Origin of the sequence: Lysinibacillus sp. RS10, from assembly GCF_041956855.1 — a bacterium.
In the GTDB taxonomy this organism is placed as follows: Bacteria; Bacillota; Bacilli; order Bacillales_A; family Planococcaceae; genus Lysinibacillus; species Lysinibacillus xylanilyticus_A.
This window is the reverse complement of sequence record NZ_CP167122.1, coordinates 3512898-3628240: the sequence shown is the minus strand read 5'-3', so window position 1 is coordinate 3628240 and position 115343 is coordinate 3512898. Positions and strand designations below refer to the sequence as shown.

Genomic DNA, 115343 nt, shown 5'->3' with positions numbered 1-115343 from the left:
AAACATATGCTTGTATATACTCTCTAACCCGTTTATTGCCTGCTCAACATCAGAAGCACTCCCTTTTACTGCAACAATATGCTCGTGCCATTCCTCCGCTGTTTTCTGAAGAAGTAATTGTCCTTCGTGTAAAATAAGTATTTCCTCAAAAAGCTCACTTGCCTCATCAATTAAATGTGTAGACAAAATAAAAAGTCTTGGATTGTCTGTTTGTTGTTCAATCAATAAATCATAAAATGTATTGCGAGCAGCAACATCAAGTCCGATGTAAGGCTCATCAAAAATAGTAATCGCTGCATTACTCGCAAAGCCTGTGATAATGCCTAACGCAGATACCATACCTTTTGATAAACTACGAACTTTATCTTTTGGATTTAGGGCAAAAACTTCTAAAAGCTCCATTGCTAGATTCTCATCCCATTTCGGATAAAAAAAGCTATTAGCCTTTAACGTTTGTGCAATTGTCATTTCTTCTTGAAAGTTTCCACTCTCTGCAACAAAACAAATGTCACATAAAGTTGCAGGTGCATTGAAAACATTTTCTCCATTGACAGAGATATTCCCGTTAGTTGGCGCAATAAGTCCTGATAATAAATTTAAGAATGTAGTTTTGCCAGCGCCATTATGACCTAAAAACCCAATGATTTTAGGTCCTTCAATTGTAAAAGTGACATTTCTCAAAGCTTCTCTATGTCTATATGACTTACTAACATTTTTCGCTTCAATTTTCATACGTTAACTCCCTTGTAACATATTTTGTAATTCTTCGACTGAAATACCTAATCTAATTGCTTCTTTCTTTAATGGCTCTATATGTTGCTTAAAGAAATTTTCCTTACGCTCTGTAATTAATATCTCGCGAGCATCAGAACTAACAAACATGCCAACACCGCGTTTTTTATAAATTACGCCTTTATCCACTAATTCGTTCACGCCCTTTCCAGCAGTTGCAGGATTAATTTGATATTCCTTTGCAAATTCATTTGTGGATGGAATTCGATCTTCGGGTTGTAGGTGGCCATCTAAAATTCCATCCTCTATTCGTTCGCGTATTTGCTGGAAAATGGGCTTTTCGTTGTTTAAAGAATGAATCACAATCCACCTCCTTGATTGGTTAATTACTTATGTAACTAACCATATAACGTCAGGGTATTTTTGTCAATGCACAAGATGTGAAAAAAATTTAGTTGACGGATTGCATTCATTAAGTTAAGATAACTAGCGAATATAAAAGAGGTTCATAGCGCATACCCTCTATAAAAAACTATGGATGACGTCATTTACGCCATGTCCCAAAAATGCGGATATGGCGATTTTTTTTTATTAGGTTTCACGCATAATGGACTTCTCACAACTTGAGGAGGCATTTTTATGGCAGGAAGAACAGATGATCAAGGATTACAGGATTTAACACTACTTGGTAACCAAAACACAAAGTATTTATTTGAGTACTCACCGGAAGTACTTGAGGCAGTCGACAATTTGCATACGGAAAACGATTTTTTTGTAAAATTTAATTGTCCAGAATTTACAAGTCTTTGTCCAATGACAGGGCAGCCTGACTTTGCAACAATGTATATTTCTTTTATTCCAGATAAAAAGCTAGTAGAGAGCAAGTCACTGAAGCTTTATTTATTTAGCTTCCGTAATCACGGAGACTTTCATGAGGACTGTGTCAATATCATCATGAATGATCTAGTTAAGCTGATCGAGCCACGTTATATTGAGGTATGGGGCAAGTTTACGCCGCGCGGTGGCTTGTCTATTGATCCTTGGTGCAACTATGGTCGCCCAGGCACAAAATATGAAAAAATGGCGGAACATCGTTTGATGAACCACGATTTGTATCCTGAAAAGGTGGATAATCGTTGATGCTGTATTATTTAAATGGGTTGTTTGTTGGCTTTTTAATTTTGGCAAATGTTTTAGCTGTTAAAGTGTTTAGTATAGGCGAATGGATGATACTTCCTGCAGCAGCAATACTTATTATTTTCACGTATCCTCTTATTGATGTAATTTGCGAGGTGTACGGTAGGGAAGCGGGCAGTCGCACGGTAAGAACGGGGCTTATGGCACAAGTGTTTGCGGCATGCTTTATTGCTATTGCCATTGAGCTACCACCGGCACAAGCCTTTGCTCATCAAAAGGAATTTGAGATAATTCTTGGTGGCAGTATGCGTGTCATTATTGCAAGCCTTGTAGCGTATACGGTTAGTGTAAATTTGGATGTCATGATATTTAGTAAATTTAAGGAAAAGCATGGCAACGGTAAGCTTTGGCTTCGAAACAATGCGTCTACGATGGTAAGTCAGCTCATCGATACGGCACTATTTATTACGATAGCCTTTTATGGTGTAATGCCATTTAAAGTATTATTGACATTGTTTATAACACAGTATCTTTTTAAATTTTTAGCGTCGATTGTAGCAACGCCACTTGTTTACGGGCTAGTTTATGTTGCACGGAAATTTGACAAGCGTAAAAGCATAGAGCCATCTCATTACTGAGATGGCTTTTTTATGTGTGCCTTGCCAATTAGATAAGCGCTATAAGGTAAAAATGAAATGATTTTGATAATCAACATACAGACAATTATGCTCGATAGAAATAGCGCGATGACTTGAAGAGAGGTAGAAGGTATTTGTGCTGTATACGGGACTAAAAATTCTTGAACAAGCCAATGAATCAAAAATATACCAAATGAATATTGACTTACTAAATTAATGATTTTTAGCTTCGGCGCAATTTGACCAAATGCTAAAATGCATAAAGTTATTGAAATAATAAGCAACATCATATCTAATCGTCTAGATGTGATTTCAGTGGCTCCCAAATAATAGTTGATCGCCAGTATAGATGTTGAAAGAACAACGAAAACTAGCGTAAGAAATTTATACTTACTAATATATAAGGCAACCCATCGATAATGCGTACCGATTAAATAAGCAATTGCAAAAAAAGGAAGCCAACCAACAAACAGTAACCGAACAACATTGTCGTTCACTAAAGAGAAATCAACATTCAGCTTTGCGAGCGTCATATATAAAATACCAAGTGCCAACATAATTGGTGTTAGCCATATGCTTGATAGCTGATATTTTTTTATGATAAAGAACAGAATGTATAATTGAAAGATTGTCATGACAAACCATCCCGAGAAATCTCCTAAGACAATATGGCGATACAGTGCATTCCAAAAGCTTTCATCATAATGAAGCGTTGCATATACTGCATACAAAATACTAGCTGCAACAAATGGAATATAAACAAATTGAAAACGTCGCCATAAAAAGTTAGGAGGTAGTTCGACTGGATAGCGCTTTGCTAAAATAATAATAGATAATAGAATAAATGTTGGCGTCGCAAAACATAATATTAATCTAAAAAATTGATAGTACGGATTTTCGATGTATCCGTTAATAATTTCTGTATTAGTTGTAGCATGTAATAATACAATAGATAAGCAGGCAATTGCCCTTAAAACATTCCACTCATACACCATTTCGATCACCCACTATATGCAAATTTGAAGGCATCAGCGCTAAGCAAGATGCATCCTAACTATTTATATGAACGTAGCATCTATGATAAAACATCAGGTGTGTAGATTAGGAAAATATATATTGACCGATAAAGGGTTGTTTTTTGTTGATATTTTACTAATGTATGACAATTTTTAACTGATTGTAGCACGCAGTGAAATTAGTGTTCTCGAATATATTTGAATGGATAAAAATGTTTAATCAACATACCTGATAAAACATATAAAAATGGAACCTTCAGCAAAATTTTAAGAAAGAAATCAATCAGTATAACTGCAAAGGGCGTTGTGTGGAAGCTGGTCAAGGTCATTATAAGTTCCACGTAGTAACCACAGAATAAATATGGTAAATGCATGGATTACTTATTTGAAGTGGAGAGTGGAATTTGTAGAATATTGTTTCAATTTCTTGTCTCTCGAATTATTATTAAGCATGGGGAGATGAAGTGATTCTCGTCTGAATATATAGAATTATAGCGGAGGGTTCAAATGACACCAGAACAAATTGTGAAGAAATTTTTTGAAGAAGTACGTTCAGGGAATAATCCAGATTACGCAACTGAGTTAATGGCAGACCAAGTATTGGCACACCAAGTTATTTCTGAAGAGGAGTTAACGGTTTTAAGAACTCCCCAAGATTATGCTGACCATGTAAAAGAAATGGTAGAAGCATATGGCGATTTTTCATTAGAAATCCAAGAGTTCATGGTACAAGAAAATAAAGTATATGTACGATGGAAACAAGTTGGTACACATGTTGGAGAAGTTGATGGATATCAGCCAACAAGTCTTCCTGTTATTGAAATAGCAAGCGCGGTTTATAGAATTGAAGATGAAAAGATAGCAGAATATTGGATTCAAATTGATCGGGCTGGTATTGAAAAACAACTCAACCGTAATAAAATTAATTAACATCCTTCGGGGTGTTTTTTTTTTGCCCTAAAAAGTGAGTATCAAGCAGAATTCCCTCCTAATTGTGAAGACAGCGGGATGAAGGAAAATTTCTGTAAATTCATGTTGGATGCTCCATTTTTGCATATGTGTCATGTAACCACGGAGCATATAATGTGGTTGAGAAGGGGGGAGGTGAGCGTTTATGAGAATTAACTGGAGAATCCGTCTTCTGCATAAACCATTTTTACTGTCGCTATTTTCATTGATATTATTACTCGGACAGCAAGTAGCAGCTATTTTTGGCTATGATTTAACGAGTGCAATGAGTGCGCAGCTAACGTATATTATTAATACTGTTTTATCGATTCTTGTTTTAATGGGAGTTGTCGTAGATCCAACTACAAGGGGAACCAGTGATAGTGAACGTGCTTTAATGTATCGTAGACCTAGATAAAAAGTAAAAATGAAACAAAAGTGTAATTTTACAATAATGGTAAATATGTTATAATGTTGAAAAACGATTAAGTGGGGTGGATGATTGAATGTCGCTTGAAATGGAGCAGAGGATTGCCAAACTCGAGCAAGAAATGATGGATTTACGGAAAGAGTTAGAGGACGTAAAGTGTCAACAATCAGTTGCAAAAACAAGTACACTGAGTGCCGAAAAATCCATGATTGAGCAATCTACGCTAAAGCCTGCGCCAAACCTAAAGCCAAAACCGAATCCAAAGCTAAATTCGGAGCCAAATCCAAAGCAAATGTCAGCACCAGAAAAAAAGGTGCAGCCACAGCGAACGTTAGAGGAACGTATTATGTGGGCACTACCAAAAGTATTTATGGTTATTTTAGTGATGGGAGTGCTTTGGGGTCTGAAGCTCGTAAGTGATTATGGCTATTTATCGAACGAAGTTAAAATCATCCTTGCCTATGTATTATCGCTTGCCTTAGCCGTAATAGCCTATGTTTTAGAGCGCAAAAAAGTAGGATCATCAGCTGTCACGATTTCGTTATATGGCGGAGCATTTATTGTTGGGATATTAACGACAGCGTCGGGCGCGATATTATATGAAATAATAGGTTTAACACTTGCGCTTGTGATAGCGATGGTTTATATCGGCTATGGTATTGCTATTAGTTTCTTAAAGAAAAATGAGGTGCTAACAGTATTTGTAGCATTTACCTCACTATTACTACCTTATTTACTAGAATATATGGATTTTAGTCCTGTTATTATATTAATCTATGTGATTGTCCTGTTTACGATGTTGCAATTTGTCATTCATCAACACAAGCAGAAGTGTGCACTCTATATCGCAACCTTTTTCTCTGTGCTAGCGATCAGTATAGAAACATTTATGAATAATGACAATCAAGTTGTTTTTGCAATAGGTTTGCTTGTTGTGCTAGTTATTTTTAACACTAGTTGGTGTCGTTTATATAATGTAGCGTCTATATGGAAATATATTCATGTTGGTATGCAATTTAGCCTTGGTTTATTTAGTTTATTGCTCATGAATTTTATTATTACACCAATTGAATATGGAGAAGCACTGTTACTCGTAATAGTCAGTTTATTTGCAATTTTAGCGGGTTATGGCTATAAGCAAAAATGGCAGGAGGCATTTGATAGTGCCATAACACTCGCATTTATTACACTATTTAATACGCTACTAGTTATGAATTTACCAGGGAAAGTGGATCACATATTGATCCCGTTCATCGTCTTTGCAGGTGTTATGATGAGTTTACGTTTACGAGCAAGTATCATGAAGGTTGTCGGCTCATTCTTATTTATGATTGTACTTGCCATAAACTTTAGTATTCATGAGCCGGCACCATTTTTCAGCATAAATCATGCGAGTTTGGTGATGCCTGGAATTTATCTCCTGATTATTTATCTATATGCGAGACGTCCAAAAGAGATATTGACTGTATTTGAACAGTTCATGAAGGATATGTATGTGATTGATATTTTAGCTGTAATAACAACTAGTTATTTCTTAGCTTATATCGGAAAGATTGATGCAACGTATTTTGCGGATGTTAGTAATATTCCGCATCTGATGTGTATGATAACCGCTTTATTATTTGTCGGATCGCTTCTAGTACCAATAAAATATAAAGGGCGTGCATTAACACCTGCTCTTAGTGTATTTTTCCTTCTCTTTACACTAATGCTTGTAGCTATACCATACAATATGCAAGGTGTAGCGTGGTTAAATATAGTGACAAGAATCGTGTATATTGCGGTTATCGTAGTAATTATTGTCGATTTACTAAAGAAGGGGCGTATTTATCAAATCTATCAAGTGCAACTAGAGAAACTTTTGGACCCAATTGTAAGTGCAGGCGTTGTGCTTACGATGATAGCTGTTAAGGGGCTAATATTCCAGCTTGCATATAATGGGATACTTGATTGGAAGCTAAGTATTGTGTTCTCAACAATTACATTATTCCTTACAGCAAGCGTTGCGCTATGGCTTAGCTCAGGTCGTCATTTACGAGCATTACGCCTAACTGGTTTTATCATCTTAATTGTTGCTTTTGTAAAACTTATATTCTTCGATTTGTCGGCCCTCGATTTACTAATTAGAGCAATACTGTTTATGACGGTTGGTGGAATTGGGTTGCTACTGTCGGGGCGATTGTTGAAAAAATAATAGAGATCGTTTGAAAAAGCCTGTTAGAAGTATTTTCTAATAGGCTATTTTCATTATGATTGTGATTAAATCTTCAAATCTTAAATTGCTAGAAATATATTTTTTAAAAATTCTAAAAATATGACGTAAAGCGTGTGATGAAATCTGATATAATTAACTTTAGCATACTAGGAGAACAGGAAAAACAGGTAACGACGTTCTATTTTGAAGAATCACAATAATTTAAATGGCGCGCATACTTGAAATGTATGGGCGTCTATTGGTATAGGAGGACATAAAGATGGAAATGGCTTATACAATTATCGTTTTACTTTTTGGCTTCGTACTTGGCTCATTTTTTAATGTAGTGGGCTTACGAATACCAATAAAAGGGTCAATTCTCCGTCCACCTTCGCATTGTATTCATTGTAAGAGAAAGTTGACTGTGCTTGATTTGATACCTGTGTTGTCTTATGTGTTTTTAGGTGGGAAATGCCGTAGCTGTGGTCAAAAAATTTCTGGGATTTATCCACTGATGGAACTTATAACAGGCATATTATTTGCCTTGGCTTATTGGAAATTAGGCTTTAGTGCAGAATTTTTCGTAGCACTAGTATTGATTTCATTATTAGTAATTATTGTTGTATCGGATTTTGCGTATATGCTTATTCCTGATAAAATACTCCTATTCTTTTTACCATTACTCATTATTGGACGCTTGATATCGCCATTGTCTCCGTGGTGGGATAGTATAGTTGGTGCTGTAGTAGGATTTTGCATACTATATAGTATTGCTGCTTTATCAAAAGGTGGTATGGGCGGTGGCGATATTAAATTATTCTTCTTACTCGGTCTTGTACTCGGCACAATACATACACTTCTGACACTATTTGTATCAGCTGTGATTGGAATGATTGTTGGAATAGTGGTGTTAAAGGTCCGCGGGCAGGGAAGAAAAACGCCTATACCATTTGGACCATCTATTGCGCTAGCAGCTATCGTTGTCTATTTTTATGGAAACGCGTTGATGAATTGGTATTTTGAATGTTGGTAAGTCGTAAATCTTGTGGATCATGGAGGGGATAAAGTGAAACCAGTTATCGGTATAACGGCCTTTGTGGAAGATGATTTGTCTTCTAGATTAAATGCCGCCTACAGCAAAAGTGTCATTGAAGCTGGTGGAATTCCATTGATAATTCCGCTTGGCGTAGAAGAGGATGTAGCACAAATTTTATCGTTAACGGATGGATTATTATTATCGGGTGGCTATGATGTACATCCATTCCTCTTTGGTGCAGAACCTACACCGAAATTAGGGAAAGTTCATCCAGAAAGGGATTCAGTGGAGCTTGCCTTAATTGAAGCGGCCTTTATTCGCCAAATGCCGATTTTTGGCATCTGTCGAGGGATGCAAATACTAAATGTCGCGCTAGGAGGTACGGTCTATCAGGATATTGATAGCGAATATCACAGTAGTAAATTATTAAAGCACAAACAACAAGCGGCTCGAGGCGTTGCTACACATTATGTTCATGTTACACCTGATACACTATTAAAAACGATTATTGAGGAAGCGCAAATTGCTGTCAATTCATTTCATCATCAGGCTGTAAATGTAGTTGCGGAAAAAATGAAAGTAGTAGCAAAATCAAGTGATGGTATCGTTGAAGCGGTAGTACACGAAGATTTACCATTTTGTCTGGGCGTACAGTGGCATCCTGAAGAGCTAGCCATTGTAGGAGATGAAGGATCGAAGAAATTGTTTACTGCATTTGTAAAGGCAAGTTTGAAATTCAAAGTAGAGGCATAAGACTTGATAACTTAAAACTGCTAGTTCGACGTTTCGATGCTTACAAGGAATCCATTCTAAAGTGGATTCTTTTTTCTTTTAAGCAAAGTTATGCTCAAAAGAAAAAAGATGTCCGAAAAGTCTCCTTCGACATCTTCATTTAGTGCTAATACTAGCAACACGTTTTCGTATTTTGATTTTTTCCAAAAGGACTGGACTAAATGCGTGTACTCGTTCTCATCTTGCTTAATTCTCTAGCCTTAAATTAAGAAAAAGAGGTATATGCGAACATAATATCCTCTTTTTCTACTTTAATATTGAGATACTTTTAATGTACACGACGATAGAGACCAACAACTTGCCCCAAAATAGAAACTTGGTCTACGATAATCGGCTCCATTGTTGCGTTTTCAGGCTGTAAACGAAAATGGTTTTTTTCCTTGAAGAAACGCTTTACAGTTGCTTCATCCTCTTCAGTCATGGCTACGACAATATCACCATTATTAGCTGTTGCTCTTTGTTTAACTATGACTAAATCACCGTCTAAGATGCCAGCTTCAATCATGGATTCACCCATAATTTCTAGCATAAATAACTCATCTTCGCTTGTACCATAAATATCTGGAAGTGGGAAGTATTCATCGATATTTTCAATAGCAGTGATTGGAGAACCTGCTGTAACCTTCCCAACAAGTGGGACATGTACAACTTGTTGCTTTTGAATAGAATCCTCTGGCTCTAGGATTTCAATAGCGCGTGGTTTAGTTGGGTCTCGACGAATGAAGCCCTTTTGTTCTAAACGAGCTAAATGTCCATGAACTGTTGAGCTTGAAGCAAGTCCAACTGCTTCACCAATCTCACGTACAGATGGTGGATACCCCTTTGTGCGTACTTCTTCTTTGATGAACTCTAATATGGCTTCTTGTCTTTTCGAAACTTTTTTCATGATTGCTCACCTCTTTTTTTCTAATCATTCTACTTATTAGTAGTATAACAGAATGCGAACACTTAAGCAAACATAGGTTCGAAAAGTGTTTGACAAAAACGTTTGTTCGCATTATTATAAGAACATACATTCCGAACAAACATTCTAAAAGGGGTTATGATGATGAACTGGTTAAAGAAAAATCCACATATTACTACTTTATTAGGGGCATGTCTACTATTTGCAGCATACCTTTTTATAACAGATCCAGGCGATGTTACTTACGCTGAAATTGAAATCGAACATGGTGATAGTTTATGGTCGTTAGCTGAACAATACTCTGGTAAAATGAAAACGGATGATTGGATTAAGCTTGTGAAAGTAGAAAATGAATTATCGAACGTTGATATTATTGCAGGTAAATCCCTAGTGATTCCAGTAGTGGGTGACCAGTCCATGCCCATAAATTCAATTGAAATTGCGAGAAATGAACAATGATAAATAAACAACAATCGGCTGTTGTCTATTGCCGTGTAAGTACAGAAAAAGAGACACAAAGTTCCTCGCTTGAGCGTCAACAGGAGGAGTTGATGCGCTATGCTAAAGAGCAGGGCTACGAAGTGAAGCACGTTTTTATGGATAAGCATAGTGGCTATGATGTGGAACGTGAGGGCTTACTTGAAATGCTCGACTTTATAAAAGAAAAAGAAGTTAAAGCATTATTTGTACAGGATGAAACACGTTTAGGACGTGGAAATGCTAGAATGGCAGTATTGCATTTATTACAAAAAACTGAAACGGATGTTTTTTCTATACGAGACGAGGGCCCTGTACAATTAAATGAAATGGATACGATGCTACTAGAGATTTTAGCGATCGTAGAGGAGTACCAGCGCAGAATCCATAATGCTAAAATACGTCGTGGTATGCGTCGTGCCGTTGAAAATGGCTATCGTCCTGAAAACAATTTATCTAATCGGGGAAATCCAAATGGTCAAGAACGTAAGGATGTGCCTGTAGAAGAGATTATCAAGCTACGTAATCGAGGCTTCACCTTTGATGAAATCGCCATGACACTAAAAGGTCTAGGCTTTGATGTAAGTAAAGCTACTGTACATCGGAGATATAGGGAACACCAAGAAAGTTTGACGGGTAAATAAAATGAAACTTCAATCATTAGGAGTTTCGTCATCCTGCTGATAGGAAGCCTCATCTTGTGGCGACGCTAGGGGACCAACGTTTTGTTGGCCCAATAACGGTCAGTTAATCGTACTGACCGTTATTTCGGGTAAAATTGCTCTACTAGTCTTTTCTTAATTAATACAAACTCTCAATAATAACATTGTCTGGTAGTTTAAATGGATTTTCTTTATTTATTCTGTCATAAAACATGATACCATTTAAATGATCTATTTCGTGTTGCATTAAGATGGAACCGTATCCATTGAAATGATAAATGGCTTCTTGCCCGTGTATGTCATATGCTTTAACTTTAATTCTTTCATATCTTGGAACAAAGCCATTAACGTTTCTATTGACCGAAAGACAACCTTCCCCCTCAGGTAAATAAATCATGTTTAAAGAGTGACTAACGATTTTTGGGTTAATTAACATATATTCATGATGTTTATCTCCATCTTTATAAAGTGCAGTAAACATTCGTTTATTCAGACCAATTTGATTGGCAGATAAGCCAACTCCTGAACGTAATTTATATTTTTTTGAAATATCCGGATCTTGGCTATTTTTTAAATACTTAAGCATACAAATTAATGTATCTTGATCTTCTTTTGAAACAGGTAACGTAACCTCATTCGTATTTTTTCGTAATATCGCAGCACTCTCCTTTACAAAATCTTTCATTGTTATCATATACTCAAGATGGAATTTACTCATATATAAACACCTCATCAACTTTTCTATTTAGAGCTTTAGCAATTTTAAAGGCTAATTCAAGCGTTGGGTCATACTTATCATTTTCAATACAATTGATAGTTTGTCTGACAACCCCACATTCTCTTGCAAGGGCTTCTTGCGTTAATCCTAATTTTTTTCTTAGTGCTTTTATTATATTCTTCAGACTTATACCTCCTTTTGTCTAAAGTGTTGGTTAATTTATTATATGAAAATTAATGTAAAACGTCCAATGTATTGGACATTTAGATTTTGAAAAAAGAAGTAGCTCTTGACTACTTCTCGCTATTTTTATTTCAACTAATAGCGTTTCCTACGATCTATTAACAAAAGTAAAAAGAATTGGTTATGCCCATTCTTCATCTAATACAGCATAATAATATTCATCCCACCACTCATCTCCGTGGGGAATACATTTTTTAAAATAACCTTCGCGTCTCATGCCGATTTTCTCCATCACTCGATACGATGGGATATTTTCTGGCTGGCATGTTGCAATAATTCTATGAAGTTTCATTTCTTTGAATCCATAGTCCAGTACAGTTCTTGCGGCTTCAGAGGCGTATCCATTATTGTAATAGTTCGGATTCAATACCCAACCAATTTCATACGTATGGTCACCAAAACATTGATGGAAAACAATATGACCAATAACAATATTTTCGCTTAGTAAAATAATAGGGAAGTATTTTGCTTTTTGCCCGCTATTTTCTGAAACAAACTTTCTGGCTTTCTCCTCATTAAAAACGCCCTCCGGAATATATTTCATCACATTTATATCTGAAGTATATTCATAGACAGCTTGCCAATCTTGAACCTCAAATTCTCTTATTAATAGTCTTTTCGTTTTGATAAACATTTCATTTTTCCCCCAAGCATACTTAATAAACCTTTAATATTAGTTTACACTTCTAACTTCACAAAGTCATGTATTGTGTGGCATTTATTGTAAATATTGAAGGTCACTAAAAAGGTTGGTATAACTGCATTTTAAGGGAATCCATGCTATACTTTGCATACCATATTCATTAAGATATGTATTGAAAGGTGTGTAACTATGTTATCAAAAGAAAAAATTAACCGAATCAATGAACTTTCTGCCAAGGCTAAAAGTGGACAATTAACAGAGTCAGAAGCTAAGGAACAAACAGCGCTTCGCAAGGAGTATCTAGATACATTTAGAGCAACGATGCGTGATACAATTGAAAATGTAAAAGTGGTAGATCCAGAAGGTAATGATGTAACACCAGAGAAGGTAAAACAAGCGAAAAAAAATAAATTTCTAAATTAATGTGTCACATTTAGATCAATTACGCCTCAGCGTAATTGCGTCCTGATTTTGGATTGTGCTTAGGCCTGCACGATGCAGGTCAGTTAGCCGTTTTCGCAGGATGCGAAGGTTTTAGGCTAACATCCTTATAATAACTCCTTTCAAAATCCGTGACATCCGCCGGAGGCATTATCTTTATTCAGTTAGCCTTATACGGTCCACATCTGTGAAAATATTATATTTAAATAAATATTATTTTATAATTAGGCTGTATTTTTCAACTGAATAAAGATAAAGTATGTTATAAAACGTAAATAGTATAACAAAAACATTGTTTTCTGAAGCAATGTTGACTAAACTGTAAAAGAACAATATATAGGACGAGAAAGGATGTCACAACATAATGACTCAACATGCGGATCAACTAGCGATTAATGCTATCCGAACTTTGTCAATCGATGCAATTGAAAAAGCAAACTCAGGTCACCCAGGTTTACCGATGGGGGCTGCGCCAATGGCTTATACGCTTTGGACAAAACAACTTCGCCATAATCCGGCAAATCCAAAATGGTATAACCGCGATCGTTTTGTACTTTCTGCAGGTCATGGCTCTATGCTTCTATATAGCCTACTTCATCTTGGTGGCTACGGCTTACCAATGGAAGAAATTCAAAACTTCCGTCAATGGGATTCATTAACTCCAGGACATCCTGAATATGGTCATACTGTTGGGGTAGAGGCAACAACAGGTCCTCTAGGTCAAGGTATTGCTATGACAGTTGGAATGGCAATGGCTGAACGTCATTTAGCAGCTACTTACAATAAATCAGGACATGACATCGTTGATCACTATACATTCGCACTTTGTGGCGATGGCGATTTAATGGAAGGTGTGGCAGCTGAGGCTATCTCTTTAGCAGGTCACTTAAAGCTTGAAAAATTAATCGTGCTTTACGATTCTAATGATATTTCTTTAGATGGTGACTTAGAAAAGTCATTCTCAGAAAACGTGCAAAAACGTTTTGAATCTTATGGTTGGAACTATTTAAAAGTTGCTGATGGTACAGATGTTGAAGCGATTAACACAGCTATCGAGGAAGCTAAGAAATCAACTGGCAAGCCAACACTTATCGAAGTAAAAACTGTCATTGGTTTCGGTTCACCTAACAAATCAGGTAAAGCAGATTCTCACGGTGCACCATTAGGTAAAGATGAGACTGTATTAACAAAAGCAACATATGAATGGGCACATGAACCATTCCAAATTCCAACTGAAGTATATGATACATTTACTACAGCTGCAGAGCTTCAAGGGGCACAACCAGAAGAAGCTTGGAATGCTAAATTCGAAGCATATAAGCAAGAGTTCCCAGAATTAGCAGCACAATTTGAAAAAGCAATGAATGGTCAATTACCAGAGGATTTCGCTTCAGAATTACCAGTATATGAAGCAGGTAAATCAGTAGCTACTCGTTCTTCTTCAGGAGAGGCAATCAATGCAATTGCGAAGAAAACACCATCATTCTTCGGTGGTTCAGCTGACCTTGCTGGCTCAAATAAAACAAGAATGAAAGGCGCTGGAGATTTCTCTGCAGACGATTATGCTGGCCGTAATATTTGGTTCGGTGTACGTGAATTTGCAATGGGTGCAGCTATGAACGGTATGGCACTTCATGGTGGTCTTAATGTATTCGGTGGTACATTCTTCGTATTCTCTGACTACGTTCGTCCAGCAGTACGTCTTTCTGCATTAATGGGTCTTCCTGTTACTTATGTATTTACACATGACTCAATTGCTGTAGGGGAAGATGGTCCAACACATGAACCAATCGAACACCTTGCATCTTTACGCGCAATGCCAAATTTATCTGTTGTTCGTCCAGCTGATGCAAATGAATCAGCAGTTGCATGGGAGCTAGCAGTAGCTTCAGAAAAAACACCAACAGTTTTAGTATTATCTCGTCAAAACTTACCTGTGCTTGACGCATCGATTGATACAGTACGTGAAGGTGTTACTAAAGGTGCTTATACAGTGTCTCCTGCTACAAAAGAAGTGGCAGATGCCATTTTAATTGCAACAGGCTCTGAGGTTTCACTTGCAGTGGAAGCACAAAAAGCATTAAAAGCAGAAGGTATGGATGTGGCAGTAGTTTCAATGCCTTCTATGGATCGCTTTGAAAAACAAGATGCAGCATACAAAGAATCTGTTCTTCCTAAAGCTGTAACAAAACGTCTTGCGATCGAAATGGGTGCATCATTCGGCTGGCATAAATACACTGGTTTCGAAGGAGACGTTCTTGCAATCGACAAGTTCGGCGCTTCTGCACCAGGTGAATTAGTAATGGAAAAATACGGATTCACAGTAGACAATGTTGTAGCGAAGGTAAAAGCACTATAATTTATAAAATACCGCAATACTCAGTAGGTTAAATCTCCTCTGAGTACTGCGGTATTTTTTCATGTTTAGAGGACTTCACTAAAGAAATCCAAACAGCTGCACAATGAATGAGAAGCATAACGACAAAACAGTAAAAGCCCTTGTTACTTCCTCCTAGATTTAGCTCATCAACAATAATGCCACTAAACCAAAGGAGCTGACCTGTGACAATTACTGAGAGGCTTGCAAAAAGTAAACAAAACCAAATAGATACTTTTTTTATAATGACAATAATGAGTAGTAAAACAGCAAAAAGTAGGGTAGCTTCAAAAATCGGGTCAAGAAGTGAAAACGCATTTCCATCTACGAAATGCTTATAAGTAAATCGAGTATCCACACAATCCCTCCTTAAAAATAATCAGCAACTTTTAGTGATCAGCCAAAATAATAACGTTTTTGGTAATAAAAGGTTCTGATAATCAAAAAACATATCTAGTATTAATTTCCATTTGATATACAATGATAAGAATAGGCACCGAACTAGAAAGGTTGAGGGGGATTTAAATGAATCCACAAGCTATACTTACACAAGTAAAGAAAACTTTCTCAGAATTAGATTGTACAGGTGGCGGAGTTATTATTATTAAGCATGGTCAAACTGTACTAGAAGAATATTTTGGTGTGCAAGGACAACAAAAAGGAGCAAAAAATGTTGGGCCACATACTCTTTTTCATCTTGCTTCTGTTCGTAAAGCTTACGTTGGTTTTGCTGTGGCATATGCGATTTATCATAACTACATTGCATCGATTGATGATAAACTAAGTGATTATTTGGGGAATGAAGAGTTTTTTGGAGACGTTTCAATAAGACATCTACTCACACATACACACGGTTTACATTGGCAAAATGGAAAAATAATTAAGGAATATAAAGCAGGCTATAACTGGGCATATCGAGATATCAATGTAGAACTACTTGCCAAAGTCATTTTTGAAGTTACTGGAAAAACTATTGCAGAAATTGTGGATGAGCAAGTATTTCAGACATTGTCTTTTACTGAAACAAATTGGTTCAGTGAAAAAAACGAACAGCATATAGAAGTAATTCATAATGATAGTCCATTTTGGTATGAAAGTGATATATGCGATGGCAGCAAAATGAATATGTATAGTTCATTAAGAGAGCTAGCTAAATGGGGGCAAGTTCATCTGAACAAAGGGAAAATAAATGGAAAACAAATTATACCTGAGGAAATCGTACAGCTATCAACGACAATTCAATCCCCTAATTCTAAACTTAAGCACTCTCCAACTAATGGATTTTTCTGGTTTATTCAGCCTCAACAGAGGGAGGGGATTACAGAGTTAAGCCCGATATTACCTCAAGGAAGTTTTCAATTACTTGGTTATACAAGCGTAGCAGTACTGGTAATTCCAAAAGAAAATATTGTGGCAGTTCGAGGATTTAATAGCTTTGGTTCACCAGAAGGCTTTAATTACATCAAAGATATTCATGATTTTGGTTCAACAGTATATCAATCAATTTGATAAAGTAATTTTTTTATAAGGAGAGAGCTTGTGATGAAGAAATATAGCGTTGTTTTATTTGATTTAGATGGAACATTATCTGATCCGAAGATAGGGATAACCAAATCAGTTCAATACGCATTACAAAAGGCAGATATCGAAGTAAGCGATTTAGATAAACTTGAAAGTTTTATAGGACCACCATTACAAGTATCTTTTCATGAAATTTATGGATTTAATGATGCGCAAATTGAGCAAGCTATTAGCAATTACCGGGAGCGATTCAAGGAAAGAGGGATGTTTGAGAATAAACTGTACGAAAATATTCCAGCTTTGTTAGCCGATTTAAAACAATCGGGATACATATTAGCAATTGCTACATCAAAGCCAACTAATATTTGCCGAACAAATTTTGAAATATTTCAACCTTGAACATTATTTTGACCTTGTCGCAGGTAGCAATCTTGATGGTACACGATCCGCCAAAGGAGAAATTATCGCATTTGTACTTGACCATTTTAATGAAGTAGATAACAATCAATTTATGATGATTGGAGATCGAAAATACGATATTGTTGGGGCACATGAAAATCAAATTGATTCTATCGGTGTTACTTATGGCTATGGCTCACTTGAAGAGTTAACGGATGCACAAGCAACATATATAGTTAACAGTGTAAATGAAATTAAAGAACTTCTTGGTTAATAGATAGTCAGAAACTGCATTGGTAGAAATGCAGTTTCGTATTTTTAGGGAAAACAGACGAAAATCGCTGATAACCCAGGTAGAATCGCTGATAACCCAGGTAGAATCGCTGATAAAAGATCAGAAATCGCTGATAACCCAGGTAGAATCGCTGATAAAAGATCAGAAATCGCTGATAACCCAGGTAGAATCGCTGATAAAAGATCAGAAATCGCTGATAACCCAAGCAATATCGCTGATAAACTAGCAAAATCAGTATTAAATCAAACGACCCAAGAAAAATTTATTTCGCAAGCCCATTTTGAAAAGCGTAGACAACTGCTTGTGTGCGATCTTGAACATCGAGCTTCGCTAAAATATTGCTGACATGAGTTTTCACCGTTTTTAAAGCAATGAATAGTTCATCGGCGATTTCCTGATTTGCTTTGCCTTGAGCCATCAGCAGTAATACTTCCATTTCACGATCTGTAAGTTGCTCATAAAGTGGGGTGCTATTGCCGTGGCGCATACGATGCATCATTTTTGAAGTTACTTCTGGCTCGAGCACGGTTTCACCGCCCATCGTTTTGCGAATGGCATCCGCGATTTGCTTTGCATTTGAAGTTTTTAAAATATAGCTAACTGCACCAGCTTCTAATGCAGGATAAACTTTATCATCGTCTAAAAAACTTGTAACCATCATTATTTTTGCCTCTGGCCATGCTGCTAAAATTTCAGCTGTCGCCTCAGCTCCAGTCATGATTGGCATGACATTATCCATTAAAATAATGTCTGGACGTAGGGCGAGAGCTCGTTCCACTGCCTCTTTACCATTTTCAGCTTCACCGACGACAGTGATATCTGGTTGTGCTGACAAATAGGCAGAAACACCGATACGCACCATTTCGTGATCATCCACTATTAACACTTGAATCATTCACTTCTTCCTCCTTTTGTAGCGGGATTTTAACCTCTACAATTGTACCTTCACCAGGCACTGACACAATTTTATACATACAGCCTATCTCTACAGCGCGTTCAGCAATATTTTGCAGACCATAAGAAGCAGATTTATCAGCTTCGACATCAAAGCCGAGGCCATTGTCCTGGATACGTAAAATAGCTAAATCATCGCGGGCAACGAGCAGTAATTCAACTTCGCTCGCTTTGGCATGGCGTAGCGTATTGGATAACGCCTCCTGTGCAATGCGGAATAAATGATCCTCTTCTGCTTTTGATAACGACATTTCCTCCAGCTCATATTCAATATGAAAAAATACTTTTTGCTGCAACTCAATAATTAACTCCTCAAGACCTTGAGCAAGAGTTTTATTATGCAAAGCTACAGGACGTAAATGTAATAATAATGCGCGCATTTCAAGCTGTGCCTGTTGTACAATTTTTTCGACCTGCTTTAAGCTTGTGGCATTTTCGTCCGTTTCCGTTAAAGCGGAAAGTAACATCGAAGCGGCGAATAATTGCTGCGATACAGAATCATGCAGCTCACGAGCAAGGCGTTGGCGTTCAGCAATAATTCGTTCTTGAATAATTTTATCGTTGGCTTCTGCACGTTCATTGGATAAGCGCTGTAAGCTTTTTCGTTGAGTATCGATTAACTCACTTGTTTGTTCCAAAGCTTTTTTCAAAGGTTTCGGTAAAGGTTGTTTATTAGGTAATACAAAATCTGGTTCAATTAATTGCTTCACAATGCGGGTTGCCTGAGCTTCTCTTGCACGAGCAGTCATACTAATCCAGCTTGCAATCAGTAAACTGATCGCAAAAAGACTGAGGGCAATATAACCGCCAAGTGGTATATTATTATAATTCTGTTGCCATAATGGCCCCCATATTTTCTCATTTGGCTCGCCCCAGATAGCGACAAGGAGTCCAAATGCAGCACTCAACAAAATGAAAAATAGCGTAAATAATCTCGAGATAAAGGCTATCATTTACGTAGCACCTCCAAGTCCCCAAGCCATGTTGCAACATGTATAACGAGTGTACGCTTTGCATCCTCAGGGTTTCCATCTGAGAAACTTACACTTTCATTGAGTATGCGTTGTGGCCCAACATGTAGACATTTCAATTCACCAAATAATGTCGTGTATTGTAAACGGAATGGAACTTCATATGGAATATAAACTTGCACCTTACCAATGCCTTGGCGAATCGTTATGAGACTTGTGCCAGCAGGTAAAATGGTCTGTGTTGTATCAATCGTAATGTCACCTGCAAGTCGCTGAATTTGTACATCTTGCCATTTATAGGCTTCTACAGGTGCAGGCATTGTACCGATTAATTCGTTTTTCGTAGCGGGGAGCTTTTCGAAAAGCTCCAAACCAACAACTTTTGGTTGGTTTTCTCTTTGCAAGTATTGATAGAGCATATATAAGAGAATAATGACGATAAAGAAGCGTAAACTCCACATTGTAAAGAGTGCGATTGCGATAAAGAAAATCCCTGTCCATTTAAAGAAACGAACTTTTTTTGAGAAACTTAAATAAAGAAGTCCGGCTCCAATCAATAAACAAAAGGCACCACCGTTGTTAAAAATTGTGAGCTCCACAAAAACGAGTAAAAAGAAGCATAGTACCCAAAATGTGAGCTTATTAGTTGTGAAATTTTGCAAGAGGGTCACCCTTCTTTCTACTAAGAGTATAAGAGAGGGAATGGGTCCCTCTAGTTCAAAACGTGAAAGAATGCGCCGCTAAATATGGCGCATTTCCTTCATTATAACATGTTATTTGTTTTCAATAAGCAGTGGTGCGTTTTCTTCTGCGGCATTTTTTTCAAGCTGTGCAAGGCGAGTCTCGAAAGATGTTACTTCATGATCTTTGTCGATTTGGTAAGCAAGCTTATCGATATATGACTCTAAATCTTCAAAGTTCGTTTTATTGTTTTTAGCAATCATCCCGTCCATTTGATGGTGTGCGCGTGTCACGTTTTCTTTGCCCATAAGCTGTAATTGACGCACTTTCATGTCTTTAATTTTGTGTTTCATTGTTTCAAATTTACGCTCAAGCTCAAAGTATTCGCGTGTGCTTGCTTCAATACTAGCTTGTAATGTGTTGTTACGTGCTGTGTAAGCAGCTACTTCGTCAGTTGCAAAGTCGATTAAATCTTGCTCACCGCTAGTTGTAGCTAATTTTAGTTGAGCTTCACGTTTAGCTAGTAATTCTGCATTTTGCTTAAATTCCTGCTCAAGTTTTTCCTTTAGCTGACCTTGACGCTCTAATAATTTTCCTGTTTGCTCGGTTTGTTTTTCTGCCTCACGAATGTATTGATTTAACATCGCAATTGGATTTTTTTGTTCCTTTTTATCAAATACATGATGTAAATCTGCCTCTATTGTATATTTAAAACGTTGAAATAAGTTCATTTAAACTCGCTCCTTTTATTTTGTTAAGTTTGACCATTCTTTTTCAAAGTTTGTAAACGGATCTTCTTCTTTCGCTTCAATCGTTGGAATTTTTACATCTTCGTTATTCCATTTTTTGTAGATCACATAGATGATAGCGATTGCCGCTAAACCAACCATAGCCGGGATATTAGATATTGCTGATAGAACACCCATCAGACCAACTGTAAACCAAATGATTTTGCCGAATGTCGACTTGCTTGCAATGTAGAAGTGCATGCCAAGCGCTACAAATAAACCAGAAAATAGTAAGCCTGCGAGCGGTCCAACTAAAGCAAGTGCAACACATGCTGCGATGAAGCCTCCTGTAAATAAAAGAAATTTTCTCATATGTTCTAGCTCCTTTCGTTTGTACTTTTATATTACCTATTAGAAAGCTCTTCTAAAACGGACTGGAAATTGATTTTGCTCTAGGTCTTGAGGCTGAGAATAGTCTAAGCTGCTATAGAAGAGGTGCACATTTGCAGAAATAGAACACAGATAGGACATGTGATATCTAATAAGAAACGCATTATGCCATAAAGTAATTGATAGAACCGAAAGTAGAAAGTTTTCGACAAAAATAGAAGATGAGGGCTTCCTTCGTTTGACAAATTAAAGAGTTTGGATGAGCTATACTTATGAAAAAGAAATGAGCGAAGGAGGATTTCTAGTGAGAACCTATTCCATATATAAAATTAAAGAAGAGCATTTAACGTTTATTTTCGGCAGAGAGCGTAAGTTATTAGAAATGATGCAAGGCTGTGAAGACGCTAATGAGAAATCCTTAAAAGAGCTTGCATATATATGTGAAACGGTTCGCTTCGAAGAGATAGCTACAATGCTAGAGGCGCAACTAGATTCCAAGTATGCACATTTAGAGAGGGCTCGTAATGCTTTATTTTTAGAACATCCAATAAAAGGGAAAATGGCTATTTATTTAGTGGAACGTAAAATTTGTGTCTATTGTGAAGGGTCACGAATGCTCGATTTGGATCTATTTCAGATGCTTGCGAAAATGAGTGAGCGTTTTATTGCTTTTAATAAACAAGATAATGAGTGTGGGTGGTTAAAACCGATGAAGTATACAATGCATTAGGAAAATTCACTACAATATATAGTAACACGCTAAAATTTGGTGTATAATGGAGCGTGGAGAGTTTTTTTCTCGGTATATTGTAGTGGAGGAGGTTGGTTGTATGCCTACATGGGGCTGGATTATTATTGTTATTATCGCGTTAGCAGCGGGCGCAGCACTTGGTTTCTATTTCGCTCGTAAAGCTATGATGAAATATTTAAAAGAAAACCCACCAATTAACGAACAAATGATTCGTATGATGATGGCACAAATGGGTCGTACGCCGTCTGAAAAGCAAGTACGTCAAATGATGTCACAAATGAATAAATTCCAAAAATAGTAGGAATTTTTAAAGAGCAACTAGTCCAAGCCTTGGCTAGTTGTTTTTTTAATTTCTTTCAGCGGGTATCCAAAATCCCGCGTTAAAACTTCCGGACGCAATTACGCCAAGGTTAACTTTACAAACCATTTGAATAATTCTAAAAAATCATACAATTCTATCGGAAAACTCGTTATAATGGAAATATTCTATTTAAAGGAGTTGTGTGCATTGCAGAAAGAAAAAACAAATGTTGAAAGCTTTGATTTAGATCATACAAAAGTTAAAGCACCGTATGTACGTTTAGCGGGTGTAAAAACAGGGAAAAATGGCGATGAAGTATACAAATATGACATTCGTTTTAAACAGCCAAATAAAGCACATATGGAAATGCCTGCATTACATTCCTTAGAGCATTTATCGGCTGACATTATTCGAAATCACTCTGATCATATTGTTGATTTTAGTCCAATGGGATGCCAAACAGGCTTCTATGTATCACTTATTAATCACAATAATTATCAGGACTTGTTAAATATTTTAGAAAAAACTTTTACGGACGTAACAAAGGCAACTGCTGTTCCTGCCTGTAATGAAGTGCAATGCGGCTGGGCAGCTAGCCATAATCTAGAAGGTGCACAAGCGTTAGCCAAAGAATTTTTAGCAAAACGTGATGAATGGCACGTCGTTTTTGCAGAATAAAAACACTTTGAAAAACCTTGCGTGCATGTTCATTCATGCTCGAAAGGTTTTTCAAAGTGTCCGAAAATAAAATAGTCAAAGCAATCTTTGTAATGGTTATGACGCTTTAAATGAGGGGATTTCCATTCCAGACTACTTGCTTTCTTGAGGATATGAGTCATGCCGCTTTGCTTTCACACTGATATATTGTTGAATTTTCGTTTTATCACTATAAATTAGAGTGACATGTAATTGAAGTGGTGATTGTAGTGGAGACTGAGCGACTCCTTGGGGATCAGCGGTAGAGGAACGAAGGCTAAGAGCATCACGTCCAGTGATAACGCCTTCGTAACCTACATCGTGTAGGCCCGAGACCCTGGAGCGAGCAGGCAGAGGAACGAAGGCTAAAACCATCACGTCCTGTGATAACGCCTTCGTGACCAACATCCTGTTGCCCCAAGCGGGTCATCGGACGCCCCCAGGAAGCTCTGCTCTGCGCGAAAGCGAAGCGTCAGCGGCAAATGTTTTATCTGTGCGAAAGCGAAGCGACAGCAACAATGTTTTATCTGTGCGAAAGTGCAACGACAGCAACAACAAAGCGCTCAGTCGGAACGGAAATCAACCTCTCGTTTTGCGGAAGAGCTATATTTTATTTTTTGACACAAGAGTTTTTCATATGCACTAAAAATGAAATGGAATGACATTAGATGAAGAAGAATCACGCTTAATTCTTTGATAGATAAAATTTTCTAAAAAGTCATGAATTAAATCCTCATATTCAGCCATATTTTCATTAAAGGACTGTGCATGAGCACCGTTATCAAATAGCTTCAGTTTCTTTGGACCAGTCTTTTTATGGTATAAGTCCAGTGACATGGAAGCCGGAATAAATGTATCCGGAATACTGTGAATAAAGAGCACGGGCTTTTCAATATTTGTCACAGCCTCAGCAGGTGTAACACTTTTAAAGGAATAGCCGTCACGCAAACGGACAAAGAAATCTGCAAATCGAATTGGAATAATTGCGCCATATTTAAATTCTGTCTTCGCAATTTGTTTAAGCAGCATTGAGAAATCAGAAAACGCACAATCAGAAATATAGAAATCTGCACCGTCCTCTACAGTCCCTGCATAAAGTAACATTGTTGCGGCACCCATCGATTCACCATGAATACCAAGAATGGCGTTTTCTCCAATCATAGCTTTGACAGTTTTGACAACTGCGTCAAGGTCATTTTTTTCATAGTAACCGTAGCTAGTCGTTTTCCCGCCGGTCTCTCCATGCCTACGATGATCAAAAATAACGGAATTGTAGCCAAGTCGTTCAAAAAGTCGAGCATATTTAACTGAGTTGATTTTATTTTCTGTTACTCCGTGGCAAATGATGATGGTATTATTTGTTTCTAATGGCTGAAACATAATACCGCGTATCGTATAGCCGTTGGGAGAGTCAATATTTAATTCGCATTTTAAATTTTTATTGTACCAAGCTTCGTCAAAACGTTTAGCAGTAGTTTCGCGTTCACGAACAAATTCAGGATCCTTTTGCTTAATGTACATTAATTTATTAGAAAGAGCGAAGCCGAACAAACCTGTTGCTGCTGCGGCAAGCGTTGTCGTTATACCTGAAAATAAAAGCATTTTCTTTTTCATTATTAACACCTCCAACGTCCTGTGTATGCACTTTTCTTACTTGTAATGTTCCCAACTGAGATTGTTTAAAACACGTCAACATTTTACAATATCTTTGGCAAAAGTGCGATTATTTCTATCTATCGAAAATCGTCAAAATATTTGTTAAAATATATATATCTGCTAGTAGCATATGCATGCAGTGTTGATTTTGAACGGGGAAAAGGGGAGAAAAGTGATGTCAAAAGAGGTTGTAATAGTGAGTGCTGTACGTACAGCTATTGGTTCATTCCAAGGAACATTAAAGGACGTAGCAGCGACAAAATTAGGGAGTATTGTTATTAAAGAAGCATTAGCACGTGCTGGCGTAGCAGGCGAACAAGTCGACGAGGTCATTATGGGGAATGTCTTATCGGCTGGACTTGGTCAAAATCCAGCTCGTCAAGCAGCAATTGCAGCAGGTTTACCACATGAAGTATCAGCATTAACGATTAATAAAGTTTGTGGCTCAGGACTAAAAGCAGTTCACTTAGCGACACAGGCTATTTTAGCAGGCGATGCGGATATTATCGTTGCAGGTGGCTTTGAAAATATGAGCCAAGCACCGTATGTATTAAAAAATGCACGAGAAGGCTTCCGCATGGGGGATCAAAAAGTAGTTGATACGATGATTCATGACGGATTATGGTGTGCATTTAATGATTATCATATGGGTAGTACAGCAGAAAATTTATGTGATGCCTATGAAATTTCACGAGAAGAACAAGACACTTTTGCAGCACGTTCACAACAGCGTGCGGAAGCGGCAATTGCAGCAGGGAAGTTTAATGATGAAATCGTAGCTGTTGAAATTCCTCAGCGCAAGGGAGATCCTATTGTTTTCAAACAAGATGAATTCCCTCGTAATGGGGTTACTGCGGAGTCTCTATCTAAACTACGACCTGCATTTAAAAAGGAAGGCTCTGTAACAGCGGCAAATGCTTCAGGTATTAACGATGGTGCAGCGGCTGTTGTGGTAATGTCGAAAGAAAAAGCGGTAGAGTTAGGCATTCAACCAATGGCGCAAATTACAGCAAATGCAAGTGCAGGGGTTGATCCAGCTATTATGGGAACTGGTCCTGTAACGGCAGTAAAAAAGGCATTGGCAAAGGCTGATGTGACGTTAGATAATATAGATTTAATTGAAGCGAATGAAGCATTTGCAGCTCAATCTATTGCTGTAGATCGCGAATTAGGTTTCAATCATGATAAACTAAATGTCAACGGGGGAGCAATTGCTCTTGGTCACCCAATTGGTGCAAGTGGTGCGCGCATTTTAGTCACGCTTTTACATGAAATGGAAAAGTGTGATGCGAAAACAGGTCTCGCAACATTATGTATCGGTGGTGGGCAAGGCGTAGCAACAGTTGTCAAGCGCCCGTGAAGTAGATAAGAAGGTGAATTACAAAATGGGGAAGAAACGAAAACAGCAGCAACATGCAAATAATGGCATGACAGCCAGCTTACCAAAGCAGGAGGCCGTTACATTAGCGGATCAGCTTGGCGGTGACGTGCTTGCCAAACTAAAAGCTGCAAAACAAGATTTAACAGCGAAAGAACAGGCCGCTGAGGAAGAGCGCCAAGCGAAGCTAGCATTTGAACGCAAACAACGTGAAAAAAACAAATCGTTTGAAGAACTACTCAACGAATACGGCGATAAAGGCTCAAAATTTTAAAGAAAACAGTGAATCCAAATTTTGTGGATTCACTGTTTTTTTTATGTTTTATCGGATTCGAATTTGGATTAGATAAATTCTATAGTATTCAAAAATAGCCTTTCTAGTAGTTCTGTATTGGTAACAGATTGAATCATTGCTTTTAAGTAAGTTTCTTGATCCGTATTTGTAAAGTTCCAATTAACATCTTTAGATAGTGCATATGCTTGTACAAAAATACGAATAGTACGCCCATTTCCCTCTCGAAATGGGTGTAACATATTCAATTCGGATTTGTAATATGCCAATCTATTTGCAGCTTGATTAATTGTAGTCCAAGTAGGTTCATTATTTAATTGATAAAACAATTCACTGGCATAGGAATTAATATATTGAAATTGACAAAACCTAGTAGAGCCTTTCATTAATTGAACATCTCTAAAATGTCCAGCGAACGGATAAATATCTTGAAATAAATGGACATGCAAATTTTGGAAGTCTAGGAGGTGGAACGATTTGATTTTGTATGTTCCTTGTTCGATTTGTGTGGCCCTTAGTGAAAAAACAAATGCTTCTGCTAATTCAAGACTTTTGTAATCAGTAATGTCCAGAAGATTTGTTTTTAAAAGGAAGTCATCATTAAGTTTTTTATTGTACTTTTCCATTATTCAGAACTTCCTTAATAATGGTCGGTGAAATTTGTATACCAGAATTAACGATCTCAAGTACTTTTTTCTGAAGTGTTGGAGTTAGTGATAAATTTTCAAATTGCAAATTTTTAAGTACACGATTAAATTCAGGAGAGTTTAATTGGATTTGTTTCATTTTAAATTGCTCCCTTCTCTTACTTCTTATTATAAGCTGTAGTAACAACTTCAACAATCAAACACTTTCGCATAGTTTCTTTCATAACAACATGGAGTTCAATCAAGTAATTTTGATAAATTTTTTAGCGTGCCCTTTGTCTTTTGAAAATTTTCTTCACCAACACTACAATCCCTACAAAAACAATCGCTCCAGCTGTATCCAAAATAACATCCTGTCCACTCATCATACGTCCTGGTGTAAAGCTTTGACGAAACTCATCTAGTATTGCAATAAGGGCTGTTCCGGCAATAGCGATACCTGCAGCGAACCGCCGTTTTCCCCATGCAAAGTAAATACCAAGTGCGATACAACCAAATCCAACAAAATGCGTTAATTTTCGAATTAAAAATTCTAAAAATTTAAAGTAACCGCGCTCTTCAACAGAAACAACTGTGTCCCAATAAGGTATTTTTAAAACAGATAATTGCTTCTCGAAAGGTTTATTTGCCAATGCGTCTTCTAATTCTGGAAGTATACTTTGTTGTTCATAGGTCATGCTAGAGGAAATAGCAAGTATTACTAAAAACGTGATTAAGACAAGCCATTTCTTCATCGGTGATCTGTATACTGTTCTGTTTTTGTTAGTTCATTTACCGCTGTAAAATCTGTTATTGAATCTATTTTTTCATAGGCAGCGAGTGTTTGTGCAAGTTGTTCTTGTGAGCTTGCACCTATTACCGTTGAGGCTATAGTAGGCTCCTTTAAATTAAAGGCGATTGCTAGTGCATGTAAATCGTCATAATGTGTAGCTAAGTCTGTTAATGCTGTTGTTAATGCGTCCGCTGTATATGTGTTAAAGCCATTGACGCGCTGTAAACGTTCTTTCCAGCTATTAGTAAGTAAACCCTTTGCGACAGTACCGCGTGTTATAACGGAAGCCCCTTCGCCAGCAATAAAGTCGAGCCATTCCTCTGGACGACGATCTAAAGCACTATATTGCATCATGATACTTTTTGCAGAACTTGCTGGTAAAAAACACTTTAGTACATTTGGTCGAATAGAGGAAATGCCGTATTCTCTGATCAGTCCATCCTTTTTCAAACTTTCAAATGTATCAATAATTCCATCCCAGTCGTCTTCAATAGTGCCACCATGTAACTGATAAACATCTATAAAATCAGTACCTAGTCGTTTTAAGCTAGCGTGTAGAGCTTCCTTTATATAAGCCGGGGATGCATCCCAGTGCCATCCTTCTTTACCTTCTGTCCATCGGTTACCAACTTTCGTAGCTACGATTACATCTTGACGGCGCTTTCCTAAAATAGTGCCAATTATCTCTTCGTTAGTGCCAAAGTCATATAAATCGGCCGTATCGATATAATTGATGCCAGCATCTAGTGCCATATCGATAATACCAGCTGCCTTCTTCTTATCTGTCGAAAGAGACATGCCCCCTAAACTAATTTCTGAAATAAACAATTCGCTCGAGCCGAGCTGTCTTTTTTTCATGCAAATGACCTCCTTCGATTTCTCTACTTGTAATGGTACAATGAACATATCTGAAGAACAAGCGAGGTTATAGTCAATGAAAAAGTTTGAGGAAAAAACGACAAAGACTACACCCATTTATGACGGGAAAATTGTGAAACTACAGATTGATGATGTCACATTACCGAATGGTCATGTTGCAAAAAGAGAAATTATTAAGCATCCGGGTGCAGTAGCGGTTATTGCTGTTACTGATGCAGGAAAATTAGTGTTAGTAGAGCAATACCGTAAAGCTTTAGAACGTTCCATAATTGAAATTCCAGCTGGAAAGCTTGAACCTGGTGAGGAACCGATTGTTACAGCACGCCGTGAATTAGAGGAAGAAACAGGTTACGGTGCTCAGAGCTTTACCTTTTTACAAGCATTTGCAACGTCACCAGGCTTCGCAGATGAAATCATTCATCTATTTGTGGCAAAAGAATTATATAAAATTGAAAACAAAGCAGATTTAGATGAAGATGAATTTGTCGATTTATTAGAAGTTTCGTTGGAAGAGGCGGGGCAAATGGTTGCAGATGAGCGTATATTTGACGCTAAGACAGCGTTTGCAGTACTTTGGCTGGCGACACAATAAGAAAATAAACTTTAGCATAATAGAAGAGGACGAGCATAAGCTGTACAAACCTTGATAGAAAAGGAGCATGTTTATGTCTCGTACGGTGTCTATATTTTATCACGCTTCCATTATTGCAGTAAGTTTCGTTTGTGGCGTTATCTTCTTTCATATTATTGGTGGGCCGAATGCAGAGCCTTTTATTTTATTTATAGAGCCTCGTTTAGCAGACGGGGACAGGCATTCTATATTTCGTTTAGTATTACCTGTTGCTGTTTCAATAGCTCTTGTGCTATTGCTTGCAACACATAGTGTTTTGAAGGTATTTGTCCGTGTAACCGTAGCGATGCGTGCAACCTTTTTTGGCTTTAGCTCGGTTTTTTTATTACAAAAACTTGAAGCCTTTTGGGTTTATACGATTTGGTGGTTTCCATTTCAGCTCATCTATTGTATATTGTTGCTAGTCCTATGCAATTTACTTGTACCAGCTTGGTCAAAGCGAAAAATCGGAAAAAATGTACATGGTCGGACAATATTGTTGAATTTTATCGCATTTTTCATCATAATAGTGGCTGAGTTTATTGTTATTACTTATGTATTAAAATGATGGAGATTATTCGCGTAAATTAACATCAGCTAAAAACATACAAAAGCTTATTTGAAATCTATACACTATCTTGTAATAGGATTTACTCCTTTGGTATAATGGAAAGAGTTTAGGGGGGCGTCACATGGAAAGCCGAATTGATCGTATAAAAAAACAGTTGCATAGTGCTAGTTATAAGCTGACGCCGCAGCGAGAAGCAACAGTTGCTGTACTGCTTGAGCACGAGGAAGACCACCTAAGTGCAGAAGACGTTTACCTTTTAGTAAAAGAAAAGGCACCAGAAATTGGTCTTGCTACTGTCTATAGAACGTTAGAGTTACTAACTGAGCTCAAAATTGTCGACAAAATCAACTTTGGCGATGGCGTTTCGCGCTATGATCTACGCCAAGAGGGAGCTGCGCATTTCCATCATCATCTTGTTTGTATCGAATGTGGTGCGGTTGATGAAATTCAAGAAGATTTACTTGAAGATGTGGAAGCCGTTGTGGAAAAACGTTGGAACTTTATCATTAAGGATCACCGACTAACTTTCCACGGCATTTGCTGGCGCTGTCATGATAATAACGACGAATCGAATGAAGAAAAATAACAAGAAGCTGTCTGTTTTAATCTTAAGTTTTAGATTGAATCAGGCGGTTTTTTGTTTTGTTTGAATAACAAATTATTTGGTTCTACAATATTTCAATTCTACCGAAAGGCTGAAGCGATGGATAGAAGAGTGGAAGTGACGGATAGAATCAATGAAGCGACGGATAGAACCGTCGAATCAATGGTTAGAACGCCATAAAGAGAAGGGTATTCACTAAGCTTCATATTGTGTCTCTCCCAAACATTTGATATAGCAACTTTACACTAGCGTTTGTAGAGTATTTTAATCATCTTCAATTAGAATAAGAGGGTGATTTAGCACAATTCTATTAGCCGTGCTAAAATAGAGAATAATTGACAGTAAGGGGGCGCTATGATGAATGAATTTCAATATGCAATAGAGGATTATATCCATTTTATCCAAGTAGAACGGCAGTTATCCGATAATACATTAGCATCCTATCGCCGAGACTTAGAAAATTATGTGAATTTTTTGCGGGAAGCTGAGGGTATGTCTGATTTTCGTAAAGTGGAGAGAATGACCATTTTACGTCATTTAGAACAGTTGCGAATGCAAGGAAAGACAAGTCGTACGGTTGCTCGCCATATCTCCTCTATTCGTAGTTTCCATCAATTTTTACTGCGAGAAAAGCGAGCGGAAACAGATCCGACAGTCCATTTAGAAATGCCAACCATTGAGCAAAAGCTCCCAAATATCCTCTCTATTGAAGAAATTGAAGCTTTATTAGTAGCACCAAATCGCAGCAAACCACAGGGCGTCCGGGACGTAGCCATGTTAGAGTTATTATATGGTTCAGGGATGCGCATTAGTGAGCTGATTGCTTTGGATTTAGCTGATATTCACCTAACGATGGGCTTTGTCCGTGTTTTTGGTAAGGGCGGCAAGGAGCGTATCATTCCACTTGGAAAAAGCGCCTTATCCGCATTAAGCACTTATTTAGATGGTGCACGGAGTCAATTACAAGGAAAATACCCAAAAACAGATGCGTTTTTCATTAATCAAAGAGGAAAACGTTTAACAAGGCAAGGTTGTTGGAAATTAATGAAGGAGCACGCTTTAAAGGCAGGTATCCAACATGAGTTAACGCCGCATATATTACGTCATTCCTTTGCAACACATTTAGTGGAAAATGGAGCTGATTTACGAGCAGTACAGGAGATGCTTGGACATGCAGATATTTCCACAACACAAATTTATACTCATATTAGTAAATCCCGACTATCAGAGGTATATAAGCAATTCCATCCACGCGCTTAAGAGAGAAATTTACGTTAGTCGGAGGTCTGACCTTTATTTTTCGCTGTTTTTTGATAAAATAAAGACAAGAGATTAGGAGGCAACAATTATGAATAAACCATTTAAAAAAATCCATGTAGTAGTATTGGACTCAGTTGGAATTGGTGAAGCTCCAGACGCAGCGGACTTTGGAGATGTGGGTTCACATACTCTTGGACATATCGCAGAAAAAATGAATGGGCTTACAATGCCACATATGGAGTCTTTCGGCTTAGCGAACATTGAACCGTTACAAGGTCTGCAAGCTACTGATAAACCAAAAGCGTTTTACGGAAAAATGCAAGAAGCATCTGTTGGTAAAGATACTATGACAGGGCATTGGGAAATCATGGGGTTGAATATTGATAAACCGTTTAAGGTATATCCTGAAGGATTCCCTGCAGAGCTTATTGCAGAGCTTGAAAAACGTACAGGCCGTAAAGTGCTATGCAATAAACCTGCAAGTGGGACACAAGTGATCGAGGACTTCGGCAAGGAGCATATGGAGACAGGAGCAATTATTGTCTATACATCTGCTGATCCTGTTTTGCAAATTGCTGCACATGAGGAAATTATACCGTTAGAGGAACTGTATAAAATTTGTGAAATTGCTCGTGAGCTAACATTGCAACCAGAATATTTAGTTGGCCGTGTGATTGCTCGTCCATTTGTCGGTACACCAGGAAACTTCACACGTACATCTAATCGTCATGACTATGCGTTAAAGCCATTTGGTCGTACAACGATGAATGTCCTAAAGGATGCAGGCTTAGATGTTATAGCAATCGGGAAAATTTCTGATATTTTCAATGGTGAAGGTGTCACAGATGCAGTACGTACGAAAAATAATATGGATGGTATGGATAAGTTTGCAGAGGTAGCGCGTCGTGATTTCCATGGTATGAGCTTCTTAAACTTAGTGGACTTTGATGCGAATTTTGGACATCGACGTGACCCACTAGGTTATGGTAACGCACTACAAGAATTTGATGCGCGTTTACCAGAAATTACTGAGGCAATGACAGAAGATGATTTACTAATCATTACAGCAGACCACGGTAATGATCCAACATTCCCTGGGACAGACCATACACGTGAATATGTACCGTTAATTATCTATTCACCACGCTTTAATGGTGGTAGCGAGCTAACACTTCGTGAAACTTTTGCAGATATTGCAGCGACAGTTGCTGAAAACTTCCAAGTAGAAGCACCAGCATTCGGTAAAAGTTTCTTAGGTGATTTAAAATAAGGGGGATCTATCGATATGAATATGGCACAGCTGTTTGAAAAGAAAAAGCAGGGCAAAGCGCTATCACAGGCTGAAATTCAGTATTTCGTAGAAGGCTACACTACTGGTTCAATTCCTGATTATCAAGCGAGTTCCCTATTAATGGCAATTCGCTTATTGGGCATGACAGATGATGAAATATTCTATTTAACGAAGGCAATGATAGAATCTGGTGATGTTATTGATTTAACATCTATTGAAGGGTTTAAAATTGATAAACACTCGACAGGTGGTGTAGGCGATAAAGTCACACTAATTGTCACGCCAATAATTGCCGCGCTAGATATTCCAGTGGCGAAATTTAGTGGCAAGGGTCTAGGCATTACAGGTGGTACAATCGATAAATTAGAATCGATTCGTGGCTTTAAAACGGAGCTTTCATCACAGGAATTTATCGACAATGTCAATAAACATAAAATTGCAGTTGCTGGTCAAACAGGTAATCTTGTACCAGCTGACAAAAAATTGTATGCATTACGAGATGTGACGGGTACTGTCGATTCAATTCCACTAATTGCCGCGTCCATCATGAGTAAGAAAATAGCAAGTGGTGCAGACGGCATTGTGCTCGATGTTAAATGTGGCTCTGGTGCATTTATGAAAACAGAAGAAGAAGCGCAAGTTTTAGCTGATACGATGACGGCAATTGGTGAAAAGCTAGGGCGTAAAGTAGTCGCGCATATTAGTGATATGGATAATCCATTAGGTAAAATGATTGGTAATAAGCTTGAAGTAGTAGAAGCATATGCTTTACTAAGTGGACGTATGGATGAAACACATGAGGATCTGCTTGAGGAATGTATTATTATTTCTTCGCTTATGTACCAGGTTGCAGCAGGAGTAAATGAGGCCGAAGCAACGGCAGCTGTTAAACGAGTGTTAGAGGATGGTTCAGCAGCTGCAAAATTTGATGAATTTATCGTAGCACAGGGTGGCGATTTAGCTGATCTTGTGCAAAAAGACACAGCAAACAAAGTAGCTGTCAAAGCGTCTTCTGAAGGCACTGTCGAGACGATTAATGCATTATTAATCGGAGAAGCAAGCGTTAGTCTTGGTGCAGGTCGATTAACAAAGGAATCTGAACTTGATTATGATGCAGGTATTCACTTGATTGCCAAAAAAGGCGACCCTGTTCGTACTGACGAACCGATTGCTTATTTACATTCAAATCGTCAAATTGATGAGGAAACAATCGAAAAAGTACAGCAAGCTTTTACAATAATATAAACAATATGAAGCGAGGACTCTCTTTAACAAAGGGGTTCTCGCTTTTTGCTGTTTTAAAAGAGGAAGTCGAAGTGGCGGAAGGAAGAGTCGAAATCGTGGATAGAACCGGCAAAGTCGTGGATAGAAGAGTCGAAATCGTGGATAGAACCGGCAAAGTCGTGGATAGAACCGGCCAAACGACGGAAAGAAGCTAGTGCAACGGAAAGAATAGTCGAAGCGACGGAAAGAAGAGCCCGAGCGATGGAAAGAAGAGCCCGAGCGACGGAAGGAAGAGTCGAAGCGACGGAAGGGAGAGTCAAAGTGACGGAAAGTAGAGCCAGAGCGACGAAAGGAAAAGCTAAAGCGACGGAAAGAAGGCAGAGCGACGGAAGGAAAGGCTCCAGCGACGGAAGGAAGAGTCGAAGCGACGGAAAGAAGAGCCCGAGCGACGGAAGGTAGATTCAAAGCGCCGGAAAGAAAAGCCGAAGCGACGGAAAGAGACCAGAGCGACGGAAAGAAGAGCCCGAGCGACGGAAGGAAGAGCCGAAGCGACGGAAGGAAGAGCCAAAACGACGGAAAGATGAGTCGAAGCGCCGGAAGGAAGCCAGAGCGACGGAAAGAAGAGCCAAAGCGACGGATAGAACCGGCAAAGTCGTGGATAGAACCGGCCAAACGACGGAAAGAAGCTGGAGCGACGGAAGGTAGATTCAAAGCGACGGAAAGAAAAGCCGAAGCGACGGAAAGAGACCAGAGCGACGGAAAGAAAAGCCCGAGCGCCGGAAGGAAGAGCCGAAGCGACGGATAGAACAGCCAAAGTCGTGGATAGAACCGGTAAAGTCGTGGATAGAAGAGTCGAAATCGTGGATAGAACCGGCCAAACGACGGAAAGTAGAGCCCGAGTGACGGAAGGAAGAGCCGAAGCGACGGAAGGAAAAGCTAAAACGACGGAAAGATGAGTCGAAGCGCCGGAAGGAAGCCAGAGCGACGGAAAGAAGAGCCCGAGCGAAGGAAGGAAAAGCTAAAACGACGGAAAGAACCGCCAAAGCAACGGATAGAACCGACAAAGCGACGGAAAAAAGCCGAAGCATCGGATTGAATCACCAAATAGACGGATAGACTTCGTAATAAGAAAGGAATTCTTTGCGCAAGCACAAAGCCTCTGAACGCAATTATGGATTATGCCTCGGGATAATTGATCATCATAATAATTCTTGTGAAAAGTGTCTGTTATGTTTAAAAAATGTTGATTTATCCCATACTGCACTTAACCTAAAAAGCTATAAGTATGTCGATTTGACACTATTTCGGAAGACTTTGCACTAGTTCTGTCAGCCGCAAGGATTCACCACATTGAATGTGGAATTGCACGAGGAGGAGGCGATGTTCATGCATTTTCAATTAGAAATGGTAACAAGAGAGACAGTGGTTATACGTTTATTTGGGGAGCTCGATCATCATGCAGTAGAGCAAATTCGAGCTAAAATATCTGCAGCAATTTTTCAGGGCGCTGTAACGACCATTATTTGGAACTTAGAGGGGCTTTCCTTTATGGATAGTTCAGGTGTAGGTTTAGTGCTTGGTCGAATGCGCGAGTTAGAGGCGGTCGCTGGACGAACAGTTTTATTGAATCCATCGCCGACAAATCGAAAAGTATTTCAATTTTCAGGTTTAGGGCCGTGGATGATGGATGCAACAGAAGAAGAAGCGATTGAGCGAGTTAGGGGGATTGTAAATGGATAACGAAATGACATTAACTTTTTTAGCACTTAGTGAAAATGAAGCCTTAGCGCGTGTAGCTGTGACAGGCTTTATCGCACAATTAGATCCAACTATTGATGAGCTGTCCGAATTTAAAACGGTTGTCTCAGAGGCTGTTTCTAATGCCATAATTCACGGTTATGAAGAGGATGGTAAAGGCGTTGTTACAGTTCATGCAAAACGTGAGGATGATATTGTAACCGTGTCTGTTTTGGATAAAGGGATTGGCATTGAGGATGTAAGCCAAGCTATGGAGCCGTTATATACGACGAAAAGTGCGATGGAACGTTCAGGTATGGGCTTTACAATTATGGATAGTTTTTCAGATCAGTTGACAGTAATGTCCAAGTGGCATGAAGGTACAACTGTCACGTTTACGAAGAAATTTTACTCGGTTCGAACAGCGGTAATGTGAGGTTGCGATTGTGAAGCCGCTAGAACAGTCGTCCGATAAGCTTTTGTCACAGGAAGAAATGCGAGATTTAATTGCACGTGCACAGCAGGGCGATCATGAGGCTCGTAAACGAATGATTGAGGGGAATACGAGGCTTGTGTGGTCTATCGTCCAACGCTTTACAAGTAGAGGTGTGGAGCTCGAGGATTTATTCCAAATTGGCTGCATAGGACTCATGAAGTCTGTGGATAAATTTGATCTAACGTATGATGTAAAGTTTTCGACATATGCTGTACCAATGATCATCGGTGAAATTCAGCGATTTCTAAGGGATGATGGTATGGTGAAAGTTAGCAGGTCTATTCGTGAGCTTAATTTTAAAATTCGTCATGCAACTGATGAATTCATTAAAAAAAATGAGCATCCGCCAACCATTCATGAGTTAGCACAGGTTCTTGGAGTCACAACTGAGGAAATTGTAACAGCTTCAGATGCATTGAGAGATCCTGCTTCATTGCATGAGCAATTGTATGAAAGTGAAGGCGATTCTATTACATTAATGGATCAGATGAAGGACGAAAAATCCGAGCAGCCATTTGACTATATTCCACTAAAAGAGGTGCTCACAAGACTTGAGCCTAGAGAGCAATCAATTATTTATTTACGATATTTCTCAGATTGTACCCAAACTGAAATTGCTAACAGGCTTGGCATATCACAAGTTCAGGTATCACGATTAGAGAAAAAAATTCTAGCCCAATTGAAAAATTGGATGGCCACAAGTGCCACAGTTGAACAGGAAGAAGTAAAAAAAGACATTTAAGAAAATGGTGACAGCATGACAAATAAACTATTTAACAGCTTAGAAGAAGCCGAAAGTTTTCTTAAAGAGCAATTTGGTGACGGCGAATCATTTGACGTTAATATTAAGCATTTATTTGTCAAAGATTTGCCGGTTCTTTGCGTATATATAAGCGGACTTGTAGATGGAGTAGTGTTAACACAATTACTCTCTAATATGATGCCTGATGAGGACATTGATGTTGAGGATGAAAAGGAGTATTTTGAAGCCTATTTCAATTTCCAAGGCAGATCAGAGGAAACGGAACGCAAAACCTTTTTAGTAGATACATTAAGTGGACAAGTAACCTTTGTAACTAAAAGTGGTTATGCCTATGTTGCTGATATTCGAAATTATCCAGGGCGTTCACCTGAGGAGCCTGACAATGAAAAGGTTATTCGTGGTTCTAGGGACGGCTTTATTGAAGGTATTTCACAAAATGTTGGTTTGGTTCGTCGGCGAATTCGTAATAGTAATTTACGTTTCGAGCTACATAAAATATCCGAAATCGGTCAAACCGATGTCGCACTTGCGTATATAAAGGGTATTGCGAATGATGAAATGCTCGATAAATTGCGACAGCGCCTTGGACAAATTCACCATGATGGCTTGACAATGGCTGATAAATCACTAGAGGAATGGCTGTTTAAACAAAAGTTCCATCCAGTGCCTTTTGTCCGTTATACGGAACGACCGGATATTACCGCAGCGCATTTACTAGAGGGCCATGTAGCCATTATGGTTGATACGTCTCCTTCCGTCATTATTGTGCCTGCAACTATTTTTCATTTACTGCAACACGCTGAGGAGTATAGACAGGCACCGACAGTTGGAACCTTTGTCCGTTTTATGCGCTATTTTGGGGTAATTGTGGGTTTATTATTATTGCCTTTATGGTATTTATTTGCAACGCATGGGACATATTTACCGGATGCGTTATCCTTTTTAGGTGAAAAGGAAAAATCGCATATCCCAATTTTACTGCAAATACTGATTGGAGATATAGGGATAGAATTTTTGAGGATGGCCGCCATTCATACCCCATCACCTTTATCGACTGCGATGGGGTTGGTTGCAGGTATAGTTATTGGTCAGATTGCAATTGATGTTGGGGTATTCTCTCCAGAAGTAGTGTTATATACAGCTATTTCAGCTATTCTGACATTTATTATTCCGTCTTATGAGCTAGGTATCTCCGTTAAATTCTTTAGACTAGGGTTATTAATAATGACTGGTATTTGGGGAGTTAATGGGTTATTTATCGGGATCTTTATCTTATTTACGTATTTATGTTCATTGCGTCCGATGCAAGCGCCGTATTTGTGGCCGCTTATTCCGTTCTTTCCGAATGCGATGCTTCGTGTACTTATCCGTTTCCCAATGACAGTAGATGCATTAAGACCTTATGTAGTCGATTCTAAACAGCGAAAAAGATCGTAGAAGCCGTTGCACTCGTTTTTTTCATGTGATAAAGTTCATCTATAGTATTTTGTGATTTTTGCAAAAATTATTTTTATTCAACAAAATACGACACGGTATTGAATGAAGTAATCCCTCTAAATAAGGATAGTAGCCTAAGATTGCTACATTCATTCTAAATTTGAGGTGCAATTGATCACAAGATGGAACGATGTGAAAAGGGAGAGATGCACATGCATTTATATGGAACACAAGCGATTTCTGAAGATGGTCATTTAACAATTGGACAGGTAGATACACTAGAGCTTGCAAAAGAGTATGGTACACCTTTATTTGTGTATGATACAGCGCTCATTCGAAAGCGTGCACGAAGCTTTATTGATACGTTTAAAAAACTAGGTGTAAAAGCAGAAGTAGCTTATGCTTCAAAAGCATTTGCATGTGTAGCTGTGTACCAATTAGCGGCAGAAGAAAATCTATCTTTAGATGTTGTCTCTGGAGGGGAATTATTTACAGCTTTAAAAGCTGGATTCCCTGCAGAGCGCATTCATTTCCATGGCAATAATAAAAGCATTGCTGAATTAGAATTAGCTTTTGACTCGAAAATCGGTTGTATTGTCGTGGATAACTTCTATGAAATTCAGCTTTTACAAGAGATTTCAGAGCGCCGTCAACAAAAAATGCGTATTTTACTACGTGTCACACCAGGAGTTGAGGCACATACACATGATTTTATTACGACAGGTCAAGCAGATTCTAAGTTTGGCTTTGACTTAAATAACGGTCAAGCAGATGAGGCTTTCCAACAAACTTTTAACCATGAATACCTAGAGCTTCTAGGACTACACTGCCATATCGGTTCTCAAATTTTTGACACAGCTGGCTTTGGCTTAGCAGGGAAAAAACTAATTGATAAAATTTCTGATTGGAACAAGTCTCACGATTTCACATGTACTGTGTTAAACTTAGGAGGGGGCTTCGGAATTCGTTATACTGAGGAAGATGCACCGCTTGAGCCGCAAGTATATGTAGAGGATATGATTACGGTTGTAAAGAACAAAGCGACTGTACTTGGTCTAACTATGCCGGAAATTTGGATTGAGCCAGGACGATCACTTGTAGGTGATGCAGGAACTTCACTGTATACAATTGGTTCACAAAAAACAGTACCTAATGTTCGTAAATATATTGCTGTCGATGGTGGCATGAGTGATAATATTCGTCCAGCATTATATGATGCGAAGTATGAGGCGGTCATTGCAAGTAAAGCGAATGAATCAAAAAATGAAACATATACAGTGGCTGGTAAGCTTTGTGAATCGGGCGATAAATTAATTATCGATGCTAAGCTTCAGGAAGCAACTTCTGGTGATGTGCTAGCAATCTTCTGTACAGGTGCTTACGGATATTCTATGGCGAGTAACTACAACCGTGTTCCACGCCCAGCAGTTGTGTTTGTAGAAAATGGCAAGCATCAATTAGCAATTCGACGCGAAAGTTATGAAGATATTGTACAAAACGATCTCCCGCTAACGTTAAAAAAGGGTGAGTAAATTTGAGAAAAAACAAATGGGTATTATTGGCGTCCATTTCAACTTTTATTTTGTTGTGGGGCGTTGTCTATTGGGTGTTGGCGTCTAAGGGTATTCTCGGACCTGGTTCGTAAGACAGAAATTGACTTGCGATACAAGTACAAATCGTGTAGGATAATCAAAGATTATGTACAGCTAGAAAAAGAGGGAATAGACAAATATGTTAATTCGATATAAAAAAGCTTTCGAGAAAATAGCAATGGGGCTACTCTCGTTTATGCCTAACGAAAAAGACATAAAAAAGCTCAAAGAGACAATCCACTCCTATGAAAATGATGATAATTGGGTTTTATATTTATGGAAAAAGAACGATGAGTATGTAGGCATTGTTGGACTTGTAACAGACAGTAATAGCATGGCTACGATTCAACATGTATCCGTTGTCCCTTCCTATAGAGGTGAGGGTGTTGCGAAGGAAATGCTGCAGGAAGTAGCAGACCTTGGCCAGTATGAAAGTGTGCGTGCAACAGAGGAAACGCGTAATATTGTTAAAAAATGTATAAATTGTATCGATGAAGAAGCAGACGATCATTGACGTCTGCTTTTTCTTTGTTTGCTTTCTTGTCGCTCTGCAAGAATATGTGAGCGGTCTCGAAGCATATGTTTATGAAGAAGAAAGTTAGAGCTACTTGATGGTAAAAGCGGTATACGTGCTAACGCTAATTCCTCCAATACGGGCGAAAGCGGAAGCTGAAATGCTTGGAAGGACTTGCCCATTCGGATAGCAGAAAGTGCATCTGATAGTTGTATTAGTAGTTTATCGTAGTCGATTTCGTCAAAAAAAATATGCCCCATATTATGTTGAAAATTATTGAGTGCTTTTTCTAATATTCGTGCAGCACCTATATAATTGTCACGTCGCCAATGATATAGACCTGTTGCGAGCTGTACGTAACCAACGAGAGGGTGCTTTTTATCACCTGGAGCAATATCCTTCCAGAATTCCTCAAGTACTTCATGGCATTCAAAAAAATCTTGATGACCATTGAAGTATGCGCAGTAGTCTATAAATAAAGTATGATGCTGTGGATGCATTTTGGACTCCTTTCCACTATACTAAAAGAACATAGAATCTCAGGGTGGTAAAACAATGTCTTATGAAGTAAAATTAGAAGCCTTTTCAGGGCCTCTTGATTTATTATTGCATTTAATTCACAGATTGGAAATTGATATTTATGATATCCCAATGGCTGAAATTACTCAACAATATATCGACCATATACATGCAATGCAGGTACTGGAGTTAAATGAGGCTAGTGAATATTTAGTGATGGCTGCAACATTATTAGCTATTAAAAGTCGTATGCTCTTGCCAATTCATGAAGGTGAGCTTGAAGATGCCGAATTAGAAGTCGACGGCCCAGACCCTCGTGAAGAACTGGTGCAACGTTTAATAGAGTATAAGAAATATAAAGAAGCAGCGAGTAGCCTGCAAGAGCTTGAAACAGATCGGGCACAGGTATTTACAAGGCCGCCAGCAGATTTATCAGAGTTAGCATCAGATGAGCAAATGGCGTTATTTGATTTGAACGTCAACATCTATGATATGCTTGGGGCCTTTCAAAAACTGATGCGTCGAAAAAAATTAAAAAAACCACTAAAAACAACTGTAGCGAGACAGGAACGCTCAGTGAAGGATCAAATGCGTTCAGTGGTTGATTCATTACGGTCTACAGGTGGACGTGCATCATTTTCCGAGCTTTTCCCCTATGAAGATAAGCCAACGCTTATTCTGACGTTTTTATCTCTTCTTGAACTGATGAAACGTCAGGTCGTCATCGTAGAGCAAGACGGTAACTTTGAAGAATTAACGGTTACTTTACAGAAGGAGGAATGGGATTATGACGAAAACAATAATGCTACAGAGTAGTATAGAAGCTTTATTATTTGTTGTAGGAGACGATGGCTTAACTATTAAACAATTATCGCAGCTTTTAGGCGAAGCGGATGAAATTGTAGTACAGGCAATGGAAGCGTTACGTACAACATATGAAGAAGATTTAGCTAGAGGCGTTACAGTGAAAGAAATAGCTGGCGTTTATCAGCTGATCACAAAATCAGAACTTGCAGATACGATTCAAAGATTAGTAGAAAATCCAACGGTTCAATCATTATCTCAAGCCTCACTCGAAGTACTTGCGATTGTGGCATACAAACAACCAATTACACGTGTGGCAATTGAAGATTTGCGCGGTGTGAAATGTGAAAGACCAATACAAACGCTCGCTTCTAGAGGGTTAATTAAGGAAGTTGGTCGCTCGGAAGGGACAGGACGTGCAATCTTATATGGTACTACAAAAGAATTCTTAAACTACTTTGGTTTAAATAGTATAGAAGAAATGCCGGCTTTACCTGAAGATGAGCTAGTTGAAACAGAGCAAGAAACCGATCTATTTATGACGAAATTCCAAGAAACTTTTAGTGGAGTAAAATAAATGAGCAAGGCCTAATTAACTTCTTTCAGCGGGGGAGCCGCTGTAAGAAGTTAAAGCCTCCGGCGGATGTCACGGAATTATGTCGAGGCATAATTGATAGGTATAATGCTTTGCTTGAAACATAAATATAATCTAGATTTCCAATTACTTTTAATAAGGAGTGGCTCGTTGCTTCGGTTAGTACGTTTAATATTGTTCATGATAGTCGTGGTAATGTTAATGCTTCCGCAAACCAGTTTCGCACGAGGGGGTAGTGGATATGCTGTCTTAGATGGTGATACGGGGCGTGTTTTATTAGCATCAAATAGTGATGCACGGTTACCAATTGCTAGCTTAACAAAAATTTGGACAGCGCTCGTTGCTATCGAAAATAGCAATCTTCAAGATGAAGTAGTTATTTCTCCGAAAGCTGCAATGGCTGAAGGTTCGTCGATTTACTTGCAGGCGGGTGAAACAGTTACGGTGGAAACACTGTTATATGGTTTGATGCTACGCTCAGGTAATGACGCAGCAACAGCCTTAGCAGAGCATGCTGGGGGATCAGTAGAAGGGTTTGTAAAGTTAATGAATGAGCGAGCCGTTGTTTCGGGTCTCACAAATACAGTATTTATGAACCCATCTGGCTTGCACCATGATGAGCATTTATCGTCTGCAAGAGATACTGCTGAGATGCTGAGAATTGCTCTGCAAAATGAAACGTTCAAGAAGATTGCCTCAACAGTTTTATTTCGTGCCAATACTGAAAACGGGATGTTATGGGAAAATAAGCACCGATTATTACGAGAAGGGTCAGGGGTTGCTAGTGACATAGATGAGAGACAACAACCTGTCAGTGCATTAAAATCAGCAAAAGGCTCAGCATTTGCTGGAAAAACAGGCTTTACAAAGGTCGCTGGTCGGACCCTCGCAACCGCCTTCCAAAAAGACGGGCAAACCTGTATTGTTGTCACCTTGAATGAATCAGATGACTGGAATGTACATCGGGGATTAGCCAGCAAAGTGTGGGAAGATTATAGTCTTGAAACAGTAGTGAAAAAAGGTAAATATAATGTGAACAAAAAGCTTGCAATACGTTTAGAGCAGCCAATTCGTTTGCAGTTAACTAGTGAGGAAAAGGCTAAAGTAAGGCAGGTATTACATGTTTCTAGGAAACGTCAGGAAGCTGTATTATCCATTTTTATCGGTGATCAGCGTATTTATGCAACGCCAGTAACTGTTGAATCAGCGGATCGTTAAAAGCGATACGCTGATTTTTTTATTTTCATTCAGCAATTTTTTTGTCGAGAAGGTTTCAGTCGATGGCGGGACACTAACTGAAATTATGGAACTCAGTCTAAGCACAACACGTCCTGCGGCTAATTATCGTGCGCGACAACAATTACATCAGTCGGGATTTATTAAATTTTTTATAAATGAAAGCGATTTGCTATTTGACGAACAGAGTATACTAGAAATAAATGAAAAGGGATAAGGGTTTTGGATATAGTGAGACTTTAATCAGTGCATCCCAACCTGTTTCCTGCCTGTTAAAGTGGATAAATTGGAAGAAAAATAGTTGATGAAAAAGTATTTAAAATAGTCTAATTATTCGTGTGTAATTAGTTTTTCTTTAATAATGCACAAAAGTATGACATAATTTTCACAGATTAGCGGGAAAAATAATCTTATTCCTAATAAATGAATGAGGTTTAAATTTTGGTGTCTAAACCAAGGTGAAAGAAAACTAGAGGTGAAAGTATGGAAAGATTACAAAAGGTCATTGCATATGCAGGAGTTGCATCAAGACGTAAGGCGGAGCAATTGATTGTAGAAGGTAAAGTAAAGGTGAACGGAGTCGTAGTGCGTGAGCTTGGTACAAAGGTTTCCAACTCAGATACGATAGAAGTGGAAGGCGTTAAGCTTGAGAAAGAAGATAAGGTTTATTATTTACTATATAAACCACGTGCAACGATATCGGCTGTAACAGACGACAAAGGACGCAAAACTGTCACAGATTTGTTTAAGCATATTCCGCAACGTATTTTCCCAGTGGGCCGTCTTGATTATGATACATCTGGTTTGTTGTTATTGACAAATGATGGTGAATTTTCGTATATGCTGACACATCCGAAGTTTAAAATCGACAAGACTTACATTGCACGTGTCAAAGGTGTTCCAACGATTGAAGGTTTAAAAAAGCTTCAACGTGGGATTAAACTAGAAGATGGAAAAACTGCGCCAGCACAAGTTAGTATGACTTCTTTTGATGAAACAGCAGGTAAGGCAATCTGTGAAATTACTATTCACGAAGGACGAAATCGTCAAGTGCGTCGCATGTTCGAAGCAATCGGTACGCCTGTTGTTAAACTGAAACGTGAGCGCTTTGCCTTTTTAGATTTATTTGGGCTAACACCGGGGGAATATCGTGAATTGACAAAGCATGAAGTGAAACAATTGCGAGTGTTAGCAGAGACGGGGAAAATTGGATAAAGTGAAATTTTAATCAGTGGGGTTCCTCATCCCCCACTGATTATTAGTGTTCACCAATCGGGCTTTTACGGGAAGTAAACCTCCCATCTAACTTCTTTACTTTCGGTTAATTTTGAGGTGGGGGTCTTGTACCTGACGTTGCGTTTTCGGTACGGATAAATGAACATTTTCTCAACAAAAGTGAATATACCACTATGTGTATAGTGATGTTTTCACTTTCTTAGTGGTGAAATCGTTCATAAATCATTCATAATTATTAGCTAAGCGTTTTTGTTTTATTTTGCTATAATAGGTGAGAATAGTACATCAAGATTAACCTGTTGAAATTGTTGCTATAGTTTATCAGGTGGTGTTAGACGCACAAGCGAATGGCAAGTATAGAATATGACAAACATACATGTTGTAAATTAGACGGTAAAATCTATACATATATCAATGTTTGTATGAAAAGCTTAGCGTCAATAGGAGTTACTCTAAGCCGTAATTGATAGGGGGGTTTATTAACTTGGAGAAAAAGAAAAAACGTCTCGTAATACGTACCATTATTTTAGCAGTGTTAGTATTAGCAATTGGTTACACGGTATACGGAACAGCAACAAAGGATAAAGTAGAGTTAATAGAAGTAGGCTCTGAAGCACCAGACTTCACGTTAGTAGATTTAAACGGTGAGAAACATAAGCTGTCTGATTATAAAGGACAGGGAGTATTTTTGAACTTCTGGGGAACATGGTGTAAGCCATGCGAGAAGGAAATGCCTGCAATAGACCGTCAGTATAAAATCTATAAAGATCAAGGTGTACAAACATTGGCTGTCAATATTGCCCAAACAGATTTTGAAGTACAGAGTTTTGTCGATAGATACGATTTAACGTTCCCAGTTGTTATTGACAAAACAAAAAGCGTTATGACTGCCTACAATGTAGGTCAATTACCTGCAACACTCCTTATTGATCCAGATGGTAAGGTGGTCAAAATTATTACTGGTGAGATGACGGAGGAAAAAATTGCTTCGTATATGGAATTAGTGAAGCCGAAATAAGGAGTAATGACTATGGAAAACATCATTTGTGCGTGTGGTCATAGTAACCCATATGGCACGAAGCTTTGTGAGAAATGTGGTCGTCCTTTAACTGAGGAAGGTAAAGAAACAAAAGTTGTAGATATGCGCTATGACGGTATGGCGATTCGTTCAAAAACGTATAACAAAACATTTATTGATAAAATTTGGAATTTCTTCTCGAGTGTCAAAGTGGGAATTACCCTCATTATTATAACGTTAGTCGCTGCGTCAATTGGAACAATTCTACCTCAAGAAATGTATGTTAATGCTCCAGAAGCTAACAAAGCAGAGTATTATGAGAAAGTGTATGGTTGGTTTGGCAAAGTCTACAATAATTTAGGACTTTCAGATTTGTACAGCACTGTATGGTTCCAAATTTTGGTAGGGATGCTTGCAATCTCTATTATTGTTGCGAGTTTAGACCGTGGTATACCATTGCATAAATCTTTGAAAAATCAACGCGTTAAACGTCATGAAAGTTTCATGAAGCGTCAACGCATCATTGCGGAAGGACAAGTGCAAAACCCTGACGAAACCCTAGATAAAGTTGAGCAAAAAATGACTGAATTAAAATATAAGGTTCGTCGCGATGGAAGTGCACTGTTAGCAGAGCGCGGCCGTTTTGCTCGGTATGGTCCATACATAAATCATGTCGGTCTTATTATCTTTTTAGCAGGTGTTATGTTGCGTTTAGTACCTGGTTTTCATGTGGATGAGACGATTTGGATCCGTGAAGGAGAAACACGAGCTATACCAGGTATGGACGGCTATTTTATTAAAAATAATGAATTTACTTTGGAAACCCATGACAATAAGCCACAGGGCGAGCAATTGGCTCAAGGTGTAAATGTTATGGCGAAAAACTACCAAACAGACGTTACATTATACAAACAACCTGAGGGTGCTCTTCCAGGGGATTTAGACAATCTTGAAAAAGTGAAGGATTACTCGATTCGTGTTAATCATCCGTTAAAAGAAAATGGTTTTGCGCTGTATCAAATGAATTATCGTCTTAATGAATTGAAGCAGATGAATTTTAATTTGGTGAATAAAGCAAATGAAGATGAATCACTTGGTCAAATTGAAATTGATTTAACGAATCCTAAAAAAGAATATGATTTAGGAAATGGTTCATCAGTTGAAATTCTTATTTACACACCAGATTTTTCTGGTTTTGAAAATGGAGAACCACAGACAAAAACATCAATACCAAATAATCCAGCATTTTTATTTAGAATGAAAACACCAGAAACTCCAAAAGGTGAAGTAAGTTTTGTAGAAATTATGAAGCCACCGCTTGAACCACTTGGTGAAAACAAATATAGAATGAAATTTGCTGGTGCAGATACACGAGATTCGTCAAACTTTACAATTCGTAAAGATAGTACAGTACCAATTTTATTTGTAGGTGGTATTATTTTCATGATTGGTGTAGTGATTGGATCGTATTGGAATCACCGACGTTTATGGTTACAGGTGGAGCCGGATGGTCGAGTGTTAATGGCTGCCCATGTGAATAAAAATATGTTCAGTATGAAAAAGGATTTAGATGCCGTTACTTCATTTGCTGAACTGCCACAATATGAAGATCAATTAGAAAAGCCTGAAGACGACGAAAAGCCTAAAAAGCATGGCATTAAAAAAAAGGAAGGTGACAGCACCTTATGAGTTTGATTGATATAAGTGGAAACTTGTTATTTGTAGCCTTTATAGCTTATTTAGTAGCAACATTATTATTTGGTGGTTCGATAAAGCAATCGAATGCTACAGGTAAAAATACTGATAAATGGGGCAAGCTTGCAATTATTGTTACAATTATTGGTTTCCTATCGCAGCTTGGTTATTTTATTACTCGTTGGATTTATACAGGTCATGCACCTGTTAGTAATATGTTTGAATTTACCACTGCGTTCGGGATGTTCATCGTAGGGGCATTCATCCTAATTTATTTTATTTATCGATTAACAGCACTTGGCTTGATAGCGTTACCAGTTGCGTTACTGATTATCGCTTATGCAGCAATGTTCCCTAATGAAGTAAGTCCATTAGTTCCATCATTACAAAGTCACTGGCTAACAATTCACGTTATTACAGCTGCTTTAGGTCAATCGATTTTAGCGATTAGTGCTGTAGCAGGACTAATTTATTTATTAAAAGTAGTTGATTTGAAAAAGCCTTCTAAACAACGTTTTTGGTTAGAAGCAGTAATGTTCTTCCTTGTGGTAGTAATTGGTTTCGTAGTTGCTACTTCAATTTATAGTGCGATGGGCTACGAGTCAAACTATACTTATGTTGATAAAGAAGGCACTGAACGTCAAATTACCTACAATATGCCGCCGCTATTTGGGATGAATGAATATAAGGCAGTAGAAGAACATGGCATGTCTCCATTAGTAGAAATGCCAGCGCTCATAAATGCCAAGAAATTAACAACTGTTGTTTGGTCATTATTAGTAGGTTCAATCCTATACCTGTTAATTCGTTTAATTGCTCGACGTCGAATTAGTGCGATTTTCCAACCATTTGTCCAAAGAGTAAATTTACATTTAGTAGATGAAATCGGTTACCGTTCAGTGTTAATTGGTTTCCCAGTATTTACGTTAGGGGCCTTAATCTTTGCAATGATTTGGGCACAACAAGCGTGGAGTCGTTTCTGGGGATGGGATCCGAAAGAAGTGTGGGCACTTATTACATGGTTGTTCTATGCAGCGTTCCTACATTTACGTTTATCTAAAGGCTGGGAAGGTGAAAAATCTGCATGGTTAGCATTAATTGGTTTCGGAATTATTCTGTTTAACTTAATTGCTGTTAACTTGATTATTGCAGGTTTACACTCGTACGCTGCAAGTTAAACTGAAATGAATCCGTTTTAAAAAAACTGATTAATTTGAGCACATATGAGATTTTTTACGTCGCTAGTAATTAGAAAGAAAGCCTTCTTGCTGTGGCAAGGAGGCTTTCTTTTCTTTTCAATATGTGCTGTACGATGTACAATAGAGGGTAGAGAAAGATTAGAAGAGAGGGATCGTGAAAGTGTCAGAAAATATTTCAGTATTAGTAGTAGACGACGAGGATCGTATTCGACGCTTATTAAAAATGTATTTAGAGCGAGAAGGGTACTTTGTTGACGAAGCAGAAAATGGTGAACAAGCGATCGAAAAATCTTTAGAAAAAGAGTATCATTGTATTTTATTAGATATTATGATGCCTGAAAAAGACGGGCTTGAAGTATGTGCGGAAATTCGCGAACGAGCAGCAACACCGATTATTTTATTAACTGCGAAAGGCGAAGAAGCGAATCGTGTACAAGGCTTCGAGCTTGGAGCGGATGATTATATTGTAAAACCATTTAGTCCTCGTGAGGTTGTCTTACGTGTGAAGGCCATATTACGTCGTTCACAAGCATTCTCACCTTCGACAAATGCATCTTCTTCAAAAGATTTAGTTGTGTTCCAACATTTAATGATTGATCATGATGCTCATCGTGTAACAGCAGAAGGTATCGAGGTAAATTTAACGCCTAAGGAGTATGAATTACTTTATTTCCTAGCGAAATCGCCAGACAAAGTATTTGACCGTGAACAATTACTAAAAGAAGTTTGGCATTATGATTTCTTTGGCGATTTACGTACAGTTGACACACATGTCAAACGTTTACGCGAAAAGCTCAACCGTGTATCTGAAAACGCTGCAAAGATGATTGTTACTGTATGGGGCGTTGGCTACAAATTTGAGGTTGTTAATGAATAGAATATGGAATAGTGTTGTCGGGAAGCTATGGGTAACCATATTGCTTCTCGTTTCATTTGTATTGTTTGTTTTCACGGTTTTAATGCTCGAGTTTCTTCAAAATTACCATATGCAGCAAGCAGAAAGCTCTTTGCGTCAAATAGCAACAACTGTTGCAAGTATAGTAGATGATAATGAAACAGCGGAGTCGACTTCTGAATTATTAAAAGAAATTTTACCTGAAAGTACGAATGCGCTTATTGCAATTAACCATGAAGCAGTATCGTTTGCTTTGCAGGAAGGTGTAAATAAAAAAGAAATACAAGATACGATACTAGCTAATAAATCTTTCCACGAAATTTTTCAATCCGATGAACCTATCATTAAAGAAATGATGATGCCGTCTTCTACAGACAAAGAAACAATGGAATCATATGTCGTGCTTGGTTTCCCATTAAATGTAGAAAATGCAGTGCACGGAGCGGTCTTTATTTATCAAAGTCCAGATGTACTACATAAAACATCGAATGAAACGACGAAAATTGTCATTTTATCTGCTGTCATTGCCTTTGTCCTTACGACATTCTTTGCCTTTTTCCTATCATCACGAATTACATCACCACTGCGTAAAATGCGTGAATTGGCGTTTGAAATTGCTAAAGGAAATTTTGAAGCGAAAATGCCGACAACACAAAATGATGAAATCGGCCAGCTTGCTGTTGCTTTTAATCAAATGGGACGACAATTGAAACACAATCTAGAAGTTATCAATCAAGAAAATGAACAGCTATCAAATATTTTGACATCGATGACTGATGCGGTTATTACGTTTAATCGTGATCGTACAATATTATTAAGCAACCCACCGGCAGAGCGTTTAATGCAAAAATGGTTTGTCAATAAAGGCTCGCAAAGTGCTAAACCAATTCCACCAGAGCTTTATCATATGCTTGACCATGTCCTGATGTTTGAGGATAAGCTTGAAGAAGAAATCGAGATGGACGGAAGTTACTATACGTTTACGATTAGCCCCCTTTATAGTGGTGAATCGATACGTGGAGCCGTTGCAGTTATTCGTGATATGACAGAGCAACATCGTTTAGAAAAACTACGTTCAGACTTTATTGCCAATGTGTCTCATGAGTTACGGACGCCAATTTCGATGCTTCAAGGCTATTCAGAGGCCTTAATGGATGATGATTTTATTCAAGATCAAGAAGAACGAAATGAGATTACCAAAATTATTTATGATGAATCAAAACGTATGGGACGCCTCGTAACAGATTTATTAGATCTTGCACGTATGGAATCTGGCCATATGACTCTTTACAAGGATGAGCTCCCAATTAATTCAACATTTGAACGTATTACTCAAAAATTTGCACAGGTTGCAAAAGAGAAGCATGTACGTCTAATATTTGACAGTGAATTTAAAGACGAAGCTATGATTAGTATAGATGAGGATCGGATTGAACAGGTGTTAACGAATTTAATTGATAATGCTCTCCGTCATACTACTGAAGGGTCAGTAACGGTAAAGGTTGAGAAAGAGCCGACTTTTTCCAAAATTTCTGTTCAGGATACAGGGCATGGCATCCCACAAGAGGACTTACCATATGTTTTTGAACGTTTCTATAAAGCAGATAAGGCACGTACACGTTCCAAAGGTGGAACTGGCCTAGGTTTAGCTATTGCTAGAAATATTGTCAAGGCTCATTCAGGCAATATTATGGTAGATAGTGTGCTGAAAGAGGGTACTACCTTCACGTTTTATTTACCATTCGATTAATACATCACTACTAAGTTCTTTCAGCGGATGCAATTATGCCGATGTATAATTGATAAAGTGGTATTAATTGGATGTAACTTCTGTGAACATTTAGACGACAAATATAATTGAACGGGGGTGGAGTGCTTTGAATGACTCCGTGTTCCATCGACTATACGATGAATACCATCAAGACGTGTTCCAGTTTCTTATTTATTTAGTAAAAAACCGTACACTTGCTGAGGATTTAGCGCACGAGGTTTATGTTCGTGTATTACGTTCATATGATCAGTTTGCAGGAAATAGCAGCGAAAAGACATGGCTTTTTGCTATTGCTAAAAATGTCGCGATTGATCATTTTAGAAAGCAGGCTGTGCGTCAAAAACATTCACTCGATTTTTTTGATTGGGAAACGGAACAGCTACATTCAACCACACCATCACCGGAAGATATGCTACAAGCTAGTGATGAATTTATGCAGGTACAATCCGCACTTGAAAACTGTACAGGTGACCAAAAAATGGTCATTATTATGCGCTACTTTCAAGATTTATCGATTGCAGAAACAGCGCAAATACTAGATTGGACAGAAGCGAAAGTAAAAACCACTCAGCATCGTGCCATAAAATTTTTAAGGCAACAGCTACAACAGGTTAGAGAACAGGAGGCGAAACGGCAATGACGCATAATCAATTTGATGATGACCAACTTGAACATGTATTAAATAATGCCCCTAAGCTTTCTGACCGCCGTTCGAAAGAAGAAGTATTAAATAGATTATTGGCAGATGCTCGCTTACAGGATAATATCCATCTTCAAAATGCCATACAACAACCAATGGATGACGAAATAATATCCAAAGAGCAACAACAAAATATTCATACGCAACAAGAAAGTACCGAAACCGCTACAACAAAGAAGAACGTACGTAAATGGCCTATTTTTCTGAGTGGTGCAGCTGTTTTCGCCCTAACAGTACTTGTGGGGTCTATGTACATGAATAATAAAGAGGTAAATATGGATCAAGCTAATGCTCCTGATATTTCTCAATATTCTACAATACAAGATAATCGGGCTGCAAAAAGCTTTGAAAATGATGACGATATTATAGAATCTGACATTGTATCAAAATATTCACGTATGATGTCACTAAGGTCATCTGTTTATGAGGAAGATTTAACAAACGCAGTGGTGTTTCGCATTGGTTTGGCAAACCGTGATAAGGAAAGTGTGCCAATGACATACATTATCCCGAACGAACGAGTTGCTACTGATTTTGGGAAAAAGAAGCCTACAACATTGCAAATGTATGAAAAGTATGCACCGCAAATTGATGAGGAAGAAAAGGGCTTTACTAATTACCACCCGTATAAAGGTGAATTGAAAGAGAAGGACGATAAACTTGTTCATGTATTGCCGAAAGAAAATGACTATGATGTTGCTTCTGCGGATAATAGCGAATACGTTGGAACAGTACAGGATACATTCTCAGACTCAGAGTATAAAGATATTGAGATTGAAATTGAAATTGATAATCCGGATGATACAGCTGATGAGTCTCCTCAGGAAGAAGGGGAGCAAAATAAGTCTATCGCACTAACAAGACAAAATCATTATAATTATTATTTATATAAAGATGAAAATGGGGCTGAGTATTTATCACCTTATTCTAGCAAGACTTATACTACTGTAACAGAAGCTCTTATCGATATGGGAAATAAAAAAGATGATGGATACGTTTCGGTCGTTCCTGAACATGTGACATACACTGTGCAAGAGGTAGCTGAAGGTGTTGTCGTTTCATTTAATGAGCCACTTGATTTAACAACAATGGATGCCGTTCGCGCAACTCAATTAATTGAAGCGATGATGCTCACTGCTGCAAGCTTTGATCAACAAGTACGTCTAGATAATGTGGTACAGGAGAGCTGGGAGGGATTTGATTTGAAAAATTTCTTACCAAAGCCTGTGGGAGCCAATAAACAATATATGCCATAAATAGCATAACGTTAAACTTCAAAATAGAAGAACAAAAAACGTATAAGTAAATTTTGGGAGCATTCTCGCCGCTATATGTGCGTGAATGCTCCTGTCCATTTATGAGCTACTTATTTAAAGCTAGGGATGATACTTGTTAAAAAGTAGACCATTTAAATAACATGATGACTCCTTGGAGCAAATCATAGCGTCACAGATGAGACTTACAGCAAGCCGATAGAGGAATGGAAAGCAACCCTGAGTTATGGTGATGAGCCAGTTTATGAGGCAAAACATACAAGTTAAATCGGGATCTTTTAACTTCTTTCAGCAAATGTTTTTTGTAGCGAAAGCAAAGCGTCAGCTACAAAAGTCTCTCACCTCTATAGGTGGTGAGATGAATGCGGTTTTAAGTAACTTTTCAGCGGGTGTCCAAAATCCGATGGAGGCATAATTGTTGAAAAGCTATTTACTTTTCCTTAATAATTCATTATAGTAAAGTTATAAAACAAAAAATATTGATTCATCTTCGGGGCAGGGTGAAAATCCCGACCGGCGGTAATAGAGTTGTAAATCGCTAATGTTACTTTTAATACATTGGCTCGAATGATTTACTAAAGACTCTTCAGCCCGCGACCTGTGCAAAGTTTTTTGCATGGCTGACTTGGTGTAATTCCAAGGCCGACAGTTAAAGTCTGGATGGGAGAAGATGGAGGTACGATCGTCATTCATTGTTATGAATTTAGCTATGTACGAGCGTTTTTTTCGATGTGTCTTCACACAGTGTTTGCTCAAAAATAGCTAATTAATGGCGTTTATTAATCATGCCTATTCTCCCTTATGCTCTTTTGCATAAGGGTTTTTTCATAATAATAATTGATAAGGTCGTGGCCTTTCTTCTTGCGAGATTGAATCAGCAAAGAGGAGAGAGTTTTCAATGAAGAAAAATTTGAAACTTCAATCGTTTATTACGATTGGTATGCTGAGCAGTATTTCGTTTTTATTAATGCTTTTTAATTTCCCAATTCCGCCATTCCCAGCATTTTTGGAAGTGGATTTCAGTGATATGCCAGCATTACTAGCTGCAATCACAATGGGACCAATAGCCGGTATTTTAGTAGAATTATTTAAAAATGTGTTGGACTGGATTTTCTCAGGCACGCCAACGGGAGTACCGGTAGGACATATGGCGAACTTTACAACGGGCATTTTATTTATATTACCAGTGAGCTTTATTTTTAATCGCTTCAAAACGGTTAAAGGTCTTGTCGGAGGTTTAGCTGCTGGAACACTTATTATGGCAGTAGGAATGAGCCTTCTGAACTATGCAGTATTTTTACCTATGTACACTTACTTTTTAGGTATGGAGCCTGTTGTAGGTGATTCACTATATAAAATGATCGTAGCTGGAATCTTGCCATTTAATATTGTGAAAGGTATTTTAATAACGGTCATCATGGCGTTACTATTCACAACAATGCGTAAATGGATTATTAATCAGCGTTCCATGTATATGAGTTAATTTCGTGAAAAAAGTATGATTTAGGATAGTGTTCAAGTAATGACACCTTATTGGACTGTTAAAGTCTAGGAGGTGTTTTTTTGTTGCTTAAATTTGCAATTGCAGATTTTTTAGAAGAAAAAGAGTTACAGAATTTAAGCAAGAATACATTAGATGGCTATAGAATATTTTTTCGTGAATTCAAACGCTGGTCGGCTGAAAACGAGGTATTAGATGCTTCAGATGTCACACATGCCCATATTAAAAGTTACTTATTATATTGTAAAAATGAACGTGGGAATAATCCAACTACGATTAATGTTAAGCTAAAAAATCTCAATACCTTTTTTAACCACTTATTGGATAACGAGTATATTAAATCTAATCCATGCAAAAAAGTAAAACGTCAAGAAACTGACTATCGTATCGAAGTATTCAAAGATTCGCATATTCGACAAATGCTTTCCTATTACAGAAGGTTGAGAAGAAAGGATCATGAATACACGGCATACAGAAATCACACTATTATTATCTTATTGCTAGGTACTGGCATTAGAGTTGGAGAATTAAGAGGGATTAAGTGGTCAGATATTGATGAACAACATTTTCAGTTATATATATTTGGGAAAAATAGAAAGCAGGAAACAGTGCCATTAACAATCAAGGTTATTGATGAGTTAAACGAGTTAAAGGTTTTTTGTACTCGCTACTTTAAAGAATTGCCAGAATACGTCTTTGTTAACAGAGATGGCTCTCAAATGGCTTATGACTCAACTAAAAGCGTGTTTAAACGTCTGCAAATAGCTATGAACTTTAAAGATGTTAGATTGTCGGCTCATACGTTTCGTCATACGTTTGCTCATCGATTTTTAGTTAATGGAGGAGACGTATTCACCTTACAAAAGATTCTCAGACACTCATCATTAAATATGTCTCAAAAGTATCTCGCATTGTGGGGATCGGCTTTAAAAGAACAGAATGACAAATACAATCCATTAAATAATTTAGACATTTAGGAAGGAGAAATCACATGAAAACAATTTTTCATGAAACTTTAAACGGTATGCGTCAAATTACAACACAATACAATCTTGAATTTAAATCAGTATCCTTTGAGGAAAATACGGTGCTTTACGATGGTAGGCAATTTAATGTAAGTCGAATGACATTGAGAAAAGATGATGTACAAGCCATGCTTCAATATTTTAATACTTTAGAGAAGTAAGCAACAAAAAAGAGGGTCAGCACTCGCAATGCTCCCCTCCAACGCTTTTAGCCATACAGGAATACAACTAAATATGAGCGTTTAACATGCCTTCATTCTACTTCAAAAAAAGTGGAAATGCAAAGGTCTAGTTTCCTATTGTCTTTTTTAGGTAAAATAAGGTCATGTTTTTCTCGATGCTGGAAACCTAGTAACAGCATTTGTAAATAAACTTGACAGGTTATGACGTTCCCGTCGCACACAAACGTCTAGCACCCTCTATAAGCGTTCCTTGTTTCGCTTTGGGTGTGAATGGTGTTAGCGACCATAACGGCTAGGAGTGGAAGGTCTGAGTGGCTTCGGTTACACAGGATACATCACACATTGTAATTGTTGCCGAGTTTCTCATAACAGTAGAATAGGCATTTACGATATTTGCAGAAGGTGAATATAAGGATTGCAACAACTATCGGGGCAGAAGTAGATTAGTAGATGTATTGTTCGAGAGAGCGCATTTAAACAAGGGCATACGATACGGATACAAGGATATACGGATTCATGAAATTATGCTGAATGTCTTGTCTTATTCCTTTAAGTCATATTTGATTTATTGAGAACTAGGCAAGGCATTTTTGCATTGAGCCGTTTCAACTCAACCGCCTTCATGATAGGGAGGATGAAAACAGTTATCAACTCCAAAATATAAAAAAATTTTTTTCCATTTTTTCTTTAGAAGAATGAATTAGTATTCTAATTACTATTTTTTAAAAACTGCTTAGTGATTTGAATTTTCTATCTTAATCATTAATTTTATTTTTGATTACATATAATTTTTTATTATATGTAAAACAGTGGTTTGTTGTGTAAAAATAGTAATAAAATAACTGTAATATAGTATTTTACCATGGTACTTCACCCTTATTATGGATTTTACGGATTAGAAAATAGGTGATATTCTTAGTTCACCTCAGCGCTGATGGTAAATAACTACCACGAGGTGAAAAAATGACAAAAGAGTTTTATACTATTCCAGAAGAATGGTTTATCAATCAAATAATTCGAAAGTTTCAAGCTTATGCAATTGTAGATATTGAAAATAAAATACAACGATTATTGCTTGAAGACATTAGAGATGAATTTTTTGATGAGAGGATTTCTAAATTGATGGATGAACGTAATTATTACGAAAAAGCTTCAAAAGCTCAATTATTAGATGATCTATTGAAATCAGCTAGAGAGCGTTCCTTTGAAGAAGAAATGAGCTATGCTAAAAGCATATTTGACCTCGTTTTATCGAAGCGGGAGTTCAGTTCATACCATAAAACACTGTAGTTAAAAGTAGTTGAATAATAAGATATTTCAAATATAAAACCTACTATTTTTATGTGTTAAGTAGGCTAAAAGTGAGGGAATTGTATGGATAAAATTATTGATGTAAATTCAGCTGAACTGACTGTTGGTGAAAGTGTCAGAGAAATGGAAACCGTAAAGATTTCAAAGATGTTGGTTGTCAAAGAATTAGTAGAAAGTTATCGTTCTCGGTTATTAGAGAAATATAAAATGATGATTTTTGAAAACTATGAAGATAATTTTACTAACCAGCTAATGAAGGATGCAGTTATGATCATGGATGCATCCGAAGAAGAGATTTTGAAGATGTTCTTTGAAAATGCTCAAATTAAATATGCTGATATGAATTCCGATGAATATTTCAATCGGTTATTTAAAGCAGCACAATGTCTTTAATAACTAAGGAAAAAGTTTAACTTAAATTTTGTGAAGTTGAGAGTAAAATATCCATTTTACTTCATTAAAAAAATTAGAATCAAAGGAGCAAGACAAATGAATTTAACAGTTAAACACTTAGATACAGAGTTAATTGCATACATCGACGAGGCGAAAAATCTTTTCGAACGAAGAGCGAGAATGATAGCTGTGAAAGTTAAAGAGGTAGGTGCAATTCAAAAAGAGGAGCTACCTTATGCAACGGTATTAGCAAAAAGAACGATTGGCGAATACAATCGTACAAAAGGGAAAGTAGATGAAACATACACCGAAGAAATGTATGTTTATGGAACACCTTTTAAAACAGCATTTATGTATATCGTAGAAAACCAAAATCATTTCTTTACGTATTTTAAGTATTTAATTGATACTTATGGCGAAGAGAATATAGAGATTCATCGTACAGATGAAAACTATAGTGCTGAAAGCGTTGTAGCTCTTTTAATAGCAGATCATAAATCTGTTCATAGTGTTCAATATGTAACGTATGAATTTATTAAAGAAGGAAGTATTCGTACTAGCTTTAACGCTAAAGATGATTTAAGAAAACATTTTAAGCTTACAAAAAATGAACTTCAAAAGGCTTTAGAAGATAAGCAGTTTGTGTCTAATGGTCAAGTAGTTTTACTTAAAATTGTGTCTTCGAGCGTTGAAGTAGATTTCCTAAAAGAAACAGAACGAACAGAAGGCTTTATTTGCACCTTAGAAAGAGCTAAATCAAAAGCTCCCGATTTGAAGGAACAAAAAGCATTAGCTAAGCAAATTGCTAGTCTACGTCAAGAACTGAAGATGATTCAAACGCTTCTTGAGGAAGATAATCATCATAACCAAAGAGTTTTAAGCTTAAAGGGAAGAGATCTTGATGTTGTGTGGAAACAAGCTGCAAGCGAATTAAAAGATAAGTATCAATCTCAAAAACAGGCAGTAGCAGAGCTACTAGATGATGGTTTAATTGAATGATTTGAGGAAGGTAGAATAATTGAGTTCGAGAATTTCAACTATATTACATATGATATTATTCGTATGAAAAATATCATTCAAGATTTAAATCGGTATGAATGTGAGATCGGAGAATGTCGTATTTTAGTCAAACTTAAGAGAGAGGTAGTTTGATTAGACTGAATATTCAGTGTAAGGGATGCTGATTTTTAGAATCAAAAGGAGAGTAAATTTGAACTCTCCTTAATCTTGGAGGAATATGGTGTGAATGTTACTGAAGTAATACAACAAGAATATATAGAGTGGCAAAGAGGGGACATTATCACCATTTCCGCTGGTACAGGAAAAGGTAAAAGTCACTTCATAAAAAATACACTTTATGACTATGCCAAAAGCAAAGAGAAGCGTATTTTGTTTTTTCTTCATCGAACTAATACAATAGAACAATTTGAAGCTGAAATTGCTGCTGAAGGAAAAGATGATGTGATTGAATTAATTACATATCAAGGTTTTGAGAAAACTATTATCCTTCAAAATCAACTTGATCTATGGATGTATGAATTTATCATTTGTGATGAATATCATTATTTTGGGAATGATTCTTTATTCAATAAATACACCGACTTATCACTTAATGAAATTATTGAAGGTGCAGATGAACGAGTTGTAGTGCTTATGAGTGCTACTAATGAGTTTATTAAAGAATATTTGCATAACCGCAAATCAATTACTCCAAAAGAATACGTTCTACCAGCCAACTATGATTATCTTAAATCGGTAGAGTTTTATGATGATGAACAGTATTTAATTAATGGATTGAAGGAGCGAGTAGAGAATGGAGAAAAAGCTCTAATCTTTATTGAATCTGCTAATGATTGCTATGAGTTATACAAGCAATTTGAAGAACATAGTATGTTCATCTGTGGAAAAAGTCATAGTAATTATAAGTATGTCGATGAAGAGAAACGTGAGAAGCTGCTAACCAATCAGAAATTTGATAATTTATTCTTATTTACTACTCAAACACTTGATGCTGGGCTAAATATCATTGATGAGAATTTGCACTTTATTATAGTAGATATGGCTGATCCTGATGTGTTGGTTCAGTGTGTAGGAAGAAAGCGAATACGAGATGCAGAATCTGATTATGTGCATTTGGTGGTAAAAAATCGCTCAAATGGGCGATTAGGTCACGATAAAGGAAATTTAACCACTCGAATGAAACACGCCAAGTTTCTTGATGAACATTCTCAAGAAGAATATGATCGCATGTTTTATCGTGAACCTGATCCTTATCAGCTAGTTTACTACGAGCCGCTCCCTAATCAGTTGTATAAAATAGGTGTAAATGAACTTCTCTATGATAGCTATAAGTATAAATATAAGCGTCTTGAAGAAATTCAAGAAATGGCTGGCGGGTATCGTCAGTTTATTGTTGAGTTATTTGGAAAAGAAGGAAGCGTATCAATGGATGCTTATTTAGATTCGAACACTCGTACAGCATTAGAAGAAGCTCATTCTCAAGGGTTGCTATTTTATAGCCAAAAGGAAAAGCAAATTTTTGCAGAGCAATTGGGGTTGAAATCAAATGGCAGGCTTGTAACAGGAGTTAGGAAAATCAATGAGTTGCTAACTACTAAAGAAGCCTCGTTTCGTATTTTCCCACATGAGGCTAAAAAGGATGGAAAGCGATATAAAACAACATGGAGAATTATTCAAATGCCAAAGTGAGAGTGGTTAAAAATGTTGTGAGTATTATTATATACGGACACCAAATTTGACCATCTCGATTTGTATAAATGTAGTCATAAAAATAAAAGATATTTTCATGCACTTTTCGACACAATTGAATAAATGGCAAGCTTGCTTGCGATTTTTCAATGTCGAGAAAATGCAAAGCGAAGATTCAGATTAAAATTATTTATTTTCTGGAGAGCCATTAGCGCAGCGATTGGCGTGTAAGAAATAAATAATTTTTATTCTGGATGCTTTGCTTAATGGTTTTTGTTTGGTTTGTTAGAAAGTTGAAAAGCTTACTAATGGACAAGTAAAAAAAATTTAGCAAACGCACTTAATGCAAGAGTTTCAGACCTCTTAAAAAACACTTAAATAACTATTCTACGGAGGATTAAAGCATGAACAATGAAATTACGGACAAAAAACTAGAGCATTTCACAATAGAAGTTATGGAGTTCTATGAATTTATCAGGGCAATGGCACATAAATTCCACCAAGAGTCTTATGAAATTAATCAATTTGAAATTGCAAAAAAAATAGGTGACTTCTACGATAAAAACTCTACTAAATACAACAACACACAAATTGTTTATCAGTTTATAATGCATGTCAATAAAAGAGATAAGCACGTAATGGAAATGTATCGAGAATTTAAAAGAGCCAAGTCTAGTTTGTAAGATATTACGGATAGGAAATAAACATCCCTACATGATTCATGAAGCTAACTTGAATCATGACACTAAGTCCTTAGCAACCTCTTAGGAGCATATAACAAGCCATTGAGCATTGATAGTGGGGCAGAGAAATCATTTACACAGGTTGTTTGATTGGTGCTACGTAGTCATGTGGAAAGGTATAGGGTTAGTATGAGGGGATAACAAAAGGACTTGCATATATGAAGATTAATCATATACGCAAGTCCTGTTCTTCTTCAACTAAGCGCCTGATTGCGGAAATAACATCTTTATTATTTATAATTTGATTCTCGGTTCTTCTGTGCATTTTTAATATATTCAGATGGATTTTCTGAAAACAGAAACACATTGATTTCGTAGTGTTCTAAATCTTCTTTGGATAAGTTGTTTTTTAAATAACTTTCAACAACTGTGATGTCTTTTTCATCGAAAACTGATACCTCAAGAACAGGGTCAGTATCGCCTATCATGGTGCTTTGAACATTATGTTTAACCCATAAGGAATCCATCACTGCTTCTGTACTGTACGGTTCTTTTTGCGTAAATACAAAAAGTGCAATCCATATAACAGCACATGCTAAAATAAGTATTCCAAACTTACTTTTTACACCCATTTTACACCCTCCATTGCTCGGTATATCAAAGAAATAGAAGCCTTTTTTAACAATCTGACTTGTTAGTTGAACCACCGAGTAATCACTCTTTGGGTATAGTTTAACATATTTACAAATATTGGTGTAGATACGTGTAACACTAACAAGAAAGATAGGCTGTTACCGCAGGCGATACGATAGTGTTTTAGAAAATAGTAAGAATTCATGGAGAATATAATAGTAAAGCTTGATATTAACTAGAGAAGCTTTAAGTATTACATTATCTAAAGGTTCGGAAATGTAATCGAATTTAAATGATATCTTCCATTTGTTATCTGTATAACAGAATTAGCTCAGGGGCTAAAAATGATGTGAGTATTATTATATAGGGACACCAAAATTGACCAAGTATAAAACCCTGTTGAGGGGTTTGGGGACGGACAGAAAGCGTGGTTTTGAATTGCTTTTTATCGGGAGCGTAGCGGGAGATAAAAACACTTCAAAACACTCAGCGTCCCCAAGAATGTAATTCAATGGGTTTGGATGAATATGTTGTAACAGATATTAAAAACAGACACCAAATTTGACCACATGAGCATCATTCATGTGGTCTTGTTATATTTTCACGAGACGATGAGCCCTTTATCTATTTTGATATATTTCCTTTTTCTGTTATATTTGAATTGAGAAAAAATATATTCGTGGAGGAATGAAAAATGAGTAAAGAAAAAGAATTTCAAAGTCTGAATCATTTCAAAGAAAAATTAGCTTCTTTAAGTGACTATGGAAGTGAAGGTTGGGCTCTCTTTGCTTTACAGCTATATTTTGGATTTGAGGATATAGATGATGTGGCAAGTGTGTCTGTGACAGATGGAAAAAACGATAGAAAATGTGACTTAATATATATAGACAAAGAAAATAAGCGTGCTGTGATTATTCAGACTTATTGTTCTACAGGAGATAGAATTGCTAAGTCAGCAAAGAAAAATAAAGCTGGTGATTTGAATACGGCATTAACTTGGGCATTAAATATGGAGCTAGAAGAATTACATTCTTTAATAAGACCTAGAGTTTCAGAATTACGAGATGCTATAAATGAAAATGAGATAGAACAAGTAGATATTTGGTATGTACATAATTGCCATGAACACGAAACTATAAAAACTGAAATGCTTGCTGTTGAAAAAACAGCAAGATCTATCTTAAATACATATTATGCTGATATAAAATTAAAAGTATCGGCTTTAGAAGTAGGTATTGAGACAATTGAAGAATGGTATATGTCAACAAAAGCTAAAATTTTAGTTGATAAGCAATTTGAAGTGAAAACTTTGGGTGGTTATGAGTATGAAACGGATGATTGGAAGGTATATAGTACTGCTGTAACAGCTGAATGGATTCACTCTTTATTTAAAAAATATGGAGATAAATTATTTTCAGCAAACATAAGAAATTATTTGGGTAGTATGAAATCAAAAGGTAATGTTAATAATGGAATAAAAGATACTGTATCAAACGAGCCAAAGAATTTTCTAGTTTATAATAACGGTATAACAGCATTAGTAAATGATATTCAAGTTTTCAAAAGAACAAGAAGTAAGTCTAGCTTTAAACAAAAGATAAAAGTTAATGGTATCTCTATAGTGAATGGTGCGCAGACAACAGGTGCGATGGGGCAGTTTGAAAATGTTAGCTCAGATGCAATTATTCCAATAAGATTTATTGAATCCAATCAAAGAAAAGTAGTAAATAGCGTTATTAAGTACAATAATAGTCAAAATGTTGTACAAGTTTCTGATTTTAGAAGTACTGATATATTTCAAGAAAGATTAAGAGATGAGTTCCTCTCTAATTATCCAAAGTTAAAATATTTGGGGGGGAGAAGAGGAAACGGGAAAGACACAATTAGTAGGGATAGAAATTTATTAGTCTCAGATCAAGTTGCTCAATCTCTCATGGCATTTCATGATAATCCAACAGATGCAACACATTCTAAGTCGAAAATTTGGGAATATGACGAGTTATATTCTATTATATTTAACGAGAATACAACAGCAGATCATATTGTTTTTGTATACTCAATTTATAAAGCACTTATTGAATATAAACAAACATTAAAAGATAAAAGTAAAATTAAGGACAATTTAACTACAAAAGATGAGAATATTTTAAGTTTCTTTAGTCATACAGGTTCTATTTATTTAATGGTGACTGTTATTTCTACAATTTTAGAGGAAATAGTTGAAAAGAAGATTGCATCCAAATTTTCTATTTGCTTTAAAGAAGATATGGAATTTGAAGATTATGTGGATGAATGGAAGAAGGTCTTTCCAATGATAATGCCATTAGCTCCAAACGCTTTAACACCTGCATTTAATAATAAATTAAAAAATGTGGAAGAAGTTAAACAAGCAATTGCTCAAATAAAAAGTTTGGTGGAAGCTACTAAAGAAACAAACCAAGAAAAATATAATTCTCTGAAAGCTTTAATTCAATTTAATTAATCAATGGTCATGTGGGAGCACAGTATACACCTGCATATATTGTTTTGATTATTAAACAATATAAAATGATTTTGTGTCTATAAAACCATCGTTTAGTAGACATTTTGAAGACGGAGCGTAAATTAACGTTTATGCTCTGTTTTTTTATTGTATTTGTCTATAAACTCGTCTATTGTTAAAAGTGTATAAAACATATGAGTAAATAGAAAAGAGTGGTATTGTGGGAAGGGTTATTGGTTATTGTCGTGTAAGTACAGAAGAGCAAAATTTAGATATGCAAGAGCAAGCTATTGAACGCTATGCTAAAGAAAAAGGATTAGAACTTATTTTGTATGTTGAAAAAATATCAAGTCGTAAAGTGGAGAGGCAGGAACTTGAACATGCAATGAAAGCAGCAACTAATGGAGATCTTTTTGTTGTGCATAAATTAGATCGTTTAGCTAGAAGCACAAAAGAGTTATTTAAATTAACAGATGATCTAAATGAGAAGGGCGTAGAATTTGTTTCAATAAACGATGCATTTGATACAACTACTCCAACAGGTAAAGCTATGTTTGGTATGTTAGCGGTATTTGCAGAATTTGAACGTGACATTATTCAGCAGCGAACAAAAGCAGGATTAGAGAGTGCAAGAAAGCGTGGACGACTTGGTGGAAGACCAGCTATCGATGAGAAAACTAAGAAACATGTGAGAGCTTTATTTGAATCAGGTGAAAGTGCAAATGATATTGCTAAAGAATATGGGATAGGTAGAGCAACAGTATATAAAATAATAAAGGGAAAATGAGTGTAAAAATTCTGTTTAATGGTACAATTTAACTGTTGAAATAATTGGGTAAGGTTTTTTTCAAATGTTAAGTGGTTAGAAGCTAATAAGATTTTGTGAAATTTGGATAGAATTGAAACGCACGTTTATTGAAAAATGCTGAAGTAAAATCATTATTTTATTGTTTGATTAGGAAGAATTAATGGGTTTTTTTAGAATTTATGTATGCATCATAATTTGTTCTCAAGTGCCAAAGAATTTCAAATTAGTTTCTTTAGCTTATAAAGTTATACATATGGGCTATATTTCCGATATTTGAGTGCAACTATAAATGGGACTACCACTACCCAATTAATTCATGAAAATAAGATTAATAAATGAGACGACAGATTTTAAAGGAGATGAGACAATGTATACAGCATATCTACAAGAAAGATTAGAAACATTAAAATCTTTAATAGATGATACTGGTGTAAGACCTATTTTTTTTATTGGTTCAGGCATGTCAAGAAGATATATCAATGCTCCTGATTGGAAAGGTTTATTAGAATTTCTGATTAAAAATAATCCACTATGTAAATATCCAATAGCATATTATATTCAAAACAATTCAGATAACCCAAGTATAGCTTCACAATTAATAGAAGAGTATAAAGAATATGCTTGGAGTGTATATAAAGAAGGGATTTTTCCAGAAGATTTATATGAACCAAATTATCCTAAGAGTATTTTTTTAAAATATATGATATGTGAATATTTCAATGAATTAATGAATGGTTTTAATTACACCGCTAATGAAGAACTAATGTCATTAAAACAATTAAAACCACATGCAATTATTACTACAAATTATGATACTTTATTAGAAAATCTTTTTGAAGATTATGAAGTGGTAGTAGGACAGCAAGTAATTAAATCTAAAAAAGCTACTCAAATTGGGCAGATCCTTAAAATACATGGATGCGTTACTCAAATGGAAGAGGTAGTTATATCTTTAGAAGACTACGAAAAGTTCATAATTAAACAAAAGTATTTGATTGCAAAATTATTAACTTATTTTGTAGAACATCCAATTATTTTCCTAGGGTACTCTATATCGGATGATAATATCAAAGGTATTTTAAAAGATATTGCTGAGGTTGTATGTGATAGTCCAGAAAGAGTTGTAGAGAATATTTGGTTTATTGAATGGACAAAAGAAAAGATAGAGGAATCTTATAGACCTTTAAGCGATAAATCCATTGATTTAGGAGATGGTAAAAGTATCCGTATCAATTATATATTACTGAATGATTACTTAGATATTTTTAAATCTCTAATGAAGTTTGATCTATCTTCAATAGATGCCTTGAGAGTTTTTGAGGAAAGGGTTTTTAATATCGTGAAAAGCAAATCTATTTCTCAGTTAGAAGTTGATTTTCTAACCATTCAAAGAATAGGCAACGAGGAAAAACTAGCGGAATTATTAGGAATTAAGAATAATGATAAAACAGAGCCTATGGGTCATGGGGCAGTGAGTTTATTAGGTTTGGGTATAGTATCAGAACCAGAAACTATTAAAGTTCAATATTGTTTAACCCTTACTGATGTTGCCAAAGCATTAGGTTTTACTTATTGGTATCCAGCCAATGAGTTAATAAATAAAGTGTATGAAGAAACTGGTGTAAACATCAAAGAAAGTAGTAACAATTACCATGTAGATCTAGGTATTAAAGAAAAACAAGTACAACATAGATATTCTAAAGATGCGGTTGCGTTACTAAAGTTAGTTAGAGATGACGAAAACTATTTTGTATATGATGAAGCGAAAACTAAGATTTACCCTTCAAAATATCATTATAGTAAATAAGCCACTTAATAGAATATCTTATTTATGGAGGAAAAAATGCTTATAGTAATTGATTCTAACGTTATAAGAAAGAGTTTCTCTTTAAAATCTGATGACTTCAGGAATTTATTTGATTTTATAAAAAAAACTAATTCAAAAACTATTATAACGCAAATTGTTTATGAAGAAATAATGAACTTATATAAAAAAGAACTACAAAAAAGTTTCGAAGGATATGAAAAAAATTTTAGACAAGTAAATGCATTATTAGTAGAAAAACAAACACCAATTTCAATTGAAATTGATGAACAAGTTAATGAATATAGACAGTATCTACTAACTACATTAGATTTTTCTGAAGATGAAATTGTTCCGTATAAAGCAGACTATTTATTTGAAGTGACTAGAAGAGCAATAAATAGAATTAAACCTTGTTCAGATAAAGGAGAAGAATTTAGAGACACTATACTATGGTTAACTTTATTGGATATAGTAAGGTTTAATATAGATGAAAAAGTAGTGTTCATTTCACATAATATTAAAGAATTTGCCTCAGAAGGAAAGGAAACAGATGAATTACATAAAAGCTTAATTCTAGATTTAGAATCTTTTGGAGGGCAATTAGAATACTTTACTTCGTTAGGAAATTTCATCAAAAATCAATCAAGTAAGTTAAGTTTCATTACTGAAGAATGGTTTGATAGTGAAGTAGATATCGATATGATAAATATTGATGTATTAAATAATATTGAGAAGACTGATTATTCGTATTTACAAGATTATGCGCAGGATCGATATGAGTTAACACATGCAAATATTAATATAATCTCGATAGACCTTCGGATTTTTGATTATTATGTCTATGAAAAAAATGATGGAACCTTATATTTAGAACTTGTTTTAGAAGGTGAATGTGAAGTTGAGTGTGAAGTGCCACAAGTAAGGAGAATAAATTCTAAATATAAACAGGAGTATGTATTTAATGCAAAAACAGGAGATTTCGATATAGAGCTAGTATTAAATGAAGACTCGGATGACTATTTTGATGATTATAAATATGAATACTTTTACAAGAATTATAAAGTCACAATTTCAGCTGAAATCTACGAAGAAAAGATAGTAAAGTGGTTTGTCAAAGATTATGAAGTAGATTAAATTTTTATCTCATTGTAAATTTTGAGAAGGACGATTCTGATTCCTTTAAAAAAATTTTGTAATTGATGAATGTCTATTATGCACTTTCAAAGTTTGACCGAATCCCTAATTGGGAGTAAAAATGTTCAAATTATGGGTATAAATAACTTCTATAAGGTAATGGAGATAAAGTTACTAAGCAGTCGGTCGGGGTTCGAATCCGTATTGGGAATTACTAAACACTCTTCATTTTTGTAGGGTGTTTTTTTACAAATTTAAGAAGCTGATACATTTCGTTCTTACCTATTTTAACTAGCAGTTAATTATTAGATTAACAGTGTGTTAAGTGAATAGAAGCATGGCTGAAGGTAAATGTAAGAGCGTTGAATGGCTTGTGAGTGTATCTGTGAAGTCACATGAACAAAACGTTAAAGCAGCTAGGGTATAAGAATAGTAATAAAGCGAGATAGCTCAAGTATCTATCTCGTTTTACTTTTATATTGGGGAATGTAGTGAAATAAAGGGGGGCTATTTTCCGATAAATTAGTGTTTTATACACTAATATAAAGCGCTCCCAATACACGTATGGAAATTGACTTTGAAAACGGAACGACATGTCCATTATTTAAAATATAACGTTGTAAGCAGGGGGTCACCAGCTACAATTGAGGACAAGAATTACATGATTTAAACGGATTTTTCTGTTTTGATAAAAAGCGTAAAACCCGTATATATCATTGGTTGGCGAGCGTGCTGTATGTTATTACGAGTAAGCCACCAGCAACGATTGAGTCGGAATAATAAAAATAAGCTTAGAATCCTTTATTGAAACGGGTTCTAAGCTCTTTTCGTTTTCTTTTGTAAACAAACTGCAAACAATAACTTTATTTTCCTAATCCGATTTCATAAAATTCTCCACTTGCAAGCTTCTTTTCTAATAAAAGACCTTCATACTGTTCTTTGATAAAATAGTTTTGAAGATCAAATTCACCTTTAAGAAAAACGTCTATAATTCTTTTTAATAATGATTCCGCATAACGTTCTGCAAAATTCACTAAGTAAGGTACAAGGTTTTTTGCTATATAACCATTATGTACAATTTGATTTCTAGACTTATATATATAATCAATGGTTAACTTAACTTCATCTTTTTTATTTCGCAGTATATGTAAAGCCTTTTTATTATCTTGGTAAAAATCAAGAGTATCTTCAATAGTGTCTAGAAAGCTCTCTTTAGAGGTATAAGACATTAATTCATTCATTCGTTTATAAAAATTAACCAATGATACTTCTGAATCTTCAGACCGTGCTTTGTAAATACCAACATCTTCGATAAATTCTTTAGGTATATTTATAGAATTATCATTTGCAAATGAGTGGGTAGAATAACGATTTGTTAATGAGAAGAGGTCATGAATTGGTCTGAATTTTTCCCAAAGAAAATATATATTAGATACGGTTTCTTTAATAAAACTAAATTTAGACTCATTATTTTTTTTTGAGATGTTTGCTAAACTTTCAAGACAAATCCAATAATTCAAAAGCTTATTCTCATCTGTTTCCCAAATAGATTTAGACATTAATTCTATTACATTAGTAATGGAATTAGATTCTATAAACATATTTCTTTCTTGTAGCATATCAATTACTTTAGAATAATCTTCTAGTTTTTTATACTTTGCACTACTAAAAACGATTGGAGAATCTTTGCTAAGAATCCTTCTAAAAACTCTATCATCTCTATCTAAACCGAATGCTGTACCGAAATAACCATACTCAACATCTACTTTTTTCCCAATATACTGTCCATCCCAGTAAATTTCCTTATACTTATTGGCAAATTTCAAGTTTGCTAAACTTAAAAAAATCATATATTTTTCTTCTGCAATTTTTTTTGCAACAGTACTAGAAATAGCATGTACTTTAATTATTGCATTACATCTACTATTATTTTTATCGTTATTATCTTCTTCGGGGTCAGTGTTAAATTTTTCGTTAAACCAATCGTCTTTTGGCATTTTTTCCTCATGGGTAGGATCATATACATGAAAACCAAAAATTTTTTCCTCTCTAACTTTAAGAGAGGGAGCAATCATTCCCCATGCAGGGAAAATAAAAAAATATGCGCTTTTCTCTGATAGTAAATTATTTCTAAATATATCTAATCTATCTTCTAAACATAATTTATCGATATATTCTTTGGCTTGATAAGGAGACAAATCAGATGGAGTATATTCAAATAAGATTAAGGGCTCTTCGTCTCCCATTTGATACGTGTTTAATATATTACTAAATAATTTTTTTATATCTTCTATATCCCTACCTGAAGTTACTAGTTCTACAATAATATCTTTGGTTAAATTTTTTATTTTAATTCTATCTTTTTTTGAAAATAATTTCTTTTTAATGATTATTAATAATTCATCAAATAATAACTGTGCAAAATTCTCATTAGATAATTTTTGGGAAAGTTCCTTAGCGATAATATAAACTGCTTGACCGTCTTTTTTCTCTAATTTCTCTTTTAAAATTTGCAATTCAACTCTGTATAAATTCATATGTCTTTCACTAATGAAATTTTCGATTAATTTTATATAAACTTTGCGGTTGTTATCACTTTCGAATTTATTTAATTCATATTCATTAATAACATCTGATAAAACCACGTGAATATTAACTATCTCAATCCCTATTGAACCATTTTTGACTTTATTTGAGCACGAAGCCCATTCTTCATACCAATATACTAATGTTTTACTATATAAAGAATCGTTGTTAAATTGATCTAATTGCAAAGATTACACCCCACTTTGTTATGAAAAAAGGTGGTATTTTCCACCTTTTAAAATTATATCATTATTTAATTGTTTTCTTTTAATAAATTAGTGGCAACCTAAATTTGAGTATGATATTGGATTTTAAGTATGTAATTTTGTATGGTGATTGAATTAAGGGCAGGGGCATGGTTTCCGATATTGAGGTAGGGTATCTTCCTATTGATATGTAACCTGATAGACTCACACGAATTGAGGTTATGAATGAAACGAGAGCGACCTGAATATACTTGTAATTGGCTAACAACTCCATTACAATGGATACTAACAGTTGAACATATTAGTGTTCATTACTTTTTAAACTATTGATATTCATGCTTTTTCACGCTAATTCACTCATGAACTTACTTTTTAGGTATGGAGCCTGTTGTAGGTGATTCACTATATAAAATGATCGTAGCTGGAATCTTGCCATTTAATATTGTGAAAGGTATTTTAATAACGGTCATCATGGCGTTACTATTCACAACAATGCGTAAATGGATTATTAATCAGCGTTCCATGTACTTAACAAAATAATTAGGCGAAACCTCGAGTTGTTAATTGCTCGAGGTTTTTTATGTGAGAATGTTAAACAAGAATTGAAGTGACGGGTAGAAATTTATTATCTAGTCGATTTTAGTATTTTAGTGTAAAATAAGGAAGAGTTTAGAATGTTAGAGGAGTTTGAAGAGATGAGTGAACAAAAGAGTCAGTGGTCTAGTAAACTAGGCTTTATTTTGGCGTCGGCAGGAGCTGCAATTGGACTGGGGGCAATTTGGAAGCTTCCATATGTTACTGGGCAAAGTGGTGGGGGAGCGTTTTTCCTTATTTTTGTTTTCTTTACTTTGTTAATTGGTTTACCGATGTTATTATCAGAATACGTTTTAGGACGTGGTACACAGTCGGAGGCTGTGACTGCATATAAAAAAATTGCACCAACAAAAACAGGCTGGGCATGGGTTGGCCGAATGGGCGTGCTGGGCTGTTTTTTATTGTTAACTTTTTACAGCGTTGTAGGAGGCTGGATCTTTATATATAGTGGGCTTGGTGTAACTGGGGCTGTTATTGATCCTGCAAATGATCCAAGTGAATTATTTGGAAAGATTGTAGGAACGCCTTGGATTACATTACTAGGTTTAGGGTTGTTTACGCTGATAAATGTACTAGTCATTTCGCTTGGCGTGCAAAATGGTATAGAGAAGGCTAATAAGTGGATGATGCCTTTATTATTTGTCATGTTTATAGTGCTTGTTGTGCGGGCAGTAACGTTGGATGGAGCAATGGAAGGTGTTAAATTCTTCTTGTGGCCGGATTTTTCCAATATTAACGGCAAGGCTGTATTGGAAGCGTTAGGGCAGTCCTTTTTTGGTTTAGCAGTAGGATTTTCTTGTCTTGTGACGTACAGTTCATATTTAAAAAAGGATGTGAGTTTGCCTAACTCGGCGGGCTCTGTTGTACTCTTAACTGTGCTTGTATCGTTTTTAGCAGGATTAGCGATTTTCCCTGTTGTGTTTGCTTTTGATTTAGAGCCTGCAGCTGGACCGGGTTTGCTATTTATGGTTCTGCCAACAGCGTTTAGTCAAATGCCATTTGGTGAGATGTTCTTAGCGATGTTTTTATTATTATTTTTATTTGCAACGCTAACCTCTTCCTTCAGTTTATATGAAATAATCGTAGCGGCATTTATTGAAAAAGGTCGTATGTCTCGTTCTGCATTGGCAATGTTGTTAGGTGTAGTAGTCTTTATTGCCGCAATCCCAGCGGCGCTTTCATCAAGTACATTAGCAGATGTATCAATCTTTGGAAAAACAATTTTTGATGCAACAGACTTTTTAGTATCAAATTTAATGCTTCCGTTAGGTAACTTATTGATTGCGATCTTTATTGCCTATGTAGTGGATAAAGAATTTGTGAAGAAGGAATTGTTGATAGGTAGTCAAATGGGACAGGGGTTCTATTCATTATATCGTCTATTGATGTTAATCGTAGTACCTGTTGTGATTATTGTTGTGTTAGTAAATATGCTTTTACAATATTAAAGAGAGTAGGTTGTATTTCATTTAACTGGAATACAACCTACTTTTTATAATTGAGAATCAACGAGTGCTCTTGCATCCTATCCATCTAAAAATAAGATTACTATATTCGAAAAAAACGATGTGAGAAAACATGACATGTCTATTGCGTTTTTTGTCCTTTTAATGTATTTTTAAAACAGTTATAAAGAAATGATGTTAACAAAAATTACATTGGAGTGGTGAAAAATGAAACATTATACAAAAGAAGCCATTGTACGTCGAGTGAAGGAAGAAAATGTGAAATTTATTCGCCTACAATTTACGGATATATTAGGAACGATAAAAAATGTTGAAATACCAGTTAGCCAATTAGAAAAAGCATTGGACAATAAAGTGATGTTTGATGGTTCATCTATTGAAGGTTTTGTGCGAATTGAAGAATCAGATATGTACTTACGTCCTGACTTTAGCACCTTCGTGATTTTTCCTTGGACTGCTGAGAAGGGGAAAGTGGCACGCTTTATTTGTGATATTGCTAGACCAGATGGTACACCGTTTGAGGGGGATCCACGCTCAAATCTTAAACGAATTTTAAAGGAGATGGAGGAGTTAGGTTTTACTTCATTTAATTTAGGACCTGAGCCGGAGTTTTTCTTATTTAAGTTAGATGAAAAAGGACACCCAACACTTGAGCTAAACGATAGTGGAGGATACTTCGATTTAGCTCCGACAGACCTAGGTGAGAACTGTCGACGTGATATCGTATTAGAGCTAGAAGAAATGGGTTTTGAAATCGAAGCCTCTCATCATGAGGTTGCCCCAGGTCAGCATGAAATCGACTTTAAGTATGCAAATGCTATCGAAGCTTGTGATAATATTCAAACGTTTAAACTTGTTGTAAAAACAATCGCTGCACAGCATGGACTGCATGCAACCTTTATGCCAAAGCCATTATTTGGCGTCAATGGTTCCGGAATGCATTTCAACTTATCCTTATTTGAAGGGGATAAAAATGCGTTTTATGATGAAAATGCAGAATTACAATTGAGCCAAACAGCCCGTAGTTTTATGGCAGGAATTATAGAACATGTACATGGTTTTACAGCAATTACAAACCCACTCGTTAATTCCTATAAACGCTTAGTGCCTGGCTATGAAGCCCCTTGCTATGTAGCATGGTCTGCTCAAAATCGGTCACCACTTATTCGAATTCCAGCCGCACGAGGGCTTTCAACACGTGTCGAGCTTCGTTCTGTCGATCCAGCAGCAAATCCATATTTAGCGATGGCTGTTATTTTAGCATCTGGGCTCGATGGAATTCGCAAAGATCTAACCCCTCCAGACGCTGTAGATCGAAATATTTATAAAATGACACGAGATGAGCGAGAATTAAATGGCATTGACAGTCTCCCGGCATCATTGGAATATGCACTTATTGAACTCGAAATGGATCCTATCGTACGTGAAGCACTTGGAGATCATATCTTTGAGAAATTTACAGCTGCTAAAGAAATAGAATGGAATAAATACCGTACATGTGTCCACAATTGGGAGAGGGAAGAATATTTGAAAATGTATTAGAAGAGGAGTGTTGGAGCTTTGGTGCTCCAACACTTTTTTGATCCAAAATGTGAGGGATTGAGTGTCAAAGAAGAAGGCTATCCCTATTTTTCATTGATAGGGATAACTATTTTAGTTAGGTAGTTCACTTTGGATAATTAATTTGTATTTTTCATTTAGTTCTTGGTCAAAAATATAAATATCATTTTCAGCTGGATATCTAAACAAATAAGGTGCTTCCAACCAACCATCTTCGACCAATAAATGATCCTTTATCTTAAATTTTTTATAGTATTTATAAGCATTAGTATCTAAAAATACTTGATTATTAAAATCAGTGAGAAGATTATTTACATCTAACATATCCGAAACAACTTCTTGAGTATGATTGGTCGAAGCGTCATAAAAAATCAGCTTACGATCACCAGTTGGCGATTCAGAAGGTTCGTCAAACGTTAGGTAAACCCATTGTTGATCACTTAGTAGCCTTGCAGAACCAATAAATTCATATGAACTTTTAAATTCTTTTATTTCTTTATTTTTAATATCATACAAATAGAGGTATCCAACTTGATCTTTTTTATCAGTAAATAATATTTTCCCATCCTTTGCAGACAAATCCGTATTCATATAAGTATTTAAATTAAATATACTAATTGTTTCGTCTGTTTTGAGATTCTTAAGCATAACTTCCGCTTTTTCAACTTTTCTGTCGATTTTAATCCAAGCTGCATAATCCCCAATTAGTATGGGAAAATAATTAGTAACATTTTCTTTATTTTCTTTTGTCAATGGTTGAATTTCTTGCGTCTTTAAATTCATAAAATATGGATTTAGATACCCTCCATGTTCATCAGTATCTACCCACAATAACCAAGCATCATTTAATTCTACCCCTTGAACTGATGGCAATTTAAATTTGCTATTAAATATTGTTTTGTATTTCTGAGTCTTACGATTGTATTGAACAATTTTATTATCAAGAGAAGGGCTCTTTTGATCTACGCTCATATAAATATAGTCAGCATTCCCCCTATATGAGTGAATATTAGTAAAAGGTACGTCTACTGTTTTATTAAAATCTTTATCGATTATTTGATAATAATTTGAACTTTGGGGTTTAATCAAAGATCTATTTGCCTGTACACCATAATATACAGCTTTAAAAACAATGAATAGGAATATAGCTGCACAAGATAGTATTATTGTTCTCTCTATTATTTTCAATTGAATCTCTCCGTTTAGATTGATTAAAAGAAGATTTCTCTGTCTTGAATTTTTAGTAGCTAATTTTGTAACATCTACAAGAGCTCAATAGTTTGTCCTGTTTTAAAAGATTGTAATTTTTCCTTTAAAACGGTTTTGAGAATGTTATATCCTTTTGCTCCAGTACAATGGCAGGAAAAGATACAATTTATTTGCATTTCATTTAATGTTTTACCAATTGAAATCACTTCTTCTTTTGTCTTCCCCACAGTGTTAACTATAGGAAGCCCAATTAAATGAAATCCCCCAATGATTGCGTTGATATTCTTATTTGGAAATTTTTCAGTTATAGTTTTAGTTATGCTTACAATTCCATGATGACTACAACCGCTAAATAAAACTAGCCCATTTTCGTTTTCAATCACTAACACGATTTCGTGATTAAAATCGTCTAATTCCTTCTTCTCTCCTTTATAAAGATTTTTCGTGTATTCATTCGTTGGCTCTAAATGAATAATATGAATTCCCTTTGAAATTTCTATATCATCATCAACAAACTTCATACGATTATCATAATTATCTATAGTATCCTTAGCTCCTACATGATGATAATAGGGTCCAATTTTTAACCAATGCGATTCTAATGCATTCGAAGATAAATAAATTGGAGCATGTTTATTTACTTCATCCAAATAACGTAATCCTCCAATATGATCAGAATGACCATGAGAAACAATTACTGCATTTGCTTTGTTTAAATCGATACCTAAAGCTTGTGCATTTTTTATATAGGAGTGATCGGGGCCAAAATCAAAAATTATGTTCATTTGTTCTGTTTCTATATACAATGATAAACCATGCTTTGCTGTTAATTTTTTATCTAACTTTGAATTTTCGAGGATAGCAGTAATTTTCAAAAAAAAACCTACTTTCTATTGAAGATTTATATTTGAATACTAGACATTCTAATCTTGTTATAGTGTATTAAAGCTTTAATTTTATTTTTGCATTTTAAGTGGGAAATGTTCCGGGCTCATTGATTATATTTTACCATGTAAATGGTTTGTTACCTATTTTCGGGTTGTGTCTGTGGATGACATTTGTTGTACGTATTGTATATAAGTTGATTTCCGTTCCGACTGGACGCCCCCAGGAAAACGCCCTGTTGGGAACGGAAATTAACCACACGTTAAGTGATGAGGCTATTATTATCATTTGAAATAAGGGAAGGTAGTAGTATAAGTTAAACGGCCTTGTAAATTATCTTTGGGATTATTTGATTTCTTAAAAATTTGGGATGAAATGAACTACTTTAATTAAAATGAGCTATGATACTTTAACACTTTTTATGAGCTACTCTTACTAAAGTATATTGTTGTGACAAATACTTCCTCTTAATCTATGATTAGAAGAAAAGGGGGAATATATGATGCAGGCGACTCAAGTAGTAACCATCCAAAATAATGAAATTGTACAATTTGAAAATGATATTAATAAAGCTCTTTTAGATTTAAGTGATTATTTAATAATAGACATAAAATATAATACTCTATACATTGGGGAACAAACTGTAATTCATTCAGCTTTAATTATTTATAAATAGTGAGTGGGAATTTCCTGGAGTGTACTCAAAAGGGGATGGGGAAGCTTGTCAAAAATATATTTTTAACAATTTCTAAAAGAATTGACAAGCTTGATGTAGGGAAATGTAATTGAAAAAATATTCCCCAGGCAATCTGAGCTAAAGCGTTTTCTAGAAAAACAAGGCTAGTCCACAAAAAATCAATATATTAAATTCGATGATGAATCGATATACGATGCGGTGATTGAGAAAATAAAAATCAATTAAACATTGTTATGGGAAAATACCCGCGCAAAACCGGCAGATGTTCTGCTAAAGAAGTAAATCTAATAATCATATTTGCTTTTGCTATAGTTAATTCTAAGTCATGTTCACTTGAGCATGGCTTATTTTTATAAAAATAATGATAAAAGAAATTGCCTATCTTCAGGGAAGGTTAGTGTTAAATCCGTTATTTCGTCTTTTGATTTCCACGCAATTTCATAAATCAATTCATCAGGATCTTGTATCGTCATTTGTCCGCCAGTAATGATTGTTTCAAAATAACGAACTTCTACTACGTCATTATTTTTATGTAATACTTCTCTGACGATGTCTACTACAAATCCAGTTTCTTCATATACCTCGCGTTTACAACATGACTCAAAATTCTCAGTAGCTTCTATTCCACCTGATGGTACGGCCCAAGTTTTAGCTTCTTCTTTAGTACCTTGCAAAACCATTAATAATTGATTGTCTTCATTTAAGCAAATTCCTGCAGCTCCTTGCCATTTAACCAATATTAAAACCTCCAATCTAATGCCATCTCTTAATTCTATTTTTAACCAATAATACGGATTGTGTAAAATAAAAGGCTCATCATCATAACGTGGGGTTGATTTCCGTTCCGACTGGACGCTTTCCTGGGGGCGTCCGATGAGCCGCTTCACTCGCGCAGCTCGCTCCAGGGTCTCGGGCCTACACGATGTAGGTCACGAAGGCGTTATCACAGGACGTGATGCTCTTAGCCTTCGTTCCTCTTTCGCTAATCCCCAAGGAGTCGCCCAGTCTCCACTCCAATCAACCTATATACATAGAATACGCTTTAACAAATGTCATCCCTAACTTTTGTGTGATAAGCAAATAAAAAATAAAGCTATCTTTTTAACCAGTCCAAAGTTAGCATAAAAAGACAGGAATAACTAATTTAGATGTTTTAAGCTATAAACAAGGAGTGAGAGCAATTGAGTTGGATTGAGTCGATTCAAAAAGCAATTAATTATATCGAGGAGCATTTATTAGATGACATCGCAATGGAGCAAATTGCACGAGAGGTAAATTCTTCGGTCTTTCATTTTCAACGGACTTTCTCGATTTTAACGGATATGTCTATTGCAGATTATATAAGACGTAGAAGGCTAACATTAGCTGCACAGGAGTTAATAAATACAGAGCAAAAGGTAATCGATCTCGCCTACAAATATGGCTACGACTCTCCTGAAGCTTTCACAAAAGCGTTTCGGAAGCAGCATCAACTAACGCCTAGTGAAGCAAGAAAGAAGCAAGGACAACTACAATCATACAATCGCCTGGTCATCCAGGTAAGCCTGAAGGGAGCAGAACCAATGAAGTATAAAATCGTAGAAAAAGAAAAGTTTCAAGTGGTAGGGGTAAAAAGAACATTTAATTGTCAAAATGGTGAGAATACGCGTGGCATTCCTCAATTTTGGGATGAAATAAACAGTGAAGGGATGGATAATCGTTTATTTACATTAAATAATGGAGAAATTAAAGGAGTACTTGGTGTATGTGTACCAAATGCTGGCGAAGAAAAAAATGGCCTAATTGATTATTGGATTGCAACAGATCATATTGGGGATGTCCCGGAAAATCTATTGGCAATGGAAGTACCAGCCTCCAAATGGGTTGTGTTTGAGGTGCATGGTCCTATGCCAGATGCTATGCAAAATACTTGGAAACAAATTTACTCTGAATGGTTCCCGTCTAATCCATACGAACCTACTGGAACGGCTGAGCTTGAAGTGTACTCAGACGAAGATCCATTTAGTCCTGACCTTTATTCGGAAATTTGGATTCCGATTAAGTAACAATGAATGAAAAAGCCAAGAATGTTCATAGGTAACATTCTTGGCTTTAATATTTTTCACATCAATTTTTTTAATAAAGAATAAACATTAATGTCATAAAAAGATTCTTTTGATTCTTCAAATTCTTGAAAGGTTCCTTCAAAAGTAAAATTCAATTTCTCTAATACTTTTATAGAATTTATATTGCCAGGCTCTACTTTTGCTTCAATTCGATTTATGTCCAAGGTGGTAAAAGCGTAATCTATCAAAGCTGAAATACTTTCTGGTGCATAGCCCTTTCCCCAATAAGCTTTAGCAAAATCATAGCCAATTTCTGCTGTAGCGCTCTTAACATCAAAAGAATTGAATCCACAAGAGCCGATGATCTCATTTGATTCCTTCTCAATAATTGTTAAGCGAATAGCCTTGTACTCCTTGGCAAATTGATCAAAAAGCTCAATCATTTTCTTCGCTTGTTCTTCATGAGTAAAATTAATGATATTCATAAATTTTGTAACTTCCGGGTCAGACCAAATTTTAAATAAACTATGTGCATCAGCCATCTTCATTTTTCTTAAATATAATCTTTTTGTGTAAATTTGTTCTATCAATACTTTTACCTCCAAGTTTTTATTAAGTTAGATGAAAAATATTGCCATCTGCGCATAATTCAGTCCCTTCAAATTTTATGTACCTATTATACAGTATTTCAATATTAAACAGTAATTCTAGTAATTGTTAAAATGCTATACTGTATGAAGATATATCAAAAGAATTGAGGAAATGATAATGATCAAGGTAACCACCGAGAATTATTCGATTATCAAAGAAACAATAGGAAGGGTGCCAACATTTGTCTACAGCATACTAGATGAGGTAATAGAAGGCGCTGTCTATGCTGACAACGCGAGCTTTCATTCACTACTATTTCAAACCAACTCAGGAATATACCATGTTTATGGCGATTCGTTCAGCGAGGCATTAGTAAGTAAACTCGTGACTTTACTTCAAGAATCTATTGAACAAAGGAAACGTTTCACATTATTCTCTTATTCAGATGATTGGAGCGCAAAAATAGAGCAACGATTAAATGGTTGTGTAAAAAAACTAGAAAGATACACTTTCAGCTTTGATATAAATGCTTATAACAATAGAGAGAAACGAAATTCACTTGACTACGACTTCATTAAAATCAATCAACAACAAATTGATCATTGTTTAGAATTTGACAGTAAATATTATAAGGAATACTGGGGTTCTACTAGTAATTTTCTTGAAAATGGTTTTGGTTTTTGTCTGCGGCATGGAGACAAAATTATTAGCGAAGCGGTTTCCATTTTTAAATCGCATCAATTTGCAGAGATTGATATAGTTACTGATCCGAATTATCGAGGAAAAGGATTAGCAAGCTTCATTGCAGAGAAATTTATTGATTATTGCCTCATACATGATTTACAGCCTTGTTGGGATTGCGATATTCAAAATCAAGGATCTTATCATTTAGGCACTAAGCTAAGCTTTTCTAATCCAAAAAAATATACAGTTTTTTATAAGGAGAGGCTCACGTTGTAGAAATAACATCGTGAGCTTTCTTTATTGTTTAAAAAAATCTTTTACGCATTTCGAAAATATTGTAAAACAATTTAGCATCTCTAGCCATTTTATTATTAGCGTTCATTCGTGGCAGTAAGCAGTTTTGGAACATTTCATCGCAATATCTTGTTCTACCATATCGAGCGTAACATTCGTCGTGTAATTTGCAGCATGAATCTACAGCATTTATGGGTTTACCTGGTCCTGAACATCCTGGTCCACAGTATCTATAACCAGGGTAGCAAAAACCAAATTTGCGTTGTCTGAACATCATCTAATCTCCTTTTCTAAAAGATAATTGTTACTATAAAATATGGAATTTTTGCTTTTAGAAGGGGATTAAAAACTAATGTATTTGAAAAAAAGGTACTAACTGATGCACCAATCTATAGTTTGTAAGGTTACTGTAAGCTTAAAAAAAAACTGTTGTAAGGATGGGAAGCTATGATAGCTATAGCGCAGTAAAGTATGAAAGATAAGGAGTTTTAAAAAATGAATCCATCTGTTACTCAAAAAGAAAGAATCGTTTCCTTAGATATTATTCGTGGGTTGGCGTTATTCGGAATTTTGTTTATAAATGTAGCGGCCTACCAGGTAATAGTAGAGGGGGGACCGATGCCTGACTATAGTGGAATAAATGGTATTATTAATACGTTTATAGATATCTTTATAGAGAAGAAATTCTTTTCGATTTTTTCATTCCTCTTTGGTGTAGGTTTTTATATTTTTGCTTCACGTGCAGAAGCTCGTGGAGATAAGCCAAGATGGCGTTTTGCGAGACGTTTATTAGCATTATTACTAATTGGCATTGTTCATATTTTTATTTTCTGGGGTTCAATCCTAGCTATTTATGCAGTATTAGGTTTTTTCCTTTTACCTTTTTATAATGCAAAGATTTCAACGATTAGTAAATGGCTATTTGCTATTATTTCAGTTCATGTATTCTGCATACTCGGACAAATGTTTATGCCAAATCAAGGAGCCTTTTCAACTATTTTTAGTTTATTAGGAAATGATGCAGTCGCTATCTTCATCATGTTTTTAAGTGGTTTTTTAGTAGCAAAAGCTGATTGGATTGGACATATTAGTGAACATTTTAAACAATTAAAATGGATACAATTTGTGACATTCCCACTTTTTGCAGGCATCTCTCTTTGGATTTGGTTTGCTGCTCAAGGAGAATATCAAAATCTACAATTAATAATTGGTTTAGGGGTAATTCCGACAACGTATTTTTATTTAGCTTGTCTCTTTGTTATTTTAGAGAATAAGAAAATTGCGAAGCTTCTTAAGCCAATTGGACGAGTTGGTCAAATGGCCTTTACAAACTATTTAGCTCAAAGCTTTATTGGCCTAGCTCTTATTTCGTTAATGGGGCTTGAAGTTGTCTCTCCTTCTGATGTTGTTATCATTGCAACTTTAGTTTTTGTCATTCAAATAATCTTTAGTGTCATCTGGTTTAAATTCTTTAAAATGGGGCCATTTGAAAAGGTGTGGCGTTTTATGACATATGGAAGAAAAGCAGTGCCAAATAAATAAAACAATTTTGTGCGAAACTCCCTGATGGTAAGATGATTTCAATCTGTCAGGGAGTTTTAATGCTATTATGAAATGTATGTAATTGTAAAAAAATGAAACTTAAAGTATGAGGAGCCCGTATACTAGATAACAAAATAAAGGAGAAATGGATATGGCAATACAAATGAAAAAATATATAGCAGTGACTACGGCTTCAATTATGGCTATGCAATTAGCAGCGTGTGGGAATACAGAAACACAGACTGTTGAGGAGACTTCTACTACTTCAACTACTTCAGCTAATTCACATAATTTTACGGAACAAAATAATACGACAACAGCTGGCGAAGATTTACAAAGTGTCTATGATAGCGACATGGCAAATGCATGTGATGAATGGAAAGAAAATGATGATGGTTCTTTCGAGTGTTTAGATGAGAATTCGCCTCATTATGCACAGCATTTCTTTAATGGACTTATGTATGCATCTGCCGGAGCAATGATAGGAAGTGCCATTTATAAAAGTCGCAATTTAAAGAATGGTACAAATAGAAAGGATGAAAGTCAAGGTTCAGCAGCACCACGTACGACTAAAAGCAATACTAGCGAAAGTAAAAATACGAAATCAAATGGAATGACAACGAATGGCTCTCAAAAAACATCTGGTACAACATCAGGTAGCTCAAATAGCTCAACAACAAATAGCTCAAATTCAAATACAAGCGGTTCCAAGTCTTATTCGAGTGGCAAGCGTTCGTACTCAAATAGTTCAGGTTCATCGTCGAATAGTACTAATTCTTATTCAAATCACTCGTCATCCAGCACAGGAAAATCAGGCTTTGGGTCAGGTGGTGCCTCTCGAGGCGGCTCTTCATCTTCGTAAAAGGAGAAAACAATATGGACAATTATTTTCAACAACGCCAAGCATTTTATTCTCAATTTCCTAATTTCTTTCCAGACTTTGAGGATTTAGAGTATGCCTTATATGACGTCCTAGATTTACCTAAAGAGAGAATCGATGAAATCAACTATGCATCTACTATACTTTGGAAAATATTTTTGAAGGTTGGCAAACAATTTAAGTATTTATCGGATGAACAGCTTTTAGCACTGGGCATTCGTTCTGAGATGATACCCTATATCGAATTAGGTTATTTACAACAACAATCGGTACTTGCTCGCTTTGATTTTATTTGTACTGAGGACGGGCAAATAAAATGCCTTGAATTAAATGGTGAAACGCCATTTCTTGTCCAAGAAACTTTTGAGATAAATGAAGTGCTCTGTCAGCATTTAGGGTTCGATAGTCCGAATGATGTTTCAGCATTACATAAAACCTTGTCCGGTGCACTTTTTGCGGCTATGCATTATTTAAATGATTTGAAAAAACCTAAAATCGTCATTACAGGGAAAACAGCTGCAGAAGATTATGAGGAATATTGTCAGGTACAGTTTTTAAAGAAATGTATACCTTTTGATGTGGAATATGTGCCTATGCATGAGCTCATTATTTTTTCTAGTGACACTGCTAATATAGCTCGAGGCCTTTATACGCCTACAATGGAGAAAATTGATATTTTGTATCGTCCTGCACACCCAGTAGAGTTTTTAATAGATGATGTGTCTTCCGATGGTGATCGTATAGGTCTGCAATTACTGGAACTTGTAAAAGATGGACAGCTTGCTATTATCAACGCACCCGCTGCATATATACTGCAATCCAAAATTTTATTATGGCTAATTTGGGAACGAAAAAATGATCCTTTTCTTTTTAATGCAGAAGAACGAGCGGCTATTCAAAAATATATGTTGCCAACGTATCTTTCGGCAGAGCCATTTGTTCGGGAAAATTTGCCGTTTGTCAAAAAGCCTGTCTATTCGCGGGAAGGGAATACTGTAGAAATTTATGCAGGGGATGGTACGAAAACGAATGCCTCTGCGTATACCCATTATGACGATAATTTGTTTATTTATCAGCAGTATGTAGAAATGCCATCTATAACGATAAAGCTAAAGGATGGATTACAGACAAAGAAATGGTTAATCGGCTCATTTATTGCTGATAATCGTGCATGTGGCTTATCCTGTAGAGTAGGCAATCAAATTACAGAATGGGATTCGCACTGGTTAGCCATTGGATATAAGAAAGAGTCTAATTAAAAATCGGCGAAACTTTTCATAAAGTTTCGCCGATTTTTATAGCTGGATTACTCATTCCAGCCTTTACAAACGTCAACCCATTCTTGATAGGGGGTATAGGTTTCTAATTCAGAAATAGTAAGTTCAATAGCGGAATTACTACTACCACATGCAGGGAATACCGTTGTAAAGCGTTTAAGTGATTCATCTAAGTAAATAGCGACCCCTGCATTCACGCCGAAAGGACAAACACCTCCTACTTCATGTCCAATTTTTTCAAGTACTTCATCTTTTCCAAGCATCTTCGCCTTTGTGCCAAAGATGGCTTTATATTTTGCATTGTCGATTTTGGCATCGCCCGCAGCAACAATTAATATAGCCCCATCATTCACTTGAAAGGACAAGGATTTTGCAATACGTTCAGGCTCACATCCGAGTGCCTGTGCCGCAAGTTCAACAGTCGCTGAGCTTTCGTTTAACTCCTGTATTTTGTGTTCCACATTCCATTGTGCTAAATATTTACGAACTTTTTCAATAGCCATATGTAATACCTCCTTACAATACTAGGTTTTATTTTATCATAATTTTCAGAATATATTGTTGTTTATCTTTCGGAAATAATCTAGTATAAATAAAGTTAGTATAAAATTACACTTTTTCATAACGGTACATTCCACTCATATCTGAATCTTATGCTGTGACAGTAGGAACAGATCATCTGAATGTAAAAAAGTTATCAGGTGAAGGACAAGTACTAGTTGGAAAAGTAGAATATGTACTAGTGGAAAATGACAAAATAGTTTGCTATACTAGTAACATAATCATATACGATAGTTTTCTAGGGTTCCGTAGCAATTGCTAGTCTGGTCCGAGAGAAAACCACAAATTGAATTTGTGACACGGAAGGATAAAAGCCTGGGAGAGAGTACTGTTTACAGCAGTGTTCCTTAGGCTTTTTTTATTTGACTAAATTGAGGCGTGTTCAGAGGGAAAGAAACGCTCATGGAGAGAAGAAAACTGCTCCGCTTCAAAAGAGAAGTAATCAGGTAGGGTAGAAAACTGCTCGGCTTCAAAAGGGAAGTGATTAGGTCGGCCAGAAAATCGTTCTGCCACTAATAAGAACTAACCAGGAGGCAAGAAAATCTACTCCACTCTCGCCAAGTATAGAACTGCTTAATGATAGTCATTCCGTTCGTGTTTATCAATAAAATGGAGGAATTCGCAATGAACAAACAATGGTTAAGTGTTATAATTGCTGCTTTTTTTGAAGTAGGCTGGGTCATTGGTTTAAAGCATGCAGGAAGTGTACTTGAATGGATGGGTACCGTTATTGCAATTTTTGTTAGTTTTTATTTACTAATTAAGGCGGGAGAAAGTTTACCAGTTGGTACTGTTTATGCGATATTCGTAGGCTTGGGTACAGCGGGAACTGTGTGTGCGGATAGTTTGCTGTTTGGAGAGCCGTGGAAGCTAGCCAAAATTTTATGTATCGTCGTTTTACTTGTAGGGGTCGTAGGCTTAAAGCTTGTGACGGGGGAACCTAAAGATAAAGAGGTGAATGAATAGTGGCATGGATTGTATTAGTAGTTGCAGGCTTATGTGAGATGATGGGTGTTTATATGATTAGTAAATATAATGAAGTTAAGAGTATGAAAAATTTGGCATTATTAATTTTTGTATTTACGCTAAGCTTTGCTGGTCTAGCGTATGCTATGAAAACATTACCGATGGGTACAGCATATGCAATTTGGACAGGAATTGGAGCTGCAGGTGGTGCTTTGCTTGGTATGCTACTTTTTAATGAATCCAAGGACTGGAGACGTGTGGTTTGCATTGCCCTTGTTTTAGGGGCAGCGATATTTTTGAAAATACTATCTTAACTAATATTGATAAAATGTTAATCAAGTAGAAAGATAAAAATTTAAATGTAAGCATGATGTCCTTCATTATAATCTATAGGTAAAGCTGAACTTTTTCGGAATTTGAAAAAGTTCGGCTTTTTATTTACAAAAAAGACAGACAACCATTCATCGGTTGTCTGTCAATTTTTGAAATTATTTTTTTACATCCTTCGTCCATTCAGCCACTTTGTCTGCATTGGCTTCTACCCAGTCTTTAGCAGCTTCTTTTGGGTCTTTGCCATCCATAATTTCTAGCATAACAGTCTCTAAATCTTCAGCTGTCCAGTGGAAGTTATCTAGTACAGAATAGACATCTGGTTGATCTTCTTTTAAACCTTTTCGAGCAAATGTATTTATCGTTTCTTCGCCGCCATAAACACCTTTTGGATCTTCTAAGTATTTAAGATCATATTTAGCGAATTTCCAGTGAGGAGACCAGCCTGTTACGATAATGTCTTCTTTATTTTTAATTGCTTTAGCAAGTGAAGTTGTCATAGCACCAGATGAAGAGGTTAATAGATTCCAATCTGCTAAGTTATCATATTCCTCTAAAGCTTTTTCTGTAGCAGCAGTAATCCCAGCTCCTGGCTCGATACCTGTAATCGTATGATCTGCTTCATTTGTTAAATCCTCAATCGAATTAACGTCCATATAGTTTGGTACGACTAAGCCTATTTTGGCACCAGTAAGGTTTTCACCTAGCTCATCAAGATCATCCTTATATTTTTCATACTGAGGGCCATGTGTATTTGGTAACCATGCAGCCACCATTCCGTCTGCTTCACCTTTTGAAACTGCTTCCCACATAATAGCGTTATCGAGTGGTGTTAATGTTACATTGTAGCCTAAATCCTCGAGCACCTGCCCAACTACATGTGTTGAAGCAATTTCTGTATCCCATTCTACGTAAGCTAGATTGACGTCCTTTGAGTCACCACTGCTCTTACTAGAATCATCGCCGCTACATGCAGCTAGTAAAAAACCAAGTCCTAAAGCCATTCCTAATTTAGATAATGTTTTCAGTTTCATCGAATCTTCCTTCCTTATTTTAATAAACTTCGAAACATAAATCCTAGTAATAAAAGTGGAAAACTAGGACTTTCACTAATGATTTTGCCTCTTTTAAACGGCTTTCTTCTTATTAAAGCTTTGTGTTAAGCGGTCTATAATGATAGCGAAAATAACAAGACTTAAACCGGCAACAAAGCCATTCCCAACCTGTGTACGTTGGAGTGCAGTTAATACTTCACGTCCTAAGCCAGGTGCACCAATCATTGAGGCGATTACAACCATGGAAAGTGATAGCATAACTGTTTGGTTGATCCCAGCCATAATAGTTGATTTCGCAAGAGGGATCTCCACTTTAAATAGTTTCTGACTTGCCGTACTACCGTATGAATCCGCAGCTTCCACTAATTCTTTTGGTACTTGGCGAATACCTAGGTTTGTCATACGTACAGTTGGTGGTAGGGCGAAAATCACGGATGCAAATACGCCAGGTACTATCCCAATTCCAAAGAATGCAACAGCGGGGATTAAGTATACGAAGCCAGGCATCGTTTGCATGAAATCGAGTATAGGTTTAATAATGTTTTCTGCTATTGTTGATTTGGACATTAAAATGCCCAGTGGAATACCGATTATGATTGAAATAATACTTGAAAAGAGCACGAGCGTAGTTGTTTCCATAAGATGTGTCCATAAGCCTTGATTATAAATAAATAGCAAGCCTAATAGTGAAAACGTTGCGAGCCCGAATTTTTTACCAGTAACGAAAAAGGCGAAAATAACCACAAGTAAGATCAGAACAATGGCAGGGATGCTAACTAATAAATCCGTAACCTGATTCATGAGTAGTTTTCCATTTTTTTGAATTGAGTCAAAGAATACTGAAAAATTACTCGTCAACCAGTCCATAGCTGATTCTACCCACGGAGCCAGTGGTATAGCTGGTATATTATCTAAGAAATTATACATGTGTAGTTGCCTCCTCATCGCTAGTTGAAAGTGCTTCGATAACAACGCCACGGATGAGAACACCTAGTAAGCGTTCATCTTTTACAACTGCAATAGGAGTAGGAGAATTATGAATCATACCTAAAATATCCTGTAAAAGCATATCTGGTGGAACGGTTAACACCTCTGATTGAACTATTGAATGCACCGTTTGTTCATGTTTTTTAGCAGCAGCTAATGCGTCGTCAGCGGTAATATAACCTTTTAAATGTCGATTTTTGTCAACTGCCATCAGCAAACTAACAGCTTCTTGACGCATTCTTTTAAGTGCTACGGTCGGTCCATCTAAATCTACATTGACATATACCGGTCGAACCATGACATTTTCAGCTGTTAGTACTTTAGAGCGATCGACATCTTCCACGAAAGTTTTTACATAATCATTTGCTGGATTCGTTAAAATTTCTTCCCCTGTACCAATTTGAATGATTGAGCCATCTTTCATAATGGCGATACGATCACCAATACGCAGTGCTTCATTCAAATCGTGGGTGATAAATAAAATTGTTTTCTTTAATGTACGTTGTAAATCGAGTAACTCATCTTGCATTTCTTTTCGAATTAATGGATCAAGTGCAGAAAAAGCTTCATCCATTAGTAATATTTCAGGATCATTAGCAAGTGCGCGTGCTAATCCAACACGCTGTTGCATACCACCTGATAGTTGACTCGGATATTGGTCTTTATAAGCAAGCAAGCCTGCATTTTCGAGAGCCTGTTCCGCTTTTGCTTGACGTTCTTCCTTTGAGATGCCTCTGATTTCAAGGCCATATTCAGTATTTTGAAGAAGTGTACGATGGGGGAATAAACCGAAGTTTTGAAAGACCATACTCATTTTGTTTCTTCTTACATTACGTAAACTCTCTTTACCCATTTTAGAAATATTATCTCCATCGATAAAAATATTTCCGCTTGTAGGTTCTATAAGACGGTTTAAAAGTCGGATAAGTGTAGATTTTCCGCTTCCTGATAATCCCATAATAACGAAGATTTCACCTTCATTCACAGTAAAACTTGCATCGTATACACCAACAGTTGCACCTGTTTCTTTTAAGATATCAGTCTTGCTTTTTTGTTGCTTGACGAGTTCTAATGCTTGAGGAATATGTTTTCCGAAAACTTTAGAAACATGTTCCACTTTAATTTTTTCCAATAGAACCACTCCTTTCATAGTTCAAATTTCGCCTTGGCGTAATTAACATGATGTTGTTCACTCGGGCGTTTTCACAGGATGTGATGTCCTTAGTCTGAGTTCCTCTATTACAGTAGGTGTTTGGACACTCCCTGAATGAAGATAAATACTATTTGAGGATAATGATACCCAAAAATAAACAAGTAACAACTTAACACTAACAAAGGGTTGTTACTTTTGTCAAATCGACAAATGAGAAAAAAACCGCTTAAACGCTGTTATATCAGCGCTTAAGCGGTTTTTAATTTGGATATAAAAAACTCTGAACCCGAGCGAAACATTCGTCATTACCGATAAAGTAAATGATATCTCCTTCTTCAAAAGATACATAAGGACCAGGTGACAGTAATAATTCATTTCCACGACGAATACCAACAATCGTACTAGATGTATTTTGCCAAAAATTTAATGTTTGTACAGTCTGATGGATACAAGGACTTTCAGCTGTCATCTCTAATTGATACGGGATAAATGGGTTGACGGATCGGAAATGTTCAGTTCGACTAATTAGTTGTTTAGTCTTTTCCTGCAAATTTATTAATTCTAGGTGCTGTTTCTGAATACTAGTCATAAGTTCATTTTGTATTTCATGAACAGATTGAACATCATGGAATTGGCGGACAAAATGCGCAGCCTTTTCGTATGATTTAATGATGACCCCACTGCCTTTAGAGGCCTCCACAATTTCCAAGTCTTGCAAAACAGCAATCGCTCTTCTTGCAGTTTCTGCAGAAACATTATATTGGCTAGCAAGCGAGGATCTCGCATAAATTTTATCCCCGATTTGATATTTTCTTTCCACAATTTTTGAGGCTATATCAACAGCTATTTGTTGGTACTTTGGCTGCTTCACCTGAACATTTTTTTCTAAGTTCATTCTAAACTTCCTTTCGTCATTACAGTTACCACAGCTTATTATAGACTAGCCTGCACAGAAAAAATAGCATCTCCATAAGCTATTAGTATATGATAAAAATGTCTTGTAGCAGTTTTTTATACTGATTAATTTTATAATAGATTAGAAGCAGTTGTTTGACAGCTTTCAGTTATTATTATAAACTAAGTTACATTATGTAAGTGTTGTGAAAATACAAGTGCTCAGTTAGTAGATTTAGCTAGCTGTTAACATATAGAAGGTTGGAGAAAAATATGACAATTACAACTAAAGTTATGGATATAGTGAAAGACAAAATGACAATCATGAAGCAATCTGAAACTGAAAATATTTGTCTAGTTGGTCCGGTAAAATTACCGATAAAACAAGGTGATTTTTCAGCAACATTTCAATGGTACAACTGGTTAAAAGTAGATGCCGAACTATCAAAAGAAGAAATTATTGATGGATTAGCATCTGCGAATTTAGCGTTTTTACAACAATCGTCAGTGCTTGTTTATGGAGATTTCGCAAATGCGGAGGATGCTTTAATTCGTATGCACAGCATTTGTCATACAGGTGATATTTTTGGAAGCCAGCGCTGTGACTGTGGTTATCAATTACATGAATCGATGAAAATGATTGTGGAGCATGGCTGTGGAGCTATTTTCTATTTAGCAGATCATGAAGGTCGTGGCATCGGGCTATTCTCGAAATCTCTTGCTTATTTATTACAAGAAGAGGGGTTAGATACCGTTGAAGCAAATCATGCTCTCGGCTTCCAAGACGATACTCGTTCTTATGAAGATGCCATTACTGTATTAGCTGCACTTCGTTCAAAAGCAGTTACACTCATTACCAATAATCCGAAGAAGCTTGCTGCATTGCAGGCGCATGGCTTAGCAGCGGACGGACATGTCCCATTATGGGGAGGGGTAACGGAGACAAACCGTTTTTATTTAGACACAAAAGTTGAAAAATCTGGACATATACGAGAAAAGAAGTAAGTGGAGGATTTGAAGATGACGACAGATGAAAAATATATGCAGCTAGCACTCGATTTAGCAGCTAGTGCTAGAGGAAATACGAACCCTAATCCACTTGTTGGGGCCGTAATCGTGAAAGATGATGTAATCGTTGGAACCGGTTTACACAGAAAAGCAGGTGAACCGCATGCAGAGGTACACGCATTCCGGATGGCTGGTGAACATGCTAAAGGTGCGACACTTTATGTAACGCTTGAGCCATGTTCACATTATGGAAAAACACCTCCATGTGCAAATTTAGTGAAGGATTCAGCTGTTAGTCGTGTTGTTGTAGCCATGCAAGATCCTAATCCGGCTGTAGCTGGGCGTGGTATTCAACTGTTACGAGATGCGGGCATAGAGGTTGCGGTAGGTGTGCTTGAAGCCCAAGCGCAACGCTTAAATGAACGCTTCATTCACAATATGCTAACAAAACGACCGTTTATTATTTCAAAATTTGCGATGACTTTAGATGGAAAAATAGCTGCCCATACGGGTCATTCCAAATGGGTAACTGGTGAGGCAGCACGTGAGGATGTTCACCATATTCGTCATGAGGTGGATGGGATTTTAGTGGGTGTTGGTACAGTCATAGCCGACAATCCATCATTAACGACAAGATTAAAAGAAGATTACGGAAAAAATCCAGTACGCATTATTATGGATAGCTTACTTCGTACACCAGCACATGCTAATGTACTAAATGTTGAAGAAGCTAAAACGATTATTGTTTGTAGTGAGAATGCCAGCCACGAAAAAATAACAGCGTTCGAAGAAAAAGGCGTAACTGTATTACCAGTTCGACATGAATCTGAGGGGCTTGTTGTGGATGATATGCTTGAAAAACTATATCAATATGGCATTACTGATATTTTGGTAGAAGGTGGAAGTGCCGTAAACTCTTCATTTTTACAGCAAGGTGCTATCAATAAATATGTGATTTACATAGCGCCAAAGGTACTCGGTGGTCGTTTATCATTAACACCTTTTGCTGGTCATAATCCGTCTACCATGGATGAGGCATGGGATGTAGAATTTGCTTCGTTTGAGCAAGTAGGGCAAGATTTACGTATTATTGCTTATCCGAAGAAAACTGAGAGAAACTAACGGTCAAGCAGAAGTATGGATCGTAGGGGATGGGCCGAGTGGCGTGGTCATTACTTTCGTCACTTGCGCAGGTGTTAAAATGAAGAAGACGTTGGCAATTTGTTGGGGAAGTTTTAGTGAAGCAAAAAGAAAAAGCTTCATAACAAGGCTTCTTGAAGGGAAGAAAAACTAGATGAAATTTGGCTTTGATATAGATGACACACTTATTGATTTACGAGCACACGCTTTTTCACTCTATAATAAAAAGCTTGGTAAAAATGTTGCATTAGAAGCATTTCAAGCCTTACAAAGAGTAGAAATCCACGAACCTTTTGGATTATCAGACACAGAAGGAGCGGCGATGTGGAATCGTTCATTAGAGGATATATATTTTACGGACTGTCCTTCTTTTGAGGGAGCGCTAGAAACACTCCAAGCTTTGGCACAACAGGGACATGAGATTTACTATATTACTTCACGTCCTAAACAGTATTGTGAGCAAACACGTGAATGGATGAGGGCACAAGGTTTCCCAGTCACAGAAGGTCACTTTTTCTGCGGCATGCAAGATACAGAAAAAGTAGCAATCATAAAAGAACTTGCTTTAGATGTTTATGTAGATGATAAACCAGCTGTATTAGAAACACTTCAAGATGTGAAGACAAAAGTAATTTTAAAAAATCAATCGTATAACAAGCATGTTGAACTGCCACGCTTAAATCATTGGCATGATTTTTTAAGATTAACAAATAATTAAAGCATTAAACCCGAATAGAGGACACTTTAAAAGTGAACCTATTCGGGTTTATTTATTGTTCCTATTAATACAATTGCTCTTCGATTTGTAATACAACGCTCTGAATAGTTTCAATTAATAAATTTTCATCGTAGTCACTATATCGTACTTCTGGTATAACGAGTGACACCGATGCAATTATTTGGTTAGAAGCGTTTAAAATTGGTGCAGATAAAGAACATGCTCCGCGCACACGTTCGCTATTACTTTTTGCAAAACGTTGTAAACGGATATGCTGTAATTCCTTCAATAGCTGCTCTTTTGAAAGTATTGTATGATCAGTGATGGACTCAAGACTTATATTCTCTACATATTCATCAACATTGGGCATAAAAGCGAGCAATATTTTAGATGATGCACCTGCATAAAGGGGGGAGGTGTCACCAACAAACATTTTCGTTGAAAGCGGATATGTTGAATCATAGTTTAAAATACATCGTCTCTCCAATCCATCAATAATATTCATAGAAACACTTTCACCGATTTCTTCGTTTAGCTTTTTCAAGATAGGTTCAGCGACAATAATAAGGCTTGATTCTTCTTTTACTAAATTTCCTAAATATAGAAGTGAATGACCTAATTGATAGCGCTTTGTACGTTCATCTTTGTGAAGAAAGCCTTCGTATACAAAGGTAGAAACGAAGCGCTGTAAACTGGAAATGCTTATCCCTGTTTTTTTACTTAACTCAGTTAGGGAAAGGCTAGGCTCATCTTTTGAAAAAGCTTTTAACACTTTAATAGCTTTGTGCAGCGATGACATTGTATAGTTTTTTTCGAAAATTTCCTGATTCATCCCGTCACCTACGTAATAAAATTTTCTTCGACTTCCGCCGGAGGATTTATCTTCATATATGCATGCCGTTATGTTTTTGAGCATAGAAACATTTATTAGTTGAAGATAAAATTTACTTCTATTATAGCGCAATTTTATTTTGGTAGAGAGGACTTTTGGAATTCGTTTGTATGTTCTCCAAGTATCGGTGGTGCTAATTTATATTGAATATTTAAATTTGAGAACTTTAACGGGTTTTTGATGAATTTGATTGTACCATATTGTTTATGCTCTATTTCACCAATCATGTCACGTGCAATAAATTGCGGTTGTTCTAGTGCTTCAGCAATCGTGTTCACACGTCCACCTGGAATTTTGTATTGTTGTAATAATGTAATCCATTCATCCCGTGTTTTAGTCATCGTAATGTCAGTAATCATCTCAACAAGCTCAGCTTCATGTTGCTTGCGCATCGTATTGCTTAAAAAGCGTGAATCACGTGCCCATTCCTCACGTTTCAACATTGTGCAAAACTTTTGAAATTGTCCATCTGTACCAACACAAATCATTAATGGACCATCCGCACAGTGAAACACTTGATACGGCGCAACATTATTATGACGATTACCTAGACGTTCTGAGATAAAACCTGTATTTAAATAAGCGCTAGCTACATTCGCTAAGCTACTCATTTGAACGTCTAATAAAGCTAAGTCAATAAATTGACCTTTATTTGTTAGATCGCGCATTCGTAGAGCGGCTAAAATACTAATGACAACATAATTAGAGGTTAAAATATCCGCAATAGGGACGCCGACTTTTGTCGCTTCACCTTCAGCTGAGCCAGTGACATGCATTAAACCACTCATTGCTTGAATAACTGGGTCGAAGCCTGGTTCATGCGCAAGAGGACCGGTTTGACCGAATCCCGTTACAGCACAATAAATGATTCTTGGATTCACTTTTGTTAGTTCCTCATAGCTTAGCCCCATCCGCTCCATGTCCCCAGTCTTAAAATTTTCGAGTACGACATCAGCATCTTTGACAAGCTCTTTAAATCTTTCTCTACCTTCTATTGTTTTTAAATCTAAGGTGATCGATTTTTTATTGCGATTAGCACATAAATAATACGTGCTTTGATCATTTACAAATGGCCCCCAGTCACGCATACTATCAGAGCCATTAGGATGTTCTATGCGTATTACTTCTGCTCCTAAATCTGCCAACATCATGGAGCCAGCAGGAGCAGCATAAACACGAGATAAATCTAACACTCGAATATTTTCAAGAGGTTGCATTGTCCTTCCTCCTACACACATCATTTATATACAGGCTTACGTTTTTCTACAACTGCGCTTACACCCTCTTTAAAATCATCTAGCTCTGTTACAATGGCCATTTGTGATGAAATATAGTCAAGGGCAGAACGTAAATCCATCCGTTGACTTTGATAAACAGCACGTTTAATGAATTGTAATGTCGTAGTTGGACGACTTGCTAATTCCTTCGCATAATTCAATGTATATTCCTCAAGCTCATGGTCTTCCACAACAAATGTCACAACGCCTTTGTCTTTTGCTTCATCAGCAGTTAATACACGAGCTGTCCAGAACATGTCCAATGCTTGATCGATGCCTATTAATTTTGGTAAATAATAAGCACCACCATCACCAGGAACAATTGCTACGTTAATATAGCTTTCTGATATTTTTGTAGATTTTGCAGCAATCCGAATGTCACACATTAAGGCCATATCAAGACCGGCACCCATTGCAAATCCATGTACTTGTGCAATAACAGGCTTATCAATTTCCTCAAGTAGTAGGGGAATACGTTGAATCTTTTTCCATAGTGAATTTTTTCTTGCTAAACCTGTGGAGGAGATATCTTCTTCACTCTTGAAAAACCCTTCACCGGCTTGCATCGCTTTAATATCGCCACCTGCACAAAAAGATTTCCCATTGCCTTTAACAATGACAACGCGAATATCGTCTGAGTCACGAACAACCTCAAGAGCTTTAATCCATTCAGAAATCATTTCTTCACTGAAAGCATTATACGTTTCAGGTTTATTTAATGTAATTGTGGCAATATGGTCTTGTACTTCAAAAAGTAAATCAGTCATTGATAACCCTCTCCTTATCATGTCATGAATGTTTTGTCACAAATTTAGTCATTACAGCATTTTTCACTATCCTTCTACTTTGAGAAGGGGAGTGCTTTTACTAGACGAAGTTATATAACCCCAAAGGCTATTACCACTTTCCATAAGCTGTGTTGCGACCAAATTAGTCCAATATGAGGTGCTGGCTCCTTCATCGCGCCAAGACCAAAGTCTGCGTGTAAATTGATGCAAACTATGTTCGTGTGTTGTACCAATTGCAGCGTGTACTTGATGTGCAATTGTTGTCACTGTTTGAATGATTTCTTCAAAACGAATGCTAGCGTAAGCAACCTCACTATTTTGCTTGTTCATCAGAAGGGCTTCGGTTACATTATTGAATGCTGCTAATGCTATAGCCGTTTCACCTGCTAAATGTACAATATGTTGCTGAACGAGCTGAAAGCGATGAATCGGACGACCAAATTGTTCACGTTCTTTCGTATATTGAACAGTTAAGTCATTTATTTTATCGATGGCACCAGTCATCAGTGCTAATTGAAAAGCTGTATGGAGTGTTGTTATAGTGTGTATCTTGTCAGGAGATAACACTGCAGACACTTGTGAAGTTGTACCATGATGGAATATCACGGTATCACGCGGCTCGCCTGCCAAATTCGTAGCTTCTTTAATTTCAGCTTGGCTTAAATCTACTTCTACAAGATGTATACCATCCTTGCTACGGGCAAGTGTCACTAGATTTTTTGTATGGCGTGCCCAAGGAATATGAATCGCCTTTCCCTTTAATTTGCCGTTCTCTAACGTAAAGGCTTGGTCAGGACATAGCATATACGTAGCCAAATCCTCGATTACTTGTAAGTTCGTAAATTCCAATAAATAATTCGCAAATGTTGTTTCAGTAAATGGAATCGGTGCAGCATATTTTCCAGTTAAACGAACAATATTCAATAAATCCTCTATGTCGCCACCTGCACCGCCATTTTCTTCTGTAATGGCTACCGCAGTCATCCCATTTTCTTTAAATAGATCCCATAGCTCGGGTGCCCAGTGACCTTGTTCTACTGTATCGACTAAATCTTTATCTACTTTTTCTTTTAACATGCGCTCTACAACATCAACGATCATGTCTCTCATTTCACTCATTGTGCTATAACCCCTTTCGCTACAACGCCATACAATACCTCTGAAGTTCCTCCTCGAATAGTAAAGCCTGGTGCATGTAAAATGGATTCAGCCATAAAGCGATCAATTTTACGATGCGCGTCAAGTGTTGGATAAGTCTGTACGATTAAACGTGTGATTTCAGGAATACTTTGCTCGAATTTCGTCCCAAGTGCCTTCACAAGTGCAGCCGGAATAGATACGTCTTCACCATTACCAGATTCTAAAAGCTGGGCTACTCCAAGTGACAAATTTCGTAGACTCCAAAGACGAGCTACAATTTTTGACGCTTGTTTTAACCCTTCTAAATTGTTTTGGCGCTTTAACTCTTGAATAAGCTCATCAATTAATGGGAAAGTACTCAATATTCGCTCTGGACCACTACGCTCAAAGGCAAGCTCAGCTAATCCTTGAGCCCAGCCATTACCGATTTCTCCAACAACCATATTGTCAGGTACAAAAACATTTTCAAAGAACACTTCGTTGTAATGATGTTCCCCGGTTAAAAACTTAATAGGAACAACGGTTACGCCTTCTGCATGTAAATCGACGATTAGCTGACTAAGGCCTGCATGTTTACTTTTTCCATCAAAAGGACTAGTACGCACTAAAGTCACCATATAATGACAAAGATGAGCATTGCTCGTCCATATTTTTTGACCATTTACTAACCAGCCGCCTTCTACTTTTTCTGCACGTGTACTGACCGAAGCTAAGTCAGAACCACTATTTGGTTCACTTAACCCTATGCCAAAGTAGCATTCACCTTTCACGATTTTCGGTAAGAAATATTCACGCTGTTCTTCTGTCCCATATCGTAAAAGAAGTGGTCCTGTTTGGCGATCAGCAAACCAATGTGCTGCAACTGGAGCACCAACGGCTAAAAATTCTTCCGTTAAAATGTATCGATCTATGGTACTGCGCTCTTGACCACCATATTTTTTTGGCCAAGTTAAACCAATCCAACCTTTTTGACCAATTAGCTTAGAAAATTCAGGATCATCTCCACTTAACCAAGAGTCACATTTAGATGTGAAGGTTCCTTTTACTAATTCTTCCTGTAGAAACGTTCGAACATCTAAACGAAATTGTTCTTGCTCTGGTGTAAATTGCACAGTTGGTAAATGAAACATTTCATCATTCCTCCTTTTTTACCGCAATGTGGTAACTAATATTGTATATGTGTATTTTATGATTACTTATGAGTGTAGTCAATTACTTTTTTGGAATTATTAGAAAATTAGAAGGGGTAATTGATGAATGTCTAAATGAAATAAAAATTTAATGAAAAAATGGAAAATCAAAGAATAAACATGTTACTATGTAGAAAATTCTGTTAAGGAGGTATGGGGTATGCAAATGGCTATCAAAACTTCCCAAAAAGTAATGCAAGTTTTATCAGCACAACTAGTACAGCATTTAGAAATACTGCAATATTCAACAAATGAGTTAGAACAGTTTATTTATGACAAAGCAAATGAAAATCCGCTGTTAGTGGTCACTGACGCGACGGTGAAAAGTCAATATGAGGAAATTCTGCAGTTAGCAAGCTATTCCTTTAAAAATTTTTCTGCGCCATATTGTGGACGGCAAAATGATTCATTTAACCCTATTGAGATGAAGCTTGCTGCAAAAGAAAGCTATGAGCAGTTTTTATTGGAACAAGTGCCTATGCATAAAAATCTATCTTCGTTAGATTTAAAAATCTTAACGTTTTTAATTCGTTCCTTAGATGATCGTCTATTTTTAGATGTTGATTTAGAAATTGTCGCAAATAAATTTAAGACAAAAGTTTTGCACATAGAAGCACTATTGGATTTACTTCAAACTTTCGAGCCAGTAGGAGTAGGAGCACGGAATTATAAAGAATATTTACTCATTCAAGTAGACAGGGATGCGCTTGCACCAAAATTGACCTCTCAATTTATCAAAACGGATTTAGAGCTAGTGGCAGCACAGTCCATTAAACAGTTAAGTAAAAAGTATAAAACGCCTATACAGGAAGTGAAGAAAACTGTCCACTATATCAAAAATTTAAAACCAGTGGCGACAGGAGATAAATTTGAAACGATTCCATATGTCATTCCTGAAATCGAAGTAGAGAAATTAGGAGAGGAATGGATGATTAATTTAAATCGTGGATATTTACCAATCGTTTCAATCGATAAACATTATGTTGAGATATTAAAAAATGATCCGAATTGTAAAACCTATTTCAAAGATACAATGAAAGATGCTCTTTTATTGTTGCAAGGGATTGAACAACGTGATAAAACGCTTTACGAATTAGCTAGATTGTTAGTCGAGTTGCAAGAGGATTTTTTCAATAAAGGAATTGAGGCAATAAAGCCTATGCGGTTAAAAGATGTAGCTGACATTTTAGGTCTACATGTGTCAACAATTAGTCGAGCTGTTCGTGGAAAATATATAAAAACTTCTCAAGGTGTGTATGGTTTACAATCGTTATTTACAAAAGGAGTAATGAATATTTCTGGAAAAATGGATTCTATTATGTATATTAAAAAGCGGCTCAAACAGTTGGTAGAGGAAGAGGATAAACAAAAACCTTTAACTGATCAGCAGATTACAAGTATTTTATGTACGGAAGGTATCCAAATATCCAGACGGACAGTAGCGAAGTACAGGGAAGAGATGAATATTGTGAGTTCATTCAATCGAGTTTATGGATAGGCAAGATGATGCAAACAAACTGTCGTTGATGTATTTTTGCATCAAAATTTGAAAATCGCATGTGAAAAGATTTGTTGCAGCAGCTTCGCTTTCGCGCAGAAAACATTTGTTGCAGAAAAATGACTTATCACCAAAATTCTGGGGTGAGGATGTTTAGACACCCGTTGAAAAGAAGTTAAAACGTATGCCATATAGGAGTTGATTGGAGTGGAGGCTAGGTGACTTCTTGGGGATCAGCGATAGAGGAACGAAGGCTAAGAGCATCACATCCTGTGATAACGCCTTCGTGACCTACATCGTGTAGGCCCAAGCGGCTCATCGGACGCCCCAGGAAGCTCTGCTCTGTGCGAAAGCGAAGCGTCAGCAACAAATATTTTCTGTAGCGAAAGCAAAGCGACAGCTACAATGTTTTATCTGTGCGAAAGTGCAACGACAGCTACAAAGCGCCCAGCCGGAACGGAAATCAACCTCACGCTATGCTGATGAGCCTTAAAATTACTGAGTTAGAAAAGTCCCGAAGGATGTACAGATAAATTTTTTTGAAATTTTTAATAATTTAATAGGTTTGGCATCGGAATTGCTCATTAAACGGTAGACATTGAATTAGAGGAAAGGGGCTAGTAAATGTCTACATAAAACACAAAAGGGGTGGTTTAATGGGAGCTTTGCAAAAATCACTGAAAACAAGGCATATTACGATGATTTCCATTGGAGGGGTTATTGGCACAGGGCTATTTGTCGGAACAGGGAAAAATATTTTAAGTACCGGTCCTGCAGCGGTGGTTTCATATACGATTGCATGCTTACTCATAGTTTTAATCATGCAAATGGTTGGGGAAATGGCATCAGGAGAAATAGTTTTAGGGAAGAAATCTGGTGGTTCAGCAGAGTTAGGTTCATTTGCTTCATATGCAGGAAAGTATATTGGTCCATGGGCAGGTTTTACAGTAGGCTGGCTTTATTGGGCAAGCTGGGTGTTTATTGTGGGGTTAGAAGCCGCACTCATAGGTGGGATGCTGCATAATTGGTTTCCAATGATCCCAACTTGGGCCGGAAGTGTAGGCATAACATTATTGATGACAATTATTAATATTTATTCAGTAAAATCATTTGGTGAATTCGAATATTGGCTTTCCTTTGTTAAAGTTACAGCTATTGTCGTATTTTTAGTAGTAGGTCTAGCGATGATTTTAGGAATTTGGCCAAATTATGAGCCGAAGGGGTTAGGTATTTTAACAGAATTTGGTGGATTTGCACCAAATGGTATTGTTCCCATTTTAACGGGAATTGTCTTTGTCATTTTCTCTATTTGTGGTGCTGAGGTTGCAGCCATCGCGGCAGCAGAGTCTGAAAATCCGGCGAAAAATATTGTTCGCGCCATTCGCAACGTTGTATTTCGGTTAGGTTTATTTTTTGTAGGTTCAGTAGCCATTATGATTTTAATCATACCTTGGAATGATTCGAAAATATTGGCAGCACCTTACGCAAATATTTTAACGATGGCTGGGCTTCCTATTGCTGCTCAACTTATTCAAATCGTTATTTTTATTTCACTTATCTCTGTTTTAAATTCCGCTCTTTATACAAGCTCACGTATGTTACTTGAAATGTCGCGTCAAGGAGATGCACCGAAAATATTCTCACAAATTAAAAATCGTCGAGGTGCACCTGTACCAGCTATTCTTGGCAGTACAGTGGTGGCTTATATTTGTGCGATGCTATACTTCATTTCACCTGAAGTCATTTTCTATTTTTTGGGTAATTGTGTTGGAGGATTAATGATAGCTGTTTATATTTTCATTGCCATTTCACAAATTCGTTTCCGGCGGTATTATGACAAGGTTTCAGATGAGCCATTAGCGATAAGAATGTGGTTATTCCCATACTTGTCGTATGTCACAATTGGAATTTTAACAGTCGTTTATTTATGCCAAGCACTCATTGAATCTTTACGCTCCCAATTTTATTTAAGTACATTAGTATTGATTGGCTCAGTTGTGTTGTTTATGATTATGCGAAAACTGTCGACAAGATCAGCAGAGCAAATAGAGGAAAAGCTAGCCTCAGAGTAGAATACTGTAAAATATAAAAAATTCGCAATGTTTCTCCGAGATTTCAAGCCATTAAAGGATGATTTAACACCTTTTAGGCTTGCAGATGCCCCGTAGAAAGTGAGCGAATTTTTTTAGTTCGAGAGGAAGTGGTCTATATGTCGATAACTGAACTTCATAAAGAGGAACATTTTTTTATTGTGAAAAATGAGGAAGTAATGATTAAAAGTGATATCCAACGAGAGCTTCTTGAAAAAATAATAAAACAATATCAAAAAGGAACAGAAACGTTCGAGATAGAAGGCTATTTTATTCACGTATTAGAGACTTCACAAGGTAGCTTATTTCATGTCAAACCATTCATGCAGTATAGCCATATTGATTTTATGAACCCACTGTCAATTAAAGTATTAAACTCTATATCAGATGGCGTTACAGTATGTGATTGTTACGGTAAAATTTTATTTCAAAATGATATTGATATTGAAATTGTTGGCATCGATTTAATGGGAAGATATGCAAAAGACGTAATCGCTGAAGGTTTAATGAGTGATTCCATTTCGATGAAAGTCATTGAATCAAAAGAAAAAGTAACTATTTTGCAGACGTTCATTAATGGAAAATGTTTTTTAGTTTCTGGTAAGCCAATATTTGATGAACACGGTGAATTACAATACGTAGTAGCAATTACTCGTGATATGACACAATTAAAACTGTTAGAGAAGGAAGTAAAAAAATTAGAAGTTCAAAACGAGAATTTTAAAAATAAGCTACATGCCTTACATACTAAAGAATCAACAAAAAGTAGTTTAATAGCTGTGTCTGCCGCAATGATGCAGGTAGTAAAGCGTGTTATGAGGATTGCAGAGGTAGACTCTACTGTATTAATTGGTGGTGAATCAGGCGTAGGTAAAGAGGAAATTACAAAGCTTATTCATGCAAACAGCCGACGTAACAATAAGCAAATATTAACGATTAACTGTAGTGCAATTCCTGAAAATTTATTAGAATCCGAACTGTTTGGCTATGAGGCAGGAGCATTTACGGGAGCGGCAAGAGGTGGAAAGGCAGGGTTATTTGAGATTGCGTCAGGTGGTACAGTGTTTTTAGATGAAATTGGAGAGATGCCCTTACTACTACAGGCAAAATTATTACGTGTGCTCCAAGAATCGGAGGTTCAGCGTATTGGGAGTGGTAAGCCTATACCTATTGATGTACGCATAATCGCTGCAACAAATCGCAATTTAGCGGAGATGGTGAGGCAAGGTGAATTCCGTGAGGATCTATATTATCGTTTAAATATTATCCCGATTGAAATTCCACCATTAAGGCAACGTCGTCAAGATATTATTCCGCTTATCAACCATTTTTTAGCTGTAATTGGAGAAAAATACGGCATCCACCGGACGATTGATTCATCTGCTATGAAAATATTAGAGTCTCACGATTGGCCGGGAAATGTACGGCAGCTTAAAAATATGGTGGAACGTATTTGCTTATTAGCAACGCAGCCAGAAATAACAGTATATATTGTGCAACAAGAGTTAGATAGTAGCCCAACGATTGCACGTGATTTAGAAAATCCTGTACAAATTCAAAATATCCAGGAAATGGTTATCGATCCAAAGTTCAGTGGCACATTAAAGGAACAAGTAGCCGCGTTTGAAAAACAAATTATTAAGGAAGCTTTATCTAAATATCCAAGTATAAGACAAGCGGCCAAATCACTTGGCTGTGATCAGTCAACATTGGTACGTAAAATTCAAAAGTTCCAATTAACGCGACAAATTTCATATAAGGACTAGTGATGTACTTTTGCATCAAAATTTCATTTATGCAAAATAAGCTGTAATATCGCAATCCTCACTAAATAATACAAGGAAAATGATGAAATGCATCATTAATATGTTAATTGTTTAGAAGAAAGGGACATTTTCAAACAAGAAAGCGTCTCTTTTTCATTTTGTTGCAGTTTTGTGAAGCAACGATAAATAACGAAAAAAATAATGCTACATTTTCATAACGTGGGGGTTGATTTCCGTTCCGGCTGGGAGCTTTGTAGCTGTCGCTTTGCTTTCGCTACAGAAAACATTTGTAGCTGACGCTTTGCTTTCGCTACAGAAAATATTTGTAGCTGACGCTTTGCTTTCGCTACAGAAAACATTTGTCGCTGCCGCTTCGCTTTCGCACAGATAAAACATTTGCCGCTGCCGCTTCGCTTTCGCGCAGATAAAACATTTGTTGTAGCTGTCGTTGCACTTTCGCACAGATAAAACATTTGCCGCTGACGCTTCGCTTTCGCGCAGATAAAACATTTGTCGCTGCCGCTTCGCTTTCGCGCAGATAAAACATTTGTAGCTGACGCTTCGCTTTCGCGCAGATAAAACATTTGTTGTAGCTGTCGTTGCACTTTCGCACAGATAAAACATTTGTCGCTGCCGCTTCGCTTTCGCGCAGATAAAACATTTGTCGCTGCCGCTTCGCTTTCGCGCAGATAAAACATTTGTCGCTGCCGCTTCGCTTTCGCACAGACAAAACCCAGTTGCTGCCGCTACGTTAGCACTACGCTTTCGCACAGAGCAAAGCTTCCTGGGGGCGTCCGATGAGCCGATTGGGCCTACACGATGTAGGTCACGAAGGCGTTATCACAGGACGTGATGGTTTTAGCCTTCGTTCCTCTATCGCTATCCCCAAGGAGTCGCCCAGCCTCCACTCCAATCAACTTATATTATTGGCATACATTTTAACAAATACTATTCCTATCTTTTGGTTATGAGTAAAAAAATTACAACGCATTTAAGAATTTTTTCATTAGATGGCATGAGAATTGCTATTAAAAAAGTGAATGAAATTATAAACGAAAAGAGGTTGGGATTTATGACAATTCAACTAAAAGAAGAATTAAAAACGTTAGATCAAAAGCATTTTCTACATCCAACAACGTCGATTGAGCAACAGCAAACACAAGGTCCAGCAGCCATTTTTACAGAAGGGAATGGCATTTATTTAAAAGATATAGAAGGGAATATCTACATTGATGGGATGTCTTCTTTATGGAATGTAAATGTTGGGCATGGTCGTAAAGAAATTGCCGAAGTTGCGAAGGAGCAAATGTCTACATTAGCATTTAGTTCCTGTTTCGCATCGTTTAGCAATGAACCAGCTATTCGTTTAGCGACGAAAATTGCATCTTTAACTCCGGGAGACTTAAACACTGTATTTTTTACTTCAGGCGGCTCAGAGTCGAACGATACAGCGATTAAATTAGCACGACATTACTGGTTACTAAAAGGACAGCCAGAGCGCCAAAAGATTATTTCACGTACCCATTCATACCATGGTGTAGCTATGGGGGCTACAAGTGCGACAGGCTTACAAGCGTTTCGTGACTTTACTAATTCACACGCTCCTGATTTCCACTATGTATACAGCGAATCCGTACGGAATTTACGTGAAACTATTGAAGCGTTAGGCCCTGAGACTGTGGCTGCTTTTATTTCTGAGCCTGTGCAAGGTGCAGGTGGGGTTAATATTCCACAAAAAGATTACTTTAAAGAGGTACGAAAAATTTGTGATGAGTACGGTATTTTATTCATTGCAGATGAAGTCATTACCGGGTTTGGTCGTACAGGTAAATTTTTTGGTATGGAACATTATGGCGTAGTGCCAGATATGATGTCATTCGCTAAAGGAGTATCGAGTGGCTATGTTCAGCTTGGTGGTGTGGCGATATCCGAAAAGCTTCATCAAGATTATTGCGAACTTTCTAAAGGAACATTAATGCACGGATATACTTACAGCGGTCATGCGCTCGCATGTCAGGTTGGGTTGAAAAATATAGAAATCCTTGAGCGTGAAAATCTCGTTGGAAATGCTGCAAAGATGGGGGACGGCATGTTAGAAGGCTTCCGAGCACTGCAAGAAAAATATAGCTTTATCGGACGCGTGCGTACTCTTGGATTACTTGGAGCCATTGAATTAGTAAAGAGCCGTGAGACGGGTGAATTATTTGAGTCTCCTCTTAGTCCAATTTTTGTACAAGAAACGATGAAACGAGGATTGATTTTACGAACAGTTACGTATGATCAAGATACAGTTGTTTTTTCTCCACCTCTCATTCTATCAAAAGTAGAGCTAGATGAAATGTTACGTATTTTAGACGAGACATTTGAGCATATACGTAAAACAATTGTTGAAAACGAGTAAGGTCAACGCAAACGATTATTAAATGAAGGAGGAGTTTTATGACAACCATCGTTAGAGAAATACGAGAACAATTTAATCCAGCGAGACCATCCCAATGTATAGGCCAAGTTGAGCTTTTAACTATAGATGAAACGAAAGACGTTATCGTTGCAGCTCAGGAAGCGTTTGAAGGTTGGAAAAATACATCTTCTGTAGCACGTGGAGAAATTTTACGCGTGACAGCAGACCTGCTCGAGAAAAATATAGATAAAGTAGCTGAAATAGCTTCGAGTGAAATGGGAAAAACGAAAAATGAAATGCTTGGTGAAGTTAAACGTGGCGCTTCCATTTTGCGGTATTTTGCCCAAGAAGGGATGCGCGCTACAGGTGAGGTGTTACCGTCAGCCAATGAAGCGAAATTACTGTACACAATGCGGGTGCCTCTTGGTGTCGTTGCCGCCATAACTCCTTGGAATTTCCCTGTCGCTATTCCTCTATGGAAAATTGCGCCTGCATTAGTGTATGGCAATACAGTTGTTTGGAAGCCGTCTATTGAAAGCGCTTTAACCGGTAAATTAATTGGCGAATTATTCATACAAGCAGGCCTACCAGAAAACGTATTAAATGTTGTGCAAGGCCGTGGTTCAAAAGTGGGGCAGGTATTATTGGAGGCACCTGAAGTAAAGGCGATTACATTTACAGGCTCTAATAGTGTTGGGCAAAGTATTCTAGATACTGTTGGATCGACTAATAAAAAAGTTCAGCTCGAGCTTGGGGGCAAAAATGCAGCGATCATTTTAGCTGATGCCAATATCAATCAAGCTGCAAAATTAACGATTGAAGGTGCGATGAAGCAGACTGGACAGCGTTGTACAGCAACTAGTCGAGTGTACATCGAGGAAGCGGTTTATGAACAGGTATTGGAGCAGTTAATTGCAGAAGCTAAAAAAATCGAAGTTGGTGTCATGATGGGACCTGTGTCATCCAAGGGGCAGTATGAATCTATATTAACGGCCATCGAAAAAGCTAAATCAGATGGAGCTGAGCTTGTATTTGGCGGTGGTCCTACAAAAGGTATGGTAGAAGGATACTATATAGATCCGACCATTTTTACGAATGTAACACATGAGATGTCGATTGCCCATGAAGAGATTTTTGGACCAGTGTTAGCTGTCATAAAGGTAAAAGATTATGAAGAAGCGATTCGATTATCGAATGATTCCGATTTTGGATTGAGCGCTTCTATTTATACAAATAACATTCCAAAAGCCTTTGATTTTATTAATCGCAGTGAAGTTGGACTTGTACAGGTTAACGATGAAACGGGTGGTGCTGAGCCACAAGCGCCGTTTGGAGGAATGAAAAATTCAAGTACCGGTGCCCGTGAACAAGGGCAAGCAGCAAAAGAGTTCTTTACAATATTCAAAACGATTACAATCGGCACAAAAAGCGAGTAGAAAAACTTAATATCTAAGCAAGTGATTGAATAAATCACAATATAACCTTGTATGCCTCGGTGTAATGATTACAGAAACCTGCGCAATAATTTAAAAAATCTGTGACATTCGCTTGAGGCATTCATTTCATAAAAAATACGTTTAGGAAATTTATTAAACGAAAGAAGGTAGAGCTATGACACAAAGTCGTTTAGCAATTGATGTTGGTGGAACGTTTACAGATGTATTTGTTTTTAATGAAGAAACAGGAGAAGTATTTGTAACAAAGACCTCATCCACACCTTCAAACCCAGAGCAGGGAATTTTAAATGGAGTAGAAAAAGCCGGATTGAATGGAAAAGATATTAAAATTTTTTCTCATGGCACAACGGTTGGAACGAATGCGTTAATTGAGCGAAAGCTACCGAAAACAGCTCTTATTACGACAAAGGGCTTTAGAGATGTCATCGAAATTCGCCGGGGAACGAAAGAAGATATATGGGACACTTATAAGGATACTGCGAGGCCTTATATTCAGCGACGAGATCGATTTGAAGTGACAGAACGAATAGATTATGAAGGAAATATTCTTCAAGCTATTGATGAAGAAGAAGTTCGTTTATTAGCAAAAAAATTAAAACGTCGAGGAACAGAATCTATTGCAGTGTGTTTCCTCAATGCCTATGTGAACGGGGAAAATGAGGCAAGAGTTAAAAAAATTCTAAAAGAGGAACTACCTGATGTTTATGTTTGTATTTCAAGCGAGGTGCTTCCAGAAATTTTCGAGCATGAACGTATGAGTACAACGATTATCAATGCTGTTCTTGGACCAATTATGAGTAACTACATTAGGAAGTTAAGCTATGAAATGCAGAACAAAGGTTATGAAGAAGAAATTTTAGTTTTACATTCCGGTGGCGGGGTGATGACTTCAAGTACAGTGCCCCGCTATGCTGCTAGATTAGCAAGTTCCGGGATAGCTGCTGGAGCAATTGCAAGTAAGCATATCGCAAAGTTGTGCGGGTTTGACAATGCAATCGGCTTAGATATGGGTGGTACAAGTACTGATATTTCGCTGATGTATAAGGGTGATATACGGATCACAAAGGACTGGTCTATTGAATATGGCTATCCAATTGGTTTCCCGAGCATTGAAATATTAACAATAGGAGCCGGTGGAGGTAGTCTCGCATGGAAAGATGAAGGCGGTTCTTTACGCAATGGACCACAAAGTGCAGGGGCAGTACCAGGTCCTGCATGCTATGGCCGAGGAGGCACTGAACCAACTAACTCAGATGCGAATTTAGTGTTAGGACGTCTGGGTGTGGATTTGTTGGATGGTACGATGCAATTAAACAAAGAGGCAGCAAGTGACGCTGTGAAAAAAATCGCAAATGCATTCGATCAATCAGTTGAGGAAGCGGCAAGTGCCATTATAGAAGTTGCAAATGCCAATATGAGTGATGCAGTTCGATTAATATCAGTACGGAGAGGCTATGATCCACGAGATTTCGCACTCGTAGCTTTTGGTGGTGCAGGGCCATTACATGGTGCCTATTTGGCGAAAGATTTGAACATTCCAAAAGTCATTATTCCTACTCATCCAGGTGTGGCAGCAGCAATGGGATGCCTACTTGTAGATGTACGCCACGATATTTCTAAAACGTACGTGAAAAAACTTGATGAAGTAAATGTAGAGGAACTGACAAATCAATTTAGTGAATTGCGAGAAGAGGCAAGAGCGTTATTAGAAGAGGAAGGAATAGCAGAAAATTCATCGTCATTAACGAATTTTATAGACCTTCGTTATAAAGGACAATGGCGATCTCTGGCCGTTCTCGTAACCGATCAAATAACTTCCTTAGATGCTATTTTGGAAGCATTCCATCAAGAACATGAAAGAGAATTTGCATTTTCCGATCAGGGCCAAGCTGTAGAGATTTTTGGTCTACGTGTCACGGCTATAGGAACAGTTCCTAAGCCAAATTTCCCGCAGTATGCTCCTGAAGGTTCGCTTGAAGATGCTTTCAAAGAAACACGTCCTGTTTATTTTGAAGGTAAATATATTGAAACGAACGTATATCATCGCGATAAAATACCAGTTCATACGCAATTTGAGGGTCCAGCCATTATCGATCAGTTGGATACGACGACTGTTATTCCACCAGGGTTTACAGCGGAAGTAGATGCCTATAAAAATATCATTATTACGGTGAACTAATACGCGATAAGGAGGAATCAGGCTATGAGTACTACGAAATTGGAGATGAATGATAAGGTTCAAAATCTCGACCCGGTAACATTTGAAGTCTTAAAAAACGGCTTTGTGAACTTAGTCGATCAAATGGCGGAACAAATGCTGCGTACGTGCTACTCGTTTGTTATTTATAATCGAGACTTCAGCTGTGCATTATGCGATGCACAGGGCAATACGGTGATGCAAGGAACACAAGATATTTCCGTACACGTAGGGACATTGCATTTAACTGCAAAGGCTGTATTAGAAGATTTCGCTGATGATATTCATCCAGGAGACGTATTTTTAGTAAATGATCCTTATCGTGGAGGGACGCATTTCAGTGATGTACGTGTAATTTTACCAGTGTTCCATGATGACAAACTGATTGCACTGATGCAAACAAATGGGCACTGGGCGGATGTCGGCGGTTCTAACCCAGGTTCTTTTGATATCACAGCAAAGGAACATTACGGGGAAGGGCTACGTATCCCACCTGTCCGTATTTATAGTAAAGGTCAATATTTAACAGATGTTGTGAAAATTATTGTCATGAACATGCGTATTCCGGAAGAACGTATAGGAGATTTACGTTCTCAAGTAGAAGCGGCGAAAGTGGGAGAAAAACAACTCAAGGAAATGATAGGGAAGTACGGTATTCACACGGTGTTAACAGCTTTTGAAGAAGTCCAAAATTACGTTGAACGATTAATGAGAGCGAAAATTAAAGCTTTACCTAAAGGACAATGGGAAACAGTGGACTATATCGATATGGACCCACAATTAGGAGATGGCTTAATCCCAATTCGTGTAAAAATGACCATTACAGATGATGAAATAGCTTATGATTTAAGCGATTCACATCCTTATATCAGTTGTTTTTTAAATGCGGGCTTTGGGTCAGCACTTTCGGGTACTTATGCAGGAACGAAAACATTTTTCCCGGACATTCCGTTGAACTCAGGGTTTTATCGTGTTGTGAAAATATTTCTTCCTGAAAACTCTGTCGTCAACGCACCTAGCCCAGTAGCTGTCTCTGGCTATTGTTCAGGCGCATTTGAAAAGATTATGAATGCCTGCTTCGAACTATGGTCAAATATTATGCCGGAACGCGCTATCGCATGTTCATTTAATTTAGAGTATTTACTAATAGGCGGTTATGATCAACGACGAAATAGTAGTGAATATTTTATGTGGTATGACTGGATGGCGGGTGGTCATGGTGGACGTATTGACCGCGATGGTGCGAATACAACGTCACCAGTGTTCGGAGTAGGATTGAGTGTTCAGCCATGCGAAGGGCAAGAGCGTTTGTCACCAGTTGTAACGACGAAGCATGAAATTATTATAGATTCTGCAGGTCCTGGGCAATACCGTGGTGGTTGTGGTGTAGAAAAGGGCGGTATTTTAACAGAAGTTAACCAAACCGTGATGTCCTATTGCTGTGATCGTTCTCGCTCCATTACATGGGGGATTATGGGTGGCTTACCTTCTATCGCACAAGGAGCTATTTTAAATCCAAACAAAGAGAGTGAAGAATTTTTAGGCACGATTTTCTCCAATATTGAATTAAAGAAAGGCGATACCTTTACACGTCCTTCAGCTGGAGGAGGCGGTTTAGGCGACCCATTAGCACGAGATGTCAAAGCTGTTTTAGAGGACGTTATTGATGAATATGTTTCGATTGAACGTGCGAAGCTTGATTATGGCGTAGTGATCCATGAAATTGACCGCGATTTGGATGCCTACGAAATTGATATGGCTGCAACAGTAAAAGAACGCGATTATATTCGTAAAAATCGCCATAGATGGCTGGAAACAGAGCCAATAGAAGTTGAGCAGATGTACAACAAAGGTGAAATTAATCAAATGGATGTTGTTCGAAGATATGGTGTTATTATGGATTATCAAACAAATAAAGCATTGCCAATCTCAACCGAGCAATACCGAGAAGCGATGAAGAAACGATCTTTGGCATATTGGGGATAGATATAACGTTTAGCGAGGTATAATCAAAATATTAATATAACTTTAATCATAAATAAGAGGCTGGGACATAAGTATATTTACAAAGTAAAATTAAAAAATTACATCAGAAAAGCTTGAGAAATCAACGTTTCTAAATGGATTTCTCAAGCTTTTTAAGGTTTTGAGCATTATGTCCTAACCTCTCTGCGAAAACGTATACAATGTTTTAATGTCAAGTAAAGCATATATTGTAGAAAATATTACTAAAAAAACTAAAGGTAAAGAGTTGTTATTTAATATTCCTATTTACTTGAAATATTTTGAATTATCGATGCAAGAAGCATAGATAATTTAATTAAAGATAACGGAGAAACTGAGGGAGACTTGAAGACATTTTAGGCTTAAATCTGATTGGATTCTTAAAATAACCTCATTTGTTCGGATAAAGTTTCATCAATTGATTTGTTTTCCAACAATTTATACCCCATCGATTGATAACCTTTTAATCTTTTTTCAAACATAACTTTGAACATTTTCTCCTGACAATCTACATAATCATAGACCTTCACTATCGATTTTGAATCGTGCTGACGATGTAGCCTCCCAACATATTGTTGTAAGGTACCTTTCCATGAAAAAGGCATAACTAAAAATAAGGAATCTAATCGAGCGTAATCAAAACCTTCCCCTATATATTTTCCTGTTGCAATAATCAGCCTTTCTTCATTATCAGTAAGCACATCTAAGTTTTTAAGATTTTCTTTCTCTTCTTTTTTACTTAATTTCCCTGTTAAAATAATAACGTTCTTTACAAACCCTTTAAATTTAGATTCTAAATAAAAGGCATGCTCAACTCTTTCGGTTAAAATAATAGGTACTGAACCGTTATCTAATTCTTTTAAAACATCGTCAAAAATCATTTGGTTTCGGCTCTCATCTTTTGTGATTTCTGTATATATTGTTTGGATGTCCTTTTTATCGGACTTAAACTTCGTGTAACGAGGGATCAATGCTTGTTTAAAAGGCCTGATTTTCGCTTGATCTTTGGCATTTACTTTATAACGAACTGGCCCTAACTGCATTGCCATGATTGGATGTAACCCATCTTTTCGTATAGGGGTAGCGGTTAATCCAACAATATACTTGGCATTCACCTTTTTTAGTACTTGCTCAAAACTGAACGCTGCAATGTGATGGCATTCATCGACGATAATCTGACCATATTGTGTAATCAGATCTTTCACTTCTCCTTTATAATTTAGACTTTGTATGGTAGCGATATCAATGATACCTGTTTGCTTATTTTTGCCACCGCCAATTTGACCAATTTGTTTTTCTTCAAGATTATGAAATGTAGATAAACTTTTTTTCCACTGTTCAATTAGTTGATTTCGATGAACGATAATTAAGGTATTTGTCTGTCTTTTTGCAATTAACGCAGCAGCGATTACAGTTTTTCCGAATCCAGTCGTAGCAGATAAAATACCAATTGGATTTTCTAATAATTTTGTCACTGCTTGTTCCTGTTCTGTTCTTAAATTACCTTCAAATTTTAATGATATTTTGGTTCCTGGATTTGTACCATCAACAAAATCATAATCCATAGAGAGATCATTTAATAAGCTTAGCAAATCATCTTTGCATCCACGCGGCAGTATTAAATACTCCTCTGTATGATCAAAGCAAGTAATGTTTCGTGGTATATTATGAGTCGATAATCGCTTTGCTTGGGTTTTATAAAATTGAGGATTTTTGAAAGTTACGAGTTGCATAAGTTTATGAATGAAAGAAGAAGAAAGACCTTTTTTGGGGATATATAAACCGTTCTTTTCAATCACTGTGACGTTAGTTGAGAGCTGAACTTTATCCTCATTCGATAAAGGTTGTCTATTTTCTTTTACAGACATAGAAGAATCATTGTTTTTGTGATATGTTTTTATAATTTTGTTAATATCCTCTCTTTTCATTTTTCGTATTTGATGTAAATAGTGCCATTGATCTGGGTAAGGAATAAAATGCTCATCGACAAAAACACTATTTCCGTTCTTCCTTGGGCCATTCTGTAAAGGCAGTGCAATTAAATTCCCAAAACCTCCCTTTGGTAGTGTATCTTGATTTGGGAATAAACGATCATACGAATTCATGCCAACTTCATAACATTTTGAAAGTGTGCATGATAATAATACATTTCCGAGGTTACGAGCTACGGAAGCAGGGACAGCTTGATTGAAGAAAATCCACACGTGGCATCCGTTTCCGGAACGTGAGCGCTCAATACTTGCTGGAACATCTAATTCCTGACATGTTTCCATAAATGATTGAACGTCTCTTGACCAGTTTTTCTTATCAAAATCAACGGCTAAAAACCAGCTCGTTTCATCTTGTAAAAGAGGATAGAGCCCAATAGTGTGTTTACCAGATAGATGGTCATAAATAACTTGATCTGTTAAAGGGAGTAATTTTCGATTCTGACAATTGGCACATTTTATTGCTGGTTTCTGACATAAAGTTGGATGCCATTCATTTTCACACGCAGGCATATAGCCAGACTTCCCGTTTTTAGCTTCCCATCTTACTGCATATAAATCTGTCCTCCCTTTGAAAAGATTCCGATATATTTGCATTCTTTCCTGTATCTTTTGCTCTTTGGTAATAGCAACTTCTTTTGTTTTTTGAAAATAAGGGACCGTATTAGGGGTTATATTATGGTATTTCAGAAGTTTTTTTAATGTTTGATTTTCCAACCTTAGTCGTTCGCACTCTTTTAATGCTACCTTAAGTTGTTCCTCGAGTTTTTCCAATTTAACCACCTCAACTTCCATTTTTAATTTTTAGTAACTTGTCATGTATTACGCTTAAAAAAATATCAGTAGTATTGCATTAAAAAACTTCAGTATTAAAAACACTAGAAATGTTCGTTGATTTATTTTTGATATATAGTAGATT

At 36.7% G+C, this 115343-nt stretch carries 116 protein-coding genes, 1 pseudogene and 2 riboswitches (1 of these 119 only partly in view); of the genes and pseudogenes, 75 read left to right on the top strand and 42 right to left on the bottom strand.

Annotated elements, in window-relative coordinates:
* Positions 1-732 carry the 5' portion of an ABC transporter ATP-binding protein gene (locus ACB089_RS18555; protein WP_374963368.1) on the bottom strand. 135 nt of this gene lie to the left of the window's left edge, so 732 of the gene's 867 nt are visible here — the first part of the coding sequence; the start codon lies at positions 730-732; its stop codon lies beyond the left edge, outside the window.
* Between the two features lie 3 nt (positions 733-735).
* Positions 736-1095, bottom strand: a complete 360-nt coding sequence (locus ACB089_RS18550; protein ID WP_374963366.1) for a GntR family transcriptional regulator — start codon at positions 1093-1095, stop codon at positions 736-738.
* Positions 1096-1371: 276 nt separating this feature from the next.
* Here ACB089_RS18550 and queF point away from each other — a divergent pair, with 276 nt between their 5' ends.
* Entirely contained in the window at positions 1372-1872 is a 501-nt protein-coding gene (queF, locus tag ACB089_RS18545; RefSeq protein WP_374963364.1) for a preQ(1) synthase, read from the top strand.
* Positions 1872-2507: a queuosine precursor transporter gene (locus tag ACB089_RS18540; RefSeq protein WP_374967593.1), complete on the top strand. Its 636-nt coding sequence runs from the start codon at positions 1872-1874 to the stop codon at positions 2505-2507. Before queF ends, ACB089_RS18540 begins: the two co-directional genes overlap by 1 nt.
* On the opposite strand, the gene ACB089_RS18535 is transcribed toward ACB089_RS18540, so the two are convergent.
* On the bottom strand, positions 2501-3502 hold the full coding sequence (locus tag ACB089_RS18535; protein WP_374963362.1) for an acyltransferase family protein: 1002 nt from the start codon (positions 3500-3502) through the stop codon (positions 2501-2503). The genes ACB089_RS18540 and ACB089_RS18535 overlap by 7 nt on opposite strands.
* Before the next feature lie 528 nt (positions 3503-4030).
* Between ACB089_RS18535 and ACB089_RS18530 the strand changes: the two genes are divergently transcribed.
* From ACB089_RS18530 to ACB089_RS18510, 5 genes are all read left to right on the top strand, one after another.
* On the top strand, positions 4031-4453 hold the full coding sequence (locus tag ACB089_RS18530) for an ester cyclase (protein WP_374963361.1): 423 nt from the start codon (positions 4031-4033) through the stop codon (positions 4451-4453).
* 184 nt (positions 4454-4637) lie between these two features.
* A complete protein-coding gene (locus tag ACB089_RS18525) occupies positions 4638-4889 on the top strand; it encodes a phage holin (RefSeq protein WP_374963359.1) in 252 nt (83 codons plus the stop codon).
* Positions 4890-4977: 88 nt separating this feature from the next.
* Positions 4978-7095 carry a DUF2339 domain-containing protein gene (locus ACB089_RS18520; protein ID WP_374963357.1) on the top strand — a complete coding sequence of 706 codons (2118 nt, stop codon included), beginning with the start codon at positions 4978-4980 and terminating at the stop codon, positions 7093-7095.
* A 280-nt stretch (positions 7096-7375) separates the two neighbouring features.
* Positions 7376-8128, top strand: coding sequence for a prepilin peptidase (locus ACB089_RS18515; protein ID WP_374963356.1), 753 nt, complete (start codon positions 7376-7378; stop codon positions 8126-8128).
* A 33-nt stretch (positions 8129-8161) separates the two neighbouring features.
* Positions 8162-8884, top strand: coding sequence for a gamma-glutamyl-gamma-aminobutyrate hydrolase family protein (locus ACB089_RS18510; RefSeq protein ID WP_374963354.1), 723 nt, complete (start codon positions 8162-8164; stop codon positions 8882-8884).
* Positions 8885-9191: 307 nt separating this feature from the next.
* On the opposite strand, the gene lexA is transcribed toward ACB089_RS18510, so the two are convergent.
* On the bottom strand, positions 9192-9809 hold the full coding sequence (gene lexA / locus ACB089_RS18505; RefSeq protein WP_068983040.1) for a transcriptional repressor LexA: 618 nt from the start codon (positions 9807-9809) through the stop codon (positions 9192-9194).
* 162 nt (positions 9810-9971) lie between these two features.
* Here lexA and ACB089_RS18500 point away from each other — a divergent pair, with 162 nt between their 5' ends.
* Together ACB089_RS18500 and ACB089_RS18495 are read left to right on the top strand one after the other, a co-directional pair.
* Positions 9972-10286, top strand: a complete 315-nt coding sequence (locus tag ACB089_RS18500; RefSeq protein WP_374963351.1) for a LysM peptidoglycan-binding domain-containing protein — start codon at positions 9972-9974, stop codon at positions 10284-10286.
* A complete protein-coding gene (locus ACB089_RS18495) occupies positions 10283-10948 on the top strand; it encodes a recombinase family protein (RefSeq protein ID WP_374963349.1) in 666 nt (221 codons plus the stop codon). The genes ACB089_RS18500 and ACB089_RS18495 overlap by 4 nt, the downstream gene beginning before the upstream one ends.
* A gap of 157 nt (positions 10949-11105) precedes the next feature.
* Here the strand turns inward: ACB089_RS18495 and def are convergent, their stop codons facing one another.
* The 3 genes from def to ACB089_RS18480 all read right to left on the bottom strand — a co-directional run bounded on the left by def (position 11106) and on the right by ACB089_RS18480 (position 12561).
* Positions 11106-11684: a peptide deformylase gene (gene def / locus ACB089_RS18490; protein WP_374963347.1), complete on the bottom strand. Its 579-nt coding sequence runs from the start codon at positions 11682-11684 to the stop codon at positions 11106-11108.
* Positions 11677-11868, bottom strand: a complete 192-nt coding sequence (locus ACB089_RS18485) for a helix-turn-helix transcriptional regulator (RefSeq protein ID WP_374967592.1) — start codon at positions 11866-11868, stop codon at positions 11677-11679. The genes def and ACB089_RS18485 overlap by 8 nt, the downstream gene beginning before the upstream one ends.
* Positions 11869-12048: 180 nt before the next feature.
* The gene (locus ACB089_RS18480) at positions 12049-12561 is read right to left on the bottom strand and encodes a GNAT family N-acetyltransferase (protein WP_374963346.1); all 513 of its coding nucleotides are present in this window, start codon (positions 12559-12561) and stop codon (positions 12049-12051) included.
* 198 nt (positions 12562-12759) lie between these two features.
* Between ACB089_RS18480 and ACB089_RS18475 the strand changes: the two genes are divergently transcribed.
* Complete coding sequence (locus ACB089_RS18475) at positions 12760-12993, top strand: DUF896 domain-containing protein (protein ID WP_368635343.1); 234 nt, start codon at positions 12760-12762, stop codon at positions 12991-12993.
* Positions 12994-13375: 382 nt separating this feature from the next.
* Positions 13376-15370 carry a transketolase gene (gene tkt, locus ACB089_RS18470; protein ID WP_374963344.1) on the top strand — a complete coding sequence of 665 codons (1995 nt, stop codon included), beginning with the start codon at positions 13376-13378 and terminating at the stop codon, positions 15368-15370.
* A gap of 28 nt (positions 15371-15398) precedes the next feature.
* Here tkt and ACB089_RS18465 read toward each other — a convergent pair whose 3' ends face one another.
* Entirely contained in the window at positions 15399-15746 is a 348-nt protein-coding gene (locus ACB089_RS18465) for a hypothetical protein (protein ID WP_374963343.1), read from the bottom strand.
* A 167-nt stretch (positions 15747-15913) separates the two neighbouring features.
* On the opposite strand from ACB089_RS18465, the gene ACB089_RS18460 reads away from it, so the two are divergent.
* Positions 15914-16897, top strand: a complete 984-nt coding sequence (locus ACB089_RS18460) for a serine hydrolase domain-containing protein (RefSeq protein ID WP_374963341.1) — start codon at positions 15914-15916, stop codon at positions 16895-16897.
* Positions 16898-16930: 33 nt separating this feature from the next.
* Positions 16931-17582 (top strand): annotated as a pseudogene (locus tag ACB089_RS18455) (HAD family hydrolase).
* A 283-nt stretch (positions 17583-17865) separates the two neighbouring features.
* On the opposite strand, the gene ACB089_RS18450 reads toward ACB089_RS18455, so the two are convergent.
* The 5 genes from ACB089_RS18450 to ACB089_RS18430 all read right to left on the bottom strand — a co-directional run bounded on the left by ACB089_RS18450 (position 17866) and on the right by ACB089_RS18430 (position 21309).
* Positions 17866-18498 carry a response regulator gene (locus tag ACB089_RS18450; protein ID WP_374963340.1) on the bottom strand — a complete coding sequence of 211 codons (633 nt, stop codon included), beginning with the start codon at positions 18496-18498 and terminating at the stop codon, positions 17866-17868.
* On the bottom strand, positions 18473-19510 hold the full coding sequence (locus tag ACB089_RS18445; protein WP_374963338.1) for a sensor histidine kinase: 1038 nt from the start codon (positions 19508-19510) through the stop codon (positions 18473-18475). The genes ACB089_RS18450 and ACB089_RS18445 overlap by 26 nt, the downstream gene beginning before the upstream one ends.
* Positions 19507-20199: a cell wall-active antibiotics response protein LiaF gene (liaF, locus tag ACB089_RS18440; RefSeq protein WP_374963336.1), complete on the bottom strand. Its 693-nt coding sequence runs from the start codon at positions 20197-20199 to the stop codon at positions 19507-19509. Before liaF ends, ACB089_RS18445 begins: the two co-directional genes overlap by 4 nt.
* A 102-nt stretch (positions 20200-20301) precedes the next feature.
* On the bottom strand, positions 20302-20940 hold the full coding sequence (locus ACB089_RS18435) for a PspA/IM30 family protein (protein ID WP_068983027.1): 639 nt from the start codon (positions 20938-20940) through the stop codon (positions 20302-20304).
* A gap of 15 nt (positions 20941-20955) precedes the next feature.
* Positions 20956-21309 (bottom strand): ABC transporter permease, encoded by a 354-nt coding sequence (locus ACB089_RS18430; protein ID WP_323651285.1) that lies wholly within the window; start codon positions 21307-21309, stop codon positions 20956-20958.
* Positions 21310-21631: 322 nt separating this feature from the next.
* Here ACB089_RS18430 and sirA point away from each other — a divergent pair, with 322 nt between their 5' ends.
* The 3 genes from sirA (at position 21632) to ACB089_RS18415 (ending at position 23057) form a co-directional block, all read left to right on the top strand.
* Positions 21632-22057 (top strand): sporulation inhibitor of replication protein SirA, encoded by a 426-nt coding sequence (gene sirA, locus ACB089_RS18425; RefSeq protein WP_068983025.1) that lies wholly within the window; start codon positions 21632-21634, stop codon positions 22055-22057.
* Positions 22058-22157: 100 nt separating this feature from the next.
* Positions 22158-22376: a YneF family protein gene (locus tag ACB089_RS18420; protein WP_368635336.1), complete on the top strand. Its 219-nt coding sequence runs from the start codon at positions 22158-22160 to the stop codon at positions 22374-22376.
* 177 nt (positions 22377-22553) lie between these two features.
* Positions 22554-23057, top strand: a complete 504-nt coding sequence (locus ACB089_RS18415) for an S-ribosylhomocysteine lyase (RefSeq protein WP_374963334.1) — start codon at positions 22554-22556, stop codon at positions 23055-23057.
* 660 nt (positions 23058-23717) lie between these two features.
* Here ACB089_RS18415 and ACB089_RS18410 read toward each other — a convergent pair.
* Complete coding sequence (locus ACB089_RS18410; protein WP_374963332.1) at positions 23718-24689, bottom strand: alpha/beta hydrolase; 972 nt, start codon at positions 24687-24689, stop codon at positions 23718-23720.
* Positions 24690-24906: 217 nt separating this feature from the next.
* Here ACB089_RS18410 and ACB089_RS18405 point away from each other — a divergent pair, with 217 nt between their 5' ends.
* Both ACB089_RS18405 and ACB089_RS18400 read left to right on the top strand, forming a co-directional pair.
* On the top strand, positions 24907-26091 hold the full coding sequence (locus tag ACB089_RS18405) for an acetyl-CoA C-acetyltransferase (protein WP_374963330.1): 1185 nt from the start codon (positions 24907-24909) through the stop codon (positions 26089-26091).
* 25 nt (positions 26092-26116) lie between these two features.
* On the top strand, positions 26117-26383 hold the full coding sequence (locus tag ACB089_RS18400) for a YqkE family protein (RefSeq protein WP_374963328.1): 267 nt from the start codon (positions 26117-26119) through the stop codon (positions 26381-26383).
* Between the two features lie 68 nt (positions 26384-26451).
* Here ACB089_RS18400 and ACB089_RS18395 read toward each other — a convergent pair whose 3' ends face one another.
* The 4 genes from ACB089_RS18395 to ACB089_RS18380 all read right to left on the bottom strand — a co-directional run bounded on the left by ACB089_RS18395 (position 26452) and on the right by ACB089_RS18380 (position 28678).
* Positions 26452-27027, bottom strand: coding sequence for a Fic/DOC family protein (locus ACB089_RS18395; protein ID WP_374963327.1), 576 nt, complete (start codon positions 27025-27027; stop codon positions 26452-26454).
* A complete protein-coding gene (locus ACB089_RS18390; RefSeq protein ID WP_337991185.1) occupies positions 27011-27187 on the bottom strand; it encodes a Zn-dependent hydrolase in 177 nt (58 codons plus the stop codon). The genes ACB089_RS18395 and ACB089_RS18390 overlap by 17 nt, the downstream gene beginning before the upstream one ends.
* A 124-nt stretch (positions 27188-27311) precedes the next feature.
* A complete protein-coding gene (locus ACB089_RS18385) occupies positions 27312-27782 on the bottom strand; it encodes a VanZ family protein (RefSeq protein WP_374963325.1) in 471 nt (156 codons plus the stop codon).
* Positions 27779-28678 (bottom strand): aldo/keto reductase, encoded by a 900-nt coding sequence (locus tag ACB089_RS18380; RefSeq protein WP_374963323.1) that lies wholly within the window; start codon positions 28676-28678, stop codon positions 27779-27781. Before ACB089_RS18380 ends, ACB089_RS18385 begins: the two co-directional genes overlap by 4 nt.
* Positions 28679-28754: 76 nt before the next feature.
* Between ACB089_RS18380 and ACB089_RS18375 the strand changes: the two genes are divergently transcribed.
* From ACB089_RS18375 to ACB089_RS18365, 3 genes are all read left to right on the top strand, one after another.
* Positions 28755-29291 carry an NUDIX domain-containing protein gene (locus tag ACB089_RS18375; RefSeq protein WP_068983017.1) on the top strand — a complete coding sequence of 179 codons (537 nt, stop codon included), beginning with the start codon at positions 28755-28757 and terminating at the stop codon, positions 29289-29291.
* 73 nt (positions 29292-29364) lie between these two features.
* The gene (locus ACB089_RS18370) at positions 29365-29877 is read left to right on the top strand and encodes a hypothetical protein (protein ID WP_374963321.1); all 513 of its coding nucleotides are present in this window, start codon (positions 29365-29367) and stop codon (positions 29875-29877) included.
* A gap of 124 nt (positions 29878-30001) precedes the next feature.
* Positions 30002-30466: a Fur family transcriptional regulator gene (locus ACB089_RS18365; RefSeq protein WP_374963319.1), complete on the top strand. Its 465-nt coding sequence runs from the start codon at positions 30002-30004 to the stop codon at positions 30464-30466.
* Between the two features lie 98 nt (positions 30467-30564).
* On the opposite strand, the gene ACB089_RS18360 is transcribed toward ACB089_RS18365, so the two are convergent.
* Positions 30565-30690 (bottom strand): hypothetical protein, encoded by a 126-nt coding sequence (locus ACB089_RS18360; RefSeq protein ID WP_374963317.1) that lies wholly within the window; start codon positions 30688-30690, stop codon positions 30565-30567.
* 151 nt (positions 30691-30841) lie between these two features.
* Between ACB089_RS18360 and xerD the strand changes: the two genes are divergently transcribed.
* The 3 genes from xerD to ACB089_RS18345 all read left to right on the top strand — a co-directional run bounded on the left by xerD (position 30842) and on the right by ACB089_RS18345 (position 34280).
* Positions 30842-31744, top strand: coding sequence for a site-specific tyrosine recombinase XerD (xerD, locus tag ACB089_RS18355; RefSeq protein WP_374967591.1), 903 nt, complete (start codon positions 30842-30844; stop codon positions 31742-31744).
* Positions 31745-31832: 88 nt separating this feature from the next.
* The gene (gene deoB, locus ACB089_RS18350) at positions 31833-33014 is read left to right on the top strand and encodes a phosphopentomutase (protein ID WP_374963316.1); all 1182 of its coding nucleotides are present in this window, start codon (positions 31833-31835) and stop codon (positions 33012-33014) included.
* Positions 33015-33029: 15 nt separating this feature from the next.
* Complete coding sequence (locus ACB089_RS18345; RefSeq protein WP_374963314.1) at positions 33030-34280, top strand: thymidine phosphorylase; 1251 nt, start codon at positions 33030-33032, stop codon at positions 34278-34280.
* A gap of 53 nt (positions 34281-34333) precedes the next feature.
* Here ACB089_RS18345 and ACB089_RS18340 read toward each other — a convergent pair whose 3' ends face one another.
* Genes ACB089_RS18340 through ACB089_RS18330 form a run of 3 tightly spaced genes read right to left on the bottom strand, consistent with a single transcriptional unit; the run spans position 34334 to position 35347 of the window.
* Positions 34334-34579 (bottom strand): hypothetical protein, encoded by a 246-nt coding sequence (locus tag ACB089_RS18340; RefSeq protein WP_374963313.1) that lies wholly within the window; start codon positions 34577-34579, stop codon positions 34334-34336.
* A 38-nt stretch (positions 34580-34617) separates the two neighbouring features.
* Positions 34618-35073: a hypothetical protein gene (locus ACB089_RS18335; RefSeq protein ID WP_374963311.1), complete on the bottom strand. Its 456-nt coding sequence runs from the start codon at positions 35071-35073 to the stop codon at positions 34618-34620.
* Positions 34967-35347, bottom strand: coding sequence for a hypothetical protein (locus ACB089_RS18330; protein WP_374963310.1), 381 nt, complete (start codon positions 35345-35347; stop codon positions 34967-34969). Before ACB089_RS18330 ends, ACB089_RS18335 begins: the two co-directional genes overlap by 107 nt.
* Positions 35348-35645: 298 nt before the next feature.
* Here ACB089_RS18330 and spoIIAA point away from each other — a divergent pair, with 298 nt between their 5' ends.
* The 6 genes from spoIIAA to ACB089_RS18300 all read left to right on the top strand — a co-directional run bounded on the left by spoIIAA (position 35646) and on the right by ACB089_RS18300 (position 40798).
* Positions 35646-35999 (top strand): anti-sigma F factor antagonist, encoded by a 354-nt coding sequence (gene spoIIAA / locus ACB089_RS18325; protein ID WP_068983010.1) that lies wholly within the window; start codon positions 35646-35648, stop codon positions 35997-35999.
* Positions 35992-36432, top strand: a complete 441-nt coding sequence (gene spoIIAB / locus ACB089_RS18320; protein ID WP_374963307.1) for an anti-sigma F factor — start codon at positions 35992-35994, stop codon at positions 36430-36432. The genes spoIIAA and spoIIAB overlap by 8 nt, the downstream gene beginning before the upstream one ends.
* 10 nt (positions 36433-36442) lie before the next feature.
* On the top strand, positions 36443-37234 hold the full coding sequence (sigF, locus tag ACB089_RS18315; protein ID WP_368635322.1) for an RNA polymerase sporulation sigma factor SigF: 792 nt from the start codon (positions 36443-36445) through the stop codon (positions 37232-37234).
* A gap of 15 nt (positions 37235-37249) precedes the next feature.
* Positions 37250-38692 carry a spore germination protein gene (locus tag ACB089_RS18310; protein WP_374963305.1) on the top strand — a complete coding sequence of 481 codons (1443 nt, stop codon included), beginning with the start codon at positions 37250-37252 and terminating at the stop codon, positions 38690-38692.
* A gap of 212 nt (positions 38693-38904) precedes the next feature.
* Positions 38905-40224 carry a diaminopimelate decarboxylase gene (gene lysA / locus ACB089_RS18305; protein WP_374963303.1) on the top strand — a complete coding sequence of 440 codons (1320 nt, stop codon included), beginning with the start codon at positions 38905-38907 and terminating at the stop codon, positions 40222-40224.
* Positions 40225-40423: 199 nt separating this feature from the next.
* Entirely contained in the window at positions 40424-40798 is a 375-nt protein-coding gene (locus tag ACB089_RS18300; protein WP_374963301.1) for a GNAT family N-acetyltransferase, read from the top strand.
* Here the strand turns inward: ACB089_RS18300 and ACB089_RS18295 are convergent.
* Positions 40792-41298, bottom strand: a complete 507-nt coding sequence (locus ACB089_RS18295) for a DUF309 domain-containing protein (RefSeq protein ID WP_374963299.1) — start codon at positions 41296-41298, stop codon at positions 40792-40794. The genes ACB089_RS18300 and ACB089_RS18295 overlap by 7 nt on opposite strands.
* A gap of 55 nt (positions 41299-41353) precedes the next feature.
* Here ACB089_RS18295 and ACB089_RS18290 point away from each other — a divergent pair, with 55 nt between their 5' ends.
* The 20 genes from ACB089_RS18290 to ACB089_RS18195 all read left to right on the top strand — a co-directional run bounded on the left by ACB089_RS18290 (position 41354) and on the right by ACB089_RS18195 (position 61544).
* Positions 41354-42133 carry a segregation/condensation protein A gene (locus ACB089_RS18290; RefSeq protein ID WP_374963298.1) on the top strand — a complete coding sequence of 260 codons (780 nt, stop codon included), beginning with the start codon at positions 41354-41356 and terminating at the stop codon, positions 42131-42133.
* Positions 42105-42698 carry an SMC-Scp complex subunit ScpB gene (gene scpB / locus ACB089_RS18285; protein ID WP_374963296.1) on the top strand — a complete coding sequence of 198 codons (594 nt, stop codon included), beginning with the start codon at positions 42105-42107 and terminating at the stop codon, positions 42696-42698. Before ACB089_RS18290 ends, scpB begins: the two co-directional genes overlap by 29 nt.
* Positions 42699-42866: 168 nt before the next feature.
* Positions 42867-43934: a D-alanyl-D-alanine carboxypeptidase family protein gene (locus ACB089_RS18280; RefSeq protein WP_374963294.1), complete on the top strand. Its 1068-nt coding sequence runs from the start codon at positions 42867-42869 to the stop codon at positions 43932-43934.
* A gap of 501 nt (positions 43935-44435) precedes the next feature.
* Entirely contained in the window at positions 44436-45167 is a 732-nt protein-coding gene (locus tag ACB089_RS18275) for a pseudouridine synthase (protein ID WP_374963293.1), read from the top strand.
* A gap of 505 nt (positions 45168-45672) precedes the next feature.
* A complete protein-coding gene (resA, locus tag ACB089_RS18270) occupies positions 45673-46206 on the top strand; it encodes a thiol-disulfide oxidoreductase ResA (protein ID WP_374963291.1) in 534 nt (177 codons plus the stop codon).
* Between the two features lie 12 nt (positions 46207-46218).
* On the top strand, positions 46219-47895 hold the full coding sequence (locus ACB089_RS18265) for a cytochrome c biogenesis protein ResB (protein ID WP_374963290.1): 1677 nt from the start codon (positions 46219-46221) through the stop codon (positions 47893-47895).
* Positions 47892-49079 (top strand): c-type cytochrome biogenesis protein CcsB, encoded by a 1188-nt coding sequence (gene ccsB, locus ACB089_RS18260; RefSeq protein ID WP_374963288.1) that lies wholly within the window; start codon positions 47892-47894, stop codon positions 49077-49079. The genes ACB089_RS18265 and ccsB overlap by 4 nt, the downstream gene beginning before the upstream one ends.
* 181 nt (positions 49080-49260) lie before the next feature.
* A complete protein-coding gene (locus ACB089_RS18255; protein WP_374963287.1) occupies positions 49261-49977 on the top strand; it encodes a response regulator transcription factor in 717 nt (238 codons plus the stop codon).
* The gene (locus ACB089_RS18250; RefSeq protein WP_374963285.1) at positions 49970-51745 is read left to right on the top strand and encodes an ATP-binding protein; all 1776 of its coding nucleotides are present in this window, start codon (positions 49970-49972) and stop codon (positions 51743-51745) included. The genes ACB089_RS18255 and ACB089_RS18250 overlap by 8 nt, the downstream gene beginning before the upstream one ends.
* 127 nt (positions 51746-51872) lie before the next feature.
* Entirely contained in the window at positions 51873-52406 is a 534-nt protein-coding gene (gene sigX, locus ACB089_RS18245) for an RNA polymerase sigma factor SigX (protein ID WP_374963284.1), read from the top strand.
* A complete protein-coding gene (locus tag ACB089_RS18240) occupies positions 52403-53722 on the top strand; it encodes an RNA polymerase subunit sigma (RefSeq protein ID WP_374963282.1) in 1320 nt (439 codons plus the stop codon). Before sigX ends, ACB089_RS18240 begins: the two co-directional genes overlap by 4 nt.
* Before the next feature lie 262 nt (positions 53723-53984).
* Positions 53985-54155, top strand: a complete 171-nt coding sequence (locus ACB089_RS18235; RefSeq protein WP_374963280.1) for a hypothetical protein — start codon at positions 53985-53987, stop codon at positions 54153-54155.
* A gap of 67 nt (positions 54156-54222) precedes the next feature.
* A riboswitch (FMN riboswitch) is annotated at positions 54223-54416 on the top strand.
* Between the two features lie 222 nt (positions 54417-54638).
* The gene (locus ACB089_RS18230; RefSeq protein WP_374963279.1) at positions 54639-55223 is read left to right on the top strand and encodes an ECF transporter S component; all 585 of its coding nucleotides are present in this window, start codon (positions 54639-54641) and stop codon (positions 55221-55223) included.
* A gap of 80 nt (positions 55224-55303) precedes the next feature.
* Entirely contained in the window at positions 55304-56218 is a 915-nt protein-coding gene (locus ACB089_RS18225) for a tyrosine-type recombinase/integrase (protein ID WP_374963277.1), read from the top strand.
* A 14-nt stretch (positions 56219-56232) separates the two neighbouring features.
* A complete protein-coding gene (locus tag ACB089_RS18220) occupies positions 56233-56427 on the top strand; it encodes a hypothetical protein (RefSeq protein WP_374963275.1) in 195 nt (64 codons plus the stop codon).
* Positions 56428-57411: 984 nt separating this feature from the next.
* The gene (locus ACB089_RS18215; protein WP_374963273.1) at positions 57412-57738 is read left to right on the top strand and encodes a hypothetical protein; all 327 of its coding nucleotides are present in this window, start codon (positions 57412-57414) and stop codon (positions 57736-57738) included.
* Between the two features lie 84 nt (positions 57739-57822).
* Positions 57823-58152 carry a hypothetical protein gene (locus ACB089_RS18210; protein ID WP_374963272.1) on the top strand — a complete coding sequence of 110 codons (330 nt, stop codon included), beginning with the start codon at positions 57823-57825 and terminating at the stop codon, positions 58150-58152.
* Positions 58153-58248: 96 nt separating this feature from the next.
* Positions 58249-59151 (top strand): hypothetical protein, encoded by a 903-nt coding sequence (locus ACB089_RS18205; protein WP_374963271.1) that lies wholly within the window; start codon positions 58249-58251, stop codon positions 59149-59151.
* Between the two features lie 243 nt (positions 59152-59394).
* On the top strand, positions 59395-60861 hold the full coding sequence (locus tag ACB089_RS18200) for a DEAD/DEAH box helicase family protein (protein ID WP_374963269.1): 1467 nt from the start codon (positions 59395-59397) through the stop codon (positions 60859-60861).
* A gap of 404 nt (positions 60862-61265) precedes the next feature.
* Entirely contained in the window at positions 61266-61544 is a 279-nt protein-coding gene (locus tag ACB089_RS18195; protein WP_374963268.1) for a hypothetical protein, read from the top strand.
* 290 nt (positions 61545-61834) lie between these two features.
* Here the strand turns inward: ACB089_RS18195 and ACB089_RS18190 are convergent, their stop codons facing one another.
* Positions 61835-62176 carry a hypothetical protein gene (locus ACB089_RS18190; RefSeq protein WP_374963266.1) on the bottom strand — a complete coding sequence of 114 codons (342 nt, stop codon included), beginning with the start codon at positions 62174-62176 and terminating at the stop codon, positions 61835-61837.
* 695 nt (positions 62177-62871) lie between these two features.
* Here ACB089_RS18190 and ACB089_RS18185 point away from each other — a divergent pair.
* The 4 genes from ACB089_RS18185 (at position 62872) to ACB089_RS18170 (ending at position 68408) form a co-directional block, all read left to right on the top strand.
* Positions 62872-64659, top strand: a complete 1788-nt coding sequence (locus ACB089_RS18185) for an AIPR family protein (protein ID WP_374963264.1) — start codon at positions 62872-62874, stop codon at positions 64657-64659.
* A 220-nt stretch (positions 64660-64879) separates the two neighbouring features.
* On the top strand, positions 64880-65446 hold the full coding sequence (locus ACB089_RS18180) for a recombinase family protein (protein WP_374963262.1): 567 nt from the start codon (positions 64880-64882) through the stop codon (positions 65444-65446).
* 388 nt (positions 65447-65834) lie between these two features.
* Positions 65835-67274 carry an SIR2 family protein gene (locus tag ACB089_RS18175; protein WP_374963261.1) on the top strand — a complete coding sequence of 480 codons (1440 nt, stop codon included), beginning with the start codon at positions 65835-65837 and terminating at the stop codon, positions 67272-67274.
* Between the two features lie 36 nt (positions 67275-67310).
* Positions 67311-68408, top strand: a complete 1098-nt coding sequence (locus ACB089_RS18170; RefSeq protein WP_374963259.1) for a PIN domain-containing protein — start codon at positions 67311-67313, stop codon at positions 68406-68408.
* 863 nt (positions 68409-69271) lie between these two features.
* Here the strand turns inward: ACB089_RS18170 and ACB089_RS18165 are convergent.
* Positions 69272-71182: a hypothetical protein gene (locus ACB089_RS18165; RefSeq protein WP_374963257.1), complete on the bottom strand. Its 1911-nt coding sequence runs from the start codon at positions 71180-71182 to the stop codon at positions 69272-69274.
* A gap of 429 nt (positions 71183-71611) precedes the next feature.
* On the opposite strand from ACB089_RS18165, the gene ACB089_RS18160 reads away from it, so the two are divergent.
* From ACB089_RS18160 to glnA, 3 genes are all read left to right on the top strand, one after another.
* Positions 71612-71740 carry a hypothetical protein gene (locus ACB089_RS18160; RefSeq protein ID WP_374963255.1) on the top strand — a complete coding sequence of 43 codons (129 nt, stop codon included), beginning with the start codon at positions 71612-71614 and terminating at the stop codon, positions 71738-71740.
* A 155-nt stretch (positions 71741-71895) separates the two neighbouring features.
* Entirely contained in the window at positions 71896-73242 is a 1347-nt protein-coding gene (locus ACB089_RS18155; RefSeq protein WP_374963253.1) for a sodium-dependent transporter, read from the top strand.
* A 225-nt stretch (positions 73243-73467) separates the two neighbouring features.
* Positions 73468-74802, top strand: a complete 1335-nt coding sequence (glnA, locus tag ACB089_RS18150) for a type I glutamate--ammonia ligase (RefSeq protein ID WP_374963251.1) — start codon at positions 73468-73470, stop codon at positions 74800-74802.
* 111 nt (positions 74803-74913) lie between these two features.
* Here the strand turns inward: glnA and ACB089_RS18145 are convergent, their stop codons facing one another.
* Together ACB089_RS18145 and ACB089_RS18140 are read right to left on the bottom strand one after the other, a co-directional pair.
* Positions 74914-76008: a hypothetical protein gene (locus ACB089_RS18145; protein WP_374963249.1), complete on the bottom strand. Its 1095-nt coding sequence runs from the start codon at positions 76006-76008 to the stop codon at positions 74914-74916.
* Between the two features lie 74 nt (positions 76009-76082).
* A complete protein-coding gene (locus ACB089_RS18140; RefSeq protein WP_374963247.1) occupies positions 76083-76904 on the bottom strand; it encodes an MBL fold metallo-hydrolase in 822 nt (273 codons plus the stop codon).
* 509 nt (positions 76905-77413) lie between these two features.
* On the opposite strand from ACB089_RS18140, the gene ACB089_RS18135 reads away from it, so the two are divergent.
* Positions 77414-77590 (top strand): sporulation protein Cse60, encoded by a 177-nt coding sequence (locus tag ACB089_RS18135; protein ID WP_374963246.1) that lies wholly within the window; start codon positions 77414-77416, stop codon positions 77588-77590.
* Positions 77591-77961: 371 nt separating this feature from the next.
* On the opposite strand, the gene ACB089_RS18130 is transcribed toward ACB089_RS18135, so the two are convergent.
* Positions 77962-78348 (bottom strand): NUDIX hydrolase, encoded by a 387-nt coding sequence (locus tag ACB089_RS18130; RefSeq protein WP_374963244.1) that lies wholly within the window; start codon positions 78346-78348, stop codon positions 77962-77964.
* A gap of 444 nt (positions 78349-78792) precedes the next feature.
* Here ACB089_RS18130 and ACB089_RS18125 point away from each other — a divergent pair, with 444 nt between their 5' ends.
* Positions 78793-79656 (top strand): effector binding domain-containing protein, encoded by an 864-nt coding sequence (locus ACB089_RS18125; protein WP_374963242.1) that lies wholly within the window; start codon positions 78793-78795, stop codon positions 79654-79656.
* A 56-nt stretch (positions 79657-79712) separates the two neighbouring features.
* Here ACB089_RS18125 and ACB089_RS18120 read toward each other — a convergent pair whose 3' ends face one another.
* The gene (locus ACB089_RS18120; protein WP_374963240.1) at positions 79713-80246 is read right to left on the bottom strand and encodes a GNAT family N-acetyltransferase; all 534 of its coding nucleotides are present in this window, start codon (positions 80244-80246) and stop codon (positions 79713-79715) included.
* A gap of 178 nt (positions 80247-80424) precedes the next feature.
* Here ACB089_RS18120 and ACB089_RS18115 point away from each other — a divergent pair, with 178 nt between their 5' ends.
* Positions 80425-81207: a GNAT family N-acetyltransferase gene (locus ACB089_RS18115; protein WP_374963238.1), complete on the top strand. Its 783-nt coding sequence runs from the start codon at positions 80425-80427 to the stop codon at positions 81205-81207.
* Positions 81208-81235: 28 nt separating this feature from the next.
* Here the strand turns inward: ACB089_RS18115 and ACB089_RS18110 are convergent, their stop codons facing one another.
* Positions 81236-81499: a Parvovirus coat protein VP1-like protein gene (locus ACB089_RS18110; protein WP_374963236.1), complete on the bottom strand. Its 264-nt coding sequence runs from the start codon at positions 81497-81499 to the stop codon at positions 81236-81238.
* Positions 81500-81720: 221 nt separating this feature from the next.
* Between ACB089_RS18110 and ACB089_RS18105 the strand changes: the two genes are divergently transcribed.
* The 3 genes from ACB089_RS18105 (at position 81721) to ACB089_RS18095 (ending at position 84906) form a co-directional block, all read left to right on the top strand.
* Positions 81721-82767, top strand: a complete 1047-nt coding sequence (locus ACB089_RS18105) for a DUF418 domain-containing protein (protein WP_374963234.1) — start codon at positions 81721-81723, stop codon at positions 82765-82767.
* A gap of 151 nt (positions 82768-82918) precedes the next feature.
* A complete protein-coding gene (locus ACB089_RS18100; RefSeq protein ID WP_374963232.1) occupies positions 82919-83629 on the top strand; it encodes a hypothetical protein in 711 nt (236 codons plus the stop codon).
* A gap of 14 nt (positions 83630-83643) precedes the next feature.
* Entirely contained in the window at positions 83644-84906 is a 1263-nt protein-coding gene (locus tag ACB089_RS18095; RefSeq protein WP_374963230.1) for a glutathionylspermidine synthase family protein, read from the top strand.
* Between the two features lie 47 nt (positions 84907-84953).
* On the opposite strand, the gene ACB089_RS18090 is transcribed toward ACB089_RS18095, so the two are convergent.
* Positions 84954-85427, bottom strand: a complete 474-nt coding sequence (locus tag ACB089_RS18090) for a YbaK/EbsC family protein (protein ID WP_068982982.1) — start codon at positions 85425-85427, stop codon at positions 84954-84956.
* Positions 85428-85712: 285 nt separating this feature from the next.
* Positions 85713-85809, top strand: a riboswitch (guanidine-I (ykkC/yxkD leader).
* A 300-nt stretch (positions 85810-86109) separates the two neighbouring features.
* Here ACB089_RS18090 and ACB089_RS18085 point away from each other — a divergent pair.
* Positions 86110-86451: a multidrug efflux SMR transporter gene (locus ACB089_RS18085; RefSeq protein ID WP_068982981.1), complete on the top strand. Its 342-nt coding sequence runs from the start codon at positions 86110-86112 to the stop codon at positions 86449-86451.
* A complete protein-coding gene (locus ACB089_RS18080; protein WP_374963228.1) occupies positions 86451-86765 on the top strand; it encodes a DMT family transporter in 315 nt (104 codons plus the stop codon). Before ACB089_RS18085 ends, ACB089_RS18080 begins: the two co-directional genes overlap by 1 nt.
* A gap of 174 nt (positions 86766-86939) precedes the next feature.
* Here ACB089_RS18080 and ACB089_RS18075 read toward each other — a convergent pair whose 3' ends face one another.
* The 4 genes from ACB089_RS18075 to ACB089_RS18060 all read right to left on the bottom strand — a co-directional run bounded on the left by ACB089_RS18075 (position 86940) and on the right by ACB089_RS18060 (position 90871).
* Positions 86940-87815 carry a glycine betaine ABC transporter substrate-binding protein gene (locus ACB089_RS18075; RefSeq protein ID WP_374963226.1) on the bottom strand — a complete coding sequence of 292 codons (876 nt, stop codon included), beginning with the start codon at positions 87813-87815 and terminating at the stop codon, positions 86940-86942.
* Positions 87816-87908: 93 nt separating this feature from the next.
* A complete protein-coding gene (locus ACB089_RS18070; RefSeq protein WP_068982978.1) occupies positions 87909-88763 on the bottom strand; it encodes a proline/glycine betaine ABC transporter permease in 855 nt (284 codons plus the stop codon).
* Entirely contained in the window at positions 88756-89955 is a 1200-nt protein-coding gene (locus ACB089_RS18065; protein WP_374963224.1) for a glycine betaine/L-proline ABC transporter ATP-binding protein, read from the bottom strand. Before ACB089_RS18065 ends, ACB089_RS18070 begins: the two co-directional genes overlap by 8 nt.
* A gap of 280 nt (positions 89956-90235) precedes the next feature.
* On the bottom strand, positions 90236-90871 hold the full coding sequence (locus tag ACB089_RS18060; protein ID WP_374963222.1) for a TrkA C-terminal domain-containing protein: 636 nt from the start codon (positions 90869-90871) through the stop codon (positions 90236-90238).
* A gap of 272 nt (positions 90872-91143) precedes the next feature.
* Between ACB089_RS18060 and ACB089_RS18055 the strand changes: the two genes are divergently transcribed.
* The 3 genes from ACB089_RS18055 to ACB089_RS18045 all read left to right on the top strand — a co-directional run bounded on the left by ACB089_RS18055 (position 91144) and on the right by ACB089_RS18045 (position 93736).
* Positions 91144-91875, top strand: a complete 732-nt coding sequence (locus ACB089_RS18055) for a GTP cyclohydrolase II (protein WP_374963220.1) — start codon at positions 91144-91146, stop codon at positions 91873-91875.
* A 15-nt stretch (positions 91876-91890) separates the two neighbouring features.
* Positions 91891-93000, top strand: a complete 1110-nt coding sequence (ribD, locus tag ACB089_RS18050) for a bifunctional diaminohydroxyphosphoribosylaminopyrimidine deaminase/5-amino-6-(5-phosphoribosylamino)uracil reductase RibD (RefSeq protein ID WP_374963218.1) — start codon at positions 91891-91893, stop codon at positions 92998-93000.
* A 172-nt stretch (positions 93001-93172) separates the two neighbouring features.
* The gene (locus ACB089_RS18045) at positions 93173-93736 is read left to right on the top strand and encodes a hypothetical protein (RefSeq protein WP_374963217.1); all 564 of its coding nucleotides are present in this window, start codon (positions 93173-93175) and stop codon (positions 93734-93736) included.
* Between the two features lie 64 nt (positions 93737-93800).
* On the opposite strand, the gene ACB089_RS18040 is transcribed toward ACB089_RS18045, so the two are convergent.
* From ACB089_RS18040 to ACB089_RS18020, 5 genes are all read right to left on the bottom strand, one after another.
* Positions 93801-94568 (bottom strand): IclR family transcriptional regulator, encoded by a 768-nt coding sequence (locus ACB089_RS18040; RefSeq protein ID WP_374963215.1) that lies wholly within the window; start codon positions 94566-94568, stop codon positions 93801-93803.
* Between the two features lie 134 nt (positions 94569-94702).
* Positions 94703-95845 carry a CaiB/BaiF CoA transferase family protein gene (locus ACB089_RS18035; protein WP_374963213.1) on the bottom strand — a complete coding sequence of 381 codons (1143 nt, stop codon included), beginning with the start codon at positions 95843-95845 and terminating at the stop codon, positions 94703-94705.
* 20 nt (positions 95846-95865) lie between these two features.
* Positions 95866-96672: an enoyl-CoA hydratase/isomerase family protein gene (locus ACB089_RS18030; RefSeq protein ID WP_068982970.1), complete on the bottom strand. Its 807-nt coding sequence runs from the start codon at positions 96670-96672 to the stop codon at positions 95866-95868.
* 66 nt (positions 96673-96738) lie between these two features.
* Positions 96739-97812, bottom strand: coding sequence for an acyl-CoA dehydrogenase family protein (locus tag ACB089_RS18025; protein WP_374963211.1), 1074 nt, complete (start codon positions 97810-97812; stop codon positions 96739-96741).
* Complete coding sequence (locus ACB089_RS18020; RefSeq protein ID WP_374963209.1) at positions 97809-98963, bottom strand: acyl-CoA dehydrogenase family protein; 1155 nt, start codon at positions 98961-98963, stop codon at positions 97809-97811. The genes ACB089_RS18025 and ACB089_RS18020 overlap by 4 nt, the downstream gene beginning before the upstream one ends.
* A gap of 220 nt (positions 98964-99183) precedes the next feature.
* Here ACB089_RS18020 and rpoN point away from each other — a divergent pair, with 220 nt between their 5' ends.
* The 3 genes from rpoN to ACB089_RS18005 all read left to right on the top strand — a co-directional run bounded on the left by rpoN (position 99184) and on the right by ACB089_RS18005 (position 104377).
* Positions 99184-100521 (top strand): RNA polymerase factor sigma-54, encoded by a 1338-nt coding sequence (rpoN, locus tag ACB089_RS18015; protein ID WP_374963207.1) that lies wholly within the window; start codon positions 99184-99186, stop codon positions 100519-100521.
* Between the two features lie 656 nt (positions 100522-101177).
* Complete coding sequence (locus tag ACB089_RS18010) at positions 101178-102593, top strand: amino acid permease (RefSeq protein ID WP_368635284.1); 1416 nt, start codon at positions 101178-101180, stop codon at positions 102591-102593.
* A 137-nt stretch (positions 102594-102730) separates the two neighbouring features.
* Positions 102731-104377 carry a sigma-54 interaction domain-containing protein gene (locus ACB089_RS18005; protein WP_374963205.1) on the top strand — a complete coding sequence of 549 codons (1647 nt, stop codon included), beginning with the start codon at positions 102731-102733 and terminating at the stop codon, positions 104375-104377.
* A gap of 204 nt (positions 104378-104581) precedes the next feature.
* Here ACB089_RS18005 and ACB089_RS18000 read toward each other — a convergent pair whose 3' ends face one another.
* On the bottom strand, positions 104582-105148 hold the full coding sequence (locus tag ACB089_RS18000; RefSeq protein ID WP_374963204.1) for a hypothetical protein: 567 nt from the start codon (positions 105146-105148) through the stop codon (positions 104582-104584).
* A 301-nt stretch (positions 105149-105449) separates the two neighbouring features.
* Here ACB089_RS18000 and ACB089_RS17995 point away from each other — a divergent pair, with 301 nt between their 5' ends.
* The 4 genes from ACB089_RS17995 to ACB089_RS17980 all read left to right on the top strand — a co-directional run bounded on the left by ACB089_RS17995 (position 105450) and on the right by ACB089_RS17980 (position 112418).
* On the top strand, positions 105450-106778 hold the full coding sequence (locus ACB089_RS17995; RefSeq protein WP_374963202.1) for an aspartate aminotransferase family protein: 1329 nt from the start codon (positions 105450-105452) through the stop codon (positions 106776-106778).
* A gap of 38 nt (positions 106779-106816) precedes the next feature.
* A complete protein-coding gene (locus ACB089_RS17990; protein WP_374963200.1) occupies positions 106817-108214 on the top strand; it encodes an aldehyde dehydrogenase family protein in 1398 nt (465 codons plus the stop codon).
* 175 nt (positions 108215-108389) lie between these two features.
* Positions 108390-110414 (top strand): hydantoinase/oxoprolinase family protein, encoded by a 2025-nt coding sequence (locus ACB089_RS17985; protein ID WP_374963198.1) that lies wholly within the window; start codon positions 108390-108392, stop codon positions 110412-110414.
* 24 nt (positions 110415-110438) lie between these two features.
* Positions 110439-112418, top strand: coding sequence for a hydantoinase B/oxoprolinase family protein (locus tag ACB089_RS17980; protein WP_374963196.1), 1980 nt, complete (start codon positions 110439-110441; stop codon positions 112416-112418).
* A gap of 398 nt (positions 112419-112816) precedes the next feature.
* Here the strand turns inward: ACB089_RS17980 and ACB089_RS17975 are convergent, their stop codons facing one another.
* Entirely contained in the window at positions 112817-115207 is a 2391-nt protein-coding gene (locus tag ACB089_RS17975) for a DEAD/DEAH box helicase family protein (protein WP_374963195.1), read from the bottom strand.
* Positions 115208-115343: the final 136 nt, after the last annotated feature.

Bases quoted from the DNA above. Each gene is read 5' to 3' on its own strand.
- ACB089_RS18060 (WP_374963222.1), bottom strand. From the start codon at position 90,871: ATGAACTTAGAAAAAAATGTTCAGGTGAAGCAGCCAAAGTACCAACAA.
- def (WP_374963347.1), bottom strand. From the start codon at position 11,684: ATGAGTAAATTCCATCTTGAGTATATGATAACAATGAAAGATTTTGTA.
- ACB089_RS18365 (WP_374963319.1), top strand. From the start codon at position 30,002: ATGGAAAGCCGAATTGATCGTATAAAAAAACAGTTGCATAGTGCTAGT.
- ACB089_RS18445 (WP_374963338.1), bottom strand. From the start codon at position 19,510: ATGATAGCCTTTATCTCGAGATTATTTACGCTATTTTTCATTTTGTTG.
- ACB089_RS18110 (WP_374963236.1), bottom strand. From the start codon at position 81,499: ATGTTCAGACAACGCAAATTTGGTTTTTGCTACCCTGGTTATAGATAC.
- ACB089_RS18030 (WP_068982970.1), bottom strand. From the start codon at position 96,672: ATGACTGATTTACTTTTTGAAGTACAAGACCATATTGCCACAATTACA.
- xerD (WP_374967591.1), top strand. From the start codon at position 30,842: ATGAATGAATTTCAATATGCAATAGAGGATTATATCCATTTTATCCAA.
- ACB089_RS18230 (WP_374963279.1), top strand. From the start codon at position 54,639: ATGAAGAAAAATTTGAAACTTCAATCGTTTATTACGATTGGTATGCTG.
- ACB089_RS18035 (WP_374963213.1), bottom strand. From the start codon at position 95,845: ATGCAACCTCTTGAAAATATTCGAGTGTTAGATTTATCTCGTGTTTAT.
- ACB089_RS18010 (WP_368635284.1), top strand. From the start codon at position 101,178: ATGGGAGCTTTGCAAAAATCACTGAAAACAAGGCATATTACGATGATT.
- ACB089_RS18170 (WP_374963259.1), top strand. From the start codon at position 67,311: ATGCTTATAGTAATTGATTCTAACGTTATAAGAAAGAGTTTCTCTTTA.
- queF (WP_374963364.1), top strand. From the start codon at position 1,372: ATGGCAGGAAGAACAGATGATCAAGGATTACAGGATTTAACACTACTT.
- ACB089_RS18475 (WP_368635343.1), top strand. From the start codon at position 12,760: ATGTTATCAAAAGAAAAAATTAACCGAATCAATGAACTTTCTGCCAAG.
- ACB089_RS18185 (WP_374963264.1), top strand. From the start codon at position 62,872: ATGAGTAAAGAAAAAGAATTTCAAAGTCTGAATCATTTCAAAGAAAAA.
- ACB089_RS17985 (WP_374963198.1), top strand. From the start codon at position 108,390: ATGACACAAAGTCGTTTAGCAATTGATGTTGGTGGAACGTTTACAGAT.
- ACB089_RS18380 (WP_374963323.1), bottom strand. From the start codon at position 28,678: ATGAAAAAAAGACAGCTCGGCTCGAGCGAATTGTTTATTTCAGAAATT.
- ACB089_RS18210 (WP_374963272.1), top strand. From the start codon at position 57,823: ATGGATAAAATTATTGATGTAAATTCAGCTGAACTGACTGTTGGTGAA.
- ACB089_RS18405 (WP_374963330.1), top strand. From the start codon at position 24,907: ATGTCAAAAGAGGTTGTAATAGTGAGTGCTGTACGTACAGCTATTGGT.
- tkt (WP_374963344.1), top strand. From the start codon at position 13,376: ATGACTCAACATGCGGATCAACTAGCGATTAATGCTATCCGAACTTTG.
- ACB089_RS18265 (WP_374963290.1), top strand. From the start codon at position 46,219: ATGGAAAACATCATTTGTGCGTGTGGTCATAGTAACCCATATGGCACG.
- scpB (WP_374963296.1), top strand. From the start codon at position 42,105: ATGACGAAAACAATAATGCTACAGAGTAGTATAGAAGCTTTATTATTT.
- ACB089_RS18450 (WP_374963340.1), bottom strand. From the start codon at position 18,498: ATGATTCAAGTGTTAATAGTGGATGATCACGAAATGGTGCGTATCGGT.
- ACB089_RS18360 (WP_374963317.1), bottom strand. From the start codon at position 30,690: ATGAAGCTTAGTGAATACCCTTCTCTTTATGGCGTTCTAACCATTGAT.
- ACB089_RS18535 (WP_374963362.1), bottom strand. From the start codon at position 3,502: ATGGTGTATGAGTGGAATGTTTTAAGGGCAATTGCCTGCTTATCTATT.
- ACB089_RS18085 (WP_068982981.1), top strand. From the start codon at position 86,110: ATGAACAAACAATGGTTAAGTGTTATAATTGCTGCTTTTTTTGAAGTA.
- ACB089_RS18105 (WP_374963234.1), top strand. From the start codon at position 81,721: ATGAATCCATCTGTTACTCAAAAAGAAAGAATCGTTTCCTTAGATATT.
- ACB089_RS18330 (WP_374963310.1), bottom strand. From the start codon at position 35,347: ATGCTTCGGCTTTTTTCCGTCGCTTTGTCGGTTCTATCCGTTGCTTTG.
- ACB089_RS18420 (WP_368635336.1), top strand. From the start codon at position 22,158: ATGCCTACATGGGGCTGGATTATTATTGTTATTATCGCGTTAGCAGCG.
- ACB089_RS18345 (WP_374963314.1), top strand. From the start codon at position 33,030: ATGAATATGGCACAGCTGTTTGAAAAGAAAAAGCAGGGCAAAGCGCTA.
- ACB089_RS18275 (WP_374963293.1), top strand. From the start codon at position 44,436: ATGGAAAGATTACAAAAGGTCATTGCATATGCAGGAGTTGCATCAAGA.
- ACB089_RS18005 (WP_374963205.1), top strand. From the start codon at position 102,731: ATGTCGATAACTGAACTTCATAAAGAGGAACATTTTTTTATTGTGAAA.
- ACB089_RS18075 (WP_374963226.1), bottom strand. From the start codon at position 87,815: ATGAAACTGAAAACATTATCTAAATTAGGAATGGCTTTAGGACTTGGT.
- ACB089_RS18480 (WP_374963346.1), bottom strand. From the start codon at position 12,561: ATGTTTATCAAAACGAAAAGACTATTAATAAGAGAATTTGAGGTTCAA.
- deoB (WP_374963316.1), top strand. From the start codon at position 31,833: ATGAATAAACCATTTAAAAAAATCCATGTAGTAGTATTGGACTCAGTT.
- ribD (WP_374963218.1), top strand. From the start codon at position 91,891: ATGACGACAGATGAAAAATATATGCAGCTAGCACTCGATTTAGCAGCT.
- ACB089_RS18370 (WP_374963321.1), top strand. From the start codon at position 29,365: ATGTCTCGTACGGTGTCTATATTTTATCACGCTTCCATTATTGCAGTA.
- ACB089_RS17995 (WP_374963202.1), top strand. From the start codon at position 105,450: ATGACAATTCAACTAAAAGAAGAATTAAAAACGTTAGATCAAAAGCAT.
- ACB089_RS18215 (WP_374963273.1), top strand. From the start codon at position 57,412: ATGACAAAAGAGTTTTATACTATTCCAGAAGAATGGTTTATCAATCAA.
- ACB089_RS18400 (WP_374963328.1), top strand. From the start codon at position 26,117: ATGGGGAAGAAACGAAAACAGCAGCAACATGCAAATAATGGCATGACA.
- ACB089_RS18250 (WP_374963285.1), top strand. From the start codon at position 49,970: ATGAATAGAATATGGAATAGTGTTGTCGGGAAGCTATGGGTAACCATA.
- ACB089_RS18220 (WP_374963275.1), top strand. From the start codon at position 56,233: ATGAAAACAATTTTTCATGAAACTTTAAACGGTATGCGTCAAATTACA.
- ACB089_RS18525 (WP_374963359.1), top strand. From the start codon at position 4,638: ATGAGAATTAACTGGAGAATCCGTCTTCTGCATAAACCATTTTTACTG.
- ACB089_RS18235 (WP_374963280.1), top strand. From the start codon at position 53,985: ATGAGGCAAAACATACAAGTTAAATCGGGATCTTTTAACTTCTTTCAG.
- ACB089_RS18240 (WP_374963282.1), top strand. From the start codon at position 52,403: ATGACGCATAATCAATTTGATGATGACCAACTTGAACATGTATTAAAT.
- lysA (WP_374963303.1), top strand. From the start codon at position 38,905: ATGCATTTATATGGAACACAAGCGATTTCTGAAGATGGTCATTTAACA.
- ACB089_RS18115 (WP_374963238.1), top strand. From the start codon at position 80,425: ATGATCAAGGTAACCACCGAGAATTATTCGATTATCAAAGAAACAATA.
- ACB089_RS18395 (WP_374963327.1), bottom strand. From the start codon at position 27,027: ATGGAAAAGTACAATAAAAAACTTAATGATGACTTCCTTTTAAAAACA.
- ACB089_RS18205 (WP_374963271.1), top strand. From the start codon at position 58,249: ATGAATTTAACAGTTAAACACTTAGATACAGAGTTAATTGCATACATC.
- ACB089_RS18410 (WP_374963332.1), bottom strand. From the start codon at position 24,689: ATGAAAAAGAAAATGCTTTTATTTTCAGGTATAACGACAACGCTTGCC.
- ACB089_RS18135 (WP_374963246.1), top strand. From the start codon at position 77,414: ATGATGCAGGCGACTCAAGTAGTAACCATCCAAAATAATGAAATTGTA.
- ACB089_RS18175 (WP_374963261.1), top strand. From the start codon at position 65,835: ATGTATACAGCATATCTACAAGAAAGATTAGAAACATTAAAATCTTTA.
- ACB089_RS18100 (WP_374963232.1), top strand. From the start codon at position 82,919: ATGGCAATACAAATGAAAAAATATATAGCAGTGACTACGGCTTCAATT.
- ACB089_RS18195 (WP_374963268.1), top strand. From the start codon at position 61,266: ATGAACAATGAAATTACGGACAAAAAACTAGAGCATTTCACAATAGAA.
- ACB089_RS18495 (WP_374963349.1), top strand. From the start codon at position 10,283: ATGATAAATAAACAACAATCGGCTGTTGTCTATTGCCGTGTAAGTACA.
- spoIIAA (WP_068983010.1), top strand. From the start codon at position 35,646: ATGCATTTTCAATTAGAAATGGTAACAAGAGAGACAGTGGTTATACGT.
- ACB089_RS18055 (WP_374963220.1), top strand. From the start codon at position 91,144: ATGACAATTACAACTAAAGTTATGGATATAGTGAAAGACAAAATGACA.
- ACB089_RS18430 (WP_323651285.1), bottom strand. From the start codon at position 21,309: ATGAGAAAATTTCTTTTATTTACAGGAGGCTTCATCGCAGCATGTGTT.
- lexA (WP_068983040.1), bottom strand. From the start codon at position 9,809: ATGAAAAAAGTTTCGAAAAGACAAGAAGCCATATTAGAGTTCATCAAA.
- ccsB (WP_374963288.1), top strand. From the start codon at position 47,892: ATGAGTTTGATTGATATAAGTGGAAACTTGTTATTTGTAGCCTTTATA.
- ACB089_RS17990 (WP_374963200.1), top strand. From the start codon at position 106,817: ATGACAACCATCGTTAGAGAAATACGAGAACAATTTAATCCAGCGAGA.
- ACB089_RS18375 (WP_068983017.1), top strand. From the start codon at position 28,755: ATGAAAAAGTTTGAGGAAAAAACGACAAAGACTACACCCATTTATGAC.
- ACB089_RS18515 (WP_374963356.1), top strand. From the start codon at position 7,376: ATGGAAATGGCTTATACAATTATCGTTTTACTTTTTGGCTTCGTACTT.
- ACB089_RS18190 (WP_374963266.1), bottom strand. From the start codon at position 62,176: ATGGGTGTAAAAAGTAAGTTTGGAATACTTATTTTAGCATGTGCTGTT.
- ACB089_RS18300 (WP_374963301.1), top strand. From the start codon at position 40,424: ATGTTAATTCGATATAAAAAAGCTTTCGAGAAAATAGCAATGGGGCTA.
- ACB089_RS18095 (WP_374963230.1), top strand. From the start codon at position 83,644: ATGGACAATTATTTTCAACAACGCCAAGCATTTTATTCTCAATTTCCT.
- ACB089_RS18385 (WP_374963325.1), bottom strand. From the start codon at position 27,782: ATGAAGAAATGGCTTGTCTTAATCACGTTTTTAGTAATACTTGCTATT.
- ACB089_RS18540 (WP_374967593.1), top strand. From the start codon at position 1,872: ATGCTGTATTATTTAAATGGGTTGTTTGTTGGCTTTTTAATTTTGGCA.
- ACB089_RS18500 (WP_374963351.1), top strand. From the start codon at position 9,972: ATGAACTGGTTAAAGAAAAATCCACATATTACTACTTTATTAGGGGCA.
- rpoN (WP_374963207.1), top strand. From the start codon at position 99,184: ATGCAAATGGCTATCAAAACTTCCCAAAAAGTAATGCAAGTTTTATCA.
- ACB089_RS18020 (WP_374963209.1), bottom strand. From the start codon at position 98,963: ATGTTTCATTTACCAACTGTGCAATTTACACCAGAGCAAGAACAATTT.
- glnA (WP_374963251.1), top strand. From the start codon at position 73,468: ATGAAACATTATACAAAAGAAGCCATTGTACGTCGAGTGAAGGAAGAA.
- ACB089_RS18045 (WP_374963217.1), top strand. From the start codon at position 93,173: ATGAAATTTGGCTTTGATATAGATGACACACTTATTGATTTACGAGCA.
- ACB089_RS18155 (WP_374963253.1), top strand. From the start codon at position 71,896: ATGAGTGAACAAAAGAGTCAGTGGTCTAGTAAACTAGGCTTTATTTTG.
- ACB089_RS18290 (WP_374963298.1), top strand. From the start codon at position 41,354: ATGTCTTATGAAGTAAAATTAGAAGCCTTTTCAGGGCCTCTTGATTTA.
- ACB089_RS18460 (WP_374963341.1), top strand. From the start codon at position 15,914: ATGAATCCACAAGCTATACTTACACAAGTAAAGAAAACTTTCTCAGAA.
- ACB089_RS18040 (WP_374963215.1), bottom strand. From the start codon at position 94,568: ATGAATCAGGAAATTTTCGAAAAAAACTATACAATGTCATCGCTGCAC.
- ACB089_RS18530 (WP_374963361.1), top strand. From the start codon at position 4,031: ATGACACCAGAACAAATTGTGAAGAAATTTTTTGAAGAAGTACGTTCA.
- ACB089_RS17980 (WP_374963196.1), top strand. From the start codon at position 110,439: ATGAGTACTACGAAATTGGAGATGAATGATAAGGTTCAAAATCTCGAC.
- spoIIAB (WP_374963307.1), top strand. From the start codon at position 35,992: ATGGATAACGAAATGACATTAACTTTTTTAGCACTTAGTGAAAATGAA.
- ACB089_RS18390 (WP_337991185.1), bottom strand. From the start codon at position 27,187: ATGAAACAAATCCAATTAAACTCTCCTGAATTTAATCGTGTACTTAAA.
- ACB089_RS18435 (WP_068983027.1), bottom strand. From the start codon at position 20,940: ATGAACTTATTTCAACGTTTTAAATATACAATAGAGGCAGATTTACAT.
- ACB089_RS18310 (WP_374963305.1), top strand. From the start codon at position 37,250: ATGACAAATAAACTATTTAACAGCTTAGAAGAAGCCGAAAGTTTTCTT.
- ACB089_RS18070 (WP_068982978.1), bottom strand. From the start codon at position 88,763: ATGTATAATTTCTTAGATAATATACCAGCTATACCACTGGCTCCGTGG.
- ACB089_RS18160 (WP_374963255.1), top strand. From the start codon at position 71,612: ATGATCGTAGCTGGAATCTTGCCATTTAATATTGTGAAAGGTATTTTA.
- ACB089_RS18090 (WP_068982982.1), bottom strand. From the start codon at position 85,427: ATGGCTATTGAAAAAGTTCGTAAATATTTAGCACAATGGAATGTGGAA.
- ACB089_RS18025 (WP_374963211.1), bottom strand. From the start codon at position 97,812: ATGAGTGAAATGAGAGACATGATCGTTGATGTTGTAGAGCGCATGTTA.
- ACB089_RS18520 (WP_374963357.1), top strand. From the start codon at position 4,978: ATGTCGCTTGAAATGGAGCAGAGGATTGCCAAACTCGAGCAAGAAATG.
- ACB089_RS18415 (WP_374963334.1), top strand. From the start codon at position 22,554: ATGGAAATATTCTATTTAAAGGAGTTGTGTGCATTGCAGAAAGAAAAA.
- ACB089_RS18295 (WP_374963299.1), bottom strand. From the start codon at position 41,298: ATGCATCCACAGCATCATACTTTATTTATAGACTACTGCGCATACTTC.